The sequence below is a fragment of the Actinomyces israelii DSM 43320 genome, from assembly GCF_000711965.1.
GTDB classification, from domain to species: Bacteria; Actinomycetota; Actinomycetes; order Actinomycetales; family Actinomycetaceae; genus Actinomyces; species Actinomyces israelii.
The window spans coordinates 57,672-167,077 of the sequence record NZ_JONS01000004.1 but is presented as its reverse complement, the minus strand read 5'-3'; the positions used below and the strand labels follow the sequence as shown (position 1 = coordinate 167,077).

Here is a 109,406-nt window from a genome sequence, read left to right as displayed (position 1 = left end):
ACCACGGAGCCCATCCTGTATCTCCGCCATTCCGACAGCCACTCACGTACCGTCCCCTCGGCCCGCTCGACCATCTCCGCGATAATATCCAGGCCGACGCCGCGGGCAGCGTACACAATCGCCTCCGCCTTCATTCTCACCAGCCTGTAGGTGTCTGAGCGCTTCTTCCACCTGATGAGGATGTCCCGTTCCTCGTCCGTCATGTCGATCTGCATGAGGTTGTCTTATGCGAGGTGCTCCGCAGACGCCAACCAGGAATCCCGCAGCAGTTGCCCCAGAATGCCATTTTGTTTAATTCCGGCCATAATGAGGTAGAGCAGGACGTTGCCGACTCCCCCCAGCACCAGGGGCAGGCGGCGGGGGATCCTCCTGCCACCCAGGCCGGGCACCCGGCGCGGCACCCTCTCCCCCCACGGCCGGCACAGCCCCACGCACGCCACGGCGGCGCCGACCTGGACGGCCTCCAGGGCGAGGACGTAGATGATTCCGCCCGCGCTGTCCCGATAGAGGTAGGCGTCCCCGAAGCCCACGTCCGCCCCGGCCATCATGACCGCCCGCCAGCACACCGAGGGCAGGGCGCATCCCAGGCAGGCCCAGCAGGCGACCCTGGCCCAGGGCCGGGATGGGCGGCCAAGCGCCTCGGAGCGCGCTGGAGCATCCGTTCTAGAACTCATGTTCTCATTCTAGGACGCCGCCCGCCGCTCGCCCGCCGTGCGGGTACGCCCGTCGTCCGCTGGGCGCTACTGTCGCAGAGCGCCCTGCAAAGGGGCTTGCAATCAGATCTAGAGCGCTCTGGTCTAATGCTGTCGGCGCGGCGCCCGCCGATGAGCAAGAGACCACCACCCGCCCACGAAGAAGTGACACCATAATGAACGTCAAGAGCGCGCGCACCATTCGCGTCGCCGTCGTCGGGGCCGGCCCAGCCGGTCAGGCGCACGCCTTCGGCTTCCGCAACGCCGGCATGGCCGACGCTCTCGCCGGCGTCGAGGTCGTCCTCGACACCGTCGTCGACCCCGATACCGCCCTGGCCGAGACCGTCGCCCGCCGCTACGGATTCGCCCGCACCGCCGCCGACGTCTCCGAGATCCTGGACAACCCCGAGATCGAGGTCGTCTCGGTCGCGCTGCCCAGCTTCCTGTCCGTCCCCGTCCTCGGCTCCCTGCTCAGGGCGGGCAAGCACGTCCTGGGCGAGAAGCCGCTCGGACGCTCCGGCGCCGAGGCCGCCGAGCTGGTCGAGATCGCCGACCGGACCGAGTCCGTCGCCGCCGTCGGCTTCTCCTACCGCCGCCTTCCCGCGGTCGCCCAGCTGCGGGACGCCGTGAGGGACGGCTCCATCGGCACCCCGTACTTCGCCCGCGCCCACTTCCTCTCCGACTACGCCCTCGACCCCTCCAGCCCCATGGCCTGGCGCTTTGACCGGGAGGTCTCCGGAGGCGGCACCATCCTGGACATGGCCACCCACACCATTGACGCCCTGGAGTACGTGCTCGGGGACGTCGGCGAGGTCCTGGCCTGCACCCTCGACACGACCATCACCCGCCGCCCCGGCGAGGACGGCCAGACGCACGAGGTCACCAACGACGACACCGCGCTGATCTCCCTGCGCTTCGCCGGCGGGGCGCTCGCCTCCATCCTGTCGAGCCGCGTCGGGGCGGGCTGCCCCATTGAGCTCGGCCTGGAGGTCTTCGGCTCGACCGGCCACGTCCGCTACGCCTTCAACCGCCCCAACGAGTGGGTCCTCTACCAGAAGGATCTGGGCGAGCCCGGAACGGACGCCCCTCGCACCATTATCCCGGGGCCCTCCGCCCGCTACTTCACCGACACCATGCCCATGGCCGCCCGCGGCAACGCCACGGGCTACGGCGAGGCCTTCGTCGCCCAGATGCAGGAGCTCCTGCGGGCCGTCGTCGCCGGAGAGCCGATGGACACCTCCTTCAAGGCCGCCGCCCGCACCATGCGCGTCGTCGACGCCGCCCTCGCCTCTGCCTCCGAGCGGCGCCCCGTCCTCGTCGCCCGGGCCTGACCGCCCAACGACATCCAAGACATCCAAGGAGCAGCACCATGAAGCTCGGCCTGTTCACCTCCTGCCTCCACGACCGCGACCTCGACGGCGTCATCGACGTCGCCCATGAGCAGGGCCTGACCAGCCTGGAGCTCAACTCCGGCGGCTTCTTCCGCGACTACCACATCCACGTCTCAGCCCTCCTGGTCTCCCAGCACGCCCGCGACGAGCTCATGGGCCGACTCGCCCGCGAGGGCATGAGCCTGACGGCCCTGAACTGCAACGCCAACCCGCTGCACCCCGACCCCGAGGTGGGGGAGCGCCACAAGCGCGACATCGACGACGCGATCGAGCTCGCCTCGATGCTGGGCGTGGCGACTGTCGTCGTCCAGTCCGGCAACCCCGGCGCCGAGCCCGGCGCAACCGTCCCCTCCTGGGTCGTCTCGCCCTGGGACTCGGTCTACCTCGACGTCCTGGACTACCAGTGGGGCCTGGCCGTGCCCTACTGGAGGAGGGCCGCCGCCCTCGCCGGCGGCAAGGGGGTCAGGCTGGCCATGGAGATGCACCCGCACCAGCTCGTCTATAACCCCGCCACCCTCGAGCGGCTCATCGACGCCACGGGCGCGGACTGCCTTGGCATGGAGATGGACCCCTCCCACCTGTTCTGGCAGGGCATCGACCCGATCGAGACCATCCGCCGCTTCGGCGACCGCGTCTTCATCTCCGCGGCCAAGGACACGAGGATCTACGAGGAGAACCTGCGCAGGAACGGCTTCCTCAACAACCTGTGGCGCCGTGCCGAGGGCCCGGACAGGGTCGCCTTCACCGGCCGCTACAGCGCCAACGACTACCCGCTCGACCCCAGCTACGAGTTCGTCGCCGTCGGCCGCGGGCACGACACGGCGTTCTGGGGCCGGTGGCTGTCCGCCCTGAACGACGTCAACCCCTTCATCGCCGTCAACATTGAGCACGAGGACCCGCACATGGGCCGCATCGAGGGCCTCGCCTACGCCGCCGACTCGCTCAGGAAGGCCGCCGATCTCGCGGGCATCGGCTTCGAGCCGCCCGCGCGCCGGAACCGCCACCGACCCGATCACCACCCCTCCGACAAGCAGCACCGAGATCAAGACGAGATCAAGAAAGGCACCGACAATGAAGATCGCAATGGATCCCTTCGAGATCCGCGGGGACACCCTCGCGAACTACTTCCGCCGTACCGCGGAGACCGGCTTCACGTACGTCGAGTTCTCCCAGCGCGACGACTTCTGGCCCTACTACACCCATCCCACCGCCAACGACGAGCAGGTCCAGCGGGCCAAGAGGCTCCTGAGGGACTACGGCCTCGAGCTCGCCTCCTGCCTGCCGCTGTACCGCTGGTCCTCCCCGGACGAGGACGAGCGCCAGGCCGCGGTGCGCTACTGGAACCGGGCCATCGACATCACCCTCGAGCTCGGCTGCAACCAGATGAACTCCGAGTTCTCGGGGCGTCCCGAGCAGCCCGAGCGCTCCGAGGCCCAGTTCTGGAAGTCGATGGACGTCATTATCCCCCGCATTGAGAAGGAGGGGATCCTACTCAATATCGAGCCGCACCCCGACGACTTCATCGAGGACGGCATCCGCGGGGTCGACATGGTCCGCGCCATCAACTCCAGGAACGTCGGCTTCCTCTACTGCGCCACCCACACCTTCCACCAGGGCGGCAACATGCGCGAGATCATGGAGTACGCGGGCAAGGACCTGCGCCACGTCCACATCGCCGACTCCTTCGACCACCGTGCCTCGGGCGGCGGGCGCTACATCTCCAACCCGCCCGGCAACCCCGCCCGCGTCCACCAGCACAACCCGATCGACGCGGGGCTGGGCGAGGTCGACTGGGACGACTTCTTCCAGTGCCTGGCCGACATCGGCTTCGACGGCATCGCCACCTGCGCGGTCTTCTCCTGGGCGGAGAGCTTCGACGCCGACGGCCCCGGGGAGCTGAAGAAGATCAGGGACCGCTTCGCCAGGGTCGGCCTGCTGTGAGCCCGCGCCGCGGGCGGCCGGCGGGCCCGGGTCGTGAGGCGGGCGCCGGGGCCTTAGGATCGCCGTGAGCGGCGACGCCGTCGGGTGCTCCGGCCACCAGGGGCCCGACGGCGCCGCCATCCGGCGGACCGAGGAGCGCGGCGTGGGCAGGCAACCGACCATGGAGGACGTCGCGCGCGAGTGCGGCGTGTCCCGGGCGCTCGTCTCCATCGTCTTCCGGCGGGCTCCCGGGGCCTCCGAGCGGACCCGGGCCAGGGTGCTGGAGGCCGCCGAGCGCATCGGCTACCGCCACAACCTCATTGCCGCACGCCTGGCGTCGATGTCGACGCGGACCTTCGGCGTCTTCATATTCGACATGCGCAACGCCCTGACGGCCGACGTCTTCGACGGCATCCAGGCCGAGGCCGACTCGCGCGGCATCGGCCTGGTCACGGGCGTCTCGGACCCCAGCGGCGAGCGCGACGAGCGGACCATGCGGGAGCTCCACGCCGCCAGGGTCGACGCCGTCCTGCTCATCTCCGCCGCCATGCCCGGCGACCACCTGCGTGAGATGAGCGGCTTTGTGCCCGCGGTCTCCCTCACCCGCCGGGTCGACGGTCTGGACTCGGTGGTCGGCGACGACCGGGCGGGCGGGCGCATGCTCACCGAGCACCTGCTGTCCCTGGGGCACGAGCACATCGCCGTGCTCGGCCCGACCTGGAGCCCCTCGGACCGCGTCCTCGGCCACGAGGGGGCCATGCGCGCGGCGGGCCTGGCCCCCGAGGTCGTCGCCATCGGGTACGACGCCGATGCGGTCGCGCGCGCCACGCGCGAGCTGCTGGGGCGCCCGGCGGGGGAGCGGCCCACCGCCATCATGGCGCACAACGACATCGCCGCCTACACGGTCCTCGACGTCGTCGACTCCCTCGGGCTGGCCGTGCCCGGCGACGTCGCCGTCACCGGCTACGACAACCTGCGCACCTCCGCGGGCAGGCGCATGGACCTCACCAGCGCCGATCAGCACGCCCACGAGCTCGGGCGCCGGGGCGTGGAGGCCGCCTGCGCCCGGCTGGAGGATCCCGACGGCGAGCCGACGACGAGCGTGCTGGCCCCCGACCTGGTGGTGAGGGGCTCCTCGGGGGCGTGATGTCTCAGAAGACCGGTGACAAGGGACTCCCCGGGGCCGCGGCGGGCGACGGCGCAAAAAAGTACCAGCACCGGGCACGCGCACCCGTCGTCTGCTGAAGGCCGTCGCGGCACTGTTGAGGTGTCGCGGAACGGGCCGCGACCGAGCACAACGGAGTGACTGATGCAGCGCCTAGCACCACCCAGAATCCTCGTCGCAGGACTCGTCGCCATCGCGGTCTTCATGGCCGGTGACGGCTTCGAGCTGACCTTCCTGTCCAAGTACCTCGTCTCCCTCGGCCTTGCGGCCGCCCAGGCGTCCAGCGTCATCACCGCCTACGGGCTCATGGCGGCCCTGGCGGGCTGGGCCTCGGGCGTCCTCGCCGAGACCTTCGGCGTCCGCCGCATTATGCTCATCGGGGCGGGCCTGTGGATCGTGGTTCACCTGCTCTTCCTGGTCGTCGCCATCCCGAGCGGCTCCTACCCGATCATCCTCCTCGTCTACGCCATCCGCGGGCTCGCCTACCCGCTGTTCATCTACTCCTTCGTCGTCCACATCACCCAGAAGATCCCGGCGGCCACCCGGGCCTCCTCCATGGGCTGGTTCTGGACCGCCTGCTCCGTCGGCGTGGGATGCCTCGGTTCCTGGATCCCTGCGCGCACCGTCCCGGCCGTCGGCGAGTATCGCACGCTGTGGTTCTCGCTCGCCTGGACCTTCACCGGCGCGATCATCTGCCTGCTCCTCGTCGCCAGGGGAGAGCTCCGGCGGAAGACTCAGGGGCTTCGCGACACGCTCGTCGAGCCTCCGCGGGCGTCACCATCCTCGGCCGCAACCGGCAGATCGCCCTCACCGCCGTCGTCCGCGTCATCTGCAATCTCAGCCTCTACGGCTTTCCCGTCATTATGCCGCTCTATCTCACCGACACGGCCTACGGGGATGGCTGGTTCACCATGAGCCAGTGGATGACGATCTGGGGCATCCAGTTCGCCGTCACCGTCTTCGGCAATCTCTTCTGGGGATGGATCGGGGACCGCTTCGGCTGGATGCGACAGATGCGCTGGTACGGGTGCTGGTTCTGCGCGGCCGCCTCTCTCGCCTTCTACTACGTGCCCCGGGTGCTCGGCTCGAACGTCGTCGCCCTGGCCATAGCCGCCGTTCTGCTCGGCATGGGTGTGACCGCCTTCGTGCCGATGGGCGCCGTCTTCCCGGCTCTTGCACCCAAGGAGCAGGGCGCGGCCATCTCGATCAACAACCTCGCCTCGGGCCTGACGACCTTCGCCGGGCCGGGGCTGGTCACCCTGCTCCTGCCGTTCATCGGAGTCGGCGGCGTGTGCTGGACCTATGCCGCCCTCTACCTCGCCGGATCCCTCATCACCATCTGGATCCGCCCGTCCCAGCCGGGTTTCGACGAGCGCGGCCGCCGCCCGCGGACCGCGGACGCCTCCGCGCCGGCCGCACAGACACCGGCCCGCGTTCTCGTCGAGGCTATAGCCTGAGGCCGGTTCCGACTCCACCGGTCTCCCACCGCATCACCAACCCCGCACCGATCACCACTCACCGAGGAGTAGAATCATGAAGGCCGTCGTCCTTGAGAAGCAGCACGAGATCAGTGTCCGCGAGGTCCCCGGAGACCTCGTGTGCGGGCCGGGACAGCTGCGCATCGCCCCGCACACCGTCGGCATCTGCGGCTCCGACGTCCACTACTACACCCATGGCCGCCTTGGGCGCTACGTCGTCGAGGCACCCATGATCCTCGGCCACGAGGCATCCGGCATCGTGGCCGAGGTCGGCGAGGGCGTCGAGGGCTTCGCCGTCGGCGACCGCGTCGCCATGGAGCCCGGCGTGCCCGACACCAGCTCACGCGCCGCCCTCGCCGGCACGTACAACGTCGACCCCGCCGTCTCCTTCTGGGCCACTCCGCCGGTGAACGGCTGCCTGGTCGAGGAGGTCATCCACCCGGCCGCCTTCACCTACCACCTGCCCGAGCACATCTCCTTCGCCGAGGGCGCCCTCATGGAGCCGCTGGCGGTGGGCATGCACGCCGCCACGAAGGCGCACATCCGGCCGGGCGACACGGTGGCCGTCTCGGGCGCCGGGACGATCGGCCTGCTCACGGCCTCCGCGGCCCTGGCCGGTGGCGCCTCCAGGGTCATGATCTCCGACGTCTCCCCGGTCAAGCTCCAGATCGCCTCCTGCATCCCGGGCGCCATGCCCGTCGACCTGCACGAGCGCCGGCTGCTCGACGTCGTGAACGAGCAGACCGCGGGCTGGGGGGCTGACGTCGTCTTCGAGTGCTCCGGCCACCCGAGCGCCTACGCCGACCTGTGGCGGATCGGCGCGCCCGGTAACCGGACCGTCATCGTCGGCATTCCCGTCGACCCGGTCTCCATCGACATCACGGAGGTGCAGGCGCGCGAGACCACCATTGAGAACGTGTTCCGCTACGCCAACGTCTACCAGCGCGCGATCGACCTCGTCGCCGCCGGGAGGATCAGCCTCGCCCCCTTCATCACGGAGACCTTCGACATGGACCACGCCGTTGACGCCTTCGACCGCGTCGCCGAGGGGCGACCCGGCGACGTCAAGATCCAGATCACCGTCAGCTGAGCAGGCGGGACGGGCCGAGGAGGACGAGCGCGAATGAGCGGCACATACTCCTCGGCCCGTCTCCGCCATGCGGCCGTTCCCACCGGGAGCCCGGGCACAACCTCCTCATTGTCGCCTCGCACGGACAGATGATGGCCGGTGACCGCACGCTCGACTTCGCTCCCGGCCAGGTCACACTCATGGGGCCGCATCTGCCCCACAACTGGCTCTCCGACCTGGCGCCGGGGGAGAGCCTGGCGCGGCGAGACGTCCTGTGCCAGGTTCTGCCGGAGCGGCTTGCCGAGGCGGCGCAGACTCTGCCCGAGCTGGCGGCCTTCGAAACGCTTGTGGACAGGTCGCGACGCGGCATTGTCCTGACAGGGGCCAGCGCCGCGCAGGCGGCCGAGCTGCTCATCGCCATGGGGCGTCAGCGGGGGCTCGGCCGGCTCGGCCTCCTCCTCGCCCTCGCCGAGGCCTTCCTGAGGGCCCCTGAGCGGGAGTGGAGCCAGATCGTCTCCAGGGGCTACGTCCCCAGCTTCAACGACGTCATCGCCCAGCGCGTCAACAAGGTCCTGAGCTACATCGAGGAGAACCTCGACGGCGAGCTGTCGATGGAGGAGGCGGCGTCCCGTCTCGCCATGAGCCCCTCCGCCTTCTCCCGCTTCTTCCGCGCCACCGCGGGGCTCACCTTCTCGGCCCTCGTGCGCCGGCGGCGGATCGCCCGGGCGTGCCACCTGCTGCGGCGCACCGATCTGCCTGTTGCCCGTATCGCGGGCCTCTCCGGCTACACCAACCTGGCGAGCTTCAACCGGCGCTTCAAGGACGAGACCGGGACGACGCCCACCGGCTACCGGCGGACGCAACGGGCCGCCCTCGGATCAGGCGGCTGATCCGAGGGCGTCGGGCCGTGGTCGTGCGGTGCCCGGGACGCCCCTCAGGCCGCGTGCGCGCAGGTGGGGCAGGTGCAGTCCTCGCAGGTGCACGAGGAGCAGGAGTCGTCGCAGTGCTCGCAGGAGCAGACGTTATGGTTGCAGGTGGGGCAGGTGCAGTCCTCGCAGGTGCAGGTCGCGCAGGAGTCCGAGCAGTGCGGGCAGCTGCAGGTGTCGCACTCGTCGTAGTGGCCGTTGTCCTCGTGGTGGAGGTGGCCGTTGTGAAGGTAGTCGACGTGGTCGTTGTGGATGACGGCGAGGTGACCGCAGCTCGGGCCGTGGGTGTGGCGGTGGGCCTCGGCGGGACGGTGCTCGGTCGTGGTGGTCATACGGGTCTCCTTATCTCGGCGCAGCACTGAGCGGCTGCGGTCCTGTTCTTCAGAACAATAAGATGAGGTTCGCCCGAGCGCCAAACATGAAAATGCCTCTCAGCTGCTAATGGAGAAGAGGTGGAGAATCGTTACACGTAATGCGGCCCTGAAATGCGAGTCATTTTCATGAGTTTGCCGATCCGCGGGAGCCGTGGTCGGAATCATGCGACTCGCGTCCCGTGAGAGGCGGCTCCGCCTGTCGGCTACCGCGGCGAGAGGATCTGGAGCACAATGAGGCCCATGTCGCGATACATAGAGCTCCATCCCGTCGACCCGCAGGCCCGCCTCGTTGACAAGGTCGTCACCGTGCTGCGCGAAGGCGGCCTGATCGCCTATCCCACCGACTCGGGCTACGCCCTGGCCTGCGCCCCCGGGAACAAGGAGGGGCTGGACCGCATCCGCGCCATCCGTCAGCTCAACGACAAGCACAACTTCACCTTCGTGTGCGCGAGCTTCGCCCAGGCAGGCCCTGTGGCGATCGTGGGCAACAACGCCTTCCGCCTCATCAAGCGCCTGACCCCCGGGCCGTGGACCTTCATCCTCAAGGGCACCAAGGACGTGCCCCGGATGACCCTCAACCCGAAGAAGCACACGCTGGGCGTGCGCATCCCCGACCACGCCATCACCCAGGCGCTCGTCGCCGGTTTCGACGCCCCCATCCTGTCATCGACCTTCATCCGGCCCGGCCGGACGGAGCCGGAGAGCTCGGGGTGGGAGATCGAGGACGCCCTGGGCCACCTCATCGACGTCGTCATCGAGGGCCCCGTGGGCTCCACCGAGCCCACCACCGTCGTCGACCTGACCAGTGACGTTCCCGAGGTCGTGCGAGAGGGAGCGGGGGACATCGCCCTGCTGTGACCGAGGCGCTGCCGGGGCCCGGAATCGGCGCTCCGGCAGCGCGCCGATCCAGAGCCGGCCGTCTATGCCAGGAACCGCTCCCGGGCGTCTCGCAGGAAGGCCGGCGCCCACCAGTTCCAGCGTCCGAGCAGATTCATGGTCGCGGGCACCAGGAGCAGGCGCACCACGGTGGCGTCCAGCGCCACCATGATCGCCAGGGCCAGGCCGACCTCCTTGACGATGAGCAGGTCGCCCGCCACGAAGCCGAGGAAGACGACCACCATGATGAGGGCCGCCGAGGTCACGATGCGCCCCGACCGCTGCAGGCCCTTCTCGACCGCGGTGTCGTTGTCGTCCCCGCCGTCCCAGTACTCCTTGATACGGGCCAGGATGAAGACCTCGTAGTCCATCGCCAGGCCGAACCCGACGCCGACGGCCGTCACCATCACGTAGGTCTCGACGCCGCCGATCGGGGTGAAGCCGAGCAGCCCGCTGAGGTGGCCGCCCTGGAACACCCACACCAGCACCCCCAGCGAGGCCGCCAGCGAGATCGTGTTGATGAGCAGGGCCTTGAACGGCACGAGCACGGACCCGGTCATGAGGAACAGGAGCACGAAGGACGCCAGCAGCAGGACGCCGACCACCTTCGGCAGCCCGTGGACGATGGCCTGCCGGAAGTCGTACTGGCTGGCCGCCTGGCCCGTGATCCAGGCGTCGGCCGGCGCGTCCAGGGCCTCGATGCCGGCGACGGCGCGCTCGGCGGTCACCGAGGACGCCTCGCCCTCCAGATCGAGATAGGCCACGGTGTACTTGCCGGCGATGGTCGGCTTGACCTGGACGACTCCGTCCACGTAGGCGACCTGGTCATTGATGTAGGAGGTGACCCGCTCGCCGGTGCCGTAGACGATGAGCGTGGCGTCATCCTCGACGGCCGCCGGGTAGTGCTCCCGCAGGGTCGTCAGGTACGTGCGCTGGTCGGAGTCGGGAGGCAGGAGCTCGGTGGTGGAGGTCAGCATGTGCGCCCCGCGCAGCGGCGAGGCGAGGACGACCAGCAGGGCGATGCAGGCGACCAGGACCACCCAGGGCATCCGGTGGACCTGGCGGGCGATCCAGGCGAAGGCCCCTGAACCGGCGTCGATGCTGCGTGCCGGCCGACGGCGGGCGACCAGCCTCAGGAGCCTCTGCGGCGCGGAGGGGCGCAGCAGACGGCGCCCCAGCAGCACCAGCAGGGCGGGCACCAGGGTCAGGGCCGCGGCGACGGCGATCAGGACGACCGCCATGCCCGCCACGCCGATGGACCACAGGACGGAGGTGCCCATGAGCACCAGGCCCATCAGCGCCACGGCCACCGTCAGCCCGGAGAACAGCACGGTGTGACCCGCCGTGGTCAGCGTCGTCGTCATGCACTCGGCGATGAGCGGGTCCCGCCGACCGGTGCGCCTGCGCCGCAGGCGCCCGTCCGCCGAGGACTCGATCTCGTCATCCAGGCCGCGGGCCAGCTCCTCGCGGTAGCGGGAGGTCAGCAGCAGCCCGTAGTCGATGGACAGGCCCAGGCCGATGACCGAGGTGATATTGACGACGAAGGACTGCAGGTCGGTGGCGAAGCTGAGCGCGTAGAGCACGCCCAGGGAGCCGGCGACCGAGGCCAGCGCGCCGAGCAGGGGCATGCCGGCGAGGAGGAACCCGCCGAAGACCACCACCATGACCAGCAGCGCCAGGGGCAGGGAGATGAGCTCCCCGCGGACCAGGTCCTTCTCGACCTGGTCGTTGACCGCCTGCGACATGAGCGTCTTGTCGGAGACCACGCCCGACGCCTGGGGGCTGATGTCGCGCAGGTCGTCGGGGACCGTCCTCAACCGGGCCTCGACCTTGCGCACGAGCTCGGCGACCTCCTCCGCGTAGGCCTTGTCGTCGGCGCTGGCGACCTTGTCCCCGTTGGGGTTGACGGTCACGATCATGAGGAAGCCGTCCAGGTCGGTGGATGCCAGGGCCTGGGCCGCGGGCTGGGAGAGCATGCCGGGGACGACGAAGGGGTCCAGGACGTTCTGCTCGCCGGCCAGCGCCCGCAGGTCGGCGTGCGCCTCGGTGAGCGCGGAGGAGACCTGCTTCTGGGCGTCGGCGCTGGAGATGTCGACGCCGGTGACCAGCAGGCTCACGGTCTGCGAGTCGCCGGCCAGGGTGCGCAGGATCTGCTCGCCCTCGGCGCTCTGAGTGCCCGAGACCGATGAGTCGCCCGCCTTGAGCCGGTCGAACAGCCCGGTCCCGCCCAGGCCGCTCAGCGAGACGGCGAGAAGTATGACGGCGAGCGCCGCCCATGTACCGACGACGTACCAGGCGTCCTTGACGACGCGACGGGAGAGCCAGACGAGCATGACGGCATTGTCGCAGACGGCCGGCCGCTCATCGCGCGGAGGGCCGTGTGGCGGTCGGCGACTCGCCGGCCGCCCGACCTTCAGCGCCCGGGAGGTGCTGCGAGCCTGCGTAAGGGTCTAGGGTCCCGGGCATGGACCTCTTCGAGTCAGCGAACACCGACGCCGCCGGCCTGCCGGTGGACGCCCGCGCGCCGCTGGCCGTGCGCATGCGCCCGCGCACCCTGGACGAGGTCGTCGGCCAGGACCATCTTCTCCCGCCGGGCTCGCCACTGCGCCGCCTGGTCGCCCCGCCCGCCGACCGGACCGGCGGCGCGGGAGTGTCCAGCGTCATCCTGTGGGGGCCGCCGGGCACCGGCAAGACGACCCTGGCCTACCTCGTCGCACGGGGGAGCGGGCGGAGGTTCGTCGAGCTGTCCGCGGTGAGCGCGGGCGTGAAGGACATCCGCCAGGTCGTGGCCGACGCCCGGCGCAGGCTGGCCGCCGGCGGCGAGGAGACCGTCCTGTTCGTCGACGAGGTCCACCGCTTCTCGCGCTCCCAGCAGGACGCCCTGCTGCCCGGCGTCGAGAACCGCTGGGTCACTCTTGTGGCCGCCACCACCGAGAACCCGAGCTTCTCCGTGGTCTCCCCGCTGCTGTCCCGGTCCCTGCTGCTGACCCTCCAGCCCCTGGACGCCGATGCGGTCCGCACGCTGGTGGACCGGGCGGTCGCCGACGGGCGGGGGCTGGGCGGCGCTCTCGCCGTCGACGACGACGCCCGCGAGCAGATTGTGCGCATGGCGGGCTCGGACGCCCGCAAGTCCCTGACCATCCTGGAGGCCGCGGCCGGCGCGGTCCTGGCGAAGAACCCGCAGGCCCGGCAGCCGCAGGACGACGCCGATCGGGACGACGGCGAGCCGGCCCCGCCGCGCGTGACCCTTAAGGACGTCGAGCGCGCCGCCGACGTCGTCGCCGTGCGCTACGACCGGGCGGGGGACCAGCACTACGACGTCGTCAGCGCCTTCATCAAGTCCATGCGCGGCTCCGACCCCGACGCCACCCTCCACTACCTGGCGCGGATGATCGCCGCCGGGGAGGACCCCCGCTACATCGCGCGGCGCATCACGATCCACGCGGCCGAGGACGTGGGCCTGGCCGACCCCGCCGTGCTGCCGACGGCGGTCGCCGCCCAGCAGGCCGTCGCCCTCATCGGCATGCCCGAGGCCCAGCTGGTCCTGGCAGAGGCGGCCCTGGCGGTGGCCACGGCGCCGAAGTCCAACGCGGTCACGGTCGGCATCGGGCGCGCCCTGGCGGACGTGCGCGCCGGCGCGGGCGGCGGCGTCCCCGCCCATCTGCGCGACGCCCACTACGCGGGTGCCGAGCGTCTGGGGCACGGGCGGGGCTACCTGTACCCGCACGACTTCCCCCACGGCGTGGTCGCCCAGCGCTATCTGCCCGACGAGCTGGCCGGGCGCCGCTACTACGAGCCGACCGGCAACGGCTTCGAGAAGCAGGTCGCCTCCCGACTGGCCGCCGTGCGCCGCATCCTGGACCAGCCGTGAGCGCGCCGGCGGCACCGGGGGCCGCCGTGCGCCGAGTGGTCCTGGTCCTGGCCACCGGCGTCGGCGCGGGCTTCCTGTCCGGCCTGTTCGGCGTCGGCGGGGGAGTAGTCATCGTCCCCGCGCTCATGGCCGTGCTCGGCATGGATCAGCGCAGGGCGGCGGCCACGTCCCTGGCCGCCATCGTGCTCACCGCCGTCGCCGGCTCGGTCTCCTACGGCGCGCGCGGGGAGATCTCCCCGGCTGCGGGGGGCCTGCTGGTGGTCGGCTCGCTCGTCGGCGCGCAGGCCGGCGTCCTGGCGCTGCGGCGCCTGCCCGAGCGGGTGCTGCCCTGGATCTTCGTCGGCTTCGCCGCCTCCGTGGGCGTCTCCATGCGGCTGCACACGCCCGTGCGCGAGGCGGCGCTGGCCCTCGACCCGCCGCGCTGCGCCGCCCTGATCGCAGTCGGAGCGGTCGCCGGGCTCCTGTCGGGGCTCGTCGGCGTGGGCGGGGGCAGCGTCATCGTACCCGGCCTCGAGCTGGTCGTCGGCGTGGGCGACCTCCTGGCCCGGGGCACCTCGCTGCTCGTCATGATCCCGACCGCCCTGACCGGGACATGGACCAGTCTCAGGCACGGCGTCGTGGACCTGAGGGCCGGGGCGATCGTCGGGCTCGGCGCGGCCCTCGCGGCCCCGGCCGGAGCCGCTGCGGCCGCCCGCATCAGCCCCACGACCGGAGCCGCCCTGTTCGACCTGTTCCTCCTCGGCGTCGTCGTCGCCGTGCTGCGCAAGGAGCGTGCGCGCCGGCGCGCACGGGCCGCGGCACCGAGCACGAGCGCCCCCGGCTGAGGATCGGATCACAGTCGAGCGCCGCGAGATGCGTTCCGAGTCGGCAGCCCGGTACAGTACCCGGGCTGCCGTCGCGCGCCTGTGCGCGGCGACGGTCCTGGGGTCCCGGCCCGTGCAGGCTGACCCCGCGCCGCGGACACCCGTTCGCGGCGTGCGATCCGATCCGACAGGAAGACGAACCATGAGCTCCTCCCGCTCCCGCCGCCAGGTGCGCCTGTCGCGCGCCCTCGGCATCCCGCTGACCCCCAAGGCCGTGCGCTACTTCGAGCGCCGCCCCTACGGCCCCGGCGAGCACGGCCGTGCCCGTCGTCGCGCCGAGTCCGACTACGCCGTGCGTCTGAAGGAGAAGCAGCGCCTGCGCGCCCAGTACGGCATCCGCGAGGCCCAGCTGCAGCGCGTCTTCCAGGAGGCCCGCCGGGAGAAGGGCCTGACGGGCGAGTCCCTGGTCGAGCTGCTCGAGATGCGTCTGGACGCCCTCGTCCTGCGCTCGGGCTTCGCCCGCACGATCGCCCAGGCCCGCCAGAACGTCGTCCACCGCCACATCCTGGTGGACGGGAGGGTCGTGGACCGTCCGTCCTTCCGCGTCAAGCCCGGCCAGATCATCCAGGTCCGCCCGCGCTCGCAGGTCATGACGCCCTTCCAGATCGCCGCCGCCGGCACCCACCGCGACGTCCTGCCGCCCGTGCCGGACTACCTCAAGGTCGAGCTGGAGAAGCTGTCCGCCACGCTCGTGCGTCGGCCCAAGCGCGATGAGGTCCCCGTGACCTGTGACGTCCAGATGGTCGTCGAGTACTACTCGCGCTGAGCCGACCACGAGCCGCCACCGAGCCGTGAGCGAGCGCCGATCCGGCGCTCGGGACGCCCCGGACCGCCCGCCGGTTCGGGGCGCCGCCGCATTCCGGGGTAGTCTCGCCCCGGTTCTCCCGTTCCGCTCCACCCCCGTGCCGGCCGGATGCGGCGGCCGCCCGACACACTGAAGAAACAGAAGAAATACTGCGAGGAACTCCATGCGCACCTCTGAGATCCGTACCCGCTGGCTCGACTACTTCGCCGCGAACGGTCACGAGATCCGTCCCTCCGTGCCCCTGGTCTCCCCGGAGCCCTCGATCCTGTTCACCGTGGCGGGCATGGTCCCGTTCATCCCCTACATCCTGGGCACCGAGCCCGCCCCGTGGCCCCGCGCCGCCAGCGTGCAGAAGTGCATCCGCACCAACGACATCGACAACGTCGGCAAGACCACCCGCCACGGCACGTTCTTCCAGATGAACGGCAACTTCTCCTTCGGCGACTACTTCAAGGAGGGGGCGATCGACTACGCCTGGAACCTGCTCACCGGCTCCAGGGACGACGGCGGCTACGGCCTGGACGGCGACCGGCTGTGGATGACGATCTGGGAGGAGGACCGGGTCTCCTTCGACCACTGGACCCGGGTCGTCGGCGTCCCGGCCGAGCGCGTCCAGAGGCTCCCGTTCGAGGAGATCTCCTGGTCCACGGGCCAGCCGGGCCCGGCCGGCTCCTGCTGCGAGATCCACTACGACCGCGGCCCCGCCTACGGCCCCGACGGCGGCCCGGAGGCCGACGCGCAGGGCGACCGCTTCCTGGAGATCTGGAACCTGGTCTTCGACGAGTTCGTCCGCGGTGAGGGCAAGGGCCACGACTTCGAGCTGGTGGGCAAGCTCGACCGCACGGCGATCGACACCGGCGCCGGCCTGGAGCGCCTCGCCTTCATCATGCAGGACAAGCCGAACATGTACGAGATCGACGAGGTCTACCCCGTCATCGCGGCCGTCCAGAAGATGTCCGGGCGGACCTACGGGCTCGGCGCGGCCGGCCCGCACGGGTCGGATAGCGCCCGCGGCGCCTACATGGACGACGTGCGCATGCGGGTCGTCGCCGACCACGTGCGCTCCTCGCTCATGCTCATCGGTGACGGCGTGCGCCCGGGCAACGACGGGCGCGGCTACGTGCTGCGCCGACTCATCCGCCGCGCCGTGCGCTCCATGCGCCTGCTGGGCGTGGACTCCGCCTCCCTGCCGACCCTGCTGACCGCCTCGAAGGACGCCATGAAGGCCTCCTACCCCGAGCTGGAGGCGGGCTGGTCGACCATCTCCGAGGTCGCCTACGCCGAGGAGGACGCCTTCCGCCGCACCCTGGCCGCGGGCACCACCATCCTGGACACGGCGGTGGCCGACGCCAAGAGCCGGCCCGGCCGGCCGGTCCTGGCCGGCGACCGCGCCTTCGCCCTGCACGACACCTACGGGTTCCCGATCGACCTGACCCTGGAGATGGCCGCCGAGCAGGGCGTCGAGGTCGATGAGGACGGCTTCCGCGTCCTCATGGAGCGGCAGAGGGAGCGCGCCCGGGCCGATTCCCGCGCCAAGAAGACCGGGCTGACCGACGTGCGCGCCTTCCACGAGATCCAGAAGGCCATGGGCGGCCCGTCGACCTTCCTGGGCTACACCGACTCGGCGGCCGACGCCGTGGTCACCGGTCTGCTCGTCGACGGCGCGCCCGCGCCCGTGGCCACCGCCCCCGCCGAGGTCGAGATCGTCCTGGACCGCACCCCGTTCTACGCCGAGATGGGCGGCCAGCTCGCCGACCACGGCACCATTCGCCTGGCCGACGGCGGCGTCATCGAGGTCCGCGACGTCCAGGCCCCCGTCCGCGGCCTGTCCGTCCACCGCGGGACCCTCACCGAGGGCACCGCGGCACTCGGCGAGCACGCCTACGCCGAGATCGACGCCGTCCGCCGCCTGGCCATCGCCCGGGCCCACACCTCCACCCACATGGTCTACGCCGGCCTGCGCCGGGTGGTGGCCCCGGACGCCCCCCAGGCCGGATCCGAGAACTCGCCCGCCCGCCTGCGCTTCGACTTCCGCCACCCCTCAGCGGTCAGCGGCGCCCAGATGGACGACATCGAGTCCCTCGTCAACGACAAGGTCGCCGAGGACCTCGTGGTGACCACCGAGGTGATGCCGCTGGAGGAGGCGCGCCGCCAGGGCGCCATCGCCCTGTTCGGCGAGAAGTACGGCAAGGACGTGCGCGTGGTCACCATCGGGGAGAACTTCGACAAGGAGCTGTGCGGCGGCACCCACGTGCCCTCCACCGGGCACATCGGCCGGATCGCGCTGCTCTCCGAGGGCTCCATCGGCTCGGGCGTGCGGCGCATCGACGCCCTGGTGGCCGACTCGGCCTACCACTTCCAGCACAAGGAGCACGCGCTGGTCTCCCAGCTCTCCGCCCTGGTGGGAGGCCGGCCCGAGGAGCTGCCGGGTCGCGTGGAGTCGCTCATGAGCCGCCTGAAGGAGGCGGAGAAGAAGCTCGCCGCCGCCCGGCAGGCCGCGCTGGCCTCGCGCGCGGGCGAGCTGGCGGCCTCGGCCGCTCGCAGAGGCGGCTACCTCCTGGTGGCCGCCGACGTCGGCGCCGTCGGCTCGGCCGACGCGCTGCGCGCCCTCGCCCTGGACGTGCGCGGCCGGCTGCCCGGCTCCGAGGCCGCCGTCATCGCCGTGGCGGGCACGGCCGGAGAGCGCCCCCTCGTGGTGGTCGCCACCAATGCCGCCGCCCGGAGCGCCGGGGCCAGGGCGGGTGCGCTCGTGCGCGCCGCGGCCGCCGTTCTCGGCGGCGGCGGCGGCGGGAAGGACGACGTCGCCCAGGGCGGCGGGCAGGACGCCCGCAGGATCGCCGCCGCCCTGGAGGCCCTCGCGGGCGAGCTCGCCTGAGACCGAGGCGACGTGCGTCCTGGAGTTCGGCTGGCCTTCGACGTCGGCAGAGTGCGAATCGGCGTCGCCCGGTGCGACGAGCAGGCGATTCTCTCGGTACCGGTGACGACACTCAAGCGTGACCGTTTCGGCGCCGACCTTGAGGAGGCTGCCGACCTGATCGAGGAGTACCATGCCATGGAGGCGGTTGTCGGTCTGCCGCGTCGCATGGATGGTGGCTCATCGACTTCCACCGAGGACGCCCGTCGGTGGGCGCGAGGGCTGGCCCAGCTTGTGACGCCGACGAGCGTGCGCCTGGTGGACGAGCGCTTGTCCACCGTGACGGCCCACCGGGAGCTTCACGAATCCGGTCGAACGGAGGCGAGCTTTCGGAAGGTCGTTGATCAAGCGGCGGCCGTGGTTATCCTCGACCAGGCCCTTGATACAGAGCGAACGACGAACGCCCCGGCGGGCGAGCTCGTCCCCCCGACTCGGAGAGACAGATAGTGAGCCAGGACGACGACTTCTTCACCCAATTGGGTATTGAGCCGCGTGAGCCCAAGCGGATCACGGGGCGTCGCCTGGATGCGGCACGCGCCCGGCGCCGGGAGGAGCGGGCCCGGCGCCGCAGGAAGCGCAAGCGCCGGCTGATCACCGCCCTGGTCCTGGTGCTCGTCCTCTCGGCCGTCGGCGGTGTGGGCTGGGCGGCCTACAAGCACACCGGAATCGAGAACTTCGTGACCGCTCCCAAGGACTACGAGGGCGCCGGCGAGGACGAGGTGACGGTCACCATTCCCGACGGCGCCGTGGGCAAGGACATCGCCCAGATCCTCGTGGACGCCGACGTCGTGGCGACGGCCAGGGCCTTCCTGGAGGCCTACGACGACAACGCCAACGCGATCAACATCCAGCCGGGCACCTACACGCTGCGCCACCACATGTCGGGGGCCAATGCCGTCGCCCTGCTGCTCGACCCGACGTCGAAGTCCGACCACACGCTCACCGTCGCCGAGGGCGCCACGAAGGCCCAGGTCAAGGACCGCCTCATAAGCGTGGGCCACTACACCGAGGCGCAGGTGGACGAGGCCTTCAAGGCCAAGGACGCCATCGGGCTGCCCGATGTCGCCGGCGGCGAGGTCGAGGGATGGCTCGCGCCCGGCACCTACGACATCGAGGGAGGCGCGTCCGTGACGGATGTCGTCGCCTCGATGGTGTCCACCACGGTCAGCCGGCTGCAGGATCTGGGCGTGTCGAAGGCCGACTACCAGGCCGTGCTGATCAAGGCCTCGATCGTGGAGCGCGAGGGCACCTCGGAGTACTACTCGAAGATCGCCCGAGTCATTGAGAACCGCCTGAAGGACACCGACGGGCCGACCCGGGGCCTGCTCCAGATGGACTCCACCGTCCTGTACGGCGTGGGGCGCTCGGGAGGGATCCCGACGGCCGATCAGCTCGCCGACGGCAACAACCCCTACAACACCTACATCCACGCGGGCCTGCCTCCGACTCCGATCGGCAGCCCGGGCGAGGAGACCATCAAGGCGGTCATCAGCCCCGAGCGGGGCGACTGGCTGTACTTCGTCACGGTCAATCTCGACACCGGGGAGACGCTCTTCGCCACCACCAACGAGGAGCAGGACGAGAACAAGAAGAAGTTCGACGCCTACTGCGAGGAGCATCCCGACAAGTGCTACGGCTCCAGCGCGACCGCCAGCCCCAGCGCGACCGCCAGCCCCGGCGCCGGCTCCAGCCCCGGCCCGACGCCCACGGCGGGGGGCTGAGTCCCATGGGAGCCCCTGGGGCCGGCGGTGCGGCGCACCGGGCGGCCGTCATCGGTCGGCCTGTCGCCCACTCCCTGTCCCCGGTGCTGCACGCGGCCGCCTACCGCAGCCTCGGCCTGGAGGACTGGAGGTACGAGGTCCGGGAGGTCTCTCCGGCGCGCCTGCGCGGGATGCTGGCCGAGGTCGCCGCTGCGAGCGCCGCGGGACCGGTCTGGGCCGGCCTGAGCGTGACCATGCCGCACAAGCAGACCGTGCTTCCCCTGCTCGACGCAGTCGACCCGCTGGCCGCTGTTGTCGGAGCGGCGAACACCGTCGTCGCCCAGCGCGCGGGGAGGGGCCGCGCGCTCCTGGCGGGCTTCAACACCGACGTCGCCGGGATCGTCGGCGCTCTGCGCGAGGCCGCCCCGGCGGGCCGCCACGACGGCGCGCGGGCCGTGGTGCTCGGCTCGGGGGCCACCGCCTGCTCGGCCCTGGCGGCCCTGGCCGAGCTCGGCGCCACCGACATCGTCGTGGCCGCCCGCCGGCACGCGGGCGCCGGACGCGCTGCGGCCGCGGCGCACCGCATGGGCCTGTCCGTCACCGCCCTGCCCTGGCGTCCGGGCGACGCCGTCTCCGACGGCTCTGTGGCCGACCTTCTCGCCCACGCCGACCTGGTCGTCTCGACGCTGCCCGCGGGCGCCGCCGACGCGCTCGCCGCGCCAATGGCGGCGGCCCTGGAGCGCCGGGGGAGGACGCGGGCCGTCATGCTCGACGTCGTCTACGCGCCGTGGCCCACCCCGCTGGCCGCCGCGTGGACGGCCGCCGGAGGCTGCGCGGTGCCCGGCCGGCTCATGCTGCTGTATCAGGCCGTCCCGCAGGTCACTCTCATGACCGGGCGGACCCCGCCGGTCGGGCCCATGCGGGAGGCTCTCGAGGCCGCCGTGGCCGCCCGCTGAGGAGGCCGGGCCTGCGGAAGCGACATCGTGTGGGATGATCGTCCTCATGCTTCGATGGATGACTGCCGGCGAGTCTCACGGCGAGGCCCTCACCGCGCTGCTCGAGGGCGTTCCGGCCGGCGTGGAGATCACCGGTGAGCAGATCGCCCGGGCGCTGGAGCGCCGCCGGCTCGGCCACGGGCGGGGCGCGCGCCAGGCCTTCGAGCAGGACCGCCTGGCGGTCCTCGGCGGCATCCGCCACGGACGCACCATCGGCAGCCCCATCGCCCTGCAGATCGGCAACTCCGAGTGGCCCAAGTGGTCCACCGTCATGAGCGCCGACCCGGTCGACCCCGCCGCGCTCCTGCGCGACGCCGGCGCCGGGGACGAGCGCGAGATCGCCCGCAACCGGCCCCTGACCCGGCCGCGTCCCGGTCACGCCGACCTGCCCGGCCTGCTCAAGTACGACCTCGCCGACGCCCGGCCGGTCCTGGAGCGGGCCTCCGCCCGCGAGACCGCCGCCCGGGTCGCCCTCGGAGCCGTGGCGGCCGCAGTGATCGAGCAGGTCGCCGGCATCCGCCTGGTCAGCCACGTCGTGCGTGTCGGCTCGGTGTCGCTGCCCGACGACGCGCCCCGCCCCACTGCCGACGACGAGCAGCGCCTGACCGCCGATCCGGTGCGCTGCGCCGACCCGGCCGTCTCGGCGGCCATGGTGGCCGAGATCGACGCCGCCGGGAAGGACGGCGACACGCTCGGCGGCGTGGTCGAGGTCATCGCCGCGGGCGTGCCCATCGGGCTGGGGGCGCACGTCCAGGCCGACCGGCGCCTCGACGCCCGCCTGGCGGCGGCGCTCATGGGCATCCAGGCGGTCAAGGGGGTCGAGGTCGGCGACGGCTTCGCCGGGGCCGCACGGCGCGGCAGCCGGGCGCATGACGAGATCCTGAGCCTTGAGGCGGGGCACGTGGTGCGCGCGACGAACCGGGCCGGCGGCATCGAGGGGGGCATGTCCAACGGCGCCCGGATCCGGGTGCGCGCCGCCTACAAGCCGATCTCCACCGTCCCCAGGTCGCTGCGCACCGTGGACATGGCCACCGGCGAGACGGCCGGCGGGCTGCACCAGCGCTCGGACACCACGGCCGTCGTGCCCGGTGCCGTGATCGCGGAGGCCATGGTCGCGCTCGTCCTGGCGGACGCGCTGCTGACCAAGACCGGTGGGGACAGCGCGGCGGAGGCCAGGCGCAACCTTCAGGGCTACCTCGCCCGTATCGCCGAGCGCACTCAATGGCAAGGAGAAGAGTGATGAGCCGTCGTCCCGTCCCTCACGTCGCACTCGCACCGGAGCACCTTCCGCTGGTCCTGGTGGGGCTGCCCGGAGCCGGCAAGACCACGGTGGCGCGCCTGCTCGCCACGGCCCTCGGGCTGCAGGTCACCGACACCGACGCCGAGATCCGTCGGCGCGCCCGTATGACCATCCCGGAGATCTTCGCCGCGGAGGGGGAGGAGGGATTCCGGACGCGGGAGACGCGCGCCCTGCGCGCGGTGCTCGACTCGCCGGCGCCCGCCCAGGGCGTGGTGGCGCTGGGCGGGGGCGCCATTCTGCGGGAGCAGAACCGTGCCCTGCTGCGCGGCCGCACGGTCGTGCACCTGGCCGCCTCCCCCGAGACGGCCGCCGCGCACGTCGGCGACGGGACGGGCCGGCCGCTGGTGGCGCCCGAGGCGGACTCCGACACCGCCGAGGGCGCGCTGCGCGCCGCGCAGGGGGCGGCGCACACGGGCCCCCACGACAGGTACGGCGCGGTCCTGGCGCGGATGGAGGCCCTCCACGTCCAGCGCGCGCCCCTGTACGCCGAGGTCGCCACGCTGACTGTCCCCGCGGACGGCCTGACCCCCCAGCAGGTGGCCGCGCTCATCCTGGTGGGCCTGGGAGCCCAGGCCCCCAGCACCGCGCGGGCGCTGGCGGACCTGACGGCCCCCGCCACGAGCACGCGTCCGCGCAGGCCGAGCGAGACCGGTGCCGGCGTGCTCGTGCCGCCGTCCCGGTCCCTGCGAGCCGGGGACGACGGACGACTGCGCCTGACGGTGCTCGGTGCGCGGCCCTACGAGGTCGTTGTCGGGCAGGACCTGGCAGTCGATGTGGTGCGCGGCGTCGCCGGGGCGCCCGGCGGGGGCACCGGAGGAGTGGCGCTCGTCCACATCCCCGAGCTGGAGACTCGCGCCGGTCGGTACGAGGACGGGCTGCGCGCCGCCGGACTGAGGGTCGAGCGGATCACCGTTCCGGGCGGTGAGACCTCCAAGTCCAGCACCGTCCTGAACACGCTGTGGGAGCAGCTGGGTCGGATGCGCATGGGACGCGACGGCTGCGTCGTCGCCGTGGGTGGGGGCGCGACGACCGACCTGGTCGGCTTCGCCGCGGCGACCTGGCTGCGGGGCGTGCCGGTCGTCCACGTCCCCACGACCCTCCTGGCCATGGTCGATGCGGCCGTGGGCGGGAAGAGCGGCATCGACACCGCGGCGGGCAAGAACCTGGTCGGCGCCTTCCACCCGCCGGCGGCCGTCGTGTGCGACCTGACCGTTCTCGAGGCGCTCCCCCTCAAGGAGCTGCGGGCGGGGCTGGGCGAGGTCGTCAAGTGCGGGTTCATCGCCGACCCGGTCATCCTGGACCGCGTGATGACCGATCCCGCCGACATCATCCGGTGGGACTCGCCCGCGCTCGCCGAGCTCGTCGCGCGCTCCGTGGCCGTCAAGGCCGCCGTGGTCGGCAAGGACCTCACTGAGGCGGGACCGCGGGAGATCCTGAACTACGGGCACACCTACGCCCATGCTGTGGAGGCCGCCACCGGTTACCACTGGCGCCACGGGGAGGCAGTCGCCGTCGGCTGCATCTTCGCCGCCGAGGTCGCCCACCGCATGGGCCGCCTGAGCGGCGATGTCCTGGCCCTGCACCGTCAGGCGTTCCGCGCGGCCGGGCTGCCGGTGTCCTTCCCGGAGGGCGCCGGGCGCTTCGAGGAGCTCGTGGAGGACATGCACTCGGACAAGAAGGTGCGCGCCGGGGCGATCCGCATGGTCCTTCTCGACGACGTCGCCCGCCCCGCCCGCGGCATCACCCCCGACACCGCGGTGCTGCGCGAGGCCCATGAGGCGGTGACCGGGACGGAGGCGGGGACCGAGGCGTGAACGGCGCGAGCGGGGGCGAGCCCCGGCCGGTCGGCTCAGTCGTCCTCATCGGTCCGCCGGGAGCCGGCTGCACCGCTGTCGGGCGCGCCCTGGCGGACCTGTGGGGCGTGCCCGTGTCGGATCTGGCCGGCACGGTCGCTCGGGCCCTGGGCACCCGTCCGGAGCTGGCCCTCGTGGCGGTCCCCGAGACCCGCTACCGGTCGGTCGAGGCGACGACGGCGCTCGACCTGCTCGCCGCGGCCGGGCGCCGTCGGCGCGTGGTGGCGCTCGGCTCGGGCGCCCTGGCCGACGAGCGCGTCCGGCGGGCCCTGGGCGCCGTGGACGAGTCCGGCGGCCGCGTCATCGCCCTGACGGCGAGCACGCGCCGCCTGGCCTCCCGCAACGGCCTGGACGCGCCGCGGTCGATGGCGCTGGGCAACGTCCATCACGAGTTCGTCCGGATGCTGCGCGCCCGCCAGGCCCTGTGCCGCGAGCTCGCGCGCGCTGAGGTCGACACCACCGCGGCAACGCCGGAGGAGGTCGCTGCCGTGATCGCCGCGGGCCGCTGAGCCGCGACCCCGCGGGCCCGCGGCCTCGCCGGCGTGCCGCACGGGCGGCCGGCGCGCGGGTTAGGCTCTCCGCATGTACGTCCCGCGTCACTTCTCGCTGCCCGAGGACTATGTGCGCACGCTCCTGGCACGCCCCGGGATCGGCAACCTCGTGACCGTCATCTCCTCCGGCCCCGAGGCCACCATGGTGCCCTTCTACCTCGATGAGGAGAAGAACGCCCTGGTCACCCACCTGGTGAAGAACAACCCCCAGGCCGCCGAACCGGCTGACGGGCCGGGACTCGTCATCCTGGACGACGTCGACGCCTACGTCCCCCCGCACTGGTACGCGACCAACGCGGTCAAGGCGAACGTCCCCACGTGGGACTACATCACGGTCCACGTGCGGGGCGCCGTGCGCATCGACCCCAGCCCCGAGGCGGCCCTGGCCGCGGCCTGCCGGCTCACCGAGATGATGGAGACCGACGACGTGCTGACGCCGGTCGGCGGGGACCAGCTTCGCCGCATGGCCCGCGCCATCGTCGCCGTCGAGGTTGGCCTGGACGAGGTGCGGGGAAAGGCCAAGATGAGCCAGAACCGGCACCCCGACGACATCCGCGGCCTGGCGGACGAGTTCGAGCGGCACGGGGAGCCGCGGATGGCGGAGTTCCTCCGGACCGTCTCGCTGCCCTACGCCGAGCGGCGCTTCTCCACGCTGGCCCGTCTGCGCGAGGCCAGGTCCCCCGGCGGGGACGTGCGCGGCTTCCACTGACGCGCACGGGCCGTGACCGGCTTCGCAGGAGCGCGCCGCAGGAGCGGCCGGCGACCGCGGTAGACTCGCGGCGTCTCAGTGCTCACGACGCTCTCAACGCGCACCGCACAAGTCCCCCGACAGTGAGGAATCCACTCGTGGCAACGACGAACGACCTGAAGAACGGCCTGGTGCTCAACCTCGAGGGCCAGCTGTGGCAGGTGGTCGAGTTCCAGCACGTCAAGCCGGGCAAGGGCCCGGCCTTCGTGCGCACCAAGATCAAGAACGTCCTGTCCGGCAAGACCGTCGACAGGACCTTCAACGCCGGCCTCAAGGTCGACACCGCCACCGTCGACCGTCGCGACATGCAGTACTCCTACAGGGACGGGGAGGACTTCGTCTTCATGGACGTCAAGACCTACGAGCAGACCTATGTGGCGGCCGAGACGGTCGGCGACGCCGCCGACCTCATGCTCGAGGGCCAGGACGTCATCGTCGCATTCCATGAGAGCAGCGTCCTGTTCGTCGAGCTGCCCGCCGCCGTCGTCCTGACGATCTCCCACACCGAGCCGGGCCTGCAGGGCGACCGCTCCTCGGCCGGCACCAAGCCCGCCACGCTGGAGACCGGCGCCGAGATCCAGGTCCCGCTGTTCCTCAACATCGGAGACAGGGTGAAGGTGGACACCCGGTCGCGCTCCTACATCAGCCGGGTCACCGACTGAGTGCCGATGGCCATGGCTGACGACACCGGCGGCGTCGAGCGAGGCGGCCCCGACGGCGCTGTCAGCGCCGCCAGTAGGGCCGCCGGGATCCCCCGTCCGAGAAGAGCGGGCAAGCACCCCGTCACGGCCCGGACCAAGGCCCGTCGCCGCGCCGTCGAGATCCTCTTCGAGGCCGACCAGCGCGGCCTGCTGCGCGCCCTCGGGCCCGACGCCGACGCTCCGGAGGCGGCCGCCACCGGCGAGTGCGGGGCGGCCGGGCGCCTGCGCGAGTTCGCGGCCGAGCGCGCCGTGCACTCCGCCAACCACACTGAGGCGCCCGCCTACACCCGGCAGATCCTCTCCGGGGTGGCCGACCACCTGACGGAGGTCGATGAGACCATCGAGACCTACGCCCAGGGCTGGGCGCTCGCCCGCATGCCGGCCGTCGACCGCGCGATCGCCCGGGTCGCCACGTGGGAGATCGTGTGGAACGACGACGTCGACCCCCCTGTTGCCGTTGACGAGGCCATGACGCTGGGACGCATGCTGTCGACCGACGACTCCCCGCGCTTCCTGAACGGCCTGCTCGGCCGCATCGGGGACCTCGCCGACACCCTGCGCTGAGCACCGCGCCGGGACCGGCCCGGTTCCTGACGCGCCACCGTCCTCGAAAGGAGCGCATACACCATGAGCCCGCATCAGCATGATCCGTCATCGACCTCATCACCCCTGGTCGCGGTGACCGGCGCCACGGGGAGGATCGGCGGCGCGGTCGCCGCGCAGCTGCGGGCCGGAGGACTGGCCCCCCGGCTCGTGGTGCGCAACGCCTCCCGCGCTCCGGAGTGGGCCGACGACGTCGCCGTCGCGAGATATGGCGACCGGCGGGCCGCCACCGCCGCCCTGACAGGCGTCGACATCCTCCTCATGGTCTCCGCCTCCGAGTCCGCCGACCGGCTGACCCAGCACAGGACCTTCATCGACGCCGCCGCGGCCGCCGGGGTGCGTCACATCGTCTACACGAGCTTCCTTAGCGCCGCGCCGGACGCCGTCTTCACCCTGGCGCGGACCCACTGGGCCACCGAGGAGCATCTGCGCGCCTCGGGAATGGGCCTGACCGTTCTGCGCGACTCCTTCTACGCCGACTTCCTCCCCGACCTGGCCGTCGACGGCGTCATCGCCGGGCCCGCCGGGACGGGGCGCGTGGGCGCGGTCGCCCGGGCCGCCGCCGCCGTCATCCGCGGCCTCGCCGCCGGGGACCGCCGGCACGACGGCGCCGTCTACGAGCTCACCGGTCCCGAGGCCCTCACGCTGGCCGAGGCTGCCGCCGTCATCGCCAGGGCCACCGGGCGGCCCACCGTCTACCGTGAGCAGACCCTTGAGGAGGCCTACGCCTCCCGCTCGGTCTACGGCGCCCCCGACTGGGAGGTCGACGCCTGGGTGTCCACCTACACCGCTATCGCCTCCGGCGCTCTCGACCGTGTGACGGACGACGTCGAGCGCCTCACCGGACGCCGTCCGCTCAGCCTGGCGCAGCTGCTCGCCGATCACCGCTGATCGGCGGCCGTCCGGAGGCGGGCGCTCCCCATCGCGGGGCAGCGTTTAGGCTGTACCCGTCACTGCCGCCCCCCGCTGTCGGGACGGCCGCCGCCACGTACGCACCGAAGGAGCCGAGTCATGGGGCAGTACCCATCGCCGTACGAGTCCGGCCCTTATGCGGCTGATCAAGGTCATGCCGGGAACCCGTACGCCGCCGAACCCGCCCACGGCCCGGGCGCGGCGCAGGGCGGCCCGGGCGCGGCGCCGTACGCTCCCGGCGGGAGCCCTTACATGCCGGTCATGCCCATGCCCGCGCCCATATTCATCGTCCCGCCGCTCAGCCCCGAGGAGGTCGCGGAGAAGGGCCGGCGGACCACCCGCGGGCTGGGGCTCGGCGCGGTGATCACCGGGACCGTCTCGGTCGCGATCCAGGTTCTTGCCGTGCTGGGCGTGGTCCTGGTACTCGCCACCAGCGACTCCTGGACGGACGGGACCACGGTCGCCGCCACCCTGATCGCATTCATAAGTGTGCTCATCGTGCCCGCGCTGGTCTGCCTGGCCTGGGCCACCTCCTTCGGGCTGTCCCTGGCGGCGTGCGTGAGGGCGAGCGGCGGCGGGGCGGGCCGGCAGCCCGCGCAGTGGTCCGGCGCCGGGGGCATGATGGGCGGCCTCCTGGGCGCCTCCGTCCTGCAGGGCGTACCGGCGGTCATGCTTCTCTTCGTCCCCGGGTTCTACGACGACAGCGTCTCCTCCGGAAACGCCATGCTGATCGCGGCGGCGATCGCCGGACTCGGGCTGCTGTTCGCGCACATTGCTCTGACCGTCAAGATCCGCGCCCTGGGCGTCACGATCGAGCAGCAGGTCCCCTACGCCCAGGCCCCCTACGCCTGAGCGCAGCCGCCGCACGGTGTGAGGTTCCTCCCGGCTCGCTCCAGGAGCCGGTTGGGCGAGCCCGGGGGAGCGGCCCGCGCTACGATCGGCAGCGCCAGACATCCTTGAAGCCCGTCCAGTGAGGCGGAGAAGGAGGTCCACTGACCGTGGCCGAAAACCAGTCCACCGGGAAGCAGATCCTCGGCGCAGCCGAGATCAAGCGCTCCCTCGTCCGCATTGCTCACGAGGTCGTTGAGCGCAACCGCGGCGTCGATGACGTCATCCTCCTCGGCATCCCGTCCGGGGGGGTGCCGCTGGCCCGCCGCCTCGGCGAGGCTCTGAGCATCGCGCTGGCGGAGGACGCCGCCCTGACCGGCTCCCAGCCGGCCGCCGCCTCCGTCCCGGTCGGGACGCTGGACATCACCATGTTCCGCGACGACCTGGGGCGCCACCCGATCCGCGTCCCCCAGCCCACGTTCATCCCCGGCGGCACCCTGGAGGGGCGCACCGTCGTCCTGGTCGACGACGTCCTGTACTCCGGGCGCACCATCCGCGCCGCCCTGGACGCCCTGGGCTCGATCGGACGCGCACGGGCCGTCCAGCTCGCCGTCCTGGTCGACCGCGGTCACCGCGAGCTGCCGATCCGCGCCGACTACGTCGGCAAGAACCTGCCGACATCCCGCACCGAGAAGGTCGTCGTCTCGCTGAGCGAGCTGGGCGCGGCCGAGGACGCCGTCACCATCCACGACCTGGCCGCGGCCGAGGAGGCCACCCGATGAAGCACCTGCTCTCCGCCAAGGACCTGACTCGCGACGAGGCCGTCATGGTCCTCGACACCGCCGAGGCGATGGCCGCCACCCAGCGCCACGCCGTCAAGAAGCTGCCCACCCTGCGCGGCAAGACCGTCGTCAACCTCTTCTTCGAGGACTCCACCCGCACGCGCCTGTCCTTCGAGGCGGCCGCCAAGCGGCTGAGCGCAGACGTCATCAACTTCTCCGCCAAGGGCTCGAGCGTCTCCAAGGGCGAGTCCCTGAAGGACACCGCCCAGACCATTATGGCCATGGGCGCCGACGCCGTCGTCATCCGCCACTCCGCGTGCGGGGCGGCTCACCTGCTCGCCCACGCGGGCTGGATCAGGGTGCCGGTCCTCAATGCGGGCGACGGCACCCACCAGCACCCCACCCAGGCCCTCCTGGACGCCATGACCCTGCGCCGCTGGTACGCGCCCGACGGCGGTGCCGACGGCTCCCCGGCGCCGCAGGGGCGCGATCTGTCCGGGGCGAAGGTCGTGATCGTCGGAGACATCCTCCACTCCCGGGTGGCCCGCTCCAACGTGGATCTCATGACCGCCCTGGGGGCCCGCGTCACCCTCGTCGCCCCGCCGACCCTCCTGCCCGTGGGCATGGACGACTGGACCTGCGACGTCTCCTACGACCTGGACGCCACGATCGAGGCCGTCCGGCCCGACGCCGTCATGATGCTGCGCATCCAGCGCGAGCGCATGAGCGCCGCCGGCGGCGGCTTCTTCCCCAGTCCCGCGGAGTACTCGCAGGCCTACGGCCTGGACCTCGCCCGGCGCGCGGCCATGCCGGAGCACGCCATTGTCATGCACCCCGGGCCCATGAACCGGGGCCTGGAGATCACCGCGGAGGCGGCCGACGACCCCCGCTCGCGCGTGATCGAGCAGGTCGGCAACGGCGTGTCCGTCCGCATGGCCGCCCTCTACCTCCTCCTCGCCGACGAAGGGAACCAGCTGTGACCCCCTACCTCCTGACGGGCGCCCGCCCCTACGGCGAGGACGCCGCCGACATCCTCCTGGCCGACGGCGTCATCGCCGCCATCGGCCCCGACGCGGCCGCCCGGGCCCCGGCCGACGCCGTGCGCTGCGACGCGGACGGCCTCGTGGCCCTGCCCGGCCTGGTCGACATCCACACCCACCTGCGCGAGCCCGGCAGCGAGTCCGCCGAGACGATCTTCACCGGCACCCGCGCCGCCGCCGTGGGCGGGTACACCTCCGTGTTCGCCATGGCCAACACCACCCCCGTGCAGGACAACGCCGGCGTCGTGGAGCAGGTGCTGCGCCTGGGCCGCGAGGCCGGCTGGGTCGATGTCCACCCGGTCGGCGCCGTGAGCGCGGGCCTGGAGGGCAGGCACCTGTCCGAGATGAGCGCCATGGCGCACTGCGCCGCCCGGGTGCGGGTCTTCTCCGACGACGGCCGGTGCGTGGCCGACCCCGTCCTCATGCGCCGCGCCCTGGAGTACGTCAAGAGCTTCGACGGCGTCATCGCCCAGCACGCGCAGGACCCCCGCCTGACCGAGGGCTCCCAGATGCACGAGGGCGTCCTCTCCGCCGAGCTGGGTCTGCGCGGCTGGCCCGCCGTGGCCGAGGAGTCGATCATCGCCCGCGACGTCCTGCTCGCCCAGCACGTGGGCAGCCGTCTTCACGTGTGCCACCTGTCGACCGCCGGCAGCGTCGACATTATCCGCTGGGCCAAGGCCCGCGGGATTGACGTGACTGCCGAGGTGACCCCGCACCACCTGCTGCTGACCGACGAGATGGCGCGCACCTACTCGCCCCTGTACAAGGTCAACCCGCCGCTGCGCACGGCCGAGGACGTCGAGGCGGTGCGCGAGGCCCTGGCCGACGGCACCATCGACGTGGTCGGCACCGACCACGCCCCCCACCCCGTGGAGGACAAGGACTGCGAGTGGCAGGCCGGCGCCTTCGGCATGACGGGCCTGGAGACGGCGCTGCCGGTCCTCATTGAGACCATGGTGTCCACCGGGCGCATGAGCTGGCGGGACCTGGCCCGCGTCATGTCCGCCGTGCCGGCCGAGATCGGGCGGCTGACCGACCAGGGGCGGGGCCTGGAGGCGGGCGCGCCCGCGAACGTCACGCTGGTCGACCCCGAGGTGCGGCGCACCGTCGACGGCTCGACGCAGTGGACGCACTCGGCCAACACCCCCTACGCGGGCATGGAGCTGCCCGGCCGGGTGGCGGCCACCTTCCTGCACGGGCGCGCCACCGTGCTCGACGGCGCCCCGGTCCATACCCGGGAGGCCTGACCGGTGCCCGCAGCACCCGCAGCGCCCGGCGCGTCCGCGTCGCTGCGTCCCGGCGCCCGCGAGATCGCTCTGCTGGTCCTGGAGGACGGGTACGTCCTGCGCGGCAGGTCCTACGGGGCCACGGGGCGAACGGTCGGGGAGATCGTCTTCAACACCGGCATGACCGGCTACCAGGAGACGCTCACCGACCCGTCCTACCACCGCCAGATCGTCGTCATGACGGCGCCGCACATCGGCAACACCGGCGTCAACGACGAGGACCGCGAGTCGTCGCGCATCTGGGTCGCCGGCTACGTCGTGCGCGATCCCGCGCGACGCGCCTCCAGCTGGCGCAGCCGCCGCGAGCTGGAGGACGAGCTGGCGGCCGCGGGCGTGGTGGGCGTCTGCGGGGTCGACACCCGGGCGCTGACCCGGCACCTGCGCGAGCGCGGCGCCATGCGGGCGGGCATCTTCTCCTCGGACGCCCTGCCCGCGGGCGCCGCCGACGCGGGCGGGCCGTCCCAGGCCGCCGTCGACGTCTGCCTCGAGGCCGTGCGCGCCGCGCCCCCGATGGCCGGCCAGGCCCTGGCCGCCGAGGTCAGCACCCGGGAGCACTACGTCGTCGAGCCCTCCGGGCGCTTCGAGGGACGCGACCCGGTCGCCGTCGTCGCCGCCATCGACCTGGGGATCAAGGCCCGCACCCCGTGGCAGCTCGCCGAGCGGGGCGTGCGCGTCCACGTCCTGCCGCAGAGCACCGTCTTCGAGGAGGTGCTCGCCCTCCACCCGGACGGCGTGTTCTTCTCCAACGGGCCGGGAGACCCCGGCACCGCCCGCAGCGAGGTCGAGATGCTGCGCGGCGTACTGGACGCCCGCATCCCCTTCTTCGGCATCTGCCTGGGCAACCAGATCTTCGGCCGCGCGCTGGGCTACGGCACCTACAAGCTCGACTACGGTCACCGCGGCGTCAACCAGCCGGTCCTCGACCGCACCACCGGGCGCGTGGAGATCACCGCCCACAACCACGGCTTCGCGGTCGACGCCCCGATCTGCGGGCCCAGCCTGGCGCCCTACGACGACGGCCGCTACGGGCGCGTCGAGGTCTCCCACGTCGGACTGAACGACAACGTCGTCGAGGGGCTGCGAGCCCTGGACCTGCCGGCCTTCTCCGTGCAGTTCCACCCCGAGGCGGCCGCCGGCCCCCACGACGGGGAGCACCTGTTCGACCGCTTCGTGCGGCTCATGACCGACCATCGCGCCGCTCGTGACGGTCGTGACGGCCCAGCGCCCGAGACGGCCCGAGAGGACGACTGACATGCCGCTGCGCCCCGACATCCGCTCCGTCCTGGTCATCGGCTCCGGTCCGATCGTCATCGGCCAGGCCTGCGAGTTCGACTACTCCGGCACCCAGGCCTGCCGCGTGCTGCGCGGCGAGGGCATCCGGGTGATCCTGGTCAACTCCAACCCGGCGACGATCATGACCGACCCGGACATCGCCGACGCCACCTACGTCGAGCCCATCACCACCGAGGTCCTGACCGCCGTCATCGCCAAGGAGCGCCCCGACGCGCTTCTGCCCACCCTCGGCGGGCAGACGGGGCTCAACGCCGCCATGAGCCTGGTCGAGGCCGGCGTCCTGGACGACTACGGCGTCGAGCTCATCGGCGCCGACGCGACGGCCATCAGCGCCGGCGAGGACCGTGAGGAGTTCAAACGGGTCGTCGAGCGCTGCGGGGCGCAGGTCGCCCGCTCCGTCATCGCCCGCACCCTGGGCGAGTGCCATGAGGCCGTGGCGGCCCTGGGCGGCTACCCCGTGGTGGTGCGCCCCTCCTTCACCATGGGCGGGCTCGGCAGCGGCATCGCCCGCGACGCCGCCGACCTGGAGCGCATCTGCGGGCAGGGCCTGGAGGCCTCCCGCACCACCGAGGTGCTCCTGGAGGAGTCCATCCTGGGCTGGAAGGAGTACGAGCTCGAGCTCATGCGCGACAAGGCGGACAATGTCGTCGTCGTGTGCTCCATCGAGAACGTCGACCCCGTCGGGGTCCACACCGGCGACTCGATCACCGTCGCGCCGGCCCTGACCCTGACCGACCGGGAGATGCAGCGCCTGCGCGATATCGGCATCGCCGTCATCCGGGAGGTCGGCGTGGACACCGGCGGCTGCAACATCCAGTTCGCCGTCGACCCGGTCACCGGGCGCATTATCGTCATCGAGATGAACCCGCGCGTCTCGCGCTCCTCGGCCCTGGCCTCCAAGGCGACCGGCTTCCCCATCGCCAAGATCGCCGCCCGCCTGGCCGTGGGCTACACCCTCGACGAGATCCCCAACGACATCACCGGCTCCACGCCCGCCTCCTTCGAGCCGACCCTCGACTACGTGGTGGTCAAGGTGCCGCGCTTCGCCTTCGAGAAGTTCCGCAGCGCCGACCCGACGCTGACCACCACCATGAAGTCGGTCGGCGAGGCCATGGCCATAGGCCGGTCCTTCACCGAGGCCCTCCAGAAGGCCATGCGCTCCATCGACAAGAGGGGCGCGGTCTTCCACTGGAACGGCCCGCGCCCGGATGCCGCGGACACCGCCGCCCTGCTGGAGTCGATCCGGGTGCCCGCCGAGCACCGCCTCGTCGACCTCCAGCAGGCGGTGCGCGGCGGCGCCGCCGTCGAGCGGCTCCACGAGGCCACCGGCATCGACCCCTGGTTCCTGGACCAGATGGTGCTGCTGCAGGACGTCGCCGAGGCGGTCGCCGACGCCCCCGCGCTGAGCGCGCAGGTCCTGGCCGAGGCCAAGCGCCACGGCTTCTCCGACCGCCAGGTGGGCGACCTGCGGGGCATCGGGGAGGACACGGTCCGCGAGATCCGCCACGCCTACGGCCTGCGCCCGGTCTACAAGACGGTCGACACCTGCGCCGCCGAGTTCGCGGCCCGCACCCCCTACCACTACTCCAGCTACGACATGGAGACCGAGGTCGCCCCGCGCGGGCGGGAGGCCGTCATCATCCTGGGGTCCGGCCCCAACCGCATCGGCCAGGGCATCGAGTTCGACTACTCCTGCGTGCACGCCGCCCTGGCCCTCGCCGAGCGCTACGAGACCGTCATGGTCAACTGCAACCCCGAGACCGTCTCCACCGACTACGACGTGTCCGACCGGCTCTACTTCGAGCCGCTCACCTTCGAGGACGTCATGGAGGTCTACGAGGCCGAGAGGGCTGCGGGCCCGGTAGCCGGCATGATCGTCCAGCTCGGCGGGCAGACCCCCCTGTCCCTGGCCGCCCGCCTCAAGGCCGCCGGCGTGCCGATCCTGGGCACCAGCCCGGAGGCCATCGACGCGGCGGAGGACCGGCAGGCCTTTGGCGTGGTCCTGGAGCGGGCGGGCCTGCCCTCGCCCGCCCACGGCACGGCCCGCTCCGACGAGCAGGCCCTGGCGGTGGCCGGGCGGATCGGCTTCCCCGTGCTCGTGCGCCCCAGCTATGTGCTGGGCGGGCGCGGCATGGAGATCGTCTACGACGCGGACGGCCTGGTGGACTACCTGCGCCGCGCGGGCGCCGAGCCCGGCGGGGCCTGCGCCAACGGCCCGCTGCTCATCGACCGGTTCCTCGACGACGCCGTCGAGATCGACGTCGACGCCCTCTACGACGGCTCCGAGCTGTTCCTGGGCGGGGTCATGGAGCACATCGAGGAGGCCGGCATCCACTCCGGCGACTCCGCCTGCGTGCTGCCGCCCATGAGCCTGTCCGACTCCGAGATCGCCCGGATCCGCCGCTCCACGCGGGCCATCGCCGACGGCGTGGGGGTGCGCGGCCTGATCAACATCCAGTTCGCCCTCATGAGCGACACCCTCTACGTCATCGAGGCCAATCCCCGCGCCAGCCGCACCGTCCCGTTCGTCTCCAAGGCCACGGGTGTCCAGCTCGCCAAGGCCGCCGCCCTGCTCATGGCCGGCCAGTCCATCGCGTCCCTGAGGGCCGCGGGCCGCCTGCCGCGGGAGGACGCCGCCGTGACCGATCTCTACGACCCGATCGCCGTCAAGGAGGCGGTCCTGCCCTTCCGCCGCTTCCGCACGCCGAATGGGCGGATCGTGGACACCGTGCTGGGCCCGGAGATGCGCTCGACCGGCGAGGTCATGGGCTACGACGTCGATTTCCCCCGGGCCTTCGCCAAGTCGCAGGCGAGCGCCTACGGCGGCCTGCCCAGTGAGGGGACCCTGTTCGTCTCGGTGGCCGACCGGGACAAGCGCGCCATCATCCTGCCGGTGGCCCGCCTGGCCGAGCTGGGCTTCACCGTCCTGGCCACCACGGGCACGGCCCAGATCCTGCGCCGCAACGGCATCCCCGCCACCCCGGTGCGCAAGGTCAGCCAGGGGCGGGGCGCGCACGGCGAGCAGACGATCGTCGGGCTCATCGAGTCCGGCGCCATCGACATGGTCGTCAACACCCCCAAGGGGCAGGGGGCCCGCGCCGACGGCTACTCCATCCGGGCGGCCACGACCAGCGCCGACCGGCCCATCATCACGACCGTCCAAGAGCTCCAGGCGGCCGTCCAGGCCCTGGAGGCGCAGCTGCGCGGCCCCTTCCGCGTCCGCAGCCTCCAGGAGCACGGCGCCGACAGGGTCTCCCGCCGGCAGAGCGCGGCGAGACGGGAGGCCCGGGCATGAGCACCGCCGGCACCGGTATCACCGGCGGCACTGCGAGCGCGCCGTCTTTCGGGGCTGCGCTCGCCGAGGCCATGGACGCCCACGGCCCGCTGTGCGTGGGCATCGACCCCCACCGGGCGCTTCTGGACGCCTGGGGCCTGCCGGACAGCCCGCGGGGACTGAGGGACTTCGCGCTGCGCGCCGTGGACGCCGTCGGGGGCGGGGTCGCGGCGGTCAAGCCGCAGTCGGCCTTCTTCGAGCGGCACGGGGCCGCCGGCATCGCCGTCCTGGAGGAGACCCTTGCTGCGCTGCGCGCCTGCGGCACCCTGTCCATCCTGGACGTCAAGCGCGGCGACATCGGCTCGACCATGGGCGGCTACGCCCAGGCCTACCTCGCCGACGGCGCCCCCCTGGCGGCGGACGCCATCACGGTCTCGCCCTACCTGGGGTACGGCTCGCTGACCCCGGCCCTGGATCTCGCCCGCAGCACCGGCCGGGGCGTCTTCGTCCTGGCGCTCACCTCGAACCCGGAGGGGGCGAGCGTCCAGCACGCGCGCACAGGGCAGGGGCGCACGCGCTCCGTGGCGGCCGACGTCGTGGCGGGCGCGGCCCGCTCGAACGCCTCCGCGCGCGCCGCCGGCAGGCTCGGCGGCGTCGGCCTTGTGGTCGGGGCGACGACCGGAGGAGCCGTGGCCGAGCTCGGCATCGACCTGCTCGGGGCCAATGCGCCGCTGCTGGCGCCGGGCGTAGGCGCCCAGGGCGCGGGCGCCGCCGAGCTGGAGTCCGTGTTCGGCGCGGCGCGGCGTCATGTGCTGGCCTCGACATCCCGCGGCGTGCTGGCCGCCGGACCGGATCCGGCGGCCCTGCGCGCGGCGGCGCTGACGGCGGCCGCGCAGGCGTCGGCGGCGCTGAGGGGCTGAGACCGTGCAGCGCGGTGCGGCATTATACGGTGCATGACCCGCCCCGCCCCCCAGCCCTCCTCCCGCCTGACCGTGATCGCCGGCCCCACCGCGGTGGGCAAGGGGACCCTCGTCGCCGAGCTGCACCGCCGCCACCCCGGCCTGTTCGTCTCGGTCTCGGCGACCACGCGGGCGCCCCGCCCCGGCGAGGTAGACGGGATGGACTACCACTTCGTGTCGGACGCCGAGTTCGACAGGCTCGTCAGCAGCGGACAGATGCTGGAGTGGGCCCTGGTTCACGGGGCGCACCGCTACGGCACGCCCCGCGGACCCGTTCAGGCCCAGCTCGACGCCGGGCGCCCCGCCCTGCTCGAGATCGACCTGGCGGGGGCGCGGCAGGTTCGTCGGTCCATGCCGTCCGCACAGCTGGTCTTCGTCATGCCGCCGAGCTGGGACGAGCTCGTCGCGCGGCTCGCCGGACGCGGCACCGAGGACGCGGCCGAGCAGGAGCGCCGCCTGGTCACCGCGCGCGCGGAGATGGACGCGGCCGGGGAGTTCGACCACATCATTGTCAATGACACCGTGGTGCGTGCCACGGATGAGCTCGAGAGACTGCTGGGGCTCAGCGGCTAGACTGTCCCGGTTACAGTTGGGCGCGCTGAGCGCCTTGAACGTCCACCACACGGGGAGAAGCACATGCTCGGAACCTCCGCACAGCCCGAGGGCATCACCAACCCGCCGATCGACGACCTGCTCGAGAAGGTCGACTCCAAGTACGGGCTCGTCGTGGAGGCCGCCAAGCGCGCCCGGCAGATCAACGCCTACACCCGGCAGCTGGAGGACAACCAGCTCGATTACTTCGGCCCCCTGGTGGAGGCCGAGCCCGACGAGAAGCCGTTGAGCATCGCCCTGCGCGAGGTGGCCGAGGACAAGCTCCAGGTCATCCCGGGCGACGAGGCCCGCGCCCGGCGCGCCGAGGTCGACAAGGCCCGGCGCGCCGCGGAGGAGGACATGTTCTCCGACATCCCGCTCGACGCCTCCAGGCCCGCCCCGGCGGAGAGCGAGGACGTGCCGGCCGCCACGAACCTCGACGAGATCCAGTTCTGAGCGCCGCCCCGACCGGGCCGCGGCGCGTCGTCGTCGGCGTGTCCGGATCCATCGCCGCCTACAAGGCGCCCTTCGTCATCCGTCTCCTGCGGCGGGCCGGTCACGAGGTCCGCACCCTCGCGACGCAGGCCGCGCTGCGCTTCATCGGCGCGCCCGCCCTCGCCGCGGTGACCGGGAGCCCGGTGAGCAGCGGCGTCTTCGACGACCCCGCCGCCGTCGAGCACGTCGCGGTGGGGGAGTGGGCCGACCTGGTCGTGGTGGCCCCCGCCTCGGCGGATCTGCTGGCCCGGGTCGCGGCAGGTCGCGCCGACGACCTGCTGACCGCGACGATCCTGACGACGACGGCCCCCGTGGTCCTCGCCCCCGCCATGCACACCCAGATGTGGGCCAACCCGGCGACCCGGGAGAACGTGGCTACGCTGCGCCGCCGCGGACTGAGCGTCATCGAGCCGGACTCCGGGCGCCTGACCGGCTCCGACTCGGGGGAGGGCCGCCTGCCCGAGGCCGAGCGCATTGTCGATGAGGCTCTGGCGGTGCTCGCCGAGCGGCGGGCGCAGCGGATCGCCCCTGTGCCGCATCCGTCGGACCTGTCCGGCAGGCGTGTCGTCGTCTCCGCCGGCGGCACCCGTGAGCCGATCGACCCGGTGCGCTACCTGGGCAACCGCTCCTCGGGGCGCCAGGGCGCCGCCGTGGCCCGCGCCGCCGTCGAGCGCGGTGCGCGCACGACCCTGGTGGCCGCTTATGTGGCCGGCGATGTTCTCGCGGCGCTGCCGGGCGAGGTGGAGGTGGTGCCCGTCGGCACCGCCATGGAGATGCGCGATGCTGTCCGACGGGCCGCCCGGGACGCCGATGCCGTGGTGATGGCGGCTGCCGTCGCCGACTACCGGCCCGCGGAGGCGGCTGCGTCCAAGATCAAGAAGCGCGGCCTGCGCAGCGGCGGGGAGGCGGGCGCGACCCGGCTGAGCATCGAGCTCGTCGAGAATCCCGACATCCTCGCCGGGCTGGTCGCTGATCCGCCGCGCGGTGACGGCGGGCGGACGCTCGTGGTGGGCTTCGCCGCGGAGACCGGTGACGACGACGGCGATGTGCTCGCCCACGGCGCCGCCAAGGCGCGCCGCAAGGGCGCGGACCTCCTGGCCGTCAACTTGGTGGGGGAGCGCACCGGCTTCGGCGACGTGCCCAACGCCGTCGTCGTCCTGGACTGCCGGGGCCATGAGGTCGCCAGGGCCCGGGGCTCCAAGACCGACGTCGCCCGCGCTCTCATCGACCTGGTCGCCCGCAGGCTGCCCGGCCGCTTCTGAATCCGGCGGCGAACGTCTGATTAATCACGTGCGGGCACGGCGTTCGCTCTTCAGACGCACCGGTGCGCGCGCCTACTATGGGGATCAGGACAGCGCGGAGCCCTGTCGCCGTGGGCCGCGCACAGAAGTGATCTGAGTGATCTGCATGAAGAGGACCGGAGCGAGCACCTGCACCACAGCCGACATGACCGTGGCGGACATGGTCAGGGCGGTGACGACCCCGCCGCTGCCCGTGCGCATTACCGCCTACGACGGCTCCGCCGTCGGCCCGCGGAGCGGCGGCCTCGAGCTGCACGTTGTCTCCCCGCAGGCCCTCAGCTACCTGGCCACGGCCCCCGGAGAGCTCGGCCTCGCCCGCGCCTACATCATGGGCAAGATCGCCGTGCGCGGGGTCTCGCCCGGCAACCCCTACAGGGCCTTCGACGGCCTCGAACAGCTCAGGGAGCGGGTCCGGCGCCCCTCGGTCTCCAACCTGGGTCGCATTCTCGTCGCGCTGGGCAGGAACGGGATCCGCCGGCCCGAGATCCCGCAGGTCGAGACCCCGCCGGCGTGGCGGCGGGCGCTGTCGGGCGTGCGCTCCCACACCCAGCAGAGCGACAAGGACACCGTCTCGTCCCACTACGACCGCTCGAACCGCTTCTACTCGATGGTCCTCGGCCCGCTGATGACCTACACCTGCGCCCTGTTCACCGATCCGGGCGACTCCCTCGAGGACGCCCAGGCCAACAAGATCCGCCTCGTCCTCGACAAGCTCGACCTGTCGCCCGGCCAGCGCCTGCTCGACATCGGCTGCGGCTGGGGCTCAGTGCTGGTCGCGGCGGCGCGACGCGGCATCCGGGCCATCGGCGTCACGCTCTCCGAGCCGCAGGCCCGCTGGGCCAACGACTGGATCGCCCGCGAGGGCCTGTCCGACCTGGCCGAGGCCCGCGTCATGGACTACCGGCAGGTGCCCGAGCGCGACTTCGATGCCATCTGCTCCCTGGGCATGATGGAGCACGTCGGCGTCCGCCACTACGACGAGTACTTCTCGACCATGTTCTCCCTCCTGCACCCCGGCGGCAGGCTCCTCAACCACCAGATCACGCGCCGCGACTCCACCCAGCCGAACCGCGCCGGAGCCTTCATCGGGCGATACGTCTTCCCGGACGGCGAGCTCGCCGCACCGGGCGTGGTCATGACCCGTCTGCACGACGCGGGCTTCGAGGTGGTTCACGAGGAGAACCTCCGCCAGCACTACGCCCTCACCCTGGAGCACTGGTGCCGCAACCTGCAGGAGCACTGGGGCGCCGCCGTCGAGAGCGCCGGCACGCAGACCTCGCTCCTGTGGGGCCTGTACATGGCGGGTGCGCGGTGGAACTTCGAGCGCGACAACATTCAGATCCACCAGCTTCTCGCGGTACGCCCGGGGCCCGACCGGGACGGGCACTGGTATCCCCTGCGTCCCTGGTGGGACGCCTGAGCCGGCCTGCTGCCGTACCCGATCCGAGACCCGCACCCACCGACCTCACAAGGACGACAACCACATGTCATCGAACTCGCTCCGTCTGTTCACCTCCGAGTCCGTCACCGAGGGGCACCCCGACAAGGTCTGCGACCGCATCTCGGACTCCATTCTCGATGCCATCCTCGCCCAGGACCCGGTCGCCCACGTGGCCGTCGAGACGATGGTGACTACGGGGCTCGTCCACGTCGCCGGGGAGGTCACCACCGACGCCTACGTCGAGATCCCCGAGATCGTGCGCTCCGAGATCGTGTCGATCGGCTACACGTCCTCCGAGGTCTGCTTCGACGGCGCCTCCTGCGGCGTGTCGATCTCCATCGGCCAGCAGTCCCCGGACATCGCTGCGGGCGTGGACAAGGCGCTCGAGGTGCGCGGCGCCGCCGGAGGCGTCAGTGACGCCGGGGGGCTGGACCCCCTCGACTTCCAGGGCGCGGGGGACCAGGGCCTCATGTTCGGCTACGCCTGCACGGACACGGCCGAGCTCATGCCGCTGCCGATCCACCTGGCCCACCGCCTGGCCGAGCGGCTGACGGCGGTGCGCAAGCAGGGCGTCGTGGCGGGGCTGCGCCCCGACGGCAAGACACAGGTCACCATCGGCTACGACGGGGACCGCGCGGTGAGCCTGGCGGGCGTGGTGGTCTCCACCCAGCACGACCCGGGTCGCACCCGGGCCTGGCTGACCGACGCCATCACCACCGAGGTGATCCGTCCCGTGCTCGAGGCCGAGGAGGCCAAGGGCATTCAGCTGGCGACCGCCGACGCCGAGATCCTGGTCAACCCCTCGGGGCAGTTCGTCATCGGCGGCCCCGCCGGGGACGCGGGCCTGACCGGGCGCAAGATCATTGTGGACACCTACGGCGGCATGTCCCGCCACGGCGGTGGCGCCTTCTCGGGGAAGGACCCCTCCAAGGTGGATCGCTCCGCCTCCTACGCCATGCGCTGGGTCGCCAAGAACGTCGTGGCGGCCGGACTCGCGCAGCGGTGCGAGATCCAGGTCGCCTACGCCATCGGCTCGGCCCGCCCCGTGGGCCTGTACGTCGAGACCTTCGGCACCGAGACGGTCCCCGTCGCGCGGATCGCCGCCGCCGTCGAGGAGGTCTTCGACCTGCGCCCGGCCGCGATCGTGCGGGACCTCGACCTGCTCCGCCCCATCTACCGGGCCACCAGCGCCTACGGGCACTTCGGGCGCGACGGCTTCTCCTGGGAGGAGACCGGCCGCACCGGGGACCTGCGCGCGGCGCTGTGAGGCCGCGCCACTCGTGTCGGGCGGTGCCGTGAGCCGGGCGGGGCGCCGGGGGCGGCCCGCCCAGGGCGCGCTGCTGGCCGCCCCGGCGCCCTCCGAGCACGCCGTGGAGGGCCGGGGCGTTGCCGCGCCCGTGGCCCGGGTGCTGCTCGACTCCCCCCTGCCGCACCTGGACCGGCTCTTCGACTACCTGGTCACGCCGGACCTCGACGACGCCGCCGCCGTCGGCACGAGCGTGATCGTCCGCTTCGGCGGGCAGGACATGCGCGGCTGGGTCTGGGAGCGCGGCGCGACCACGACCCATCCCGGGACGCTGGCGGCTCTCCGCCGGGTGGTCTCGGACCTGCCGGTGCTCACCGGGGCGACCCGGGCGCTGATCGAGGCGGTCGCCACGCGCAGCGCCGGAGTGCGATCGGACGTCGTGCGGCTCGCCGTGCCGCCGCGTCACGCCTCCACCGAGCGGTCCGAGCGCGACCGCGCGGTGCCGCCGGCGCCGCGCTGGCGGGCGCCGTCCGCGAAGGGCTGGGACGCCTACGGCGGGGGCGGGTTCCTGGCCGTGCTCGCCGACGGCGGGGCGCCGCGCGCCGTGTGGACCGCCCTGCCCGGACGGGTCGGCCTCGTGCGCGGGTGGACCGCACTGCTCGCCGATGCGGTCCGGGCCGCCCTGGCGTCGGGCAGGGGAGCCCTGGTCGTCGTCGCCACCGCGGCGCAGGCGGAGGCGGTCGCGGCGGCGCTGGGCAAAGAGCTGAACGGGGGGCCGGGCGCCGGGCGCGGCGAGCCGGTCGTCACCCTGACCGCGGAGGGCGGGCCCGCGCGCCGCTACCGGGCGTTCCTGCACGTGCTCCTCGGGCTTGCGCGCGTCGTGGTGGGCACCCGCGGCGCCGCCTTCGCGCCCGTGCGCGCCCTGGGCCTGGTGGTCATCTGGGACGACGGCGACAACCGGCTCGATGAGCGCCACGCCCCCTACACCCACGCCCGCACCGTCCTGGCCCTGCGCTCCGGCCTGGAGGGCGCGGGGCTGCTCGTGGCCGGCTACTCGCGCAGCGTCGAGGCGCAGAGCTATGTGGAGCGGGGCTGGGCGGAGGACCTGAGTGCCGCGCGGCCGCTGAGGCGCGCCGCCGTTGCGCGCGTGCAGGCCCCGGGCGCGCTCCAGCTGGAGGCCGAGGGCGCCTCCGGGATGGCGCGGATCCCCTCGGTCGCCCACAGGGCGGTGCGCGACGCCCTGACCGGCGGCCCGGTCCTCGTCCAGGTCTCACGGACCGGCTACGCGCCGGTGGTGGTCTGCTGCCGCTGCGGGCAGGTCGGCCGGTGCCCTCGCTGCGGGGGCCCGCTGGCGATGGAGCGGGCCGGGGCGGTCACCTGCCGGTGGTGCGCTCGCGAGCCGGCCGACTGGGCCTGTCCCGCGTGCGGGGAGGACCGGCTGCGCATGCGCGGGTCGGGCAGCACCCGGACCGGTGAGGAGCTGGGACGCGCCTTCCCCGGCACGCCGGTGGTCGTCTCCGGTGCACGCGAGTCCCACGGCGTCGTGGAGTCCGTCGATGCCTCGCCCCGCCTGGTGGTGGCCACGCCCGGCGCCGAGCCGGTCGCCGACGGCGGGTACCGCGCGGTCCTGCTGCTCGACGGCGGGTGCCTGTCCTCCCGGCCCGAGCTCGGCGCCGGCGCGGAGGCGCTGCGCCGGTGGACCAATGCGGTGGTCCTGGCCCGAACGGATGCACGGGTGATTCTTCTGGGTGGCCCGGATCCGTCGGTCGCGCAGGCGCTGGTACGGTGGGACCACGCGGGCTACGCCCGGGAGGACCTGCTCGAGCGCGCAGACCTCCACCTGCCCCCCGCGTGGCGTACGGCCCGGCTGGACGGGCCGCGCGACGGGGTGGAGGCGCTGCTCGCACAGGCGGAGTCCGCCGGCTTCGAGACTCTGGGCCCGGCGTCAGCCCCGCCCGGCCCGGAGGCGGAGCGGCCTCCGGTATCGGCGTCGGGGGGCGATGCCACTGTGCGGGCCCTGATCAGGACGCGGGTCGACCGCGGTCGTGAGCTGGCCGCCATGCTGCGGGTGCGCCAGCGCGAGCGCTCGGCCCGCCGGGAGGACGCGGTCCGGGTCGAGCTCGACCCCACGGTCCTGTGGTGAGGCCGCGGCCGGGCCCCTACTGGTCGGCCCGCCTCCAGAATCCGGTGATCTTGCCGAGAAGATCGGCCGCGGTGGCGTGGACGTCACGGCCCTCGCTCAGGGCGGTCACTGCCGCCCCGTCGACGACCGCGATCACCAGATCCGGTTCAATCTCCACCCCCAGCCGGTTCAGCAGCCGGCCGACGGCCGTGTTGAGGCGCTGCCGACCCCGACGATAGGCCTGTTCGACGGGCGTGACCGTTCCTGCAGAGATGAGCTGAATGTAGTGCCCCAGGTACGGGCCCTCCGGCGGGAGCGTCGCCTGAAGCACCAGGTCCAGCCGTCCGGACAGCGAGGGAAGCTGTTCCAGGGCCTCGACCTTGTCCGCCACGCGCTCGGCGCGCGAGGCCCAGATGGCGATATTGACCAGACCCGCCTGGTAGAGCAGGTCGTCGAGTCCCTTGAAGTAGTAGGTCGTCGCCGACAACGAGCACCCGGCGCGCCTGGCGACCGCACGGTGGCTGACCGCGGACGGCCCCTCCTCGCGGATGATCGCGGCAGCCGCCTCGATGATGGCCTGCCGACGGTCCTGCCCTCGCGCCGTTGAGCGAGCACCGCCCCGAGATCCACGAGGCGACCGAGAAGTGGCAGACAGGGGGGTAGCCATAGCAAAGTAGGATAGCAAAAGGTGCAAAGTTATGCGCGCGGAAGCGATCCGTGCATCCGGACCGGACCGGTTCGCCGCGGGCCTCAGGACGAGCCGGATTGATGAGCCTCAATCAGTTCTGAACCGTGGATGACCCGTGAGGCGAGGATCGCCACCATGGCGATCAGCGAGACTACGGTGAGGTAGACCGCCGGGACGAGTGTCGATTCGGTGACCGTGATGAGCCATGTCACGATGAAGGGCGTCGTACCGCCCAGGAGCGCATTGGCGCTGTTGAAGGAGAGGGCGAACCCCGAGTAGCGGACGTTGGTGGGGAAGGACTCCGCCAGGAAGGTGGCGAGGGTCCCGTCATTGCCGGTGAGGATGATGGCGAAGACGATCTGGCACAGGATCACAATTCCGAGGCGCCCACCGGCCCTGGTCATTATGGCGAACAGCGGGATGGACATCACAATGAAGGCGACGCATGCGGTGATGAGCATGCGCCGTCTCCCGAAGGAGTCGGACAGGTGCCCCATAATAAAAATGGAGACGATGTAGACCACGAGCATGACGGAGGTCGCCAGGTTCGCGGTGTTCGAGGAGAACCCGAGCTCCTCGGTGACATAGGTGGGCATGTAGCTCAGCAGCATGTAGAACGCCACTGCGTTGAGGCAGGAGACGCCGAAGGTGATGAGCGTCTCGCGCCAGTGGTGCCGCAGCAGGCGGACCAGTGGCTCGAACCATCGTGTCGCCTTCTGCTCCTGGGGCAGCTCCGCGCGCATTGCCTGGTATGCGGGGGAGTCCTCCAGATGCACCCGGATGTAACGGCCGATGAGGCCCAGTGGGCCCGCCAGGATGAAGGGGATGCGCCAGCCCCACTGGGTCATTGCGGGCGAGTCCGCGCCCCCCAGGCCGAAGAGCATGCCCGAGACCATGAGAGAGCCTGCGAGCAGGCCGCAGGCGGTGGAGGCGGGAACGAGGCAGGTGTAGATGCCGCGACGCGCCGGCGGGGCGTACTCCGCCAGGAACGTTCCCGCGCCGGCGTACTCGCCGGAGGCAGAGAATCCCTGGACCATGCGCAGGATGAGCAGACCAAGAGCGCTCCACACCCCGACCATGGCGTAGGTGGGCAGAAGGCCGATGAGGCAGGTCGAGCCCGACATGATAAGAATCGACCAGGACAGCGCCCACCGGCGCCCGCGACGGTCCCCCCATGCGCCCCAGACCACGGCGCCGATGGGACGCAGGATGAAGGAGGTGGCGAACACGGCGAAGGACAGCATCAGCTGAACCTGCTTGTCGGATTCCGGGAAGAAAACGCCGCCGATGACACCCGCAAGATAGCCGTAGGAGGCGTAGTCGAACCACTCGATGAAGTTCCCGATGAAACTTGCCGTGGCGGCACGTTTCAAGGTCTTCGCTCGCTCAGGATCTCTGTCGTGAGCGGTTTCGGTTCTATGGGAGACAGTGTTCATCTATTCAACTCCAGAGGTGAGTGTCGAGACCCTATGAATACTTATACGGTCGATGGCGGTGCCCTCCCGCGGACCGGGAACAGGCTGGCCGCAGGCAAGCGGACCGATTACCAACTGGCTGACTGCGAGAGCACTTCATCGTGCTGTCGAGACAAACGATGCCGACTCTGGACAAGATGAGCGAACTGGCGCCGGGGGGAGTCCGGAAGACCAGTTCCGAGCACTCCCGGAGATGGCCATGATGGATGGCGCCAGTCTAGCAGAAAACGTCCAGGAAATCCCTGTACTGATTCCAGCGCCAGCGCCCCGGGCCGCATCACGACTGTCGCCTCGCTCGGCGCAGGGCGCACCAATTGCGTGCGACCAGCCTCACGGGCCGCCGGAGTCCGCTGCCCGAGTACCCGCTGAAGCTTCCTGCACGGAGGGCGAGAAGATCAGCCCTGAGGGGGATCCTGCTGAGACCCGGGCTCCAGATTCGTCTGGCGGACTGTATTGGCCATCATTAGCAGCACCACGATGGTATAGGGGAGCGCTCCGATAATAGTACCGGTCTGAACCGTGCCGACCACGCTCTCACCGCCGATGCTGAGGAGCAGAAACGCGATGGCCGCGATACCCGCAACCAGCGCGACCCGGAATAGTCTCGACGGCCTGGCGGCCGAGGACACGAAGCCGCTCAGCGCATGGACGCCGGAATCCAGCGATGTCAGGTAGTAGGTTCCCACCAGGATGGTTGCGGCCAGCAGGAGAACGAAAACTACCGGCCGGTAGGGCAGCTCCTTCAGCATGGCGAACAGCCCGAGCGAGGTGTCCTGTCCGACGGCCTTGGTGACCACGCCGTTTCTGGTCTCGTCGTAGAACAGAGCTGCGCCCCCGACGACACCGATCCAGATGACGCAGATCGCCGACGGGATGCCGAGCACGCCGATGACGAACTCTCGAACCGAGCGGCCGCGAGAGATCCGAGCGATGAACGACCCGACGAACGGCGAGAAGGCCCAGCACCAGCACCAGATGAACACGGTCCACATGCCGTTCCAGCTGTCTTTCCACGAGTGCAGGGGAGCCATCGCGGAACCGGCGTCGGCCCAGGTGCCCATCCACCACATCGACCAGAGGTACTGACCCGCAGTCTGCGGCAGGACCGAGAGCAGGTAGAGGGTCGGGCCGGCGAGAAGAACTCCGACGACGAGCACGATCGACAAGATGGAGTTGACCTCGCTGACGCGCTTCATGCCCTTCTCAATGCCCAGGTAGACACTGGCCCCGGCCAGGACGCCGATCCCAATGATGACGACCATGCGGATCACGCCGCCGCCGTCCAGGTTGAAGGTCTGCTCCAGGCCGGCCGTGAGCTGCATGGCCGCAAACGCGAAAGAAGTAGACAGCCCGAATACCGTCGCCAGGATCGCAATGACCTCGACCACGAGACCGACCGTCCGGCGGGCTCCCTCGGGGAACATCCCGACCACGGCGTCCCGGAATGTCATCGCCGCTTTGCGGTTGTGGAACGAGAGCGCCAGGCACAGGGCGACAACACAGTAGATGGCCCATGCGTGCACCGCCCAGTGGAAATATCCCCAGATCAGCGCGCCGTCCAGCTTGTCGACACTGATCCGGTCCTGAATCGGATCGTCGCCCTTGACCAGGACGGGCTCGGCGACGGACCAGAAGATCAGTCCGATCCCCTGACCGCAGGCGAAGAGCATCGAGTACCAGGCGAAGCGGCCGTACTCGGGCTTGGCGCCCTCTCCTCCGAGCACGATGGATCCGCGTCTTCCCGCTGCCATATAGATGCAGAAGAACAACGCCAACGTGGCAAGCACCACAAAATACCAGGTGAAGTTGCGGGTGACGAAGGTCCTAAACACCTCAATCGCGCGCGCGGCGACCTCGCCGTTGAACACGGTGACGACAACAACGACACCGACCAGGAGGAGACTGACAGACTTGATGGCCCGGTCATCCCGGTCCTGGGGAGTCGCAGCGGAGGCGGAAGGGGCCTCCTCCGAGTCAGGATCCTTTGAAGGTACTCGAATATCCATGGTCACATAACCTCTTCAGGGTCTCATCGGTGGCGAGGACGGTATTGCCGGCAACGATCGACTGAGTAGCGGCGAGAGCGGCGTCCCGGAGGTCTCCGCCCGCCGGCAGGGCATTCATCGACCGATGTGCGGCGCTCGCACGGCTCGCGGTGCGCGCAAACGCATCGCGAGCTGCGAAGAGCGCTGCGATATGACAGCACATATGGTATCCGGCGCAGGTCGATCGCTCTCATCGGGAGCAATTCTGCCAGCCTCCGCGCGTCGGCGCTCCCTGGTCGCGATCGCGTTCGCCCCACTGAGCGCCCGGCCATCACCCGCAATCCTGACACAGCCCCGCACGCCCGGGGGCCGCCTATACCGTGAATCTGCTCCGGAGAGCCCCGATGATGCCCGTCACAATGGAGTCAGCAAGGATTCGCCCCTTCTCGGCGCTCGCGTCTGCGGCGGACGAGAGGCATCCGGACTCCGGAGTCAGCGTCGGGTCCACGGGCAGCAGGTCGTAGGGAGGCAGGTCGGCGGCGGGCAGGTCCATGATACGCTCCATGCGCACCAGGTCCGGGAAGTACTCGAGCATGAGCGAAGTCTCCATCACGCCGCCGTGCTCGACGTCCCATCCCGGAAAACCGTCGGGGTACAGACGAGAGATGACCTTCTCGGTCACGAAGTCCCAGTAGGACAAGAGCATCACCTGAGGAGCGCCCTGCACCGCCAGGTCGCGCAGAGCCAGATCGACACCCTCGTAGATGAACTGGTAGTTCTCGTAGTGACCGTTGACGAACGCGACACTCTTGAGTCCGTGCCGTGCGAACTCCTGCACGAAAGTGCGGCAGATGCCGATGACGGTGGCGGCGTCGAATCCGAAGGAGCCGACGATGTGGTTGCCGCCCCCCGAGCGCTGCTGCGACTTGTATCCGGTGGTGATGGTCGGGCCCACCAGGGCGCCAGTCTTCTCGGCCACGAGCTCGGCCATCTTGGTGGACAGCATCATGTCAACACCCAAGGGCATGTGCGGGCCGTGCTGCTCGACGGAGCCCACCGGGATGAGCATGACCGGGTCGCCCTCGATCAGCGTGCGGTAGGTGAAAGCGTCCAAACGGGTAATGTTGCGTTCCTGATTCATTGGTGGACCCCTTTCGTGGGTGCGCCTGCGTGCTGTGGTGCCTGACTGTCCGCTCAGGATGCTGCTACTGGGGCCGGGAGACCTCCTTCTGCCCTGGTTCTGGTCTGATCTTGTCAGTCCTGCTCTTCTTCCCCCGTGTGGAGAAGTATACCTGGGAGACGCCACCGCTGATGATAAGCAGCCCGCCCAGCATCTGCATCCCTGACAGATGCTCCCGGAAGAAGGCGAGGCCCAGCAATGAGGCCATGATGGTCTCCTGGTAGGAGATGGTTGCCAGCTCGCCCGCAAGAAGGATCTTGCTTGCCAGGGTGAGGAAGTAGAAGGCTCCGAACCCGGTCACCAGGGCGGCGACGATGAGCACCGCCCAGGTGCGCGCGTCCATGCTGAACAGGTCCCATGGGGCGGTCACGGTGTTTCCGGATTCGTCAAGCTTGGCCGTGGGGACGCCGTCAACCTTCTCACGAACCACGTAGGTGAGCTGCGGCCAGCGCACGGCGACCATGACTCCGATGGTGACCACGGCGAAGAGGAAATTGTACCAGGCCCGGACATTGGAATCGCAGTCCGTTCGGTAGCGCGAAGCGAAGAGGTAGAGACCGTAGGCCACGCCGGAGAGCAGGCCGATAATGTTCCCGAAGGCGTACTTGGGATCAAGATCGAGCTTGAATCCCGCGCCTGATATGATCTGGACGATCAGAAGGGTTCCGACCACCACGGCCCCCAGCGAGCCTATCATCGCGGGCCTGAATGGCTCTTTGAGGAATATTGTCGCCAGGATGGTGGAATAAACTGGCCCGGTGTAGATGAGGAATGAGGCGTTGGCGAGGGTGGTGTACTGGGTGGAGATGACATAGAGGGCGGACAGCAGCCCGAGGAAGAGTCCGGAGAAAAAGATTGACGGGGTGAACCTGGTCGCCCTGACCTTGGCGAACCCTCCTACGAGGAGGAAGAACAGCGACATGCCGATCAGTCCGCTGAAGCTGCGGAAGAAGGAGATGAAGTCTCCGGGGGCGTCAATGTAGCGGGCGAACGCCCCAATTCCGCCCATGAGGCTCGATGACAAGAACATGAGTCCGAAGCCTTTGAGCTTTGCGCGGGCTGCTGTATCCAACTTCCGCTCCTTTGCGGTACATAGATAGGTATTCAGTCAAAGTGTTTCTGAAGTTTCATCGCAGAACCGGCCCGCGTCCTGCGGACGGCCATGGATGCACTCAAAGAACTAGAACAAATGAGCGGGGACGGCTGCTTCATTCTCCTGTCGTTCGACGCTTGGGCGCTCCGAGCGGCGGGGGCGGCGTTCTGGATGTGGGCTGCCCCCGCCGTTCGTCCCTTGGCTCAGACCAGGGTCGGGTCGTCGACCTGGTTGGGGAAGTAGTCCTCGCAGGTGCCCTCGCGGTAGACGTCCGCGGTCGCGCAGTGCAGGCCGCCGCCGAAGGCGTAGGCGTCGCGGAAGGGCACGGGGATGACGTTCATTCCCAGCTTGTCCATCTGCTCCATCTGGTGGACCTCGCTGGCCTCGACGCACACGGTCTTGTGGTCGATCACCAGGCAGTTCATGGACAGCCACACCGAGGAGTAGCACAGCGGCGGCGGCGTGGTGTGAGCCGGCGGCGCGGCGTCAACGATCTGCCAGTCGTTGGCCTCGAAGATCTTGCGCTGCTCCTCAGGCAGGTGACGGTGCGGGTTGTTGATGATCAGGCCCGGCCGCAGCGGCACGAAGGTCGCGTCGATGTGGATCGGGTAGGGGTCGCCCGGGAAGTTGACGGCGTGGACGCGGAAGTCGGGGTAGTACCGCTTGAACCACTCCATGGCCTTCCGGTTGGTGGTCAGGCCGTGCTGGATGAACAGGTCCTTGCCCACCCGCATGACGTCGGCGGCGTCCCACATGGGCTCGACCTCGGTGGTCACGAAGTCCTTGGCGGCCGTGCGCTCCAGACGCTCCTCGATGGAGATCTTCTCGTCGTAGTAGTTGTGCTTGTAGGACTTGTCGGTCAGGCGCGGCCGGGGGGCCTGGGTCCACTTGAACTCCGGGTCCTCCTCGAAGTACTGGTTCATCAGCGGCCAGTAGGCCAGGTACTCGAAGTAGCGGCAGCGGAAGGAGTTCGCCGAGGACATGATCTCCTCACCGATGGTGAGCAGGATGTCGCGAGGAGGCATCTGGGTGAAACCCGACTCCGTGCGGAAGTCCGGGGTCTGGATGGCCTGGTTCCACTGCAGCGGCGTGGGACGGTCCACCTTGACGCCCAGACCCTCAAGGATCTTGACGTAGTTGTCCAGCTGCTCGTTGGCCGCCTCGACGGTCGCGGTGGGGCGAGGCCCCCACATGCCGCGCATCTCGGAGTCGATCGGCACCTTCTCCGAGGTGGCGGGCTCCTCCGGCGGGATGACCGAGAAGTCCGCACGCCCCACGATCACGTGCTTGAGCGGGTCGAAGTCGTTCCAGGAGTTGACGATCTTCGTCATGTGTTATGTCACTTCCTTGTGCATTGCGAACAGGCCCTCAGCAGGGCCGATGGTTGGGCTGATAGTGCGGCAGCGACGGCGAGAGGGCGCCGTCATGACTTGGTGCGGTGGACCACCTCCTTGATCGGGCCGGTACGTTGACGTTCTCAGGCCCGTTCGGGCCCGCCGGCCGCCGGCTGGGGTGGTTGGAGGTCGTTGGGGTTTCCGTAGCTGCCGCCGGGGGTGATGATGGTGCCGGCGGTGCCTTGGATGATGTGGGTGGCGTCGTGGAGGCGGCCGATGGCGGCCATGTCTCCGGTGAGCTCGACGAAGCGGCAGACGGCCTCGACCTTGGGTCCCATGGATCCTGCGGGTGGGTTGAGGGCGCGCAGGGTGGTGGGGGTGGCGCGGGGGATCTGCTTGGCGTGGGGTGTGCCGTAGTGGGTGTAGACGCCGTTGACGTCGGTGAGGATGAGCAGGGCGTCGGCCTCGAGGTCCTCGGCCAGGACGGCGGCGGTGAGGTCCTTGTCGATGACGGCCTCGATGCCCTGGAGCTTGCCGTGGGTGTTGCGGATGACGGGCACGCCGCCGCCTCCGGCGCAGATGACCACGGCGCCGGCCTGGAGCAGGGTGCGCACCAGGCGGGTCTCGATCACGCGCTGGGGGGCGGGGGAGCCGACCACGCGCCGGTAGTGCTCGCCGTCGGGGCGCACGGTCCACCCGCGCGTGGCGGCCAGGGCCTGGGCCTCGTCCCTGGTGTAGACCTCGCCGACGAACTTGGTGGGGTGCTCCAGGGCGGGGTCGCCGGCCAGGACCAGGGTCTGGTTGACCATGGAGGCGACCTGGCGCCCGGGCAGGGCGTTCTGCATGGCCTGGAGCAGCCAGTAGCCGATCATGCCCTGGGTCTGGGCGCCCAGGGTGTCGAAGGGGTAGGGCTCGGACAGCCGCTGGTCGTCGGCCGACTCCAGGGCCAGGACCCCCACCTGGGGGCCGTTGCCGTGGGTGATGACCAGCTCGTGGTCCTGCGCCAGCTCGGCCAGGCGCGCCGCGGCGGCGCGCACGTTGGCCACCTGGACGGCCGCGTCGGGCACCTGCCCGCGCTCCAGCAGGGCGTTGCCGCCCAGCGCCGCGACGATCCTCATCGGCTCTCCCCCCCGCTCACCGCGCTCACCCCGGCCTGCCCGGCCTGCCCGGCCTGCCGGGCCTGTCCGGCCTGTCTCGCCTGCGTCACCGTCACTCCCAGTCCCCCAGGGTGGCCACCATGACCGCCTTGATGGTGTGCATGCGGTTCTCGGCCTGGTCGAAGACGATACTGGCCTCGGACTCGAACACCTCGTCGGTGACCTCCAGGCCCTCCATGCCGGTCCTGTCGTAGATCTCGGCCCCCACCGCGGTGCCCCGGTCGTGGAAGGCCGGCAGGCAGTGCAGGAACCTCACGCCGGGGTTGCCGGTGGCCCGGACCAGGGCCGCGTTGACCTGGTAGGGGCGCAGCAGGCCGATCCGGGAGTCCCACACCTCCTTGGGCTCGCCCATGGAGACCCACACGTCGGTGTACAGGAAGTCCACCCCCTCCACGCCCGCGGCCGGGTCCTCGGTGACCGTGACCCGGCCGCCGCTGCCCGCGGCCAGGCCCTCGGCCGCGGCCACCACACCCGCCTCGGGCCGCAGCTCGCCCGGGCAGACCATGCGCACGTCCATGCCCATCAGCGCCCCCGACACCAGCAGGGAGTGGGCCACGTTGTTACGAGCGTCCCCCAGGTAGGCCAGGGACACCTCCCCCAGCGGCCGGCCCCCCGAGTGCTCCAGCATCGTCAGCTGGTCGGCCAGCATCTGCGTGGGGTGCCACTGGTCGGTCAGACCGTTCCACACCGGCACCCCCGACAGCTCCGCCAGCGTCTCGACGTGCTCCTGCCGGCTGCCCCGGAACTCGATCCCGTCATAGAACCGGCCCAGCACCCGCGCCGTGTCCGCCACCGACTCCTTGTGCCCCAGCTGGGAGCCCGACGGGTCCAGGTACGTCACCCGCGCCCCCTGGTCATAGGCCGCCACCTCGAACGAGCACCGCGTCCGCGTCGAGGTCTTCTCAAAGACCAGAGCGATATTCCGCCCCACCAGACGCCGCACCTCACAACCAGACCGCTTCGCCGCCTTCAGCTCCCCAGCCAGATCCAGCAACGACCCCCACTCCTCAGCAGAGAAGTCCAGCTCCCTCAGAAAATGACGACCAGACAACAAATGACCCACAACAACTCCTACATCAGCGAATAGTTGGCGAAAGTGAACGGTTAGAGGGCGTTAGAGGGCGACTGTACCGCCGAGGAGGCGGCCGGCGCTCTGCGAACCCTCCGGGCTCTCGGCGCGAACCGGGGTGCCGCGGCTTCGGGACGGCGCAGCGATCCGCCGGGGCTCCCCGGCTCCGGAGCCGATGGGCGACAGCATCAGTGTCATCGCTCCCTCTCTGGCACAGCCCTGTGCCGTGGAAAACAGAAGACGCGCGGTGGCACGGATCACGTCCCCGCTCGACTGGTACGAGCGTACTACTTCTGGTCGGGATGGGGAAGCCGCTCCCGCAAACCGCCTCATCTTTGTTGTGACCCTCAACACTCCTGTTGTCGCGGGGCGGCAAGGACCGCCACCGTCTCTTGATCTCCCAACGATTCACTGTGACCACGCGAGGAGTGCGCACGGCAGCGCGATGCCGTCTAGTTGTGCGATCCGCCAATCTCGACGTCGCCCCGAGCGGTCCCGGAAGAGCCGTGTCCGGGCGAAACTGGTACGCACGCACCATCTTCGACTGCTACGCGAGCACCGTCCTGGCCGGCTTGCCCGGCACTGTACGGGGCTGAGATCGTCCGGTCATGGACTCAGCAGACTTACCGACCGACTCCACCGACTCGGTGGACTCGCCCGAGCGGGTCCCGCTCCGACCGGTCACCGCCGTCGTCCTGGACGTGGGCAACGTCCTGTACGCCTGGGAGGCCATCGGCGCCGTCGCGGGTCGTGTGCCCACGGCGCTGTGGCACGAGTTCTGCGCGGACGCCGACTTCGGCTCCCTCAACGCCCGCGCCGATGCCGGTGAGCCCCTCGGCGACATCCTCGCCGACCTGGTCGCTGCTCACCCCGACCGCCCCGAGTGGGAGCGCATTCAGCGCCTGTACTGGGACCACTTCGAGGACTCGCTCACCGGTCCGGTGCCCGGCATGGCGCCCCTCGTCGACGATCTCCTCGCCGCGGGAGCGCCCCTGTACGCCCTGACCAACTTCAATGACGTTCTCTTCGCCGCCTCCCGGCGTCTTATGCCCCAGCTCGCGCGCTTCCACGGCGTCGTCGTCTCTGGGGCCGAGCACCTGGTCAAGCCCGACCCGGCACTCTACCGGATCCTGCTGACTCGCTACGGCCTCGACCCCGCACGCACCCTCTTCGTCGATGACTCCCCGGCCAACATCGACGGTGCCAGGAGCGTCGGCCTGCGCACGCACCTCTTCACCGGGGCCGGCGCCCTGCGCGCCGCGCTGGCCGACGCGGGCCTTCTGCCTCCGCGGCGGCACAGGAGCGCTGAGCGCGCCGAGAGCACTGCGACTGCCCCGTAGACTGTCACCCATGCGCGTTCTCTTCGCCGGCACCCCCGGGGTGGCCCTGCCCACCCTCCGGGCCCTCATGAACGACCCCGAGCACGAGGTCGTCGGCGTCCTCACCCGCGCCGACGCCCGCAAGGGTCGCGGACGTGTCCTGCGCCCCTCACCCGTGGCGGCACTCGCCCGCGCCGCAGGCCTCGACACGCGCACGCCCGCCACCCTGAAGGATGGGGACACCCGGACCTGGGTGCGGGACCTGAACGCCGGGGTCGCCGTCGTCGTCGCCTACGGGCGCCTCGTCCCGCCGCCGCTCCTGGAGGCGCCCGAGCACGGCTGGCTCAACCTCCACTTCTCGCTCCTGCCCGCCTGGCGCGGCGCCGCCCCCGTCCAGCACGCCCTCATCGCCGGCGACGCCGTCACCGGAGCCTGCGTCTTCGGCCTCGAGGAGGGCCTGGACACCGGTCCGGTCTATGCACGGCTGACCGAGACCATCCGCTCCACCGACACCGCGGGAGATCTTCTGGCCCGCCTCGCCGACGCCGGCGCCCCCCTGGTCCTCGACGTCCTGCGCGCCATCGCCCGCGGCACGGCCGCCCCCGAGCCGCAGGCGGAGGAGGGCGTCACCCTGGCGCCCGCGCTCACGCCCGCCGACGGCGAGATCCGCTGGACCGATCCGGCCCGCGTCATCGACCGCCGCGTACGCGGGGTGACGCCCGCCCCGGGCGCCCGCACCCTCTACGACGGCGCCCGCCTCCGACTCGGACCGGTCGTGCTCGCCCCCGAGGTCACCGATCTTCCGCCCGGGCGGATCCGGGTCGCCAGGCACGAGGTGCTCGTCGGCACCGGCACCTGCGCCGTGCGGCTGGGCGAGGTCGCTCCCGCCGGAAGGAAGTGGATGCCGGCGGACGCCTGGACGCGCGGCGCCCGCCCGCCAGCGGGAGCCGCTCTCGGTGCGCGAGGGGAGAGGCTGTCATGACGGCGCGCGGGACCCGCGCCGGCGGACAGCGCGGGGGCTATCACCATCGCGGCCGCTCCTCCGATCGTCGCAGCCGGCAGCACGGCGACTCCCGGGACCCGCGGGTCGATGGCCCCCGGCTCGTCAGCCTGCAGGCCCTCACCAAGGTCCGCCAGGACGACGCCTACGCCAACCTGATCCTGCCCGGGCTCCTGGAGAGGGCCCGCTTGGGCCGGCGCGACGCCGGCTTCGCCACGGCCCTGACCTACGGCGCCCTGCGGCTCCGAGGCCGCTACGACGCTATCATCGCCCACTGCTCGGACCGCCCCGTGTCCCGCATGGACGCCGTCGTGCTCGACGTGCTCAGGCTGGGGAGCCACCAGCTGCTCGGCATGCGCGTGCCCGGCCACGCCGCCGTCTCGGCCACGGTGGACCTGGCCGCGTACGCCGCGGGACGCGGCGCCGCGACCTTCGTCAACGCCGTCCTGCGACGCGTCTCCGAGCGCGATCTCGACGCCTGGCTGGCCGTGCTGCGGGCCGAGGCGTCCGACGGGGTGGAGGCGCTGGCTGCCGTCGAGTCCCACCCGGTGTGGGTGGTCAAGGCCATGCGCCAGGCGCTGCTGGCCAACGGCCGTTCCGAGGACGAGCTGGAGGCGCTGCTGCAGGCCGACAACGCCGAGCCGAAGGTGGTGCTGTGCGCCCGCCCCGGGCTCATCGCCCCCGAGCGCCTCGCCGGTGAGGCCGAGGCCGCCACCCGCCAGGAGCCGTGCCCCGGCGACGTGAGCCCCTGCGCCGTCGTCCTGGCCGGGGGAGACCCCGGCCGGATCCGCGCCGTGCGCGACTCGCGGGCCGGTGTCGAGGACGAGGGCAGCCAGCTGGTCGCCCTCATGGTCGCCGAGGCCCCGGTCGAGGGGCGCGACGAGCGCTGGCTCGACCTGTGCGCCGGGCCGGGCGGCAAGGCCGCGCTGCTCGGCGCCTGCGCGGCCGGGCGCGGCGCCCACCTGACGGCCAACGAGATCGCCCCGCACCGGGCGCGGCTGGTCGAGGCCTCCGTGCGCGCCCTGCCCCCCGGCGCGGTCGAGGTCCGCTGCGGCGACGGCCGGAGCCTGGGCCGGGACGAGCCGGGCCGCTACGACCGGGTCCTCGTGGACGCCCCCTGCACGGGGCTCGGTTCCCTGCGCCGACGCCCCGAGGCCCGGTGGCGGCGGAGTCCCAAGGACGTCTCCGAGCTCGCCGCCCTGCAGCGCGAGCTGCTCGCCGGCGCGCTGACGGCCGTGCGGCCCGGGGGAGTGGTGGCCTACGCGACGTGCTCGCCGCACGTCCTGGAGACCGAGTACGTCGTGCGCGATGTGCTCAGGCAGCTTCATCGGAGCGGCGGCCGGGTCGAGGTCCTCCACGCCGGCGACATCGCCGCCCGCACCGCGCCGCGTCCGCCCGCCGGGGCCGACCGGCAGATGCTCCAGCTGTGGCCGCACGCCGACGACACCGACGCCATGTTCTGCGCGCTGCTGCGGCGGGACGTTTAGGCCGCGCCGCACCGTCCGTTCCGTCAGCCCCAGGAGGCCGTCATGACCACCCCCGCTATTCACCCCTCCATCCTCAATGCAGACCAGGCGCACCTGGCCGACGAGCTCGCGCGCATCGCGGGCGCTGACGGCCTGCACGTGGACGTCATGGACAACCACTTCGTGCCCAACCACTTCGGCGGGCCCTCCTTCGTCCAGACCGTCGTGGCGAACACGGACCTGCCGGTGGACGCCCACCTCATGATCGAGCAGGCCGACCGGTGGGCGCCCCAGTACGCCGAGATCGGGTGCGCGGTGGTGACCGCCCACGTCGAGGCCACAGCGGCGCCCTTCCGCCTGGTCGCCGAGCTGCACCGCCTCGGAGCCGGCGCCGGTCTCGCGCTGCGCCCGGCCACGCCCCTGTCGGCGGTCGAGTCCGTCCTGGGGCGGATCGACCTGCTGCTGCTCATGACCGTCGAGCCCGGCTTCGGCGGCCAGTCCTTCATCGAGGCCATGCTGCCCAAGATCGCGCGGGCCCGGCGCCTGGTGAGTGCGGAGGGCCTGGAGCTGCGCATCCAGATCGACGGCGGGGTCACGGCGCAGACCATTGAGCGGGCCGCCGAGGCCGGGGCCGACGTCTTCGTCGCAGGCTCGGCCGTCTACCGGGCCGACGACGCCCTGGCCGCCATCACCAGTCTGCGCGACCTCGCCGCCGGCGGCTGCTGACTCGTCACGGGCGTGACCGCGGGGCCCCGTGGGGCACCAGGTTGACCATCCTGCCGGCGCGCGGCCGCCCCTTGCCGCCCGCACCCAGTGCCGGGATGATCTCGTGCGGAGCGCCGGGCACGAGTCCCGACAGGCAGTCGGCGCCGTGCGCGAACATGATCGGGGTCAGCGGGGTGCTCGGCCCGACCACGAGCGTTCGCGCCCCGCGGCACAGGGCGAGCAGCCGGGGGAGGGACTTGTTGGCCAGCGCCGCTCCGGTGATGAAGACGACGTCCTGCTCGGGCAGGATGTACTCGGCCGCAGTGTCGGGGAAGTCCCCCTCTCGCGGCGCGCGCTCCAGGATGCTGAGCCTGCGCGCACCGCCCAGGGCGGTCTCCACGCCGGGGAAGTGGCCGACGACGGCGACGCGCCTGCCGCGGACCTCACCGGCGTGCGCCGCGAAGGCCGTCGGATCCGCTCCCGGGGCGGTCACGTCCCAGCCAACAGCATCGACCCGGTCGGCGCGGTTGTACCAGGCGTTGATTGCCGCAGCGCCGAGGGCCGCCTCTACGAGGTTCCAGCTGCGGACCAGGCCGGCGGCCTCCCGCAGGGGCATGCCGTCGAGCGCGCCGTCGTGCAGGGGCGGTCGACTCCGACCGCCGTACTGGCTGGACAGTCCCAGCCCGCCATCGTCGCTGATCACGTAGACCCATGCCGACATCACCTCGAAGCGCCGGACCCGGGGGCTGTCCGGTATGCCGGCGATCAGGTCGTCGTAGAGCCCCCACGGACCGGTCGTGGCGTCTCCTGCGGCCCTGGACAGCCGTCCGCGGCGCGCGCCGGGCACGATGGGCTCCTCATCCATGAGCGGACGAGGATGAACGAGGCTGACTCAGGAGCCTCTCGGCCTCGCTGTCGGTCAGGTCGCAGCGGTAGAGCAGGGAGTAGAACTCCTTGGTCTTGGCGACCATGTCGTAGGTGAAGGTCTGCGGGTACAGCACGCTGCCGAGCCACTGGAGGCCCAGAAGACGGTTGGGGCCCGGAGGTCGGCCGATCCAGTTGTAGGGGGCGCCCGCGACCGTGTAGTAGCGCCTGCTCTTCACGGCGTCGAGCGAGGCCCAGGAGGCGTCCTCGGCGACCGTCGAGCCGATCGAGTCGGGACCGAAGACGATGACGTCCGGATTCTTGTCGAGGACGGTCTCCAGCGAGACCGTGCCGCCGCCCCTCTTCTCCTCCTGGAGCGAGTCCTTGCCCGCGATCAGCTCGGCCCCTACCATGTCGAAGACCTGGGCGTGGATGGAACCGGCGATGATGGTGCTCAGGCCGTCCTTGCCCTCGCCGTAGTAGACGCTCAATCGCTTGTCCTGCGCGATGCCGGCCGCCTTGGCCCGGACGTCGCTGATGACGCCGTCGGCGTAGGCGCCCAGCTGCTCGCCCAGGTCGGTCTTGCCCAGGGCCTGGCCCAGGAGCCGGAAGGCGTCGCCGGAGACGTCCAGCGCGCCGTCGATGAGGATGACGGGAATGCCGAGGTCCTCCTGGAGAGAGTCGAGCTTGCCCTTGTACTCCTCGTCCCACTGGCCGACGTCCACGATCACCTGGGGGTCGGAGGCCAGCACCGCCTCCCTGGCGAAGTCTGCCGGGGCCGCATCGATCTTCCCGAGCTCCGGCAGGTCGAGGTACTTCTGGTCGATGTACTTCGCGGCGGAGTCATCGGGCTTGTTGGACCAGCCGACCATCTGCTCGGCGGCGACAGGGAACAGCATAATGTCAGCCGGCGGGCTCGCCGGGGCGACTCGGGTGATCTCCTGGGGGAGCTCGACCTGACGGCCGGTGGAGTCGGTGAAGCTCACAGTGGCGGACTCAGCCGACGCCGACGTCTCGGGGCCGGCGGTGGTGGAGTGGGCGCAGCCAGCCAGGGCCAGCACGGCCACCGCCATAAGCGCAAGCAGTCTTCTCAGTACGTCGAAGGCCGGTTTTCCACGCGGCCTGGAGGGTATGGAGGGTATGGAGGGCCTGGAGGGTATGGGCATGGTCACTCCTTTGTGCGCGGGGAATGGGATGTGGTCTTGATGACCGGTACGGCGACCGGCACGGTGCCGCGTGCGGAGCGCAGGGGGACGGGGGCGACCTGAAGGTCCACCCCGTAGACGGCGGTGAGGTTCTTCTCGGTCAGCACCTCGCTCGGGCGCCCGGTCAGGCACAGTCATCTCCCAGGACGACGACCTCGTCGGCGTAGAGGAAGGCATGGTTGGGCGCGTGGCTGACCATGAGGACGGTCCAGCCGTCGTCGGCCAGGGCTCGCACGTGCGACATGACGCGCACCTCGTTGCCGATGTCGAGGTGGGCGGTTGGCTCGTCCAGGACCAGCAGGGGCGCGCGCTGCGCCAGGGCGCGGGCGATCATGACGAGCTGTCGCTCGCCGCCGGAGATCTCCGTATAGGGCCGTGAGGCGAGGTGGGAGACTCCGAGGCGCTCGAGCTGCTCCTGAGCGACGGCGAGCTCCTCGGGCCCCGGTCGGGCCAGCTCGCCCATGGAGGGGTTGCACCCCATGACGACGACGTCGCGCACGTGGTAGGGGAAGGCGGGGACGTGGCCCTGGGGGACGTAGGCGACGGTGCGGGCGAGCTCCTTGACCGAGTAGGTGCCCAGCGGTCGGCCGCCCAGGGTGAAGGATCCCGACACCGGCGCCAGCAGTCCGAGAAGCGTCTTGAACAAGGTTGTCTTGCCCACGCCGTTGGGACCGAGCAGGCAGGTGATGCCGCGTTCTGGGACCGTGAGGGTCAGGGGCCCGACGACCGGAGGCGCGCCCGGCTACCCGCACACCAGGGAGCTGATGTCGATCACTGGAGGAACCCTCGGCGTGAGCGGAGGATGAGGATGAAGAAGAACGGCGCGCCGATGAAGGCGGTGATAATGCCCAGAGGGATCTCGACCGTGGAGGCGAGTCGGGCGATGGTGTCGACCAGCAGGAGGAAGGCCGCCCCGATTGACATCGACGCCCACATGAGGCGCACGTGGTCGGGCCCCACCAGCTTTCGCGCGAGGTGGGGCACGACCAGGCCGATCCAGCCGATGTTGCCGCTGACCGACACCGAGGTCGAGGTCAGCAGGGTGGCGCAGGCGATAGTGAGCCACCGGTACAGGCGGACGTTGACCCCGAGCATGCGCGCCTCCTCGTCACCCATGGCCAGGACGTTGAGCTTCCAGCTCAGCGCGTACAGCAGCAGGCACACCGGCGCGAAGACCCAGATGGTCGACAGGCCGTCGACCCTGGTCCCCGCGAGCGACCCCATGAGCCAGTAGGTGATCGCAGGGAGCTTGGTGTCCGTGTCCGCGACGAACTTGATTAGTGAGACGGCCGCGTTGAAGACGCTGGAAACGAGCATGCCGCACAGGATCATGGTGACAATGCCGCTGGTGCGCCGGTCCACCAGGGCCGCCAGGGTGGCGACCAGGAGCACCGCGACCAGTCCGGTGGCGAACGAGAGGGCCTGGATGAGAGGCCCCGACAGTCCCAGGAGGATGGCCAGGGCCGCGCCGAAGGACGCGCCGGAGGAGGCGCCGAGCAGGTCGGGGGAGACCACCGGGTTGCGGAAGAGCCCCTGGAAGGCGGTGCCCGAGGCGGACAGCGCGGCGCCCACCATGAGGGCCAGGCACAGGCGCGGCATCCTGACTGTCATCAGGGCGATGTCCGCGCGGCTCATCTCCTGGCCGCTTGCCCAGGTAACGGCGGAGGACCACAGCGAGTCGAGGCTGACCGGGTAGCGCCCCACCGACAGTGAGACGACGAACACCGCCGCCGGTGCGAGCACGGCGGCGGCACCCGGCAGGAGACTTCGCGCGACGCTGCGCGGCTCTGGCGACATCAAGGGCCTTCGGGAGTCGGCATGGACGGGAGCGGCTACTATGACCTTGGACACATGACATCTACCGTAGCAGTGTTCAGGACCGAGTTCGACCACAATTTCGGCCAGCCGAAAATATCGGCCTTCGGGCGACCTGTCCGCGGCGATACGCCGGGATGGCCTCGGTCTCGTTCTGGGTGTGCGGTGCGCGCGATGGCGCTGCTCCCGGGCGCTGGCGCCGGCCGATTCAACGTAACCGCGTGTCTTTGTGAGATATCCACAATGCTGCGATAGTGGTTCGGCGTCATACCGTGGCTCCGTGAGTCGCTCGGACCGATTTTCTTGTAGGAACAGGCGATCCACTTGCGGGGTCTTCCCCCCGCACAAGATCCACTGAGCACGTCGTCTCGGATATGAGTCGCCCGCCCCGTCCGGGCTCGCGGCTCACGCGAGCGGCTGCCCGACGCGAGGAGCACACTGGTGACCAGGCGGACACTCAACCGCATCCTCATCGCCAACCGCGGTGAGATCGCCCTGCGCGTGGTGCGCACCGTCCGGGATCTGGGCGGCACATCCATCCTCCCTTATGCCCCTGAGGACCTGATGAGCCCGGCGGCCGAGCTCGCGGACGAGGCCCACGCCCTGCCCGAGGGCTCTTCGTACACCGACACCGAGGCCGTCCTGGACATGGCCCGGGCCACCGGCGCCGACGCAGTTCACCCCGGTTACGGCTTCCTGTCCGAGGACGACGCCTTCGCTCAGGCGGTCGCCGACGCCGGCATCGCCTGGGTGGGCCCCTCGCCGTCGGCCATGCGGGCCCTGGGCGACAAGATGAGCGCCCGTGCCACCGCCGAGCGCACCGGAGTCGCCCCCGTCCCCGGCATCACCGAACCGGTCACCGACGCCGAGACCGTCATCTCCTTCGCGGCAGTCCACGGCTACCCCGTGGCGCTGAAACGGACCGACGGCGGCGGCGGGCGCGGCATCACCGTGCTGAGCTCGGACGAGGAGGCCCGCACCACGCCGGCCTTCGAGTCCGCCACCGCCGGTGGCTGCACCCTGATCCTCGAGAAGTTCATCCCGGCCGCGCGGCACGTGGAGACCCAGTGCGCCCGCGACGGCCACGGAACGTTCGCCGTCGTGTCCACCCGCGACTGCAGCCTGCAGCGCCGCAACCAGAAGCTCCTTGAGGAGGCGCCCGCCCCCTGGCTGCCCGAGGGCCTGGGCGACCGGCTCGTCGAGGCCTCCCACCGTCTGCTCGAAGCCGTTGACTACGTCGGGGTCGCCACCTGCGAGTTCCTGCTGACCCCCGCCGGGGACCTGTGGTTCCTCGAGGTCAACCCCCGCCTGCAGGTCGAGCACTGCGTCTCGGAGGAGGTCACCGGCATCGACCTGGTCGAGGTCCAGCTGCGCATCGCGGCCGGCGGGCGCCTGGGGCCCGTCCCCGCCCCCCGCGGCCACTCCATCGAGCTGCGCATCACCTGCGAGGACCCCGCCCGCGGCCTGGCCCCGTCCACAGGCGCCATCACCCGACTGCGCTGGCCGGCCGGACCGGGCATCCGCATCGAGTCCGGCGTGGTCGAGGGCGACGTCGTCACCCCCATGTTCGACCCCATGCTCGCCAAGATCGTCGTCACCGGCGCCACCCGCGACCAGGCCATCCGCCGTGCACGGCGCGCCCTGAGCGAGACGGTCGTCGAGGGCGTCACCGTGTGCACGTCCCTGCACGCCCATGTTCTGACCCGCCCCGAGATGACCGAGCCCACCGCCGAGGGGCTGCTCGGCGTGACCACGCGCTGGCTCGAGACCGACGTCCTGCCCGACCTCGTTGATCCGACCTCCGCGCAGGCCGGGGCCGATCCCGTGCCGGAGAACCGCCGCACCCGCTCCTCCTACGTCATCGAGCTCAACGGCCGGCGCGTGCAGCTGACGATCCCCGACGGCATCCTGGGGGGCCACGGCCCCCGCCTCGGGGTGGGCTACCCGGGTGCGCCCAGCCGGCGCCTGACCCAGCAGCCGCTGCGCGGACGCGCCAGCGCCCGGTCGGGCGCGCGGGAGACCGCGGAGCCGACCGCCGCCGACCCCACGGTCATCCCCGCCCCCATGCAGGCGATCGTCACCCGCATCTGCGTCGAGCCGGGTCAGCGGGTCCACGCCGGCGAGCTCCTCGTCGTCCTGGAGTCCATGAAGATGGAGAACTACGTCCACGCTCCCGCGGACGCCACGGTCGCCGAGATCCCCGTCAGCGCCGGACGCACCGTCTCGGCCGGCGAGGTCCTCGTGCGCATGAGGAGCACCGCCGGGCAGGCCGCGGAGCCTGCCGAGCCCGCCCAGCACCCGACCCAGCAGGAGGCCTGAGCCGTGACCGACACCTCTTCCAGGCCCACCACGCCCGCCCCCGGCGCACCCGCTACCGGCGCCGGTCCCGACGCCGGCTCGCAGGCCCGCACGATCGCGGACTCGGCGGCCACGACGGCCTTCCGCGAGCACATCGCGCGAGTCGACACCGAGGCCGAGGACCGCGCCGTCGCCCGCCAGCACGCCAAGGGCAAGCAGACCGCCCGCGAGCGCATCGACGCGCTGCTGGACTCCGGCACCTTCCTCGAGATCGGCCGCTACACCGGCTCCGGCGCCGGAAAGGACGCCCGCCCCTCGGGTGTCGTCACCGGGTTCGGCCAGATCGACGGGCGCCAGGTGGCCGTCTACTCCCAGGACTTCTCCGTCTCCGGCGGGGCCCTGGGCACCATCGAGGGCGACAAGATCGTCCGGCTGCTCGACGACGCCCTGCGCCTGCGCATCCCGGTGATCGGCCTGATCGACTCCGGCGGCGCCAAGATCCAGGAGGGCGTGGGGGCGCTGCGCCAGTACGGGCGCATCTTCAACCGCACCTGCGCCGCCTCCGGACTGGTGCCCCAGATCAGCGTCATCCTCGGCCCCTGCGCGGGCGGGGCCGTCTACAGCCCGGCCCTGACGGACTTCGTCATCGCCACCCGCGAGGCCTCCCACATGTTCGTCACCGGCCCCGACGTGGTGCGCGCCGTCACGGGGGAGAGCATCAGCGCCGAGGAGCTCGGCGGCGCCCGGATCCACGGCCGGGTCTCCGGCGTCGTGCACTACGTCGCCGAGGACGAGGCCGACGCCCTGGACCAGGTCCGCACACTCCTGGCCTACCTGCCCTCCTCGGCCGACCAGGACGCCCCTCGCTACGACTACGACACGACCGCCCGCACCACCGACGCCTCCGCGGCGGCCCGGGTCGGCTCCCTGGTGCCGGCCTCCTCCCGTCAGGCCTACGACGTCGCCGAGGTGGTCGCCGCCCTGGTCGACCACGGCGAGCTCGTGCAGGTCCAGGAGGACTTCGCCCCCAACGTGGTCATCGGCTTCGCCTGCTTCGAGGGCCGCCCGGTCGGCATCGTGGCCAACCAGCCTCTTCACGACGCCGGCACGCTGGACGTGGACGCCTCGGAGAAGCTGGCCCGCTTCGTGCGCTTCTGCGACGCCTTCGGCCTGCCGGTGGTCACCTTCGTCGATGTGCCCGGATACCGTCCCGGGGCGCAGCAGGAGCACGCCGGCATCATCCGCCGCGGCGCCAAGGTCATCAACGCCTACGCCACCGCCACCGTCCCCCTGGTGACCGTCATCCTGCGCAAGGCGTACGGCGGCGCCTACATCGTCATGGGCTCCAAGGCCATCGGGGCGGACTTCAACTTCTGCTGGCCCGGCGCCGAGATCGCCGTCCTGGGCGCCGCGGGCGCCGTGGGGATCATCCACCGCCGCGACCTGAAGGCCGTGCGCGACGAGCGCGGCGAGCGGGCCGAGGCCGCCGAGCGGGAGCGCCTCACCCAGGAGTACACCCGCGCGGTCATCAACCCCGACAGGGCCGTCGCCATCGGTGAGATCGACGCCGTGATCGCCCCGGAGGACACCCGCACCGTCATCGTCGACTCTCTGGCCGCCCTGGCCGACAAGCGCGACTCGCGCCACACGCCCACCAAGAAGCACGACAACGTCCCCCTGTGAGGCGCCGCATGACCGATCATCCCGCCTCACCGGCGCCGTCGGACACCACTGTCCCGAGCACCGCACCGTCTACCGACCTGTCCACCACGACCGAGGACCGCATGACCACCCAGCCCACCACCTCCACCACCGTCGAGGCCGCCGCCCCGACCTCCGCCGAGCGTCTGAGCGGGGGCGAGCCCTACGTCCTGGCCTTCGGCGGACAGGCCACGCCCTGGCGCGCCACCCTTGACGAGCTCGTTGGCCTGGACCGCGAGCTGGCGGCCGCGCTCGTCAGGCTGGACGCCGCCGTCGCGGCGCGCCTGGCGCCCGTAGCCACCGACCTGCTGACCATCACCCCGCGCGGCGCCCGCTTCCTGACCGACGACGCCGTCCCCGTGACCCCCGCCGCCGCGGGCGGGTCCGTGGCTGACACCGCCGACATCTCGGTCCCCGGGATCCTGTTCGCCCAGCACGCCGCCGTCGCCTCCCTGCCTGCAGCCGGCGTCGCCGTCACCTCGTCGGCGGCCCCCGCCGCCGTCATCGGCCACTCCCAGGGAGTGCTCGGCGTCGCCCTGCTGCAGACCCTGGCCGGCGACGGCGGCTCCGAGGCCGATGAGGCGGGCGCTGTCGAGGTCCACGCCATCGCCCGTCTCATCGGAGCGGCCGCCGCCCGCACCACCCGCCGTCTCGACCTGGGCACCGTGGGGGAGTCCACCCCCATGCTCTCGGTGCGCGGCGTGACCCGCCAGGTCCTGGACGCCGTGCTCGCCCGGGTCCCCGGCGCGCAGGACATCAGCGTCGGAGTCACCAACGGCCGCCAGGCCCACATCCTGTCGGGCCGCCCCGCCGACCTGGAGGCCGTGGTCAGCGCCCTGGAGGCCGCCGCCCGCCGCAGCGCCGACGACCGCAAGGAGCGCCGCCGCGGGGGAGCGGTCCTCAGCCCCGTCACCGAGTTCCTCACCACCTCGGTCCCCTTCCACACCCCGCTGCTCGCGCCCGCCGTCGAGGACGTCGTCGCGTGGTCCGAGCGCGCCGGGCTGGACGCCGGCCTGGCCCGCGACCTGGCTGTCGCCGTTCTCATCGACCCGGTCGACTGGCCCGAGATGGTCGCCCAGGCCCTGGCGGGGGCCGGCTCCCGCCTCGTGGTCGACCTGGGCCCGGGGACCGTGCTCACGCGTCTGACCGAGGCAGTCGTGGCCGGCACCGGCACGACCGTCATCCCCGCGGGCACCGCACGCGGTATCGACAACCTCGAGCGGCCCGGCGCCGCCCCGGCACCGGCGGTCGACCGCGCCCGCTTCGCCCCGCGCCTGACCCGCCTGCCCGACGGGCGGCTCACCCTCGACACCGCCTTCACCCGCCTGACCGGACGCTCCGCCGTGCTGCTGGCCGGCATGACGCCCACCACCGTCGACCCCGAGATCGTGGCAGCGGCGGCCAACGCCGGCTACTGGTCCGAGCTCGCCGGCGGCGGGCAGACCACCGCCACGGTCCTGACCGAGAACCTGGCCGGGCTGGAGGCCGCCCTGGAGCCGGGCCGCACGGCCGCCTTCAACGCCATGTTCATGGACCGCTACCTGTGGAACCTTCACCTGGGCACCCAGCGCCTGCTGTCCAAGGCCCGCGGCGCCGGCGCCCCCGTGGACGGCGTCGTCATCTCCGCGGGCATCCCCGAGCTCGACGAGGCGGTCGCCCTGCTGGCGCGCCTGCACGCCGAGGGCTTCCCCTACGTGGCCTTCAAGCCCGGCACCGTGGACCAGATCCGCCAGGTCATCGCCATCGCCAAGGCCGTGCCCGGCAGCCCCGTCATTATGCAGATCGAGGACGGGCACGCCGGCGGCCACCACTCCTGGGAGGACCTGGACACCATGCTCCTGGCCACCTACGACGCCATCCGGGCGTGCGACAACCTGGTGGTGTGCGTCGGCGGGGGCATCGGCACGCCCGAGAGGGCCGCCGACTACCTCACCGGGCGCTGGGCCGAGGCCTACGGAGTCACCGCCGCCCCCGTGGACGGCGTCATGGTCGGCACGGCCGCTATGACCTGCCTGGAGGCCAGGACCAACGAGGACGTCAAGCAGCTCCTCGTCGACACCCCCGGCATCGACCCCGCGCACGAGGGCGGCTGGGTCGCCTCGGGCGCCTCGGTGGGCGGGATGACCTCCGGCCTGTCGCACCTGCGCGCCGACCTGTATGAGATCGACAACTCCTCGGCGCGCGCCTCCCGCCTCATCCAGGAGCTCGCCGGCAACGACCAGGCCATGAACGCCCGGCGCGAGGAGATGATCGCCGCCCTGTCCAAGACCGCCAAGCCCTACTTCGGCGACGTCGAGGAGATGACCTACCTGGACTGGGCCACCCGCTACGCCGAGCTGTGCGTCGCCCCCCACGACGGGCGTGCCGCCACCCGCGCGGACTGGGCCGACGAGGGCTGGTACGACCGCTTCGTCGACCTGCTCCACCGCGTCGAGGCGCGTGTGAGCAGCGCCGACCACGGCGAGATCGAGACCCTGTTCGCCACCGAGGACGACGTCCTGGACGCCGACGCCGCCCTGGCCGCGCTCGCCCGGCGCTACCCGTCCGCCGCCCGGACGCTCGTCGAGCCGGCCGACGCCGCCTGGTTCGTCGACCTGTGCCGCAAGCACCCCAGGCCGGTGCCCTTCGTGCCGGTCCTGGACGCCGACATCCTGCGCTGGTGGGGCACCGACTCGCTGTGGCAGTCCCAGGACCCGCGTTACACCGCCGACCAGGTGCGCATCATCCCCGGCCCGGTCGCCGTGGCGGGTATCACCACCATCAACGAGCCCGTCGGCCACCTCCTGGGCCGCTTTGAGACCGCCGCCGTCGAGGCCCTCCAGGCCGCTGGCGTGCCCGAGCAGGTCGCCGCCGGACGCCTGGGCACCGAGGTGACCGCGAGCACGCTCGGCGCCCCCGTCGCCGACGCCACCGAGCTGGTCCGCACCACGCCGCACGTCCTGTGGAACGGGCACCTGACCATCAACCCGGCCCGCGTGCTGCCGCCGGAGGCCTACACGGTCATCGCCCGCCCCGACGTCGCCGAGGACGCCTACGACCTGGACATCCGCCTCGACACCCACTGGGACTCCACACCCGGCGGCCAGGACATCCACGCCGTGCGCCGCCTCGTCGTCCCCCTGCGCCTGGCCCGCGCCTGGGACGGGGCCGCGCCGCTGGTGGACCCCGAGCGCATCAGCGAGACCATGAACGACCTGCTGCGCGCCACCGCCGGCGTGGGTGCCGTGTCCGTCACCGGCGACCTCGTCGAGGCCCTGCCGCAGGTGGTCGCCGCCGCGCCCGGAGCCGCCGACGCGCTCGGCCGCCCCGCAGCCCAGCCCTTCGGCACCGTCCACGCCCGTTTCACCCTGGCCGGCAACCTGGGGGCCGATCACGGCGCCGTGACCGCAGACGCCCTGCCGACCTCGCTGTCGCCCGCCCCGCTGGTGCCCGACGCCCTGCTCGGCCCCTGCTGGCCGGTGGTCTACGCGGCCCTGGGCAGCGTCGTCGAGGACGGCATGCCGCTCATCGAGGGGCTGCTGGGAGCCGTCCACCTCGACCACACCATCGACCTGCGCCGCCCACTGGCCGAGCTGCACGCCCAGGCGGGCCCCGACACCGTCATCCAGGTCGACGGGTGGGTGGCCGCCCTGGAGGAGTCCGGCGCCGGCCGGGTCGTCGATGTGCGCCTGGAGCTGACCGACGCCTCCGACGGCGCCCTGGTCGCCCTCATGCGCGAGCGCTTCGCCATCCGCGGGCGCGCCTCGGGCACCGCCGTGCCCACCAGCCCCGAGCCGGCCGGGGGCACGGGGCGCGCCACCGCCCCCGCTGCGCGCCGTCTGCTGCGCCGCGTCACGGTGACGGCGCCGGCCGACATGACCGCCTTCGCCCGCGTCACCGGCGACTTCAACCCCATCCACACCAGCTACCACGCGGCCAAGGTCGCCGGCATGGAGGCGCCGCTGGTCCACGGCATGTGGCTGTCGGCGACCGCCCAGCAGGTGGTGGCCGCCACCGCCGCCAACGGCACCCGCAATGTGCTGGCCGGCTGGACCTACGTCATGCTCGGCACCGTCGAGCTCGGCGACCGCGTCGAGATCAGCGTCGAGCGCACCGGCCTGGTGCGCGGCGGCGGCCTCGTCCTGGAGGTCACCTGCCGTATCGGCGACGAGGTCGTCTCCCGCGGCACCGCCGTCACCGAGCCCGAGCCGACCGCCTACATCTACCCCGGCCAGGGCATCCAGGCACGCGGCATGGGGCTGGACGAGATGAACAGCTCCAGGGCCGCCCGCGAGGTCTGGGAGCGCGCAGACGCCCACACCCGCGCCGAGCTCGGCTTCTCCGTCATCGCCCTGGTGCGCGACAACCCCACCGAGATGACCGCCCGCGGCGTCACCTACCGCCACCCCGAGGGGCTGCTCAACCTCACCCAGTTCACCCAGGTGGCCCTGGCCACCGTCGCCATGGCCACCACGGCGCGCCTGGCCGAGGCCGGGGCCCTGGTCGAGGGGGCCGCCTTCGCCGGGCACTCCCTGGGGGAGTACACCGCCCTGAGCGCCTACGGGCGCGTCATGCCCGTGGAGACGACCATCTCCATCGTCTTCCAGCGCGGCTCGACCATGCACACCCTGGTCGAGCGCGACGAGCACGGCGCCTCGAACTACCGCATGGGAGCGCTGCGCCCCAACCAGGCGGGCATTAAGGCGGCCGACGTCGAGGACTACGTCGACCAGATCTCCCGGACCAGCGGCGAGTTCCTCCAGATCGTCAACTACAACCTCGCCGGCGTGCAGTACGCCGTGGCGGGCACCATCAAGGGGCTGGACGCCCTGGCCGCCGACTCGCGAGCCAGGGCCGAGGCGCGCGGCGGCAAGAACCCGTTCATGCTCGTGCCCGGCATTGACGTGCCCTTCCACTCCAGGGTCCTGCGCCCCGGCGTGCCCGAGTTCCGCGAGCGCCTGGCCGCGCTCGTCCCGACCGACCTGGACGCCGACCGCCTGGTGGGCCGCTACGTGCCCAACCTGGTGGCGCGCCCCTTCGAGCTGACCCCCGAGTTCGCCCGCGCGATCCTCGACGTCGTGCCCTCCGAGCCGGTTCGGGCCATTGTCGAGGACTGGGCCGCCTGGCAGAAGCGGCCCGTCGAGCTGGCCCGCCGGCTGCTCATCGAGCTGCTCGCCTGGCAGTTCGCCTCCCCGGTGCGCTGGATCGAGACTCAGGACGTCCTGCTGTCCGCCCCCGATCAGGGCGGCCTGGGCGTGGAGCACATTATCGAGGTCGGCCTGGCCGCCTCCCCGACGCTGGCCAACCTGGCCTCCAGGACGCTCATGCTGCCCCAGCACCACGGGCGCCACGTGACGGTCCACAACGCCCGCCGCGACGAGGCGCGCGTCCTGGCCACCGACACCGACCCGGCCGTGGAGCCGGAGGAGGAGAGCTTCGAGCTGCCGACCGGCGAGCAGGCCGCCCCCGTCGAGGCCGCCGCGCCGGCTCCCGTCGAGGCGTCCGCCGCGCCGGCGGAGGCCCCGGCCGCGCCGCCGGCCGCCTCCGGTCCCGTGGACGACCTGCCCTTCACCGCCACGGACGCCCTGACCGTGCTCCTGGCGCACGCCGCGCGCATCCGGCCCGAGCAGATCGGCGCCACCGACACCACCGAGACCCTGACCAACGGCGTGTCCTCGCGGCGCAACCAGCTGCTCATGGACATGGGCACCGAGCTCCAGCTCGCCAGCATCGACGGCGCCGCGGACGCCGACATGACGGCGCTGGCGGCCACGGTCGCCAAGGGGGCCCCCGGCTACAAGGCCTTCGGCCCGGTCCTCACCGACGCCGTCCGCACCGCCCTGGGCCGCCTCCTCGGCCCGTCCGGCGTACGCCCCGCGCGCGTCGCCGAGCGCGTCACGGGCACCTGGGGCCTGGGCGAGGGGTGGGTCTCCCACGTCACCGCCGAGCTGTTCCTGGGCACCCGCGAGGGCGCCTCCATGCGCGGGGAGGACCTCGCCTCCCTGGGGACCTCGGCCCCGGTTGGCAGCGCCGGCGCGGTGGACGCCCTCATCGACAGGGCCGTCCAGGACGTGGCCTCGGCCCACGGCGTCTCCGTGGCCAGGCCCAGCGCCGCGGGCGGCGCCGGGGGCGCGGTGGTGGACTCCGCCGCCCTGGACGCCTTCGCCGCCGCCGTCACCGGCGCCGACGGCGTGCTGGCCACCACGGCGCGCACCGTGCTGTCTGCTCTGGGCCTGTCGGAGCGGGTCACCGTCCCCGCCGACGCGGACGACGAGGCGGCGGCCGCGCGCGCCCTGGTCGAGGCCGTCGACGCCGAGCTGGGCGCCGGCTGGCTGCGCTCGGTCACGCCCGCCTTCGACGCCGACCGCGCCGTCCTCATCGACGACCGCTGGGCCACGGCGCGCGAGGACCTGGCCCGCCTGGGCAACGGCGAGACGCCGCTGGACCGGGCGCGCGCGCTCCTGGCCCCGGAGCGCTTCACCGGACTGGGGCGGGCCGTCGCCGACCAGGCCGCCTGGTGGGTGCGCGCCCTGCGCGAGGCCGGCGCCCCCGAGGCCGCCGAGCGCGCGGGCATTGCCGAGGCCATCGCGACCGCGGCGGCGCGGCCCCCCGTGGCCGGCGCCGACTCGGTCCGCTGGGCCGACGACGTCGCCGTCGTCACCGGCGTGGCCCCGCGCTCCATCGCCGCCGCGGTCGTCGGCGAGCTGCTGGCCGGCGGCGCCACCGTGGTGGCGACCAGCTCGCGCCTGACGCACGAGCGCCTGGCCTTCGCCAAGGACCTGTACCGCGAGCACGCCGCCGCCGGCGCGCGCCTGTGGATGGTCCCGGCGAACCTGGCCTCCTACCGGGACGTGGACGCCCTGGCCGACTGGATCGGCCACGACCAGGTCATCACCTCCGGCGGCTCGACCAGGCTCGTCAAGGAGGCCCTCGTCCCGACCCTCCTGTTCCCCTTCGCGGCGCCGCGCGTGTCCGGGACCCTGGCCGACGCCGGCCCCGACGCCGAGTCGCAGACGCGCCTGCTGCTGTGGAGCGTGGAGCGCACCATCGCGGCGCTGAGCGCTATCGGCACCGACACCCATGTGGACCACCGCCTCCACGTCGTGCTGCCCGGCTCGCCCAACCGCGGCACCTTCGGCGGGGACGGCGCCTACGGCGAGGTCAAGTCCGCCCTGGACGCCATCGTCAACCGGTGGCGCTCCGAGCGGGCCTGGGCGCGGCGAGTGACGCTCGCCCACCCGCGCATCGGCTGGGTGCGGGGCACCGGCCTCATGGGCGCCAACGACCCGCTCGTGGCGGCCGTCGAGGCCGCCGGGGTGCGCACCTGGGCCACCCCGGAGATCGCCGCCGAGCTGGTGGGGCTGTGCACCACCGACGTGCGCGCCCAGGCGGCCACCGCCCCGGTCCTGGCGGACCTGACCGGGGGCCTGGGCGAGGGCGTGGACCTGGTCGCCTTGCGCGAGCAGGCCGTGGCCCAGGCGGCCGAGAACGCGGACGCCGCCGACGGGGAGCCGGCCCCGGCCACCATCAAGGCCCTGCCGACCCCGGTGGTGCCCACCCAGCCGACCGCCCCCCACTGGGGCGGTGTGGACGCCTCCCTGGACGACATGGTCGTCGTGGTGTCCACCGGCGAGGTCTCCACGTGGGGGTCGGGGCGCACGCGCCGCGAGGCCGAGCTGGGCATGAGCGGCGGCGACGACGTCGAGCTGACCGCCGCCGGCGTGCTGGAGCTCGCCTGGGGCATGGGCCTGCTCACCTGGCACGACTCGCCGAAGGCCGGCTGGTACGACGCCGACGGCGAGATGGTCGAGGAGTCCGACATCCTCGAGCGCTACCGCGACGAGGTCGTGGCGCGCTGCGGCATCCGCGAGTTCGTCGACGACGGGGTCATCGCCCCTGACGCCGAGGAGGACGTGGCCGTCTACCTCGACCACGACATCACGCTGACCGTGGCCGACGAGGCCACCGCCCGCACCCTGGAGGCGACCGACCCCGAGCACACGCTCGTGGCGCCCGACGCCGAGACGGGGGAGTGGACCGTCACCCGCCTGGCCGGGTCGCTCGCCCGCGTTCCGCGCCGTGCGGCCCTGTCGCGCACGGTCGGCGGCCAGTTCCCGGTCGACTTCGACCCGCAGCGCTGGGGCATTCCGGCGGCCATGGCCGAGGGCATGGACCCGATCGCCTCGTGGAACCTCGTCACGGCGGTCGACGCCTTCCTGTCGGCCGGCTTCTCGCCGGCCGAGCTGCTGGCGGCCGTCCACCCCAGCGACGTCGCCTCCACGCAAGGAACCGGCTTCGGCGGCATGGACGCCATGCGCAAGATGTTCGTGGGCCGCCTGCTCGGCGAGGACCGCCCCAGCGACATCCTCCAGGAGGCCCTGCCCAACGTCGTGGCCGCGCACGTCATGCAGTCCTACATCGGCGGCTACGGGTCGATGGTCCAGCCGGTGAGCGCCTGCGCCACCGCCGCGGTATCCATCGAGGAGGGCTGGGACAAGATCGCCCTGGGCAAGGCCGACGTGGTCGTCGCCGGCGCCATCGACGACATCTCGGTGGAGTCCGTGGTCGGCTTCGGCAACATGAGCGCCACCGCGGAGGCGGCCGCCATGTACGCCAAGGGCATCTCCGCCCGCCACTTCTCCCGGGCCAACGACCGCCGCCGAGGCGGCTTCGTGGAGGCCGAGGGCGGCGGCACGGTGATCCTGGCGCGCGCCTCCGTGGCCGCCCGGCTGGGCCTGCCGGTCGCCGGCGTGATCGGCTTCGTGTCCTCCTACGCCGACGGCGCCCACACCTCCATCCCGGCGCCCGGCCTGGGCGCCCTGGGGGCCGGGCGCGGCGGGGGGGACTCCCGCCTGGCGCGCTCCCTGCGCGCCCTGGGCGTCGAGGCCGACGACATCGCCGTGGTCTCCAAGCACGACACGTCCACGGGCGCCAACGACCCCAACGAGTCCGAGCTGCACACGCGCCTGGCGCGCGCACTGGGCCGCTCCGAGGGCAACCCGCTGGTGGCCGTCTCCCAGAAGACGATCACCGGTCACGCCAAGGGCGGTGCCGCGGTCTTCCAGGTCTCCGGCCTGGCCGAGATCCTCGCCACCGGCGTTGCCCCCGGCAACGCCAGCCTCGACGTGGTCGATGCGCCGCTGGCCAAGGACGCCTTCTGGGTCTGGCCGCGCACGCCCATCCGCCTGGCCGGGCGCGGCGGGGAGTCCGGACGCGTTCCGGGCGCCGGCCCGGTGCGCGCGGGCCTGCTGACCTCGCTGGGCTTCGGACACGTCAGCGGCCTGATCGCCCTGGTCCACCCCGGCGCCTTCGAGTCCGCCCTGCGCCAGTCGGGCGGCCAGGAGGCGGTGGACGCGTGGCTGACCGGCGCCAACGCCCGCCTCGCCGCGGGCACGCGCCGTCGTCGGGCCGGCATGATCGGCCGGGCGCCGCTGTTCGAGCAGGTCGAGGGCCGCCGACTCGGCCAGGAGACCAGGCACCGCGACCCGCACGAGGTCGAGGCCGCCATGCTCCTGGACCCCCGGGCGCGGCTGGGCGCCGACGGCGTCTACCACGCCGGGGAGAGCGCCTGACCCGCTCCCACCCGTCGGCGGTGGTGGGCGAGAGCGCGGCCGCGGGCCCGCCCACCACCACCCTTCGCCGAGATCGGTAGGTCTCCGGCGCGAGATCGGTCGTACGACCCATGGAGGTGTTGCTGTGACGGCCCCTGCTCTGCCGCCCCTGCCCGACTGCGGCGCCCGCGTGCTCGGGGTGGGCCTCGACCTCGTCCACGTGCCCGGCGTCGTCGAGCAGCTGGCGGTGCCCGGCACCGTCTTCGCCGAGCGCGCCTTCACCGCCCGCGAGCGCCGCGAGGCCAGGCGCCGCGCCGAGACGAGCCGCTCCCACGAGGCCGAGCACCTGGCCGCCCGCTGGGCCGCCAAGGAGGCCTTCGTCAAGGCCTGGTCGACGGCCGTCAACGCCCTCACCGGGCGCGTCTGCCCCCCCGTCCTGAGAATCGAGGAGGTCGACTGGCGCGGCATCGAGGTCGTCAACGACCGCTGGGGGCGCCCCTCGCTGCGCCTCGGCGACGCCGTCGCCGACGCGGTCGAGGCGAGCCTGGGGGAGGGGGCCGACCGGCCGGGCCGGTGGCCGGTCTCCCTGACCCACGACGGCGGCTGGGCGGCCGCCGTCGTGCTGGCCCTGACCGGCTGAGAGCCCGCACGGGCCTGCGCGCCCGGCGCACCGCACCCGGTCCGCAGGACCCCGAGGATCCTTCCTGTGACCGGGGACTTATTCGACGTACCATTGGTGCATGAAGAAGCTCATCAATGCCGCCGACGCCGTCGTCGCGGACGCCCTGGCCGGCATGGCCGCAGCCCACCCGAACACGCTCCGTGTCGATCTCGACCGGCGCATCGTCTACCGTGCAACCCCCAAGGACGAGGGCAAGGTCGCCATCGTCTCCGGCGGCGGCAGCGGCCACGAGCCCCTTCACGGCGGCTTCGTGGGCGCCGGCATGCTGGACGCCGCCTGCGCGGGCGAGATCTTCACCTCGCCCGTGCCCGACCAGATCGCCGCCGCCACCGCCGCCGTCGACCGCGGAGCCGGCGTCCTCCACATCGTGAAGAACTACACCGGCGACGTCATGAACTTCGAGATGGCCGCGGAGCTCGTCGCCGCCGAGTCCGGCACCCCGGTCGCCACCGTCGTCACCGCCGACGACGTGGCCGTCGAGGACTCCCTCTACACGGCAGGTCGCCGCGGCGTGGGCGTGACCGTCATTGTTGAGAAGGTCGCCGGGGCCGCCGCCGAGGAGGGCAGGAGCCTCGACGAGGTCGCGGCCCTCGCCCGCCGGGTGAGCGAGGGCGGCCGCTCCATGGGAGCGGCCCTGACCTCCTGCACCGTTCCCGCCAACGGCAGGCTCTCCTTCGACCTGGCGGACGACGAGATGGAGATCGGCATCGGCATCCACGGCGAGCCCGGCCGCCGCCGCGAGAAGATCGCCTCCGCCCGCGAGATCGCCGAGCGGCTCGCCGGGCCGGTCCTGGCCGAGCTGCCCGCCGGCGACGGCACCGGCGTCATCGCCCTCCTCAACGGCATGGGCGCGAGCCCCCTCATCGAGCTGTACGTCATGTACGCCGAGGTCGCCGGGCAGCTGGAGGCGGCCGGCGTCACCGTTGAGCGCAGCCTGGTCGGCAACTACATCACGAGCCTTGACATGGCCGGCTGCTCCCTGACCCTCGTGCGCGCCGACGAGGAGATCCTGCGCCTGTGGGACGCCCCGGTGTCCGCTCCCGGCCTGCGCTGGGGGCGATGACCATGGCGCCGACCGGACTGACCGAGCTGACCGCGACCGACCTGGCGGCCTGGGTCCGCCGCGCCGGCGACCTCATCGCCGAGCACGCCGATGAGCTCACCGAGCTGGACGCCGCCATCGGCGACGCCGACCACGGGGCGAACATGAAGCGGGGCATGGAGGCAGCCATGGCGGCTGTGGCGGCCCCGGTCCCCGGCACCGCGGACACCGTCCTGAAGAAGGCCGCCACGGCGCTGATCTCCAAGGTCGGCGGCGCCTCGGGGCCCCTGTACGGCACCTTCTTCCTGCGCATGGCCGCGGCGACCGCCGGGCGCAGCGCCCTGGACCTGGACGCGCTCACCGATGCCGTCGAGGCCGGCGTCGGCGGCATCATGCAGCGGGGCAGGGCCGAGGCGGGGGAGAAGACCATGCTCGACGCCTGGCTGCCGGCCCTGGAGGCGCTGCGCGCGGGCACGAGCATGCAGGCGGCGCTGCGGGAGGCGGCCGCGGCCGCCGACGCCGGTCGGGCGGCCACCGAGCCGATGCTCGCCAGGAAGGGGCGGGCCTCCTACCTCGGGGAGCGCTCCATCGGGCACGTCGATCCCGGGGCCTCCTCCACCGCCCTGATCGTGCGCGCCCTCGCAGACGTCGCCGACGGGGCCGCCTCGTGACCGGCCTCGTCCTGGTCTCGCACTCCGCCGAGCTCGCGCGGGCGGCTCTCGGGCTCGCCGCCGGACTCGTCCCCGGCCTCGACGTGCGGGTCGAGCTGGCCGCCGGGCTGCCCGACGGCGGTCTGGGCACCGATGCGACCGAGGTCGCCGCCGCCATCGGGAGGGCCGACGACGGCGGGGGCGTCCTCGTGCTGGCGGACCTGGGCAGCGGGATCATGAGCGCGGAGACGGCCCTCGAGCTGGTCGACCCGGGCCTGGGCGCCCGGGTGCGCCTGAGCCCGGCGCCGTTCGTCGAGGGCCTCATCGGCGCCTACGCGGCCGCCGGCATCGGCAAGCGGCTCGACGACGTCGCCGGCGAGGCCGAGGCCGCCACCGAGGCCAAGCGCATCCAGATGTCGCACTAGGGGCGAGGGAGCCGCCCGGGCCGCGGCGCCCAGGCGATGCAGAAGAACTACACCCCCAATGAAGACAGGCTGTACCCGCGGCCACACATCGACTAAGGTGAGTAGGACTAACGTCCCTACGTAGAGGAGAGCCATGTCTCCCACGACCTTCTCCGCCATCTCCATGATCATCTACTTCGTCGGCATGATCATGATCGGCCTGTGGGCCTATGCGCGCACATCCGATCTCGACGACTACATGCTCGCCGGACGCGACCTCAACCCCTTCGTGGCCGCCCTGTCCGCGGGCGCCTCGGACATGTCCGGATGGCTGCTCATGGGGCTGCCCGGCGCCCTGTACGCCTCGGGGCTGATGGAGTCCTGGATCGCCGTCGGGCTGACGGTGGGGGCCCTGGTCAACTGGCTCACGGTGGCGCCGCGTCTGCGCAGCTACACCGAGGTGGCCGGCAACTCCATCACCATCCCCAGCTTCCTGGACAACCGCCTGCACGACTCCCGTCGCCTCATGCGCTGGACCAGCGGCCTGATCATCCTGGTGTTCTTCACCTTCTACGTCTCCTCCGGGATGGTGGCCGGCGGCACCTTCTTCGAGTCGTCCTTCGGCATGGACTACCGCCTGGGCATGACACTGGTCGCCGCCATCACCGTGATGTACACGCTGGTGGGCGGCTTCCTGGCGGTCTCCTGGACCGACCTGGTCCAGGGGCTCATGATGGTCGCGGCGCTCGTCGCGGTCCCCGTCGTCGGCATCATCCGCCTGGGCGGCATCGGCGCCACCATTGACGCCGTCAGCGCGGTCGACCCGCGCTACTGGGCGATGGCCGGCGCCACCACCTCGGTCATCGGCGTCGTCAGCTCGCTGGCCTGGGGGCTGGGCTACTTCGGCCAGCCGCACATCATCGTGCGCTTCATGGCGATCCGCTCCCCGCGCGAGGCGGTGCAGGGCGCCGTTATCGGCATCAGCTGGATGCTCTTCGCGGTGCTCGGCGCCATCGGCACCGCCGTGGTGGGGGTGGCCATGTATCAGCGCGACAGCAGCCGGCTGGACAACCCCGAGGCTGTCTTCATCTCGCTGGGCCGGCTCCTCTTCCACCCCTTCGTCGCGGGCTTCATGCTCGCCGCGATTCTGGCCGCGATCATGTCGACCATCTCCAGCCAGCTGCTGGTCACCTCCTCGGCCCTGGTCGAGGACCTCTACCGCATCGTGCGCAAGAAGGAGCTCTCCCCCGGCCACCTGGTCATCGCCTCGCGCACCGCCGTACTCATCGTCGCGCTGACCGCCGCCGCCATGGCGTGGACGCCCAACGACACGATCCTGGCCCTGGTGGCCTTCGCCTGGGCGGGCTTCGGGGCCTCCTTCGGGCCGACCGTCCTGCTGTGCCTGTACTGGCGGCGGCTGACGGCGCTCGGCGCGGTCGCCGGCATGATCACCGGGGCGGTCGTGGTCGCCGTCTGGGGCAGCCTCGACGGCGGCCCCGGCGGGATCCTCGACCTGTACGAGCTCGCTCCGGGCTTCGCGGCCAACCTGCTCGTCGCCTGGGCCGTCTCGCGCGCCGGCCGTCCGGACCCCGGGGTCGAGGCCGAGTTCCGGGCCGCCGTCGCCGGAGCCCGCTGACCCGCCCGGCCGCGGCGCACCGGCCCTGCGTGTGACCCGCCCGTCACCGTGGCGTGTTGTCCTACTCACTGCCATCGACTAGGGTCGCTGCCAGCAACGTGCTCCGGGGTCGGTGAAAGTCCGAGCCGGCGGTGATAGTCCGCGACCCGGTTGCACCGGCCCGTCGGGACGGTGCAACCGGTTGAGCCGGTGGAACTCCGGCACCGACGGTGAAAGTCCGGATGGGAGGAGGCACGCGGCACTCGCCCCGGGGCGCTCCCCGGAGCCTCCGGCTCGCCCGCGCGGGCCGCCGGTGACGCTCGAGTGCCGAAGGGGCGCGAGCCTGCGGCCGCCCACCACCCCGGAGCCCCCGGGGCGCCTGCTCCGGGTGACCGGAGAGGACACCGCGTGAGCACCGCCATCGCCCATCGCCCAGCGCCCCGGTTGGCTCGGATGCTGGCCGACGGCCGGACGGGCCCCGGCCGGGCCGCGTCGCCGACGTCGGAGCGCCCCGCCCGGCCCCGTCGGGCTCCCGGCCCCGCACTCGCCCTGGGCCTGGCGATCCTCGCCGCCTGGTGGGCCGTGACGCGCGCCGGCCTCGTCATGCCCGTCTTCCTGCCCGGTCCCGCCGACGTCGTCCGCCGCCTGTGGCTGGGCGTGAGCCAGGGCGGCCTGCTCGACTACGCCCGGGTGACCCTGACCGAGGCCGCACTGGGCTGCCTGGCCGCGGCCGCACTGTCCCTGCCCCTGGCATGGGCCCTGTTCCACTGGCGCCCGTTCTCCCGCGCCGTGCTGCCCTACGTCGCCGCCTCCCAGGCGGTGCCGGCCATCGCCATCGCCCCGCTGCTGGTCGTGTGGATCGGCTACGGCACCGCGCCGACCGTGGTGCTGTGCGTCCTCATGGTCTTCTTCCCGATCACCGTGACCGTCCTGCTCGGCCTGCGCGGCCTGGACGCCGACGTCATCGACGCCGCCCGCCTCGACGGGGCCCACGGCGCCTCCATGGTCGCCTACATGGAGCTGCCCATGGCGCTGCCCGCCGTCCTCTCCGGCCTGCGCACCGGCTTCACCCTGTCGATCACCGGAGCGGTCATCGGGGAGATGACCATGGGCGGCAGGGGCCTGGGCATGGTGCTCGCCTCCCAGCGCCAGAGCGTGGACACCACCGGGCTGTTCTCCACCATCGTCGTCCTGTGCGTCATGGCGACGACCATCCACTGGTGCCTGCACGAGCTCGAGCGCCGCAGCCGCGTCGTGGACTCCCTGCGCGGGCGCCGGGCGACCTGAGGCCCGGCCCCGGCCGCCCGCGCGCCGACAGCACGCGCCACCCCCTCCACCGCACCTGTCACAGTCAACGCACTCATCGGAAAGGCACCACCATGATCCCCCTGTCCCGCCGCCATCTGCTGTCCACCGCCTCCCTGGGTGCGCTGGCGGGCCTCGCCGCCTGCGGCTCCGGCACCGGCGCCCAGAAGGCGTCCGCCGACGCCGCCGGAGGCCTGGTCATCGGCCTGACCTACACGCCCAACATCCAGTTCGCCCCCTTCTACATGGCGGTCTCCGACGGCCAGTACGCCGCGGACGTCTCCCTGCGCCACCACGGCGAGCAGGAGGGCCAGTTCGACGCCCTCCTGGCCGGCACGGAGCAGATCGTGGTCGGCGGCGCGGACGAGGCGGTCGTGGCCGCCTCCAACGGGAACGGCCTGGTCGTCATCGGCGGCTTCTACCAGCGCTACCCCGGCTGCGTCATCGTGCCCGAGAGCTCCGACATCACCGACCTGGCCGCCCTGAGGGGCCGATCCATCGGCACCCCCGGCAGGACGGGGGAGACCTGGTACACCGTCCTGGTGGCGCTGTCCACGGCCGGGCTCAGCCAGGACGAGGTCAGCATTCAGGAGATCGGCTACACGCAGCAGGCGGCCCTGGCCTCGGGCAAGGTCGACGCCGTCGCCGGGTTCTCCAACAACGACGCCGTCCAGCTCGTCCAGAACGGCACCCCCGTGCGCACCCTCGCCATCAGCGGGGACGTGCCGCTGGTGGGCGCCTCCCTGGTCACCACGCCCGACGTCCTGGACGCCCGCCGCGAGGAGCTGACCGCCGCCGTCGAGGCCTCGGCCGCGGGCATGACGGCCTTCGTGGAGGACCCGGACGCCGCCGTCGAGGCCGCCAAGGAGTACGTGCCCGACCTGGCCGACACCACCCAGGCCGCGCACGCCCGCGAGGTCGCCGTGGCCACCGGCGAGCTGATCCGCCCCGCCGCGGACACCGCGGTCGGCTCTCTGGACCCGGGCAGGGTCGCCGCGACGATCAGCTTCCTCGGCGACCACGGGCTCCTGGGCGAGAGCACGCCGACGACGGAGGCGGTCTGCGACCCGCTGACCGCGCAGTAGACCGGAGCAGCCGGGCCCGCGCTGTCACAGAACTAAGACTGGTCCCGCGGGTGTGGGGCAGGCCATGCTGTGGTGGTGTCCACCCCAGCATCCGAGCCGCCCCGTCTGCCCGCCACCCCGGATCCCGCCCCGCAGGCGGAGCCCGTCCAGGATGAGGGCCCCGGCGCCTTCCCCGCACCGGGACCCGGCGACGGCCCGCCGGGGCCGCCCCCGGCGCCGGCCACACCACCGGCGGCCGCCTCCGCCGAGGCCGCGCCGCCGGCCCCCTCAGAGCCGCTCCCGGCCGGCGACTCCGAGCAGGCCGCAGGCGCCAAGCCCGGGCGGAGGCAGCCCCGGTCGCTCAGGCTGCGCGTCGCCCTCATCGGTCTTCTGTGCCTGTCCCTGGGGCTGTTCGGCTCCGGCGTGCTCGTCGGGTGGACCGCCGGGGACAGGATTCAGGCGACGCGCGCCGGCGCCGCGCCCGACGTCGTCGAGGTGCCCGCCATCGACGCCGACGCCGACGCCAAGGTCCCCGACCTGCGCGGACTGACGCTGTCCGACGCCAAGCAGGCGCTTGCCGACATGTCGCTCGACCCCTCGGGAGTGACAGTGGTCGAGACCGAGTGGGCCGGAACCACCGAGCTGGTGGTCTCCCAGGACCCCGTCGTCGGCGAGCCGCTCACGCAGGCGCTGACGCTGACGGTGTCCAAGAAGGCGAAGGTGCCCAAGGTCGTCGGTCTGAGCCGTTACGACGCCGTCGCCGCGCTGCGCGCCCTGGGCTCCGAGCCCCGCGTCGAGGAGAAGTTCGACGCCACGGCGGCCACGGGCTCCGTCCTGGAGGTCAAGCCCGGGGAGGGGGCGGACCTGCCCTCGGAAGTGACCCTGACGGTCGCCCAGGCCGGCTCGTCCATCTACCTGTCCAAGCTCGACACCGCGCACGACTCGAGCCGCTCGGGATCCTGCTCGACGCGGGACACGTTCTTGGCGGGCACGAAGTACACCGAGGCGCTCCAGTGCTCCAGCCGCTCACGCGGCGAGGAGACCAGCTACGCGTGGCTCCTGGAGAGGCACGGGTCGGCCCTGTCCGCAACCGTCGGCGTCTCCGACGACGCCAGCCCCTCGGCGAGCGCACGGATCAGGGTCCTGGGCGACGGCGCCGAGCTCGCCAGCACGTCAGTCTCCTACGGCCAGACCCAGCCGCTCAATATCGATGTCACCGGGGTCCTGCGCCTGGAGATCGTCACGAGCTCGGACAACGGGGCGGACGTCTACCTGGGAGACGCCATCATCAAGGGCACCGACTCAGAGATCAACCAGCTGGAGACGAAATGACACGCACGCGCAGAACGCGGACGGTCTTCGCCGCGCTCGTCGTCTGCCTCGCCCTGGGCACGGCGCTCCTGACCCCGGCCACCGCGGTCGGCGACAACAGCACGTCCGCGCCCCGGCCGAGCGCCTCCCAGTCGAGCACCGCCCCGGCACCCGGCGCCCCGCCGTCGGACGCCTCCCCGGAGGGGCCGCTGGTCGTCGTCTTCGACGTGTCCGGCTCCATGAACGAGCAGGACTCCAGTGGCCGCAACAAGCTGGAGGCGGCCAAGACGACGATGACGGCGATGCTGCGGGCCTACGCGGACTCCGGAACGGACATGGGGATCTGGACCTATCCCGGCGGCACGTCCAGCCAGGGGTGTGCCGCCGGGGGCTGGATCCCCGGGGTGCAGCCCGGGGTCACGCGCGATCCCATGACGCTGGACTCCAGGATCCGCAATCTCACCGCCGACGGCGACACCCCGACGGGCCCGGCCCTGCGCGCCGTCGTCGACCGCCTCAAGCAGGAGGGCTACAGCTCGGCGACCCTGCTGCTGGTCTCCGACGGCGAGTCCAACTGCGGGCCGCCGCCGTGCGACGTGGCCCGGGAGGTCCTGTCCGAGGGCTTCTCCCTCCAGGTCCCCTCGATCGGCTTCACCATCTCCGAGGAGGGCCGCCAGGAGCTGGAGTGCATCTCCCAGGCGACGTCGTCGACCTACCACGACGCGGACAGCGCCGACCAGCTCATTGACGAGCTGTCCAAGTACGAGAGGCAGGACATCGAGCTGAGCGTCTCCGCCCCCACGCGCATCCGGGCCGGGGGCAACGCCGAGCTGACCGCCACCATCACCAACCCGTCCAACGACACCGCGACCGGGCTCACGGCGGTGGTCGCCATGCGCGAGGGCGACTCGCGGGAGATCTTCCCGACGATCCTGGCCCCGCAGCGGCGGCTGCCGAACCTGGCCCCCGGCGAGTCCGTGTCCGTGACATGGGTCGCCACCGCCCGAACCGACCGGACCGGGAGCGCGGACTGGCGGATCCTGGTCGGCTCCCAGGGGCAGGGCTCCGTCCTCGAGAGCGGCACCATCGAGGTCAGCGACCAGGACCTGACGGTCGACGACGCCGGAGAGCTGCTCCGGGACATCTCGGGCCCGGTGGCGGTCCTGGGGGACTCCTACTCCGCGGGAGAGGGCGCCGGAGACTACCTGAGCACGGGCAACCCCGCCTGCCACCGGTCGACGAGCACCTACGGGGCCCTCCTGGGCGGGCAGAGCACGGTCCTCATCTCGTGCTCCGGGGCGGTCACGGCCGACGTGCGCTGGAGGTACCAGCATCCCGAGGAGAAGCCGCAGGTGGAGGCGCTGGGCGACCTCTCCGACGCGCCCGGACTGGTCTACATGACCATCGGCGGCAACGACATCGGCTTCGAGGACATCGTCAAGAGCTGCCTGTTCGCGGACTGCGCCGCCAACTCCGCGTGGATGAGGACGAAGCTGGCCTCGATCCAGAACTTCCAGCACGATCTGGAGGAGACCTACCGGGCGGTCCTGGAGACCGCGAACTCCGACTCGTTCGTGCGCGAGCGCGACGGGGCGGTCGCCCCGCTGGTCATCTCGCCCTACCCCGACCTGCTGTGGGGGACCCAGCAGGGGCAGTGCGACGCGCTGCTGTCACCCACCGAGATCGCCTTCGGGCGGGCGGTGATCCAGACGCTCAACCGCACAGCGCGCCAGGCCGTCGAGTCGCTCTCGGCGCAGGGCTACCCGATCTACTACGCGTCCGACGTCGTCGACTTCGCCCAGCCCAACCACACCATCTGCCACGACGACTCCTACTTCGTCCGGCTCACCCCGGGCGACCTGACGGGTCATGCGCTCTCGGGAAGCACTCAGGAGCTCGCCCACCCCAACGCCCTGGGCTACCGCGCCTGGGCCGAGTCGCTCATCGCATGGTCCCAGACCGAGCAGGCGCGGGTGGTCAACACGACCATGCCCACGTCCCGGTCGCAACGATTCGAGACCATCGGAGCGTTCCTCGCCGGAGTCGACGACTCGCTCACGATCAGCGCCGAGCACGAGGTCCAGGGAACGCTCGAAGCGCCCGACGAGGACGGGAGGGCGCCGTCGTCCTCCACCGGACAGGTCACGGCCGTCCGCACCGGCGACACCCTCAACATCTCGGTCTCCGGCGTCCAGCCCGGAGCGAGCGTCACCGTCACCGTTCACTCGGCCGCCCAGTCGCTGGGCACCCTCGTCGCGGACGAGAACGGCACCGCGACGGGAGCCGTCACCCTCCCCACAAACCTGGCCTCGGGACGGCACACCGTCGTGGTCGAGGGCCTGGACTCGGAGATGAGCTACGCGTCCTTCGAGACGCCGGTCGAGGTGCGCGGCGCCGTCAGCTGGACGTTCTGGTGCCTGTGCGCGCTCACAGCCGCCCTGATCATCGGCGGCGGCTGGGCGCTGTACTCAGTGGCCCGCTCGCGCCCTCACAGCCGGCAGGCCAGGAGCGAGGACACGAGGATCGCGCGGGCCCCCGCCTCGTAGAGCTCGTCCATGACCCGGTTCACCTCGGCGCGCGGCACCATGGAGCGCACCGCCACCCAGTCGGGGTTCTGCAGGGGCGAGACCGTGGGCGACTCGAGGCCCGGGGTGAGCGCCGCGGCCAGGTGCAGCCTGCTCATGGGCACATCGTAGTCCACCAGGACGTAGGAGCGGGCGCGCAGCACCCCCTCCAGACGGCGCACGAGCGTGGCCAGGCCGGGCGCGTCCCGGTAGCGCTCGGTGGTGATGAGCACGGCCTCGCTGGCCAGGATCGGCTCGCCGAAGGTCTCCAGGCCCGCGGCGCGCAGCGTCGTGCCGGTCTCGACCACGTCCGCGATGAGGTCGGCCACGCCCAGCTGGACGGAGGACTCCACGGCCCCGTCGAGGTGCACGGTCTGGGCGTCCACGCCCTGGGCGGCGAGGTAGCCGCGCACGAGCACGTCGTAGGAGGTGGCTACGCGCCGCCCCTCCACGTCGTCGAGCGAGCGCATGGTCCCGGCCGGGGCGGCGAAGCGGAAGGTCGAGCGGGCGAAGCCCAGAGGCAGGTGCTCGACGGCCTCCACCCCGGAGTCGAGCAGCAGGTCGCGGCCCGTGACGCCGGCGTGGACGGCGCCCTGGCCGACGTAGACGGCGATGTCCCGGGGCCGCAGGAAGAACAGCTCGACCTCGTTGGCCTCGTCCAGCAGGACGAGCTCGCGCCCGGTGCGGCGGGTGCGGTACCCGGCCTCGGTGAGCATGGTGGCGGCGGGCTCGGACAGGGAGCCCTTGTTGGGCACGGCGATGCGCAGCACAGTGATCCTTGATCCTTACGTCGGTCCTTGCGGTGGTGAGCGGCGGGGGAGCGCCCCGGCTGCTCAGAAGCACTCAGAGGCGTCAGCACTCAGAGGCGTCAGAGGTACCTGTAGACGTCGGCCAGGGTGTAGCCCTTGGCGACCATCATGACCTGGAGGTGGTAGAGCAGCTGGCTGAGCTCCTCGCAGGCCGCCTCGTCGGACTCGTGCTCGCAGGCCATCCAGGACTCGGCGGCCTCCTCGACCAGCTTCTTGCCGATGAAGTGGACGCCCCGGTCCAGCTCGGCCACGGTGCCCGAGCCCGCGGGTCGGGCGGCGGCCCTGTCCTGGAGCTCGGCGAAGAGGTCCTCAAAGGTCTTCATGGCGCCCAGGGTAGTGCAGGGCGGTGCCGGACGGCGCTCGTCTCACATGAAGTGGACGACCGCGCCCCGTGGTCGGGAACCGGGCGGAGAAGCCTCTTGACACACGACTGGGCGAATGCAAAACTAAGTTTGCAAACGCAAAGTCGCTCGGCGGCGGCCCGCGAAGGAGACGCCCATGAACGCACGCCAGGAGAAGATCCTCGCCCGCCTGCGCACGCAGCAGTCCCTCACCATCGCCGAGCTGACCACCGTGCTCGGCGTCTCGCGGGAGACCGTGCGCAAGGACCTCTACGAGCTCGAGCAGCAGGGCCTGCTCACCAAGGTCCGTGGAGGCGCCGTGCTCACCGCGGCCAACATGGAGACCGCCTACCCGCTGCGGCGCACCGTACGCACGACCGTCAAGGACGCCATCGCGCGCGCCGCGGTCGAGCTCATCGCCCCCGGGGACACCGTCTTCCTCGACTACGGCACCACCACCTTCGCGATCGCGTCCCGGCTCGCGCAACAGGTCGAGGACCTGACCGGCATCACCGCCGTCACCTGCTCGATCCCCATCGCCCGGCTGCTCGCCGAGACCCCGGACATCACCGTCATGCTGCCCGGCGGCGTGGTGCGGGGCTCCGAGCACTCGCTCCACGGCCCCCTCGCCACCCGCAACCTGCGCGCCCTGCACTTCGACATGTGCTTCCTGGGCTGCTCCGGAGCCGACCCGGTCAACGGCTTCACCTCCATCCACGCGCTCGAGGCCGAGGTCTCCGCCCTCGCCGTTGAGCGCTCCGCCGCCACAGTCGTCGTCGCCGACCACACCAAGCTCGGCGCCGTCGCCCCCAACGTCACCGCCACCAGCGACAAGCCCGCCCTCCTGGTCACCGACACCAGTGCCGACCCGCAGCTTCTCGCCGGCTTCCGCTCCCGCGGGCTCGACGTCCGCGTCGTCTGACACCTCCTCACCCACCCGGTCATTTCAACGAAGAGAGACCCTCATGCAGTTCTTGCACGCGATCATCGACCTCGGCCCCTCCGTCATGCTCCCGCTCATCGTCATGGTGCTCGGCCTCCTGCTGCGCCACGGCATCGGCAGGTCCGTCTGGGCGGGCCTGACCGTCGGCGTCGGCTTCGTCGGCATCAGCATGGTCATCATGCCTGCTCACTGAGACGATGGGGCCCGCGGCGCAGTCCATGGCCGACCGCTTCGGCCTCACCCTCACCGTCATCGACGTCGGCTGGCCGGGCTCGGCCCCGATGGCCTGGGCGACGACGATGGGCCTGCTGGCCATCCCCATCGCCATCGTCGTCAACATCCTCATGCTGATCGCCAGGATGACCAATGTCATCAACGTCGACATCTGGAACATCTGGCACCTCGGGCTCACCGGAGCCATCGTCCACATCGCCACAGGCTCCCTGCTGCTGGCCGGCCTCGCCGTGGCCGTCCACGCCGCGATCTCCTACAAGCTCGGCGACATCTTCAGCCCCGTCACCGACAAGTACTTCCACCTTGAGGGGATCGCCATGTCCCACGGCTCGCCAGTCCTCATGGGCCTGATCGCCGTCCCCGTCGAGGACCTCATCGACCACATCCCGGGCCTGCGCCGCATCAACGTCTCCAGCGAGAAGATGACGGAGAGGCTCGGCCCCCTCGGGCGCCCCGTCGTCATCGGCGCGGTGCTCGGCCTGCTCATCGGCTTCCTCGCCGGCTACCCCGTCGGCGAGGCCGCCACGCTCGCCATCCGAATGGGCGCGGTCATCGTTCTCATGCCCATGGTGGTCCAGCTCATCGTCAACGGCATGGTCCCCATCGCCAAGACCGCCGAAGGCGTCCTCCAGCGCAGGTTCAACAACCCCGCCTACCGCATCGGGATGGACCCCGCCCTCCTCCTGGCCGACCCGCAGGTCGTCTCCGCCGGCATCCTGTTCGTGCCCCTCACCCTGCTCATCGCCGTCGTCGTCCCCGGCAACGTCGTCCTGCCCTTCGGCGACCTGGCCACGATCGCCTTCTTCGTCGCCATCGCGGTCGGCATCCACCACGGCAACATCTTCCGCACCCTCATCTCGGGCACGGTCATTATGGCGGGCACCATCTGGATCTCCTCCCACATGGTCGACCTCCAGACCCGCCTCGCCGCCGACACCGGCCTGCTGGGCAACGCCGACCGCGTGGCCAGCCTCGACCAGGGCGGCAACCCCGTCACCTACGTCCTGGCCAACCTCCTGTCCGGCAGGGTCGGTGCGGGCGTCATCGTCGTGCTCGTCCTCATGGTCCTCGCCTTCGGCTACTTCTTCCTCAAGTACCGCCGCGGCACCCTCTTCACCCCCCGGGAGGGCGACCCCGCGGCGCCCGATCCCGACGCGGCCCACAGGCCCGCCGAGAAGCCCGCCGCCGACGGCTCCGCCGCCTGACCGGGCCCGTCCAGCACCCGCGAAAGGCCGTCGCAATGACTCCACCGACCACCGTCAACCGCCTCCTGTCCGTCACCGGCGTCGCCGAGATGCCCCTCGTCGAGGAGCCCCTGGCTCCCCCCGCCCCCGGGGAGGTGACCGTTGCCGTCGCCTACTGCGGAATCTGCGGCTCCGACTTCCCGCGCTACTTCGACGGCGGCGTCCACTCCTTCCCGCAGGTGCTCGGCCATGAGTTCTCCGGGGTCGTCGTCGCCCTCGGCGAGGGCGTCGCCGGCGTCGCCCTCGGCACCCGTGTCGCCGTCGCGCCGCTCAGCCCCTGTCACGGCTGCGAGGCGTGCGCCGCCGGCCACTACTCCCTGTGTCCCAGGTACACCTTCATCGGCTCCCGCCGGCAGGGGGCGCTGGCCACCTACGTCAACGCCCCCGCCGCCAACCTCGTCCCCCTGCCCGACGGCATGCGCCTGCGCGACGCCGCCCTGGTCGAGCCGCTGACCGTCGCCATCCACGGCCTCGAGCGCGCCGACTACACCGGTGTCGACCGCGCCGCCGTCTTCGGCGCGGGCGTTATCGGCCTGCTCGCCATCCAGACGCTCAAGGCGCGTGGCGTCAGGCACGTCACCGCCATCGACGTGCAGCCGGACAAGCTCGACCTCGCCCGTCGTCTCGGAGCGGACGAGGCGGTGCCCGGCTCCGACCTCGCCGCCCGCCTCGCCGACCGGTCCGCCGCCCCCGGGGTCTGCCTGGAGACCGCGGGTCACCCCGTCACCCAGGTCCAGGCCGTCCAGACCGTGGCCCGCGGAGGCCAGGTCGTCTACATCGGCACCTGCACCCGCCCCGTCGCCTTCGAGGCGGAGCAGTTCGAGCTCATCCTGCGCGGCGAGCTGGGCGTCACCGGATCCTGGATGTCCTACTCGGCGCCCTTCCCCGGCCACGAGTGGACCCAGGCGGTCGAGCTCCTCGCCTCCGGGGCGATCGACGCCGACGCGGTCGTCTCGCGCGAGTTCCCGCTCGACTCCGGCGCCGCCGCCTTCGACGCCGTCCGCGGCGGTCGCGGAGCGCTTCTCAAGGTCCTCTACGCCGTTGGCGGCGAGAACGCCGGGGCCGCCGATCTCGACGGCATCCGATGACGACCCGCAGCGGTCCGCCTCGAGAAGGAAGAACCTCATGATTATTATTATCACACCGAATCCAGCCATCGACATTACCTATGAGGTGGCGCACCCGCGACTCAACCAGGTCAACCGCGTCACAGGCGTCGTGCGCAGACCGGGCGGCAAGGGACTCAATGTGGCCTCCGTCCTCCGGCAGACCCGCGAGGTCGATGGCGCCCCCGGGCGCCGCGTCCGGATCTCCGGCTTCCTCGGCGGCCGGCAGGGCGAGGAGATGCGCGAGCTGCTCGGCGACTGGGACGCCGAGCAGGCGTGGCTCGACCTCGGCCCGGGCTGCCCCACCCGCGCGACGGTCATCGTCCGCGACGCCGACGGCGGTGCGACGGGCCTGTACGAGCCCGGAGCCCCCGTCTCCCCCGCGGACTGGCGGGCGCTGACGGACACCGCTCTTGAGGGGGCGGGCCGGGGCGACGTCCTCGTCGTGTCCGGATCCTGTCCGCCGGAGACCTCCGCCGAGGACCTCGGAGCCCTCCTGCGCGCCGCCCGGGGGAGGGGCGCGCGCGTCATCCTCGACACCTCCGGGCCGCTGCTGGTGGCCTGCGCGGGACTCGCCGACGCCATGAAGCCGAACCGCGAGGAGCTCGCCCAGGCGACCGGCGAGACGAGCCCCGCCGCGGGCGCCGTCACCCTCCTGGAACGGGGTGTGCGCGCCGTCATGGTCTCGGACGGGCCACGTGGCATGAACCTCTACGTCCGTGGCCAGGACGGCCCGACCGTATGGCATGCCGACGCCCCCGACGTCCCCGTCGTCAACCCCACCGGAGCCGGCGACTCCGCGGTGGCCGCGATCGCCGCCTTCATGGACGCCCGCCCCGAGGCCGACCCGATCGACGCCCGCGCGCTGGGGGCCGCCGTCGCCCTGTCGGTCGCCGCGGTGCGCACGCCCGTCGCCGGTCTCGTCGACCTGGAGACCTACACCACCCTCCTTCCGACCATGAAAGTAGAGACTCACCATGTCACTGACTGACCTCGCCTCCGTCGCCGAGACCGCCCGCTCCGAGGGCGCGGGCCTCGGAGCCTTCAACGTGGTCCTTCTCGAGCACGCCGAGTTCTTCGCCGAGGCCGCCGAGCACGCGGGCCGCCCCATCGTCCTCCAGATCAGCGAGAACACCGTGAAGTACCACCGCGGGCGCCTGGCCCCCATCGCCAAGGCGACGCTGGCCGTCGCCGAGGCCGCCGCGGTGCCGATCGTCGTCCACCTCGACCACGCGGAGTCCACCGACCTCATCGAGAAGGCCGCCGACCTCGGCCTCACCTCCGTCATGTACGACGGCTCCAGGCTGCCCTTCGACGCCAACGTCGCCACGACGACCCGCATGGTGGAGCACTGCCGCGCCGCCGGCGTCTCCGTTGAGGCCGAGCTCGGCGAGGTCGGCGGCAAGAACGGCGTCCACGCTCCCGGCGCGCGCACCGATCCCGGCGACGCCGCCCGCTTCGTCGCCGCCACCGGCGTGGACCTGCTGGCCGTCGCCGTCGGCTCCTCCCACGCCATGACCGAGCGCTCGGCCCTCCTCGATGACGAGCTCATCTCCCGCCTCGCCGCCGCGGTCCCGGTGCCGCTGGTCCTGCACGGCTCCTCCGGCGTGTCGGACGAGGGCCTGCGGTCGGCCGTCAGGGCCGGCATCACCAAGGTCAACGTGTCCACGCACCTCAATGTCGTCGCCGCCGGCGTCGTTCGCGATGTCCTCGCCGCCGACCCGGAGCTGGTCGACCCCCGCAGGTACATCGGCCCGTCCGTCAGGTCCGCCGCAGCCGAGGCCGAGCGCCTGCTCACCTGGTACGCCTCGGCCGCCCGCCGGCCCTGATCCCGGTACCTGTCGTCCCCGCGCCCACCAACCACTGTCAGCCCGAACCTCTTGCCCAACGGAGTGCACCATGAGTTCCACGAGTTCCACTGCAATCACACCCAGCAGCACCGCCAAGGACGTCCTCATCGGCATTGACGTCGGCACATCCTCGACGAAGGTCGCCGCCTTCACCAGGGACGCCGCCGTCCTGGCCGACCAGACCCGCGACTACCGCCTCGTCGTCGATGCCCCCGGCTTCGTCGAACAGGATCCGAACGAGTGGTGGGAGGCCATCACCCTGGCCACTCGGGCCGTCGTCGAGACGGTCGGCGCACACCGCGTCGCCGGCGTCGGCGTCTCCGGCCAGTCCTGGTCTGCCGTCCCCGTCGATGCCGACGGCACGGTGCTCGCCAACACCCCCATCTGGATGGACACGCGCAGCCAGAACATCTGCGACGACCTCGTCGCGCGCGTCGGCGCGGACCGCATCCTCGCAGTGTCGGGCAACCGGCTGGCCCCCACCTACACCACCGGCAAGATCATCTGGTTCCAGCGCAACCGGCCGGAGGTCTACAGGGCGGCTCGCTGGTTCCTCCAGTCCAGCTCCTTTATCGTCCTGCGCCTGACCGGCAGGGTCTCCCAGGACGTCTCCCAGTCCTACGGCATCCACGCCTGGGACACCGCCACAGGCGAGTACGACCAGACGCTGGCGGCCGAGCTCGGCCTCGACCTCACCAGGCTCCCGCAGGCGGTGCCCTGCCACGAGGTCGTCGGGACCGTCACCGCCGAGGCCTCCGCCGCGACCGGGCTGGCCGCGGGCACGCCGGTCGTCGCCGGGGGTCTCGACGCCGCCTGCGGGACGCTCGGGGCCGGCGTCATGAGGGCGGGACAGACCCAGGAGCAGGGGGGCCAGGCCGGCGGCATGTCGATCGTCACCGACTCGCCGGTGCGCGACGAGCGCCTCATCCTCTCCCGCCACGTCGTGCCCGGCACCTGGCTCTTCCAGGGCGGCTCCATCGCCGGAGGCGCCTCGCTGAACTGAGCGCGCAACACCTTCGGCGGCCCGCAGGACACCTTCAAGAGGATCGACACCGACGCCGAGAGCGTCCCGGTCGGCTCCGACGGAGTGTGGTTCCTGCCCTACCTCCAGGGCGAGCGCGGCCCCATCTGGGACTCCGACGCCCAGGGGCTCCTCTTCGGCCTCGGCTTCGGCACCACGAAGGCCGCGATCTGGCGGGCCGTCATGGAGGGCGTCGCCTTCTCCCTCCTCGACAACGTCACGGTCGCGGAGGAGGCCGGCGCCGAGACCGGCGTCCTGTACTCGGTCGGCGGCGCCGCCGGCTCGCGCCTGTGGACGCAGATCAAGGCCGACGTCCTCGGCAAGGAGATCCGTGTTCCCGCCGCGGGCACGGCCAGCTGCCTCGGCGCCGCCGTCCTCGCCGGAGTCGGCACGGGCCTGTACGAGTCCTTCGACGACGCCGCCCGCTATCTCGGCAGAGTCGAGCGCCGCCACACGCCGAACCCGGCGAACACGGCGCGGTACCGCGAGCTCTTCGGAATCTACAGGGAGCTGTACACGAGCCTGGCGCCCACCATGCACAGGGCCGCCGAGCTCAAACGGGCCTGAGCGTCCCGCCGCATGCGGCTCCGCCACCCCGGCCGGACCGGGACGGCGGGCCCGGCCGCTCAGCCTGCCAGGAGGCCCGCCGCGTGCCGGCCTGCGGCGGCGGCGGCGAGGAAGGCCGCGGCGTCCTCGCGCAGGCCGCGCCCCATGGTCGACATCCGCACCCCCGTGTCCCGCTGCGCCGCCTCCAGCGCCTCCAGGAGCCCGTCCACGCCCACCTCGACGTACCGGTGCCGGGCCCCCACCGGGCGCGGACCGCACAGCCCGCGCGCCTGGGCGGCCACCCGCTCTCCCAGCGGCCCGGGCAGAGCGGGGACGACGACGTCGGCCGCGGCCAGCGCCACCCGCCCGTAGGCGGTCAGCGAGTGGTGCGACACACCCCGGTGGCGCGCCCGCGCATCGGCCTGCGAGACCCGCAGGCAGGCGACGGCCCGCCCGCCCAGAGCGGCCACCGCGTTGACGGCGTCGCCGCAGGCCACGCCGGAGAATCCCCACGGTGTGTCGGTGCCCAGGTTGCCGGGCCCCTGAGCGAGGACGATCAGGTCGGCCCCCAGGATGCGACGGGCGGCCAGCAGGGCGTTGTGCACCGAGACGGCCTCGACGTCACCGCCCCACGCCTGGCCGGCGCTCACCGTGCCGGCCAGCCAGCCAGCCCCCCGCAGGGCGGCCGCGGTCCGCGAGTAGGGCAGGGGCAGGGCCCCGCCGTCGGTCATGACGTAGACGGCGCGCACCGGTCCGCGCGCACCACCCGTTGCGCGAGCCCCGGCGAGGACGGCCGGCAGGCTGGAGTGCAGGTCCGCAACGACCACCGGCGTCCCGCCGAGCACGAGGTCGTCGACGGGGGAGGCCAGCAGCCCGTGGTGCTCGGTGCCCTGCTCGTCCACCCCGGCCACCACGACCTGGTCGGGCATGTAGCGGGCCTTGACCAGGTGCCCGGCACAGGCGGAGTCCTCGGGCAGGACGTCGAGCCGGGCGCACACCATGGCGTGCCCGCCGGTGCCCAGCTCCCGGTCCAGGGCGGAAACCTCCAGGCGCACCCGCTCACCGGGCTCCGGAGCCCCCGTGAGGGTCTCATAGGCGACAGCGCGCAGCTCCTCGCCGGCCGTCATGGCGGTCGCGCCCGCCGGCGCCGCGCCGACGCGCACGTCCAGCTCGACGCACCGCCTGCCCACCGCCCCCCAGCTGCGCCGCAGTGCCAGGACCGTGCCGTCACGCCACATCATGGACCACACCGTACCGGGCCGGCGGGCGGCCCGACGGGAGCGCGGCTGCGCCTACGCTGTGACCGTGAGGAGCACGCCCGCCCAGAGGATCCCCGCCGAGGAGCGGCAGATCAACCTGCTGCTGGCCCTGCGCAGCACCGCGCGCGGCATGACGGCGGCCGAGGTGGTGGCCACGGTGGCCGGCTACGACGGGCGCGGGGGCGAGAGCGCCCGCCGCATGTTCGAACGGGACAAGACGGTCCTGCGCGACCTCGGCATCACGATCACCGCCACCGCCCGGGGCGGGAAGAGCCGCTACTCCATCGCCGAGGACGACTACGCCCTGCCCGAGGTCGCCCTGACCGTCGGGGAGGCGGCGGCCATCGACCTGGCGGCCTCCGCCTGGCGCTCGGGCGCCCTGGCCGCCACCGCCCGCCGCGCGCTGACCAAGATCCGCGCCGTCGTCGCCGAGGATCCCCGAGCCAGTGCGCTGGTGGATCTCACGGCCGATCTGGCCGGGGAGGAGATCCCGCCGGCGCTGGCCGCCGCCGTGGACGAGCGGCGCGTCGTCTCCTTCGACTACACCTCGGCGTCCTCGGGCACGACCCGCGCCCGCACCGTCGAGCCGCACCGGCTGCGGATGAGCGAGGGCGCCTGGTACCTCGACGCCTTCGACCGCGGCGCCGCAGCGCCCCGGACCTTCCGGCTGGCGCGGATCGCGGGGGAGGTCGCGGCGGTCTCCGGGCCCGGCGCGTTCCCGCCGCCGCAGGACGACGGGCCCGAGCCCCGCGAGGCGCTCATCGCCGTCGCCCCGGGCAGGGCCCTGCAGCTGCGGTCCCAGGCGACCGCGCTCGCGGACGGCGACGGCGCGCCACCCGGGTGGGACGTGCTGACCGTGCCCTACGCAGACCGCTTCGCCTTCGCGGGCTCGCTGGCCGCGCTGTCCGACGCCGTGGTGGTCGTGGGCCCGGCGCAGCTGCGCGACGACGTCGTGGCCCACCTCGCCGGGGCCGCGGCGCTCGCGCCGGAAGGCCTGTGACATGGCCCGACGCGCCTCCACCGACCGGCTCGTCCGGCTCCTGTCCCTGCCCGCCTGGGTCGCCGACAACGACGGCGCGACCCTCCGGGAGGCGGCCGCGCACTTCGGCGTGACGCCCGAGACGATTCGCGCGGACGTGGCGACCCTGTGGGTCTCGGGGCTGCCCGGCGGCATGCCGGACGACCTCGTCGACTTCTCGGCCACGGCCTTCGAGGCGGGACGCCTGAGCCTGGCCCAGCCGCTCGGGCTCGACCGGCCGGTGCGCCTGTCTCGCCAGGAGGCGATCGCCCTGCTCCTGTCCCTGCGGGTACTCGGCCGCGTCCTGGCCGATGACCCCGCCTCGGCGGCCGCCCTGCGGGGCGCCCGGAATGCGCTGCGGGCGGCCATCGGCGACGGCACGACCAGCGGCGGGGCGGCGCCGGCCGAGCAGGACCCCGCATCGGCGGCGCACCCGCGCTCCCCGGTGCTCCAGACCGTCCGGCGCGCCCTGGCCGAGCAGCGGCGGCTGCGACTGACCTACGTCTCGGCCACCGACACCCGGACGGTGCGCGAGGTCGATCCGCTCGAGCTCACCACCGACGGCGCGCACCTGACGCTGCGCGCCTGGTGCCTGAGCGCCGCGGCGGAGCGCTCCTTCCGGCTGGACCGGATCCTGGAGGCCGCCTGCGGTGAGACGCCGTCGGCCTCTCATCGCAGGCGCCGCCGGCCGACCAGGCCCGACGCCCGGCCCACGGCCGTCCTCACCCTGGCGCCCGGCGGGCGGTGGCTGGTGGAGCGGCTGGTCTGCGAGAGCGTCGCCGAGCGGGCCGACGGCGCCCTGAGGGCCGTGGTGCGCGGGCGCGACCGGACCTGGCTCATCGGCCTGGTGCTCTCCGCGGGCAGGCACCTGGTCGCTGTCGAGCCGCCCGACCTGGCCCGGGACGCGGCGGCCGCGGCCGCCCGCGCCCTGGCCCGCTACGGCGCGCGCCGCGTCCGCCCCGGGGCGAATGTGGGGCCCACCTCAGACGGCGGTTCGGGGAGGGGTCCGGCTGAGGCTAGACTCAAACCGTATCGACACACCCGCCTACCCAAGGAGTAGCGCTGTGAAATTCTCGCCGACGCACATCGTCGTCCTGCTCGTCCTGGTCCTGCTCGTCTTCGGCGCCAACCGCCTGCCGGATATCGCCCGGAGCGTGGGGCAGTCCATGAAGGTCTTCAAGAAGGAGGTCAAGGAGCTGCGCGACGAGGATGAGGGCAAGCAGCCCCCCGCGCAGATCCAGCAGCCTCAGGAGGGCACCTACTACACCCAGCCCACTCAGCCCGGCCAGAGCGCCGCGCAGAGCCCCGAGGGATCAGCCAAGCAGTGATCCCCGGTCATTCATTCTGAGCAGTTCTGAAGATCCGGCTTGAAGGAGGTCGAGGTGCCCAGGCTCCCGAAGATCAGGAGGCGCAGGGACAATCCCGAGGCGATCATGTCGATCGGGGACCACCTGCGCGAGCTGCGCAACCGCCTGTTCATCTCCGCCATCGGGGTCCTGGTCATGGCCGTCGTCGGCTACATGATCTACAGGCCGATCTACAACATCATCACCTACCCGATCAACCAGGCCAATGCGAACGGCGCGGACCTGAAGGTGAACTTCCCGACGATCCTGGCCTCCTTCGACCTGCGCCTGCGCATATCCATCTGGGTCGGCGTGCTTCTGGCGTCCCCGCTGTGGATGTATGAGTTCTGGGCCTATGTCGGCCCCGGCATGACCCGTAGGGAAAAGGCCTACACGTGGGCATTCGGCGTCACGGGGCTGGTCCTGTTCCTGTCCGGATGCGCCCTGGGCATGTGGATCATGCCCCACGCCGTGCAGATCCTGACCAACTTCATCCCCGACTGGGGCTCGTCCGCCGGAATCATCGACTCATCGACCTACCTCTCCTTCTACCTGCGCCTGATCCTCGTCTTCGGCGCGGCCTTCCTCCTGCCCGAGCTGCTCGTCGCCCTCAACCGACTGGGCCTCGTGAAGGGCAGGACACTTCTCAAGGGCTGGCGATGGGCGGTCGTGGGCATCTTCACCTTCATGGCCTTCGCCAACCCCCTGCCCGACCCCTGGTCCATGATCTTCATGGCGCTGCCGATCACCGGCCTGTACTTCCTGGCCTGCTTCATGTCCATCCAGCACGACAAGCGCGTGGAGAGGAGGCGCGCCAAGCTCGACGCCGAGCTCGACGCCGCCCTGGCCGAACCCTCAGCGCCCTCAGCGCCCTCTGCCCCGGCGACCCGGTCGGCGGCCCAGCCGCCCGAGCGCGCCGACAGGGCCTGAGCCTCTCGGCCGCCTCGGCTGCCCGTCATCCCGCCCGACCCGCCCGACACCCTTCATGCGCATCGCCCTGGTCGCCAACCCGACGTCCGGACGCGGACGTCACGGCGGCGCCGCCCACGCCGCCGTGACGGCGCTGGTCACCGCCGGGCACGACGTCGTCGTCGTCCACGGCTCCTCCTACGACGAGTCGCGGGCGAACGCGACGGCGCTGCTCGAGCACGACGGCGGGCCCGACGCCCTGGTCGTGGTCGGCGGGGACGGCACCGTCCACCTCGGTCTCGACGTCGTCGCCACCACGCACGTGCCCCTGGGCATCGTGGCGGTGGGAACCGGCAACGACATCGCCCGCCATCTCGGCCTGCCCGGCCGCAACGTGGCGGCCGCCGTCGAGGTCATCGACGCCGCCCTGCGCGGGGCCGGGCGCATCGCCCGCCTGGACGCCATCCACGCCGCCCGCCCCGACGGCTCGCCCGTGCCCGCCGAGCACGAGTGGTCGCTGGCCGTTGTCTCCGCGGGCCTGGACGCCGCCGTCAACGCCCGGGCCAACACGCTGGCCTGGCCCTCGGGGGAGGGCCGCTACCTGCGCGCCGTCGTGGGTGAGCTGGCGGGCCTGGCCCCCTACGGCTACCGGCTCACCACCGACTCGGGGACCTGGGAGGGGGCGGCCCTGCTGGTCGCGGTCGCCAACACCCGTTACATCGGGGGCGGCATGGACCTGTCTCCCGATGCGGACGCCGCCGACGGCCTGCTGGACGTGCTGCGCCTGGACCCGGTGGGGCGGCTGCGGCTCCTCGGCCTGCTGGCGCGGCTCTTCTCCGGCGCCCACCTGGGCGACCCGGCCGTCCGCCTCGAGCGCTCTCGCGCGGTCACCATCGAGACCCTGCCGCCCGGGGCGGGGCTGCGCACCCCGCCGTGCCCCATGGCCGACGGCGAGGCCATCGCCGGCCTGCCGCTGCGGCTGGAGGCCGTCCCCGGTGTCGTCTCGGTGCTGCTGCCGCGCTGAGGGACGGGGCGCGCACGCGACCGGGCTCCGCGCGGTGGTCGGGCTGCGGAGCGGGGCAGCGGCACCCATGGGCTGCCCGTAGGCTTGACGCCATGAGCTCGCCCGCCGAACGCTACGCCGCCGCACGACGCCGACAGGCGGCCTCTCGCAGCGAGCTGGCCCGCTTCGCCGACACCTACGAGTTCCCCCTCGACGACTTCCAGGTCCGCGGGTGCGAGGCGCTCGAGCGCGGCGAGGGCGTCCTCGTGGCCGCGCCCACGGGCGCAGGCAAGACCGTCGTCGGCGAGTTCGCCATCCACCTGGCGCTGGCCAAGGGCCTCAAGGCCTTCTACACCACCCCCATCAAGGCGCTGTCCAACCAGAAGTACCTCGACCTGCTGGCCCGCTACGGCGCGGAGCGCGTCGGCCTGCTGACCGGGGACACCTCCGTGAACCCTCACGCCGACGTCATCGTCATGACCACCGAGGTCCTGCGCAACATGCTCTACTCGGGCTCCCGCGACTTAGGCCGCCTCGGCTTCGTGGTCATGGACGAGGTGCACTACCTCGCCGACCGGTTCCGCGGCCCGGTGTGGGAGGAGGTCATCATCCACCTGGCGCCCGAGGTGCAGGTGGTCTCCCTGTCGGCGACCGTCTCGAACGCCGAGGAGTTCGGCGACTGGCTCGGGCAGGTGCGCGGCCGCATCGCCGTCGTCGTCTCCGAGCACCGTCCGGTGCCCCTGACCCAGCACATGATGGTCGGCCGACGGCTGCTCGACCTCTACACCGTCACGTCGGGGCCGTCGCCGGGCGGCGACGGCCCGCTCGCGGCCCAGCCGCCGCTCAACCCCGACCTGCTCAAGGCCCTGGCCAGGGCCCGCCGCGCAGCGGCCGGGGAGGCGGGCGCGTCCAAGTCCGGCCGCGGCGACCCGGCCGCCCAGCCGTGGCGGCGGGGGAGGAACCGGCAGGGCGGTCGGGCGCCGCGCCGCGGCGAGGGCGGCGCCCGCGTCGCGCGCCTGCGTCCGCCGTCACGGGTCGCGGTCATCACGGCGCTCGAGCGGGCCGATCTTCTGCCGGCGATCGTGTTCGTGTTCTCGCGCGCCGGCTGCGAGCAGGCCGTCCACCAGAGCGTGGAGGCCGGAATCGACCTGACCACCGAGTCCGAGGCGGCCCGGATCCGCGAGGTCATCGACCGGCACACGGCCGAGATCCCCAGGAGGGACCTGGGGGTGCTCGGGTTCCGGAGCTGGGCGCACGCCCTCCAGCGGGGCGTGGCCGCCCACCACGCCGGCCTCCTGCCCGTCTTCAAGGAGACCGTCGAGGAGCTCTTCAGCGCCGGGCTGGTCAAGGTCGTCTACGCCACCGAGACCCTGGCCCTGGGCATCAACATGCCCGCCCGCACCGTCGTCCTGGAGTCCCTGCGCAAGTGGAACGGGTCGGCCCACGTCACCCTCAGCCCCGGGGAGTACACCCAGCTGACCGGCCGGGCGGGCCGGCGCGGCATCGACGTCGAGGGGCACGCCGTCGTCCTGGCCGCCGACGAGATCGAGCCCGCCTTCGTCTCCTCGCTGGCCTCCCGGCGCACCTACCCGCTCGTGTCGGCCTTCCGCCCCACCTACAACATGGCCGTCAACCTGCTCGGGCGCACCTCGCGCGCCCGGGCCCGCGAGGTGCTGGAGTCCTCCTTCGCCCAGTACCAGGCCGACCGCGGCGTCGTCGAGCTCGCCGCCCAGGCCCGCAGGAAGCGCCGAGCCCTAGCCTCCCTGGAGAAGCAGATGAGCTGCCGCCTCGGCGATTTCGCCGAATACATGCAGCTGCGCCAGAGCATCGCCGAGGCCGAGGCCGAGCTGTCCCGGCAGGGCCGCACCCAGCGCCGCGACGAGACCGTGCGCACCATGAGCTCCCTCGGCCGCGGCGACATCATCATCCACCGCAAGGGACGCCGCCACAAGCACGCCGTCGTCCTGGACCAGGGCGTGGACCGCTCCGGCACGCCCGTCCTGACGGTCCTGGGGGAGGACTCGCGGGTCCTGACCCTGTCGCCGGAGACCACCCCCGAGGGCGTCCTCAGGGTCGGCTCCCTCAAGGTCGCCCCCGGCGTGGACGTGCACAGGCCCCGGGACCGCGAGCGCCTGGCGGAGCGCCTCCTGGACGTCCTGCGCTCGGGGAACGTGGAGCAGGCCCGGATCCGGCGGCGCCGGCGGCGAAAGGACGAGGACGAGCAGGCCACCGGGCGCCTGGAGGATCTGCGCCACCAGATGCGCGCCCACCCCTGCCACGCCTGCCCCGACCGTGAGGAGCACGCCCGCACGGGACGCAAGTGGGTGCGCGCGTCCGCCGAGGCCGACCGGCTCCAGGCCCGGGTGGACAGTCGCACCGGCACCATCGCCCGCCTCTTCGACGCCGTGTGCGAGGTGCTCACCGAGCTCGGCTATCTCGAGCCCGTCGACCGCGGCCACCCGGAGCGCGACCTGCGGGTCACCGACGCCGGCCGGGTGCTGGCGCGCGTCTACGCCGAGCGCGACCTGCTCATCTCCGAGTGCCTGCGGTCCGGCCTGTGGGAGGGGCTCGAGCCCGCCGACCTGGCGGCCGCGGTGTCGGCATGCGTGTACGAGCCGCGGCTGGCGGTGCAGTCCATCGGCCTGCCCGCGGCGCCGTGCTCCCGCCTGGGGGCGGTGCTGCGTCAGGAGATCCACCTGTCGCGCTCCATCAACGACCTGGAGGCCCTGGCGCGCATCGAGTCCTCCAGCGGCGCCGAGCCCGCACTGGCGGGGGCTGTGAAGGCGTGGGCCGAGGGCGCCGACCTGGCCGAGGTCCTGGAGGCCTGCGAGCTGACCGCCGGCGATTTCGTGCGCTGGTCCAAGCAGCTCCTCGACGTGCTCGGGCAGCTCGCCTGCCTCCTGCCCGCCGAGGACGCCGCGCCCGAGCGGCGGCGGGCGCTCCAGGCGCTGTCGACCGGGGCCGCCCAGGCGAGCCTGGACGTCAACAGGGGAGTGGTGGGCTGGTCCGCGGTATGAGGGACGTGAGGGGGACCCGGCCGGGCAGGACCGGGGCGCCCGTCCTTCCCGCGGGCCGGTCGCCCCGTGGGGAGGACGCGGCGGGTAGTCTCGCTGTGGCCGGGCCCCCGCTCGGAGCAGCCTCACCACGACAGGACACCCGCGCCCCATGTCAGGTTTCTTCGCCCTTCTCGATGACATCGCCGCGCTCGCCAAGCTGACGGTCTCAACCATCGACGACACGGCCTCCCTGGCCGTCAAGGCCTCGGCGAAGGTCTCGGCCGCCACCGTCGACGACGTCGCCGCGACACCGCAGTACGTCACCGGCATCACCCCGGACCGCGAGCTGCCCATTATCAGGAAGATCACCGTCGGGTCCCTGCGCAACAAGCTCCTCATCATCCTGCCTGCGGGCCTGCTGCTGACGGCGGTGGCGCCAGCCCTCCTGCCCGTCGTTCTCGTCATCGGCGGGGCCTACCTGTGCTTCGAGGGAGGGGAGAAGCTCCTGGGGCTCCTCCTGCACCCCGGCCGTGCTGAGAAGGCCGCCGAAAAGGCAGCCGAGGACGAGGGCCCGGCGGACGAGGCGTCCATTATCAAGCGCGCCATCACCACCGACTTCGTCCTGTCCACCGAGATCATGCTGCTCGCGCTGGCCGAGGTGCAGGGGGAGTCCTCCACCAGGCGCGTCATCGTCCTGGTCATGATCGCCCTGCTCATCACCTTCGCCGTCTACGGGCTGGTCGGGGCGCTCATCAAGCTCGACGACGCCGGGGCGCACCTGGCCGTCAAGGGCCGCACCCGGGTCTCGCGGTCCTTCGGGCGCGCCGTGGTCTCCGCCGCGCCGGCGCTCTTCACGGGCCTCGGGATCGTCGGCACCGTGGCCATGCTGTGGGTCGGCGGGCACATTCTGGCGACCAACCTGGCCGAGATCGGGTTCGGCCCGCTGCACCGCACCATTGAGCGCGCCGAGGAGCTCAGTGGCAACCCAGTGCTGTCCTGGGTCGCGGGTACCGCCGTCTCCTGCTTGATCGGGACGGCGGCCGGCACCGCGCTCGCCCTGGCATGGCACGGCACCCGGCTGGCCGCGCACCGCCGCAGCCGCGCCTGAGGCGGGGCGCCCGGTGCCTCTATGCTTCAACCTGTGACACCGCCCAAGCGCACGAGCGACAGACCGCGCACCGCCGGCACCGCCGACTCGGCCTCGGACGGGCCCGGCCGCCCCCGGGCGGTGCGCGCTCTCATGCCCGTCCTGGCCGCCGCACTGGCGGGCCTGGCGGTGACCGCCGCCTTCCCGCCGACGGGCCTGTGGTGGGCCGCGCCGGTCGGCGTTGCCGTGCTCATGGGTGCCCTCCGGGGGCGGGGCGCAGGAGCGGGCGCCGGACTGGGGCTGGTCTTCGGGATCGCGCTCTTCGCGCCGCTGCTGCACTTCACCGCCGTCGCCATGGGAAACCCGATCGGGTGGGCGGCGCTCACCCTCGTCCAGGCCCTCTACACCACGGCCCTGGGCGCCGCATGGGCGCTGGTGGGCCGCATACCCGCCCTGGCCGCGGACGGCCCCGGGGCGGGCCGCGCGGCCGTCGCACGAGCCGCCTCCTTCACGGTGCTGTGGTGCGGGGTGGAGGAGCTGCGCTCGAGCTGGCCGTGGGGCGGCTTCCCCTTCGGCAGGCTCGCCTTCGCCATGGCCGACGCCCCCATGCTCCCCTTCGCCGCCTACGGCGGCTCCATCGGCCTGACGCTTCTGGTGGCGCTCATCGGAGCCTGCCTGTTCGAGGCCGCCCACGCCCTGCGCGCCCAGGCGCTCCTGCCCGCCCTGGTGGCGGCGGCCTGCGCGGGCCTGGTCCTGACCGCCCCGCTGGCCCTGCCCGTTCACAGCGCCGCCGAGGACGGGAACCTGCGGGTGGGCGCCGTCCAGGGCGATGTCGCCAAGGACTTCGAGGACGCCTTCAACCGGGCCCTGGAGGTCACCGGCAACCATGCCCGGGCCACTGACCGGCTCGCCGCCGACGTCGGAAGCGGCAACCTCGACGTCGTCATCTGGCCGGAGAACGCCGCTGACCTCGACCCGCGCACCCACCGCTCGACCGCCACCATGATCGATGCCTCCGCACAGGCAGTGGGCGCCCCGATCATGGTGGGCGCCGTCCTGTTCGAGGACGACGTCCGCTACAACGACATGGTCGTGTGGACCCCCGGCCGGGGCGCGGGAGCCTACTACCGCAAGCACCGGCCGGTGCCCTTCGCCGAGTACGTCCCCCTGCGCGACCACATCAGACGGCTGACCGCCGAGGTCGACCGCATCAGCACCGACATGGCCCCGGGAACCGGGCCCCAGACCCTCACCGTCCGCGCTGCCGCCCAGGACCGCGACATCACCCTGGCCATGGGCATCTGCTTCGAGGTCGCCTACGACAGCATCCTGCGAGACGGCGTGCGCCAGGGGGGCGAGCTGATCGTCATCCCCACCAACAACGCGAGCTTCCTGTCCTCCTCCGAGGCCGCCCAGCAGCTCGCCCAGGGGCGGGTCCAGGCCGTCGTGCACGGACGCAGCGTCGTCCAGGTCTCCACGGTGGGCATCACCGCGATCATCAGCCCCCGGGGCGTCGTCGAGCAGCAGACCCGGCCCTACACCCAGGCCGCCCTGGTCGCCGACGTCGGCCTGCGCACCTCGACCACGCCGGCCGACACCCTGGGCGACTGGCCGGGGCGCGTCCTGTGCGCCGTCGCGGCTGCGCTGGCGGCAGCCGGTATCGTGTCCAGCGCTACGCGCCGTCGTCGCGCTGCCGGAAACCGCCGGCGCTGAGACCCGCCCACCAGGATCGGAGAAGAACTGTGAAGGCCCTCGTCGTCATACCCACCTACAACGAGATCGACTCCCTGCCCGGGGCCCTCGACCGTGTACGTGAGGCCGTGCCCGAGGCGCACATCCTGGTGGTCGACGACAGCTCCCCCGACGGCACGGGCAAGCTCGCCGATGCGCGGGCCCAGGTCGACGACCGCATCCACGTCCTGCACCGCACGGAGAAGAGCGGCCTGGGGCCCGCCTACCTGGCCAGCTTCTCCTGGGGGCTCGCCTCGGGCTACGAGCTGATCTGCGAGATGGACGCCGACGGCTCCCACCGCGCCGAGGACCTCGCCCTGCTCATCCAGCGCGCGGAGATGGCCGACGAGCCCGACCTCGTCATCGGCTCGCGCTGGGTCTCCGGCGGCGCCACCCGGGGCTGGGACGCCAGGCGCGTGGCCCTGTCCCGCGGGGGCAACCTCTACATCAACGCCATGCTGGGCCTGCGGGTCAGGGACGCCACGGCCGGCTTCCGCGTCTACCGGGCATCGGTCCTGCGCCGCCTGGACCTGGGCAAGGTGGAGGCGCTCGGGTACGGCTTCCAGGTCAATATGACCAAGCTCGTCGCCGACATCGGAGGGCGCATCGTCGAGATGCCGATCACCTTCCTGGAGCGCGAGGCGGGCCACTCCAAGCTCTCCGGCGGGATCTTCACCGAGGAGCTGAGCCTGGTGACCAAGTGGGGGCTGGTCAAGCGGGGCGGACAGCTGGCCGATGCGGCCCAGAGGCTGGGCGACCGCATCGGCCGGGCGCGAGCGGGCAGGCGCCGGCGGCCGGCGAACCGGCGTCGGCGCTGAGGCGCAGCCGGTCGGCCGCGACCGGCATCAGAAGCGCTCGCGGTAGATCTCGCCCGAGCGCAGCATCTCGAGCCGCTCGCCGAGGAGGACCTTGAGGTCGTCGATCTCGCGGCGCTCGAGCAGCATGTCCCAGTGGGTCCGGGGAGCCTTCTTGGGCTCGTCGGGCTCGGGCTCCTCCTCGCCGCGCAGCGCGGCCACCTGGCCGCACTCCGGGCACTCCCAGGTCTGGGGGACCTCGGCCTCCAGCGCCATGGGGACGACCACGACGTGCGCGAGCGGGCACTCGTAGCTGATCATCTGCCGCTCGGCGAACTCGACGCCCTCCTCGGACTCCATCGACTTCGCGCCGATGGTCATGCCCCGCAGTGCGCGGTCTGCCATGCTGTTGCCTCTCTCGTGCTCGATACTCGTGCCGGGCGCGCCCGGGCCCGTGGCACACCGGGCTCAACGCCGATCGGCGCCCTGACATTCCCGGGGCGGGTGTCGGCGCTGAGAGCGTCCGGGGCAGGAGTCTACCGGGACGCGCGTGCCGTGCCGCCAGCCGCGCGCACCCCTCCAGGCGGCATACTGTCCTCATGGCTACCAAGCGCATCGGCATCCTGACCGCCGGCGGAGACGCCCCTGGACTCAACGCCGCGATCCGCGGCTTCGGAAAGGCGGCGATCCAGGAGCACGGCTGGAGGCTCATCGGGTTCCGCGACGGCATGCGCGGCCTGGCGGAGAACCGCTTCACCGAGCTCGACGGCGCCTCGCTGTCCGGCATCCTGACCACCGGCGGCACCATGCTGGGCACGAGCCGGGACAAGGTCCACCGCATGGTCGTGGACGGCCAGGCCCGCGACATGGTCCCCACCATCGTGGAGAACTACGACAAGGACGAGCTGGACGCCCTGGTGTGCCTGGGCGGCGGCGGGACCGCCAAGAACGCCAAACGGCTCGTGGACGCCGGTCTCAACGTCCTGCACCTGCCCAAGACCATTGACAACGACATTGTCGAGACCGACACGTCCTTCGGCTTCGCCACGGCCCTGGAGATCGCCACCGAGGCGGTGGACCGCCTTCACTCCACCGCGCACTCCCACCACCGCATCATCCTCACCGAGATCATGGGGCACCGTGCCGGCTGGCTGGCGCTGGGCGCGGGCATCGCCGGGGGAGCGGACGTCATCCTCCTGCCGGAGATCCCCTACGACGTGGAGGCGATCGCGGGCAAGATCGAGCGCCGCCGCTCCCGCGGCTCGACCTTCTCCGTGGTCGCGGTCGCCGAGGGCGCGCTCAACCGCGCGGACGCCCAGGAGCTGGCGCACGCGCAGGCGCTGATCAAGGACGCGTCCTCCCCCGACCTCAAGGCGCTGGCCAAGAGGAACGTCAGGACCCTGGAGGCCTCGCACCGCGCCAACACCTTCACCCTGGCCGAGCAGCTCGAGGCGGCCACGGGCCTGGAGGCGCGCGTGTCCATCCTGGGCTACGTCCAGCGCGGTGGCACCCCCAACGCCGCCGACCGGATGCTCGGCACTCGCCTGGGAGTGGCCGGCGCCAATGCGATCGCCGACGGCAGGTTCGGGGTCATGGTGGGCGACCGCGGCCGCGGGACGGAGCTGGTCCCGCTGAAGGACGTCGCCGGGAGGATCAAGTTCGTCCCGCAGGACCACGAGTGGATCCGGGCAGCCCGCTCCGTGGGCACCGCCCTGGGCGACTGATGCCTCCCGGGCTGGGAGCACCCCGAGGGCGCCCCACGTGCACCCGGTTCGCGACGGGCGCCACGTCTGGGCCCGGGAGCGGCACGGTCCTGGCCGACGCCGACCGCGGCCGCCCCGAGGTCCTCCGGCCCCCGGGCGGGCCCAGGTGACGGCGGCCCGCCTTGCCGACGGGGTCCGCCTGCGCCGCTGGCCGGGCCCGGTGCCCGACGAGCCGGCGGGTCTGTGCCTGGTCGTCCCGGGCCGGGGCTACCCGGCCACCATGCCGCTGCTGTTCTGGCCGGCCACCGCGCTCGTGGAGGACGGGTGGGCGGTGGCGGTCCTGGAGTGGGGCACGCCGCCTACTGACTCCGCCGCGCTCGAGGCCCTCGCCGAGGCCGCCCTGTCCTGTACGCTGGCCGGGGCGCCTCTGAAGCAGGCTGACCTCCCCCTGCTCCTGGTGGCCAAGTCCCTGGGGACCCGCCTGGCCCCGTGGGCGGGCCGTCACGAGGTGGCCGGGGTGTGGCTCACGCCCCTGCTCGACGACGTCCGGGTCAGGCGGGCCATTGAGACGTACCCGGCC

The 109,406-nt window shown here is 72.3% G+C and carries 90 protein-coding genes, 3 pseudogenes and 1 riboswitch (1 of these 94 only partly in view); of the genes and pseudogenes, 71 read left to right on the top strand and 22 right to left on the bottom strand.

All coding sequences use genetic code 11. The annotated features are described in order from the left end of the window. Positions 1-215: pseudogene (locus tag O145_RS03320) on the bottom strand (helix-turn-helix domain-containing protein); the annotation flags it as partial. Positions 216-224: 9 nt separating this feature from the next. Next, a complete protein-coding gene (locus O145_RS03315) occupies positions 225-674 on the bottom strand; it encodes a hypothetical protein (protein WP_156966578.1) in 450 nt (149 codons plus the stop codon). A gap of 194 nt (positions 675-868) precedes the next feature. On the opposite strand from O145_RS03315, the gene O145_RS03310 reads away from it, so the two are divergent. The 8 genes and pseudogenes from O145_RS03310 to O145_RS03280 all read left to right on the top strand — a co-directional run bounded on the left by O145_RS03310 (position 869) and on the right by O145_RS03280 (position 8,605). Beyond that, a complete protein-coding gene (locus O145_RS03310; RefSeq protein ID WP_043559701.1) occupies positions 869-2,023 on the top strand; it encodes a Gfo/Idh/MocA family protein in 1,155 nt (384 codons plus the stop codon). Positions 2,024-2,061: 38 nt separating this feature from the next. Beyond that, positions 2,062-3,018, top strand: a pseudogene (locus tag O145_RS17010) (sugar phosphate isomerase/epimerase family protein); the annotation flags it as partial. 136 nt (positions 3,019-3,154) lie between these two features. Next, complete coding sequence (locus tag O145_RS03300) at positions 3,155-4,024, top strand: sugar phosphate isomerase/epimerase family protein (RefSeq protein ID WP_084682337.1); 870 nt, start codon at positions 3,155-3,157, stop codon at positions 4,022-4,024. A 64-nt stretch (positions 4,025-4,088) separates the two neighbouring features. Further along, on the top strand, positions 4,089-5,150 hold the full coding sequence (locus O145_RS03295; protein ID WP_084682336.1) for a LacI family DNA-binding transcriptional regulator: 1,062 nt from the start codon (positions 4,089-4,091) through the stop codon (positions 5,148-5,150). A 162-nt stretch (positions 5,151-5,312) separates the two neighbouring features. Then, a complete protein-coding gene (locus O145_RS18880; RefSeq protein ID WP_229118314.1) occupies positions 5,313-6,083 on the top strand; it encodes an MFS transporter in 771 nt (256 codons plus the stop codon). After that, positions 6,032-6,625, top strand: a complete 594-nt coding sequence (locus O145_RS18875) for an MFS transporter (protein ID WP_229118313.1) — start codon at positions 6,032-6,034, stop codon at positions 6,623-6,625. The genes O145_RS18880 and O145_RS18875 overlap by 52 nt, the downstream gene beginning before the upstream one ends. A gap of 76 nt (positions 6,626-6,701) precedes the next feature. Continuing rightward, positions 6,702-7,736, top strand: coding sequence for an NAD(P)-dependent alcohol dehydrogenase (locus tag O145_RS03285; protein ID WP_043559696.1), 1,035 nt, complete (start codon positions 6,702-6,704; stop codon positions 7,734-7,736). Positions 7,737-7,864: 128 nt separating this feature from the next. Then, positions 7,865-8,605, top strand: a complete 741-nt coding sequence (locus O145_RS03280) for a helix-turn-helix domain-containing protein (RefSeq protein ID WP_084682335.1) — start codon at positions 7,865-7,867, stop codon at positions 8,603-8,605. Positions 8,606-8,649: 44 nt separating this feature from the next. Here the strand turns inward: O145_RS03280 and O145_RS03275 are convergent, their stop codons facing one another. Continuing rightward, entirely contained in the window at positions 8,650-8,973 is a 324-nt protein-coding gene (locus tag O145_RS03275) for a hypothetical protein (protein WP_043559685.1), read from the bottom strand. A gap of 282 nt (positions 8,974-9,255) precedes the next feature. On the opposite strand from O145_RS03275, the gene O145_RS03270 reads away from it, so the two are divergent. Further along, a complete protein-coding gene (locus O145_RS03270) occupies positions 9,256-9,873 on the top strand; it encodes an L-threonylcarbamoyladenylate synthase (protein WP_043559682.1) in 618 nt (205 codons plus the stop codon). A 62-nt stretch (positions 9,874-9,935) separates the two neighbouring features. On the opposite strand, the gene O145_RS03265 is transcribed toward O145_RS03270, so the two are convergent. After that, on the bottom strand, positions 9,936-12,224 hold the full coding sequence (locus O145_RS03265; protein ID WP_043559679.1) for an MMPL family transporter: 2,289 nt from the start codon (positions 12,222-12,224) through the stop codon (positions 9,936-9,938). Positions 12,225-12,355: 131 nt separating this feature from the next. On the opposite strand from O145_RS03265, the gene O145_RS03260 reads away from it, so the two are divergent. From O145_RS03260 to O145_RS03130, 27 genes are all read left to right on the top strand, one after another. Continuing rightward, on the top strand, positions 12,356-13,762 hold the full coding sequence (locus O145_RS03260; RefSeq protein ID WP_043559676.1) for a replication-associated recombination protein A: 1,407 nt from the start codon (positions 12,356-12,358) through the stop codon (positions 13,760-13,762). Beyond that, positions 13,759-14,586, top strand: coding sequence for a sulfite exporter TauE/SafE family protein (locus O145_RS03255; RefSeq protein WP_043559673.1), 828 nt, complete (start codon positions 13,759-13,761; stop codon positions 14,584-14,586). Before O145_RS03260 ends, O145_RS03255 begins: the two co-directional genes overlap by 4 nt. Before the next feature lie 181 nt (positions 14,587-14,767). After that, positions 14,768-15,391 carry a 30S ribosomal protein S4 gene (rpsD, locus tag O145_RS03250; protein WP_043559669.1) on the top strand — a complete coding sequence of 208 codons (624 nt, stop codon included), beginning with the start codon at positions 14,768-14,770 and terminating at the stop codon, positions 15,389-15,391. Between the two features lie 202 nt (positions 15,392-15,593). Next, complete coding sequence (alaS, locus tag O145_RS03245) at positions 15,594-18,305, top strand: alanine--tRNA ligase (protein WP_043559665.1); 2,712 nt, start codon at positions 15,594-15,596, stop codon at positions 18,303-18,305. 12 nt (positions 18,306-18,317) lie between these two features. After that, positions 18,318-18,791 carry a Holliday junction resolvase RuvX gene (ruvX, locus tag O145_RS03240; protein WP_043559662.1) on the top strand — a complete coding sequence of 158 codons (474 nt, stop codon included), beginning with the start codon at positions 18,318-18,320 and terminating at the stop codon, positions 18,789-18,791. Continuing rightward, complete coding sequence (mltG, locus tag O145_RS03235) at positions 18,791-20,065, top strand: endolytic transglycosylase MltG (RefSeq protein ID WP_052374598.1); 1,275 nt, start codon at positions 18,791-18,793, stop codon at positions 20,063-20,065. The genes ruvX and mltG overlap by 1 nt, the downstream gene beginning before the upstream one ends. Positions 20,066-20,070: 5 nt before the next feature. Beyond that, entirely contained in the window at positions 20,071-21,000 is a 930-nt protein-coding gene (locus tag O145_RS03230; RefSeq protein ID WP_043559785.1) for a shikimate dehydrogenase, read from the top strand. Between the two features lie 46 nt (positions 21,001-21,046). Further along, positions 21,047-22,279, top strand: coding sequence for a chorismate synthase (gene aroC, locus O145_RS03225; RefSeq protein ID WP_229118312.1), 1,233 nt, complete (start codon positions 21,047-21,049; stop codon positions 22,277-22,279). Next, positions 22,279-24,153 (top strand): 3-dehydroquinate synthase, encoded by a 1,875-nt coding sequence (aroB, locus tag O145_RS03220; RefSeq protein WP_043559656.1) that lies wholly within the window; start codon positions 22,279-22,281, stop codon positions 24,151-24,153. Before aroC ends, aroB begins: the two co-directional genes overlap by 1 nt. Then, positions 24,150-24,701 (top strand): shikimate kinase, encoded by a 552-nt coding sequence (locus O145_RS03215; RefSeq protein ID WP_052374596.1) that lies wholly within the window; start codon positions 24,150-24,152, stop codon positions 24,699-24,701. The genes aroB and O145_RS03215 overlap by 4 nt, the downstream gene beginning before the upstream one ends. Before the next feature lie 73 nt (positions 24,702-24,774). Next, positions 24,775-25,452 (top strand): FMN-binding negative transcriptional regulator, encoded by a 678-nt coding sequence (locus tag O145_RS03210; protein ID WP_043559653.1) that lies wholly within the window; start codon positions 24,775-24,777, stop codon positions 25,450-25,452. Positions 25,453-25,589: 137 nt separating this feature from the next. Further along, a complete protein-coding gene (efp, locus tag O145_RS03205) occupies positions 25,590-26,153 on the top strand; it encodes an elongation factor P (protein WP_043559650.1) in 564 nt (187 codons plus the stop codon). Between the two features lie 12 nt (positions 26,154-26,165). Next, positions 26,166-26,756, top strand: a complete 591-nt coding sequence (nusB, locus tag O145_RS03200; protein WP_229118311.1) for a transcription antitermination factor NusB — start codon at positions 26,166-26,168, stop codon at positions 26,754-26,756. A gap of 63 nt (positions 26,757-26,819) precedes the next feature. Continuing rightward, entirely contained in the window at positions 26,820-27,686 is an 867-nt protein-coding gene (locus tag O145_RS03195; protein WP_043559644.1) for an NAD(P)H-binding protein, read from the top strand. A gap of 120 nt (positions 27,687-27,806) precedes the next feature. After that, positions 27,807-28,559, top strand: coding sequence for a hypothetical protein (locus O145_RS03190; protein ID WP_156966577.1), 753 nt, complete (start codon positions 27,807-27,809; stop codon positions 28,557-28,559). Between the two features lie 146 nt (positions 28,560-28,705). Next, positions 28,706-29,317 (top strand): bifunctional pyr operon transcriptional regulator/uracil phosphoribosyltransferase PyrR, encoded by a 612-nt coding sequence (gene pyrR / locus O145_RS03185; protein ID WP_043559637.1) that lies wholly within the window; start codon positions 28,706-28,708, stop codon positions 29,315-29,317. Next, positions 29,314-30,297 carry an aspartate carbamoyltransferase catalytic subunit gene (locus O145_RS03180; protein ID WP_043559634.1) on the top strand — a complete coding sequence of 328 codons (984 nt, stop codon included), beginning with the start codon at positions 29,314-29,316 and terminating at the stop codon, positions 30,295-30,297. The genes pyrR and O145_RS03180 overlap by 4 nt, the downstream gene beginning before the upstream one ends. Continuing rightward, entirely contained in the window at positions 30,294-31,604 is a 1,311-nt protein-coding gene (locus O145_RS03175) for a dihydroorotase (RefSeq protein ID WP_043559631.1), read from the top strand. The genes O145_RS03180 and O145_RS03175 overlap by 4 nt, the downstream gene beginning before the upstream one ends. Positions 31,605-31,607: 3 nt before the next feature. After that, on the top strand, positions 31,608-32,894 hold the full coding sequence (carA, locus tag O145_RS03170) for a glutamine-hydrolyzing carbamoyl-phosphate synthase small subunit (RefSeq protein WP_084682334.1): 1,287 nt from the start codon (positions 31,608-31,610) through the stop codon (positions 32,892-32,894). A gap of 1 nt (position 32,895) precedes the next feature. Further along, positions 32,896-36,231, top strand: coding sequence for a carbamoyl-phosphate synthase large subunit (carB, locus tag O145_RS03165; RefSeq protein WP_043559628.1), 3,336 nt, complete (start codon positions 32,896-32,898; stop codon positions 36,229-36,231). Further along, a complete protein-coding gene (gene pyrF, locus O145_RS03160) occupies positions 36,228-37,130 on the top strand; it encodes an orotidine-5'-phosphate decarboxylase (RefSeq protein ID WP_043559625.1) in 903 nt (300 codons plus the stop codon). Before carB ends, pyrF begins: the two co-directional genes overlap by 4 nt. A gap of 33 nt (positions 37,131-37,163) precedes the next feature. Continuing rightward, the gene (gene gmk / locus O145_RS03155) at positions 37,164-37,742 is read left to right on the top strand and encodes a guanylate kinase (RefSeq protein WP_043559622.1); all 579 of its coding nucleotides are present in this window, start codon (positions 37,164-37,166) and stop codon (positions 37,740-37,742) included. Between the two features lie 63 nt (positions 37,743-37,805). Next, complete coding sequence (gene rpoZ / locus O145_RS03150; RefSeq protein WP_043559619.1) at positions 37,806-38,216, top strand: DNA-directed RNA polymerase subunit omega; 411 nt, start codon at positions 37,806-37,808, stop codon at positions 38,214-38,216. Beyond that, positions 38,213-39,517 carry a bifunctional phosphopantothenoylcysteine decarboxylase/phosphopantothenate--cysteine ligase CoaBC gene (gene coaBC / locus O145_RS03145; RefSeq protein WP_043559616.1) on the top strand — a complete coding sequence of 435 codons (1,305 nt, stop codon included), beginning with the start codon at positions 38,213-38,215 and terminating at the stop codon, positions 39,515-39,517. The genes rpoZ and coaBC overlap by 4 nt, the downstream gene beginning before the upstream one ends. Before the next feature lie 145 nt (positions 39,518-39,662). Further along, entirely contained in the window at positions 39,663-40,976 is a 1,314-nt protein-coding gene (locus tag O145_RS03140) for an SAM-dependent methyltransferase (RefSeq protein WP_052374594.1), read from the top strand. 64 nt (positions 40,977-41,040) lie between these two features. After that, the gene (gene metK, locus O145_RS03135) at positions 41,041-42,264 is read left to right on the top strand and encodes a methionine adenosyltransferase (protein WP_043559611.1); all 1,224 of its coding nucleotides are present in this window, start codon (positions 41,041-41,043) and stop codon (positions 42,262-42,264) included. 28 nt (positions 42,265-42,292) lie between these two features. Next, entirely contained in the window at positions 42,293-44,386 is a 2,094-nt protein-coding gene (locus O145_RS03130; protein ID WP_458859318.1) for a primosomal protein N' family DNA-binding protein, read from the top strand. Between the two features lie 16 nt (positions 44,387-44,402). Here the strand turns inward: O145_RS03130 and O145_RS03125 are convergent, their stop codons facing one another. From O145_RS03125 to argF, 9 genes and pseudogenes are all read right to left on the bottom strand, one after another. Continuing rightward, positions 44,403-44,852 carry a TetR/AcrR family transcriptional regulator gene (locus O145_RS03125; RefSeq protein WP_458859319.1) on the bottom strand — a complete coding sequence of 150 codons (450 nt, stop codon included), beginning with the start codon at positions 44,850-44,852 and terminating at the stop codon, positions 44,403-44,405. A gap of 15 nt (positions 44,853-44,867) precedes the next feature. After that, positions 44,868-45,032, bottom strand: a pseudogene (locus O145_RS20015) (TetR/AcrR family transcriptional regulator); the annotation flags it as partial. Between the two features lie 83 nt (positions 45,033-45,115). Continuing rightward, the gene (locus O145_RS03120) at positions 45,116-46,489 is read right to left on the bottom strand and encodes an MFS transporter (protein WP_043559607.1); all 1,374 of its coding nucleotides are present in this window, start codon (positions 46,487-46,489) and stop codon (positions 45,116-45,118) included. 434 nt (positions 46,490-46,923) lie between these two features. Beyond that, positions 46,924-48,534 carry a BCCT family transporter gene (locus tag O145_RS03115; protein WP_043559771.1) on the bottom strand — a complete coding sequence of 537 codons (1,611 nt, stop codon included), beginning with the start codon at positions 48,532-48,534 and terminating at the stop codon, positions 46,924-46,926. A gap of 352 nt (positions 48,535-48,886) precedes the next feature. Beyond that, positions 48,887-49,627, bottom strand: coding sequence for a creatininase (locus tag O145_RS03110; protein ID WP_229118309.1), 741 nt, complete (start codon positions 49,625-49,627; stop codon positions 48,887-48,889). Between the two features lie 91 nt (positions 49,628-49,718). Beyond that, positions 49,719-50,765: a DMT family transporter gene (locus tag O145_RS03105; protein WP_043559601.1), complete on the bottom strand. Its 1,047-nt coding sequence runs from the start codon at positions 50,763-50,765 to the stop codon at positions 49,719-49,721. A gap of 224 nt (positions 50,766-50,989) precedes the next feature. Next, on the bottom strand, positions 50,990-52,117 hold the full coding sequence (locus tag O145_RS03100) for a serine/threonine protein kinase (protein WP_043559598.1): 1,128 nt from the start codon (positions 52,115-52,117) through the stop codon (positions 50,990-50,992). A gap of 146 nt (positions 52,118-52,263) precedes the next feature. After that, positions 52,264-53,238: a carbamate kinase gene (locus tag O145_RS03095; RefSeq protein ID WP_043559595.1), complete on the bottom strand. Its 975-nt coding sequence runs from the start codon at positions 53,236-53,238 to the stop codon at positions 52,264-52,266. A 91-nt stretch (positions 53,239-53,329) separates the two neighbouring features. Beyond that, complete coding sequence (gene argF, locus O145_RS03090; protein ID WP_043559591.1) at positions 53,330-54,340, bottom strand: ornithine carbamoyltransferase; 1,011 nt, start codon at positions 54,338-54,340, stop codon at positions 53,330-53,332. Positions 54,341-54,954: 614 nt separating this feature from the next. Here argF and O145_RS03085 point away from each other — a divergent pair. Genes O145_RS03085 through rpe form a run of 4 tightly spaced genes read left to right on the top strand, consistent with a single transcriptional unit; the run spans position 54,955 to position 58,857 of the window. Further along, positions 54,955-55,686, top strand: coding sequence for an HAD family hydrolase (locus O145_RS03085; RefSeq protein ID WP_052374592.1), 732 nt, complete (start codon positions 54,955-54,957; stop codon positions 55,684-55,686). 10 nt (positions 55,687-55,696) lie between these two features. After that, the gene (gene fmt / locus O145_RS03080) at positions 55,697-56,647 is read left to right on the top strand and encodes a methionyl-tRNA formyltransferase (protein WP_043559587.1); all 951 of its coding nucleotides are present in this window, start codon (positions 55,697-55,699) and stop codon (positions 56,645-56,647) included. Continuing rightward, on the top strand, positions 56,644-58,152 hold the full coding sequence (locus O145_RS03075) for an RsmB/NOP family class I SAM-dependent RNA methyltransferase (RefSeq protein ID WP_052374606.1): 1,509 nt from the start codon (positions 56,644-56,646) through the stop codon (positions 58,150-58,152). Before fmt ends, O145_RS03075 begins: the two co-directional genes overlap by 4 nt. A 42-nt stretch (positions 58,153-58,194) precedes the next feature. Beyond that, positions 58,195-58,857, top strand: coding sequence for a ribulose-phosphate 3-epimerase (gene rpe, locus O145_RS03070; protein ID WP_043559584.1), 663 nt, complete (start codon positions 58,195-58,197; stop codon positions 58,855-58,857). A 4-nt stretch (positions 58,858-58,861) separates the two neighbouring features. On the opposite strand, the gene O145_RS03065 is transcribed toward rpe, so the two are convergent. The 5 genes from O145_RS03065 to O145_RS03050 are packed head-to-tail and all read right to left on the bottom strand — an operon-like array spanning position 58,862 to position 62,702. Continuing rightward, complete coding sequence (locus O145_RS03065; protein WP_052374591.1) at positions 58,862-59,701, bottom strand: DUF364 domain-containing protein; 840 nt, start codon at positions 59,699-59,701, stop codon at positions 58,862-58,864. Further along, positions 59,694-60,866: an ABC transporter substrate-binding protein gene (locus tag O145_RS03060; protein ID WP_084682333.1), complete on the bottom strand. Its 1,173-nt coding sequence runs from the start codon at positions 60,864-60,866 to the stop codon at positions 59,694-59,696. The genes O145_RS03065 and O145_RS03060 overlap by 8 nt, the downstream gene beginning before the upstream one ends. Positions 60,867-60,868: 2 nt before the next feature. Continuing rightward, entirely contained in the window at positions 60,869-61,012 is a 144-nt protein-coding gene (locus O145_RS17910) for a hypothetical protein (RefSeq protein ID WP_156966576.1), read from the bottom strand. 17 nt (positions 61,013-61,029) lie between these two features. After that, a complete protein-coding gene (locus O145_RS03055) occupies positions 61,030-61,620 on the bottom strand; it encodes an ABC transporter ATP-binding protein (protein WP_156966575.1) in 591 nt (196 codons plus the stop codon). Positions 61,621-61,676: 56 nt separating this feature from the next. After that, positions 61,677-62,702, bottom strand: coding sequence for a FecCD family ABC transporter permease (locus tag O145_RS03050; RefSeq protein WP_043559581.1), 1,026 nt, complete (start codon positions 62,700-62,702; stop codon positions 61,677-61,679). A gap of 459 nt (positions 62,703-63,161) precedes the next feature. Here O145_RS03050 and O145_RS03045 point away from each other — a divergent pair, with 459 nt between their 5' ends. The 12 genes from O145_RS03045 to O145_RS02990 all read left to right on the top strand — a co-directional run bounded on the left by O145_RS03045 (position 63,162) and on the right by O145_RS02990 (position 86,868). Next, on the top strand, positions 63,162-65,039 hold the full coding sequence (locus O145_RS03045) for an acetyl/propionyl/methylcrotonyl-CoA carboxylase subunit alpha (protein WP_052374589.1): 1,878 nt from the start codon (positions 63,162-63,164) through the stop codon (positions 65,037-65,039). Between the two features lie 3 nt (positions 65,040-65,042). Then, a complete protein-coding gene (locus tag O145_RS03040) occupies positions 65,043-66,701 on the top strand; it encodes an acyl-CoA carboxylase subunit beta (protein WP_043559579.1) in 1,659 nt (552 codons plus the stop codon). A 101-nt stretch (positions 66,702-66,802) separates the two neighbouring features. Continuing rightward, positions 66,803-76,270 (top strand): type I polyketide synthase, encoded by a 9,468-nt coding sequence (locus O145_RS03035; protein ID WP_084682341.1) that lies wholly within the window; start codon positions 66,803-66,805, stop codon positions 76,268-76,270. 124 nt (positions 76,271-76,394) lie between these two features. After that, positions 76,395-76,889: a holo-ACP synthase AcpS gene (gene acpS / locus O145_RS03030; RefSeq protein ID WP_043559577.1), complete on the top strand. Its 495-nt coding sequence runs from the start codon at positions 76,395-76,397 to the stop codon at positions 76,887-76,889. Between the two features lie 100 nt (positions 76,890-76,989). Then, positions 76,990-77,994, top strand: coding sequence for a dihydroxyacetone kinase subunit DhaK (gene dhaK / locus O145_RS03025; RefSeq protein WP_043559575.1), 1,005 nt, complete (start codon positions 76,990-76,992; stop codon positions 77,992-77,994). After that, positions 77,991-78,644, top strand: coding sequence for a dihydroxyacetone kinase subunit DhaL (gene dhaL / locus O145_RS03020; RefSeq protein ID WP_043559750.1), 654 nt, complete (start codon positions 77,991-77,993; stop codon positions 78,642-78,644). The genes dhaK and dhaL overlap by 4 nt, the downstream gene beginning before the upstream one ends. Further along, positions 78,641-79,048, top strand: a complete 408-nt coding sequence (locus O145_RS03015; RefSeq protein WP_043559572.1) for a PTS-dependent dihydroxyacetone kinase phosphotransferase subunit DhaM — start codon at positions 78,641-78,643, stop codon at positions 79,046-79,048. Before dhaL ends, O145_RS03015 begins: the two co-directional genes overlap by 4 nt. 133 nt (positions 79,049-79,181) lie before the next feature. Then, the gene (gene putP / locus O145_RS03010; RefSeq protein WP_043559571.1) at positions 79,182-80,663 is read left to right on the top strand and encodes a sodium/proline symporter PutP; all 1,482 of its coding nucleotides are present in this window, start codon (positions 79,182-79,184) and stop codon (positions 80,661-80,663) included. A 95-nt stretch (positions 80,664-80,758) separates the two neighbouring features. Then, positions 80,759-80,901: riboswitch (FMN riboswitch) on the top strand. 149 nt (positions 80,902-81,050) lie between these two features. Continuing rightward, on the top strand, positions 81,051-81,929 hold the full coding sequence (locus O145_RS03005; protein ID WP_043559568.1) for an ABC transporter permease: 879 nt from the start codon (positions 81,051-81,053) through the stop codon (positions 81,927-81,929). 92 nt (positions 81,930-82,021) lie between these two features. Next, a complete protein-coding gene (locus O145_RS03000; RefSeq protein ID WP_043559566.1) occupies positions 82,022-83,032 on the top strand; it encodes an ABC transporter substrate-binding protein in 1,011 nt (336 codons plus the stop codon). Between the two features lie 75 nt (positions 83,033-83,107). Beyond that, positions 83,108-84,343 (top strand): PASTA domain-containing protein, encoded by a 1,236-nt coding sequence (locus tag O145_RS02995; RefSeq protein WP_156966574.1) that lies wholly within the window; start codon positions 83,108-83,110, stop codon positions 84,341-84,343. Continuing rightward, positions 84,340-86,868: a GDSL-type esterase/lipase family protein gene (locus O145_RS02990; RefSeq protein WP_043559562.1), complete on the top strand. Its 2,529-nt coding sequence runs from the start codon at positions 84,340-84,342 to the stop codon at positions 86,866-86,868. The genes O145_RS02995 and O145_RS02990 overlap by 4 nt, the downstream gene beginning before the upstream one ends. Here the strand turns inward: O145_RS02990 and hisG are convergent. Next, entirely contained in the window at positions 86,811-87,656 is an 846-nt protein-coding gene (gene hisG, locus O145_RS02985) for an ATP phosphoribosyltransferase (protein WP_043559560.1), read from the bottom strand. The two genes, O145_RS02990 and hisG, sit on opposite strands and share 58 nt — an antisense overlap. A 98-nt stretch (positions 87,657-87,754) precedes the next feature. Next, positions 87,755-88,018 (bottom strand): phosphoribosyl-ATP diphosphatase, encoded by a 264-nt coding sequence (locus O145_RS02980; RefSeq protein WP_043559559.1) that lies wholly within the window; start codon positions 88,016-88,018, stop codon positions 87,755-87,757. 175 nt (positions 88,019-88,193) lie between these two features. Here O145_RS02980 and O145_RS02975 point away from each other — a divergent pair, with 175 nt between their 5' ends. From O145_RS02975 to O145_RS18865, 8 genes are all read left to right on the top strand, one after another. Continuing rightward, the gene (locus O145_RS02975) at positions 88,194-88,958 is read left to right on the top strand and encodes a DeoR/GlpR family DNA-binding transcription regulator (RefSeq protein ID WP_043559556.1); all 765 of its coding nucleotides are present in this window, start codon (positions 88,194-88,196) and stop codon (positions 88,956-88,958) included. Between the two features lie 43 nt (positions 88,959-89,001). Further along, positions 89,002-89,172, top strand: a complete 171-nt coding sequence (locus O145_RS19520; protein WP_267489905.1) for a PTS transporter subunit IIC — start codon at positions 89,002-89,004, stop codon at positions 89,170-89,172. A 4-nt stretch (positions 89,173-89,176) separates the two neighbouring features. Further along, positions 89,177-90,418: a PTS transporter subunit IIC gene (locus tag O145_RS02970; RefSeq protein ID WP_267489904.1), complete on the top strand. Its 1,242-nt coding sequence runs from the start codon at positions 89,177-89,179 to the stop codon at positions 90,416-90,418. A 35-nt stretch (positions 90,419-90,453) separates the two neighbouring features. Beyond that, positions 90,454-91,545: a galactitol-1-phosphate 5-dehydrogenase gene (locus O145_RS02965; protein WP_052374585.1), complete on the top strand. Its 1,092-nt coding sequence runs from the start codon at positions 90,454-90,456 to the stop codon at positions 91,543-91,545. A 37-nt stretch (positions 91,546-91,582) separates the two neighbouring features. Then, on the top strand, positions 91,583-92,554 hold the full coding sequence (locus O145_RS02960) for a 1-phosphofructokinase family hexose kinase (protein ID WP_043559553.1): 972 nt from the start codon (positions 91,583-91,585) through the stop codon (positions 92,552-92,554). Next, positions 92,541-93,392, top strand: a complete 852-nt coding sequence (locus O145_RS02955; protein ID WP_043559550.1) for a class II fructose-bisphosphate aldolase — start codon at positions 92,541-92,543, stop codon at positions 93,390-93,392. Before O145_RS02960 ends, O145_RS02955 begins: the two co-directional genes overlap by 14 nt. A gap of 70 nt (positions 93,393-93,462) precedes the next feature. Next, the gene (locus tag O145_RS18870) at positions 93,463-94,416 is read left to right on the top strand and encodes a xylulokinase (RefSeq protein ID WP_229118307.1); all 954 of its coding nucleotides are present in this window, start codon (positions 93,463-93,465) and stop codon (positions 94,414-94,416) included. Positions 94,417-94,458: 42 nt separating this feature from the next. Next, on the top strand, positions 94,459-95,001 hold the full coding sequence (locus O145_RS18865) for a xylulokinase (protein ID WP_267489909.1): 543 nt from the start codon (positions 94,459-94,461) through the stop codon (positions 94,999-95,001). Positions 95,002-95,060: 59 nt separating this feature from the next. Here O145_RS18865 and O145_RS02945 read toward each other — a convergent pair whose 3' ends face one another. Next, positions 95,061-96,221, bottom strand: coding sequence for a DUF3866 family protein (locus tag O145_RS02945; protein ID WP_043559547.1), 1,161 nt, complete (start codon positions 96,219-96,221; stop codon positions 95,061-95,063). 64 nt (positions 96,222-96,285) lie between these two features. On the opposite strand from O145_RS02945, the gene O145_RS02940 reads away from it, so the two are divergent. From O145_RS02940 to O145_RS02900, 9 genes are all read left to right on the top strand, one after another. Beyond that, the gene (locus tag O145_RS02940) at positions 96,286-97,239 is read left to right on the top strand and encodes a helix-turn-helix transcriptional regulator (protein WP_229118305.1); all 954 of its coding nucleotides are present in this window, start codon (positions 96,286-96,288) and stop codon (positions 97,237-97,239) included. A gap of 1 nt (position 97,240) precedes the next feature. Then, on the top strand, positions 97,241-98,317 hold the full coding sequence (locus O145_RS02935; RefSeq protein WP_084682331.1) for a helix-turn-helix transcriptional regulator: 1,077 nt from the start codon (positions 97,241-97,243) through the stop codon (positions 98,315-98,317). A 4-nt stretch (positions 98,318-98,321) separates the two neighbouring features. After that, positions 98,322-98,585, top strand: a complete 264-nt coding sequence (tatA, locus tag O145_RS02930) for a Sec-independent protein translocase subunit TatA (protein ID WP_043559542.1) — start codon at positions 98,322-98,324, stop codon at positions 98,583-98,585. Between the two features lie 54 nt (positions 98,586-98,639). After that, positions 98,640-99,533 carry a twin-arginine translocase subunit TatC gene (gene tatC / locus O145_RS02925; protein WP_043559539.1) on the top strand — a complete coding sequence of 298 codons (894 nt, stop codon included), beginning with the start codon at positions 98,640-98,642 and terminating at the stop codon, positions 99,531-99,533. 55 nt (positions 99,534-99,588) lie between these two features. Further along, positions 99,589-100,536: a diacylglycerol/lipid kinase family protein gene (locus O145_RS02920; RefSeq protein ID WP_043559536.1), complete on the top strand. Its 948-nt coding sequence runs from the start codon at positions 99,589-99,591 to the stop codon at positions 100,534-100,536. A gap of 92 nt (positions 100,537-100,628) precedes the next feature. After that, positions 100,629-103,532: a DEAD/DEAH box helicase gene (locus O145_RS02915; RefSeq protein WP_043559533.1), complete on the top strand. Its 2,904-nt coding sequence runs from the start codon at positions 100,629-100,631 to the stop codon at positions 103,530-103,532. A gap of 148 nt (positions 103,533-103,680) precedes the next feature. Continuing rightward, a complete protein-coding gene (locus O145_RS02910) occupies positions 103,681-104,619 on the top strand; it encodes a DUF808 family protein (protein WP_043559530.1) in 939 nt (312 codons plus the stop codon). Between the two features lie 132 nt (positions 104,620-104,751). Beyond that, entirely contained in the window at positions 104,752-106,311 is a 1,560-nt protein-coding gene (gene lnt / locus O145_RS02905) for an apolipoprotein N-acyltransferase (RefSeq protein ID WP_043559740.1), read from the top strand. 29 nt (positions 106,312-106,340) lie between these two features. Further along, positions 106,341-107,147 carry a polyprenol monophosphomannose synthase gene (locus O145_RS02900; protein WP_043559528.1) on the top strand — a complete coding sequence of 269 codons (807 nt, stop codon included), beginning with the start codon at positions 106,341-106,343 and terminating at the stop codon, positions 107,145-107,147. A gap of 27 nt (positions 107,148-107,174) precedes the next feature. Here the strand turns inward: O145_RS02900 and O145_RS02895 are convergent, their stop codons facing one another. Beyond that, positions 107,175-107,528, bottom strand: coding sequence for an RNA polymerase-binding protein RbpA (locus O145_RS02895; RefSeq protein WP_043559525.1), 354 nt, complete (start codon positions 107,526-107,528; stop codon positions 107,175-107,177). Positions 107,529-107,722: 194 nt separating this feature from the next. Between O145_RS02895 and O145_RS02890 the strand changes: the two genes are divergently transcribed. Together O145_RS02890 and O145_RS16355 are read left to right on the top strand one after the other, a co-directional pair. Beyond that, positions 107,723-108,847 (top strand): 6-phosphofructokinase, encoded by a 1,125-nt coding sequence (locus O145_RS02890; RefSeq protein ID WP_043559522.1) that lies wholly within the window; start codon positions 107,723-107,725, stop codon positions 108,845-108,847. Positions 108,848-108,992: 145 nt separating this feature from the next. Then, positions 108,993-109,406, top strand: the 5' portion of a protein-coding gene (locus O145_RS16355) for an alpha/beta fold hydrolase (protein ID WP_052374583.1). Its footprint extends 237 nt past the window's final position; 414 of the gene's 651 nt are visible here — the first part of the coding sequence; the start codon lies at positions 108,993-108,995; its stop codon lies beyond the right edge, outside the window.

What these genes read in the sequence shown, in the direction of transcription:
- O145_RS03315 (WP_156966578.1), bottom strand. Translation starts at nt 674, where the DNA reads ATGAGTTCTAGAACGGATGCTCCAGCGCGCTCCGAGGCGCTTGGCCGC.
- O145_RS03310 (WP_043559701.1), top strand. Translation starts at nt 869, where the DNA reads ATGAACGTCAAGAGCGCGCGCACCATTCGCGTCGCCGTCGTCGGGGCC.
- O145_RS03300 (WP_084682337.1), top strand. Translation starts at nt 3,155, where the DNA reads ATGAAGATCGCAATGGATCCCTTCGAGATCCGCGGGGACACCCTCGCG.
- O145_RS18880 (WP_229118314.1), top strand. Translation starts at nt 5,313, where the DNA reads ATGCAGCGCCTAGCACCACCCAGAATCCTCGTCGCAGGACTCGTCGCC.
- O145_RS18875 (WP_229118313.1), top strand. Translation starts at nt 6,032, where the DNA reads ATGCCGCTCTATCTCACCGACACGGCCTACGGGGATGGCTGGTTCACC.
- O145_RS03285 (WP_043559696.1), top strand. Translation starts at nt 6,702, where the DNA reads ATGAAGGCCGTCGTCCTTGAGAAGCAGCACGAGATCAGTGTCCGCGAG.
- O145_RS03280 (WP_084682335.1), top strand. Translation starts at nt 7,865, where the DNA reads ATGATGGCCGGTGACCGCACGCTCGACTTCGCTCCCGGCCAGGTCACA.
- O145_RS03275 (WP_043559685.1), bottom strand. Translation starts at nt 8,973, where the DNA reads ATGACCACCACGACCGAGCACCGTCCCGCCGAGGCCCACCGCCACACC.
- O145_RS03270 (WP_043559682.1), top strand. Translation starts at nt 9,256, where the DNA reads ATGTCGCGATACATAGAGCTCCATCCCGTCGACCCGCAGGCCCGCCTC.
- O145_RS03265 (WP_043559679.1), bottom strand. Translation starts at nt 12,224, where the DNA reads ATGCTCGTCTGGCTCTCCCGTCGCGTCGTCAAGGACGCCTGGTACGTC.
- O145_RS03260 (WP_043559676.1), top strand. Translation starts at nt 12,356, where the DNA reads ATGGACCTCTTCGAGTCAGCGAACACCGACGCCGCCGGCCTGCCGGTG.
- rpsD (WP_043559669.1), top strand. Translation starts at nt 14,768, where the DNA reads ATGAGCTCCTCCCGCTCCCGCCGCCAGGTGCGCCTGTCGCGCGCCCTC.
- alaS (WP_043559665.1), top strand. Translation starts at nt 15,594, where the DNA reads ATGCGCACCTCTGAGATCCGTACCCGCTGGCTCGACTACTTCGCCGCG.
- O145_RS03230 (WP_043559785.1), top strand. Translation starts at nt 20,071, where the DNA reads ATGGGAGCCCCTGGGGCCGGCGGTGCGGCGCACCGGGCGGCCGTCATC.
- aroC (WP_229118312.1), top strand. Translation starts at nt 21,047, where the DNA reads ATGCTTCGATGGATGACTGCCGGCGAGTCTCACGGCGAGGCCCTCACC.
- aroB (WP_043559656.1), top strand. Translation starts at nt 22,279, where the DNA reads ATGAGCCGTCGTCCCGTCCCTCACGTCGCACTCGCACCGGAGCACCTT.
- O145_RS03210 (WP_043559653.1), top strand. Translation starts at nt 24,775, where the DNA reads ATGTACGTCCCGCGTCACTTCTCGCTGCCCGAGGACTATGTGCGCACG.
- nusB (WP_229118311.1), top strand. Translation starts at nt 26,166, where the DNA reads ATGGCTGACGACACCGGCGGCGTCGAGCGAGGCGGCCCCGACGGCGCT.
- O145_RS03195 (WP_043559644.1), top strand. Translation starts at nt 26,820, where the DNA reads ATGAGCCCGCATCAGCATGATCCGTCATCGACCTCATCACCCCTGGTC.
- O145_RS03190 (WP_156966577.1), top strand. Translation starts at nt 27,807, where the DNA reads ATGGGGCAGTACCCATCGCCGTACGAGTCCGGCCCTTATGCGGCTGAT.
- O145_RS03180 (WP_043559634.1), top strand. Translation starts at nt 29,314, where the DNA reads ATGAAGCACCTGCTCTCCGCCAAGGACCTGACTCGCGACGAGGCCGTC.
- carB (WP_043559628.1), top strand. Translation starts at nt 32,896, where the DNA reads ATGCCGCTGCGCCCCGACATCCGCTCCGTCCTGGTCATCGGCTCCGGT.
- pyrF (WP_043559625.1), top strand. Translation starts at nt 36,228, where the DNA reads ATGAGCACCGCCGGCACCGGTATCACCGGCGGCACTGCGAGCGCGCCG.
- gmk (WP_043559622.1), top strand. Translation starts at nt 37,164, where the DNA reads ATGACCCGCCCCGCCCCCCAGCCCTCCTCCCGCCTGACCGTGATCGCC.
- rpoZ (WP_043559619.1), top strand. Translation starts at nt 37,806, where the DNA reads ATGCTCGGAACCTCCGCACAGCCCGAGGGCATCACCAACCCGCCGATC.
- O145_RS03140 (WP_052374594.1), top strand. Translation starts at nt 39,663, where the DNA reads ATGAAGAGGACCGGAGCGAGCACCTGCACCACAGCCGACATGACCGTG.
- metK (WP_043559611.1), top strand. Translation starts at nt 41,041, where the DNA reads ATGTCATCGAACTCGCTCCGTCTGTTCACCTCCGAGTCCGTCACCGAG.
- O145_RS03120 (WP_043559607.1), bottom strand. Translation starts at nt 46,489, where the DNA reads ATGAACACTGTCTCCCATAGAACCGAAACCGCTCACGACAGAGATCCT.
- O145_RS03115 (WP_043559771.1), bottom strand. Translation starts at nt 48,534, where the DNA reads ATGGATATTCGAGTACCTTCAAAGGATCCTGACTCGGAGGAGGCCCCT.
- O145_RS03100 (WP_043559598.1), bottom strand. Translation starts at nt 52,117, where the DNA reads ATGACGAAGATCGTCAACTCCTGGAACGACTTCGACCCGCTCAAGCAC.
- O145_RS03095 (WP_043559595.1), bottom strand. Translation starts at nt 53,238, where the DNA reads ATGAGGATCGTCGCGGCGCTGGGCGGCAACGCCCTGCTGGAGCGCGGG.
- O145_RS03085 (WP_052374592.1), top strand. Translation starts at nt 54,955, where the DNA reads ATGGACTCAGCAGACTTACCGACCGACTCCACCGACTCGGTGGACTCG.
- fmt (WP_043559587.1), top strand. Translation starts at nt 55,697, where the DNA reads ATGCGCGTTCTCTTCGCCGGCACCCCCGGGGTGGCCCTGCCCACCCTC.
- O145_RS03075 (WP_052374606.1), top strand. Translation starts at nt 56,644, where the DNA reads ATGACGGCGCGCGGGACCCGCGCCGGCGGACAGCGCGGGGGCTATCAC.
- rpe (WP_043559584.1), top strand. Translation starts at nt 58,195, where the DNA reads ATGACCACCCCCGCTATTCACCCCTCCATCCTCAATGCAGACCAGGCG.
- O145_RS03065 (WP_052374591.1), bottom strand. Translation starts at nt 59,701, where the DNA reads ATGGATGAGGAGCCCATCGTGCCCGGCGCGCGCCGCGGACGGCTGTCC.
- O145_RS03060 (WP_084682333.1), bottom strand. Translation starts at nt 60,866, where the DNA reads ATGCCCATACCCTCCAGGCCCTCCATACCCTCCATACCCTCCAGGCCG.
- O145_RS03050 (WP_043559581.1), bottom strand. Translation starts at nt 62,702, where the DNA reads ATGTCGCCAGAGCCGCGCAGCGTCGCGCGAAGTCTCCTGCCGGGTGCC.
- O145_RS03035 (WP_084682341.1), top strand. Translation starts at nt 66,803, where the DNA reads ATGACCACCCAGCCCACCACCTCCACCACCGTCGAGGCCGCCGCCCCG.
- dhaK (WP_043559575.1), top strand. Translation starts at nt 76,990, where the DNA reads ATGAAGAAGCTCATCAATGCCGCCGACGCCGTCGTCGCGGACGCCCTG.
- dhaL (WP_043559750.1), top strand. Translation starts at nt 77,991, where the DNA reads ATGACCATGGCGCCGACCGGACTGACCGAGCTGACCGCGACCGACCTG.
- putP (WP_043559571.1), top strand. Translation starts at nt 79,182, where the DNA reads ATGTCTCCCACGACCTTCTCCGCCATCTCCATGATCATCTACTTCGTC.
- O145_RS03000 (WP_043559566.1), top strand. Translation starts at nt 82,022, where the DNA reads ATGATCCCCCTGTCCCGCCGCCATCTGCTGTCCACCGCCTCCCTGGGT.
- O145_RS02990 (WP_043559562.1), top strand. Translation starts at nt 84,340, where the DNA reads ATGACACGCACGCGCAGAACGCGGACGGTCTTCGCCGCGCTCGTCGTC.
- O145_RS02980 (WP_043559559.1), bottom strand. Translation starts at nt 88,018, where the DNA reads ATGAAGACCTTTGAGGACCTCTTCGCCGAGCTCCAGGACAGGGCCGCC.
- O145_RS02975 (WP_043559556.1), top strand. Translation starts at nt 88,194, where the DNA reads ATGAACGCACGCCAGGAGAAGATCCTCGCCCGCCTGCGCACGCAGCAG.
- O145_RS19520 (WP_267489905.1), top strand. Translation starts at nt 89,002, where the DNA reads ATGCAGTTCTTGCACGCGATCATCGACCTCGGCCCCTCCGTCATGCTC.
- O145_RS02970 (WP_267489904.1), top strand. Translation starts at nt 89,177, where the DNA reads ATGGGGCCCGCGGCGCAGTCCATGGCCGACCGCTTCGGCCTCACCCTC.
- O145_RS02965 (WP_052374585.1), top strand. Translation starts at nt 90,454, where the DNA reads ATGACTCCACCGACCACCGTCAACCGCCTCCTGTCCGTCACCGGCGTC.
- O145_RS02960 (WP_043559553.1), top strand. Translation starts at nt 91,583, where the DNA reads ATGATTATTATTATCACACCGAATCCAGCCATCGACATTACCTATGAG.
- O145_RS02955 (WP_043559550.1), top strand. Translation starts at nt 92,541, where the DNA reads ATGTCACTGACTGACCTCGCCTCCGTCGCCGAGACCGCCCGCTCCGAG.
- O145_RS18870 (WP_229118307.1), top strand. Translation starts at nt 93,463, where the DNA reads ATGAGTTCCACGAGTTCCACTGCAATCACACCCAGCAGCACCGCCAAG.
- O145_RS02945 (WP_043559547.1), bottom strand. Translation starts at nt 96,221, where the DNA reads ATGATGTGGCGTGACGGCACGGTCCTGGCACTGCGGCGCAGCTGGGGG.
- O145_RS02935 (WP_084682331.1), top strand. Translation starts at nt 97,241, where the DNA reads ATGGCCCGACGCGCCTCCACCGACCGGCTCGTCCGGCTCCTGTCCCTG.
- O145_RS02920 (WP_043559536.1), top strand. Translation starts at nt 99,589, where the DNA reads ATGCGCATCGCCCTGGTCGCCAACCCGACGTCCGGACGCGGACGTCAC.
- O145_RS02915 (WP_043559533.1), top strand. Translation starts at nt 100,629, where the DNA reads ATGAGCTCGCCCGCCGAACGCTACGCCGCCGCACGACGCCGACAGGCG.
- O145_RS02910 (WP_043559530.1), top strand. Translation starts at nt 103,681, where the DNA reads ATGTCAGGTTTCTTCGCCCTTCTCGATGACATCGCCGCGCTCGCCAAG.
- lnt (WP_043559740.1), top strand. Translation starts at nt 104,752, where the DNA reads ATGCCCGTCCTGGCCGCCGCACTGGCGGGCCTGGCGGTGACCGCCGCC.
- O145_RS02895 (WP_043559525.1), bottom strand. Translation starts at nt 107,528, where the DNA reads ATGGCAGACCGCGCACTGCGGGGCATGACCATCGGCGCGAAGTCGATG.
- O145_RS02890 (WP_043559522.1), top strand. Translation starts at nt 107,723, where the DNA reads ATGGCTACCAAGCGCATCGGCATCCTGACCGCCGGCGGAGACGCCCCT.